At 40.4% G+C, this 115,343-nt stretch carries 101 protein-coding genes (1 of these 101 running past the window's edge); 63 read left to right on the plus strand and 38 right to left on the minus strand.

What is annotated here, in order from left to right; all coding sequences use genetic code 11:
- Positions 1-255: transposase (locus EZ444_RS17455; RefSeq protein WP_165503648.1), on the plus strand; the 255-nt coding region annotated here is incomplete at its 5' end.
- A 1,010-nt stretch (positions 256-1,265) separates the two neighbouring features.
- Here the strand turns inward: EZ444_RS17455 and EZ444_RS27260 are convergent.
- Positions 1,266-1,430: an alpha/beta fold hydrolase gene (locus EZ444_RS27260; protein ID WP_165503649.1), complete on the minus strand. Its 165-nt coding sequence runs from the start codon at positions 1,428-1,430 to the stop codon at positions 1,266-1,268.
- Positions 1,431-1,449: 19 nt separating this feature from the next.
- Between EZ444_RS27260 and EZ444_RS17465 the strand changes: the two genes are divergently transcribed.
- The 4 genes from EZ444_RS17465 to EZ444_RS17480 all read left to right on the plus strand — a co-directional run bounded on the left by EZ444_RS17465 (position 1,450) and on the right by EZ444_RS17480 (position 6,991).
- A complete protein-coding gene (locus EZ444_RS17465; protein ID WP_131610435.1) occupies positions 1,450-1,716 on the plus strand; it encodes a hypothetical protein in 267 nt (88 codons plus the stop codon).
- Positions 1,717-1,919: 203 nt separating this feature from the next.
- Positions 1,920-3,248 carry a serine/threonine protein kinase gene (locus tag EZ444_RS17470; protein WP_131610436.1) on the plus strand — a complete coding sequence of 443 codons (1,329 nt, stop codon included), beginning with the start codon at positions 1,920-1,922 and terminating at the stop codon, positions 3,246-3,248.
- 229 nt (positions 3,249-3,477) lie between these two features.
- Positions 3,478-6,711, plus strand: coding sequence for a CheR family methyltransferase (locus tag EZ444_RS17475; RefSeq protein WP_131610437.1), 3,234 nt, complete (start codon positions 3,478-3,480; stop codon positions 6,709-6,711).
- 94 nt (positions 6,712-6,805) lie between these two features.
- The gene (locus EZ444_RS17480) at positions 6,806-6,991 is read left to right on the plus strand and encodes a CsbD family protein (RefSeq protein ID WP_131610438.1); all 186 of its coding nucleotides are present in this window, start codon (positions 6,806-6,808) and stop codon (positions 6,989-6,991) included.
- A 32-nt stretch (positions 6,992-7,023) separates the two neighbouring features.
- On the opposite strand, the gene EZ444_RS17485 is transcribed toward EZ444_RS17480, so the two are convergent.
- Both EZ444_RS17485 and EZ444_RS17490 read right to left on the minus strand, forming a co-directional pair.
- Positions 7,024-8,316, minus strand: coding sequence for a paraquat-inducible protein A (locus tag EZ444_RS17485; RefSeq protein WP_131610439.1), 1,293 nt, complete (start codon positions 8,314-8,316; stop codon positions 7,024-7,026).
- On the minus strand, positions 8,306-9,622 hold the full coding sequence (locus EZ444_RS17490) for a paraquat-inducible protein A (protein WP_131610440.1): 1,317 nt from the start codon (positions 9,620-9,622) through the stop codon (positions 8,306-8,308). Before EZ444_RS17490 ends, EZ444_RS17485 begins: the two co-directional genes overlap by 11 nt.
- 117 nt (positions 9,623-9,739) lie before the next feature.
- On the opposite strand from EZ444_RS17490, the gene EZ444_RS17495 reads away from it, so the two are divergent.
- Positions 9,740-10,471, plus strand: coding sequence for a DUF421 domain-containing protein (locus EZ444_RS17495; protein ID WP_225874758.1), 732 nt, complete (start codon positions 9,740-9,742; stop codon positions 10,469-10,471).
- A 6-nt stretch (positions 10,472-10,477) separates the two neighbouring features.
- On the opposite strand, the gene EZ444_RS17500 is transcribed toward EZ444_RS17495, so the two are convergent.
- The 5 genes from EZ444_RS17500 to EZ444_RS17520 form a co-directional block, all read right to left on the minus strand.
- Positions 10,478-11,593, minus strand: coding sequence for a sensor histidine kinase (locus EZ444_RS17500; RefSeq protein ID WP_131610441.1), 1,116 nt, complete (start codon positions 11,591-11,593; stop codon positions 10,478-10,480).
- Positions 11,594-11,709: 116 nt separating this feature from the next.
- The gene (locus EZ444_RS17505) at positions 11,710-14,661 is read right to left on the minus strand and encodes an FAD-binding and (Fe-S)-binding domain-containing protein (RefSeq protein WP_131610442.1); all 2,952 of its coding nucleotides are present in this window, start codon (positions 14,659-14,661) and stop codon (positions 11,710-11,712) included.
- 32 nt (positions 14,662-14,693) lie between these two features.
- Complete coding sequence (gene amaB / locus EZ444_RS17510; protein ID WP_131610443.1) at positions 14,694-16,223, minus strand: L-piperidine-6-carboxylate dehydrogenase; 1,530 nt, start codon at positions 16,221-16,223, stop codon at positions 14,694-14,696.
- A gap of 14 nt (positions 16,224-16,237) precedes the next feature.
- Positions 16,238-17,143 carry a DUF1338 domain-containing protein gene (locus EZ444_RS17515; protein ID WP_131610444.1) on the minus strand — a complete coding sequence of 302 codons (906 nt, stop codon included), beginning with the start codon at positions 17,141-17,143 and terminating at the stop codon, positions 16,238-16,240.
- Between the two features lie 7 nt (positions 17,144-17,150).
- Positions 17,151-18,212, minus strand: coding sequence for a saccharopine dehydrogenase family protein (locus EZ444_RS17520; RefSeq protein ID WP_131610445.1), 1,062 nt, complete (start codon positions 18,210-18,212; stop codon positions 17,151-17,153).
- 76 nt (positions 18,213-18,288) lie between these two features.
- On the opposite strand from EZ444_RS17520, the gene EZ444_RS17525 reads away from it, so the two are divergent.
- On the plus strand, positions 18,289-19,185 hold the full coding sequence (locus tag EZ444_RS17525; RefSeq protein WP_131610446.1) for a LysR family transcriptional regulator: 897 nt from the start codon (positions 18,289-18,291) through the stop codon (positions 19,183-19,185).
- 89 nt (positions 19,186-19,274) lie between these two features.
- Here EZ444_RS17525 and EZ444_RS17530 read toward each other — a convergent pair whose 3' ends face one another.
- Positions 19,275-19,484, minus strand: coding sequence for a hypothetical protein (locus EZ444_RS17530; protein WP_131610447.1), 210 nt, complete (start codon positions 19,482-19,484; stop codon positions 19,275-19,277).
- 30 nt (positions 19,485-19,514) lie between these two features.
- Between EZ444_RS17530 and EZ444_RS17535 the strand changes: the two genes are divergently transcribed.
- The gene (locus EZ444_RS17535) at positions 19,515-20,102 is read left to right on the plus strand and encodes an exodeoxyribonuclease III (protein ID WP_205945293.1); all 588 of its coding nucleotides are present in this window, start codon (positions 19,515-19,517) and stop codon (positions 20,100-20,102) included.
- 33 nt (positions 20,103-20,135) lie between these two features.
- Here EZ444_RS17535 and EZ444_RS17540 read toward each other — a convergent pair whose 3' ends face one another.
- The 3 genes from EZ444_RS17540 to EZ444_RS17550 all read right to left on the minus strand — a co-directional run bounded on the left by EZ444_RS17540 (position 20,136) and on the right by EZ444_RS17550 (position 22,053).
- Positions 20,136-20,570, minus strand: a complete 435-nt coding sequence (locus EZ444_RS17540) for a DUF1810 domain-containing protein (protein WP_131610448.1) — start codon at positions 20,568-20,570, stop codon at positions 20,136-20,138.
- Between the two features lie 51 nt (positions 20,571-20,621).
- Positions 20,622-21,464, minus strand: a complete 843-nt coding sequence (locus EZ444_RS17545) for a biotin/lipoyl-containing protein (protein ID WP_131610449.1) — start codon at positions 21,462-21,464, stop codon at positions 20,622-20,624.
- A gap of 136 nt (positions 21,465-21,600) precedes the next feature.
- Positions 21,601-22,053 (minus strand): Lrp/AsnC family transcriptional regulator, encoded by a 453-nt coding sequence (locus EZ444_RS17550; RefSeq protein ID WP_131610450.1) that lies wholly within the window; start codon positions 22,051-22,053, stop codon positions 21,601-21,603.
- A gap of 147 nt (positions 22,054-22,200) precedes the next feature.
- On the opposite strand from EZ444_RS17550, the gene rocD reads away from it, so the two are divergent.
- The 9 genes from rocD to EZ444_RS17595 all read left to right on the plus strand — a co-directional run bounded on the left by rocD (position 22,201) and on the right by EZ444_RS17595 (position 31,500).
- The gene (gene rocD / locus EZ444_RS17555; protein ID WP_131610451.1) at positions 22,201-23,460 is read left to right on the plus strand and encodes an ornithine--oxo-acid transaminase; all 1,260 of its coding nucleotides are present in this window, start codon (positions 22,201-22,203) and stop codon (positions 23,458-23,460) included.
- Positions 23,461-23,466: 6 nt separating this feature from the next.
- Positions 23,467-24,444, plus strand: a complete 978-nt coding sequence (locus tag EZ444_RS17560; protein ID WP_131610452.1) for an arginase — start codon at positions 23,467-23,469, stop codon at positions 24,442-24,444.
- 189 nt (positions 24,445-24,633) lie between these two features.
- Positions 24,634-25,920, plus strand: a complete 1,287-nt coding sequence (kynU, locus tag EZ444_RS17565) for a kynureninase (protein ID WP_131610453.1) — start codon at positions 24,634-24,636, stop codon at positions 25,918-25,920.
- Positions 25,921-25,945: 25 nt separating this feature from the next.
- Positions 25,946-26,923 (plus strand): tryptophan 2,3-dioxygenase family protein, encoded by a 978-nt coding sequence (locus EZ444_RS17570; RefSeq protein ID WP_225874759.1) that lies wholly within the window; start codon positions 25,946-25,948, stop codon positions 26,921-26,923.
- A 250-nt stretch (positions 26,924-27,173) separates the two neighbouring features.
- Positions 27,174-27,632: a hypothetical protein gene (locus EZ444_RS17575; RefSeq protein ID WP_131610454.1), complete on the plus strand. Its 459-nt coding sequence runs from the start codon at positions 27,174-27,176 to the stop codon at positions 27,630-27,632.
- Between the two features lie 52 nt (positions 27,633-27,684).
- Positions 27,685-27,933, plus strand: coding sequence for a hypothetical protein (locus EZ444_RS17580; protein WP_205945294.1), 249 nt, complete (start codon positions 27,685-27,687; stop codon positions 27,931-27,933).
- Between the two features lie 203 nt (positions 27,934-28,136).
- Positions 28,137-28,763 carry a YceI family protein gene (locus EZ444_RS17585; protein WP_131610455.1) on the plus strand — a complete coding sequence of 209 codons (627 nt, stop codon included), beginning with the start codon at positions 28,137-28,139 and terminating at the stop codon, positions 28,761-28,763.
- A gap of 30 nt (positions 28,764-28,793) precedes the next feature.
- The gene (locus tag EZ444_RS17590; RefSeq protein ID WP_225874760.1) at positions 28,794-30,173 is read left to right on the plus strand and encodes a hypothetical protein; all 1,380 of its coding nucleotides are present in this window, start codon (positions 28,794-28,796) and stop codon (positions 30,171-30,173) included.
- 52 nt (positions 30,174-30,225) lie between these two features.
- Positions 30,226-31,500 (plus strand): acetyl-CoA hydrolase/transferase family protein, encoded by a 1,275-nt coding sequence (locus tag EZ444_RS17595; RefSeq protein WP_131610456.1) that lies wholly within the window; start codon positions 30,226-30,228, stop codon positions 31,498-31,500.
- 40 nt (positions 31,501-31,540) lie between these two features.
- Here EZ444_RS17595 and EZ444_RS17600 read toward each other — a convergent pair whose 3' ends face one another.
- Both EZ444_RS17600 and EZ444_RS17605 read right to left on the minus strand, forming a co-directional pair.
- Positions 31,541-32,593, minus strand: a complete 1,053-nt coding sequence (locus EZ444_RS17600; protein WP_131610457.1) for a response regulator — start codon at positions 32,591-32,593, stop codon at positions 31,541-31,543.
- Entirely contained in the window at positions 32,590-33,840 is a 1,251-nt protein-coding gene (locus EZ444_RS17605; protein ID WP_131610458.1) for a PAS domain-containing sensor histidine kinase, read from the minus strand. The genes EZ444_RS17600 and EZ444_RS17605 overlap by 4 nt, the downstream gene beginning before the upstream one ends.
- Before the next feature lie 174 nt (positions 33,841-34,014).
- Between EZ444_RS17605 and EZ444_RS17610 the strand changes: the two genes are divergently transcribed.
- From EZ444_RS17610 to EZ444_RS17620, 3 genes are all read left to right on the plus strand, one after another.
- Positions 34,015-35,397 (plus strand): NAD-dependent succinate-semialdehyde dehydrogenase, encoded by a 1,383-nt coding sequence (locus tag EZ444_RS17610; RefSeq protein WP_131610459.1) that lies wholly within the window; start codon positions 34,015-34,017, stop codon positions 35,395-35,397.
- Positions 35,398-35,576: 179 nt separating this feature from the next.
- Positions 35,577-38,240: an ATP-binding protein gene (locus tag EZ444_RS17615; protein ID WP_131610460.1), complete on the plus strand. Its 2,664-nt coding sequence runs from the start codon at positions 35,577-35,579 to the stop codon at positions 38,238-38,240.
- A gap of 39 nt (positions 38,241-38,279) precedes the next feature.
- Positions 38,280-39,167, plus strand: coding sequence for a universal stress protein (locus tag EZ444_RS17620; protein ID WP_131610461.1), 888 nt, complete (start codon positions 38,280-38,282; stop codon positions 39,165-39,167).
- Positions 39,168-39,221: 54 nt separating this feature from the next.
- On the opposite strand, the gene EZ444_RS17625 is transcribed toward EZ444_RS17620, so the two are convergent.
- From EZ444_RS17625 to EZ444_RS27680, 3 genes are all read right to left on the minus strand, one after another.
- A complete protein-coding gene (locus EZ444_RS17625; RefSeq protein ID WP_131610462.1) occupies positions 39,222-40,010 on the minus strand; it encodes a DUF6920 family protein in 789 nt (262 codons plus the stop codon).
- A gap of 20 nt (positions 40,011-40,030) precedes the next feature.
- Positions 40,031-40,519, minus strand: coding sequence for a universal stress protein (locus tag EZ444_RS17630; protein ID WP_131610463.1), 489 nt, complete (start codon positions 40,517-40,519; stop codon positions 40,031-40,033).
- A 180-nt stretch (positions 40,520-40,699) separates the two neighbouring features.
- Positions 40,700-41,986 carry a DUF6266 family protein gene (locus EZ444_RS27680; RefSeq protein WP_225874761.1) on the minus strand — a complete coding sequence of 429 codons (1,287 nt, stop codon included), beginning with the start codon at positions 41,984-41,986 and terminating at the stop codon, positions 40,700-40,702.
- A gap of 257 nt (positions 41,987-42,243) precedes the next feature.
- Here EZ444_RS27680 and EZ444_RS17640 point away from each other — a divergent pair, with 257 nt between their 5' ends.
- On the plus strand, positions 42,244-42,438 hold the full coding sequence (locus tag EZ444_RS17640) for a hypothetical protein (protein ID WP_131610464.1): 195 nt from the start codon (positions 42,244-42,246) through the stop codon (positions 42,436-42,438).
- Between the two features lie 109 nt (positions 42,439-42,547).
- On the opposite strand, the gene EZ444_RS17645 is transcribed toward EZ444_RS17640, so the two are convergent.
- Positions 42,548-43,996 carry a sensor histidine kinase gene (locus EZ444_RS17645; RefSeq protein WP_131610465.1) on the minus strand — a complete coding sequence of 483 codons (1,449 nt, stop codon included), beginning with the start codon at positions 43,994-43,996 and terminating at the stop codon, positions 42,548-42,550.
- Positions 43,997-44,198: 202 nt separating this feature from the next.
- Between EZ444_RS17645 and EZ444_RS17650 the strand changes: the two genes are divergently transcribed.
- Entirely contained in the window at positions 44,199-44,882 is a 684-nt protein-coding gene (locus EZ444_RS17650; protein ID WP_205945295.1) for a potassium channel family protein, read from the plus strand.
- Here EZ444_RS17650 and EZ444_RS17655 read toward each other — a convergent pair.
- Positions 44,879-45,034 carry a helix-turn-helix domain-containing protein gene (locus EZ444_RS17655; RefSeq protein WP_225874762.1) on the minus strand — a complete coding sequence of 52 codons (156 nt, stop codon included), beginning with the start codon at positions 45,032-45,034 and terminating at the stop codon, positions 44,879-44,881. The genes EZ444_RS17650 and EZ444_RS17655 overlap by 4 nt on opposite strands.
- A gap of 568 nt (positions 45,035-45,602) precedes the next feature.
- Here EZ444_RS17655 and budA point away from each other — a divergent pair.
- On the plus strand, positions 45,603-46,403 hold the full coding sequence (gene budA / locus EZ444_RS17660) for an acetolactate decarboxylase (protein ID WP_131610466.1): 801 nt from the start codon (positions 45,603-45,605) through the stop codon (positions 46,401-46,403).
- Here the strand turns inward: budA and EZ444_RS27890 are convergent.
- The 3 genes from EZ444_RS27890 to EZ444_RS17675 form a co-directional block, all read right to left on the minus strand.
- On the minus strand, positions 46,400-46,543 hold the full coding sequence (locus EZ444_RS27890; RefSeq protein WP_394365961.1) for an AraC family transcriptional regulator: 144 nt from the start codon (positions 46,541-46,543) through the stop codon (positions 46,400-46,402). The two genes, budA and EZ444_RS27890, sit on opposite strands and share 4 nt — an antisense overlap.
- Positions 46,509-46,772 carry an SDR family NAD(P)-dependent oxidoreductase gene (locus EZ444_RS17670; protein WP_225874763.1) on the minus strand — a complete coding sequence of 88 codons (264 nt, stop codon included), beginning with the start codon at positions 46,770-46,772 and terminating at the stop codon, positions 46,509-46,511. The genes EZ444_RS27890 and EZ444_RS17670 overlap by 35 nt, the downstream gene beginning before the upstream one ends.
- A 67-nt stretch (positions 46,773-46,839) precedes the next feature.
- On the minus strand, positions 46,840-47,988 hold the full coding sequence (locus EZ444_RS17675) for an adenylate/guanylate cyclase domain-containing protein (protein WP_131610467.1): 1,149 nt from the start codon (positions 47,986-47,988) through the stop codon (positions 46,840-46,842).
- Between the two features lie 185 nt (positions 47,989-48,173).
- Between EZ444_RS17675 and EZ444_RS17680 the strand changes: the two genes are divergently transcribed.
- Positions 48,174-49,052: a helix-turn-helix domain-containing protein gene (locus tag EZ444_RS17680; RefSeq protein ID WP_131610468.1), complete on the plus strand. Its 879-nt coding sequence runs from the start codon at positions 48,174-48,176 to the stop codon at positions 49,050-49,052.
- Positions 49,053-49,126: 74 nt separating this feature from the next.
- A complete protein-coding gene (locus EZ444_RS17685; RefSeq protein WP_131610469.1) occupies positions 49,127-49,909 on the plus strand; it encodes an alpha/beta hydrolase in 783 nt (260 codons plus the stop codon).
- Between the two features lie 76 nt (positions 49,910-49,985).
- Here EZ444_RS17685 and EZ444_RS17690 read toward each other — a convergent pair whose 3' ends face one another.
- The 4 genes from EZ444_RS17690 to EZ444_RS17705 all read right to left on the minus strand — a co-directional run bounded on the left by EZ444_RS17690 (position 49,986) and on the right by EZ444_RS17705 (position 52,547).
- Positions 49,986-50,639 carry a hydrolase gene (locus EZ444_RS17690; RefSeq protein ID WP_131610470.1) on the minus strand — a complete coding sequence of 218 codons (654 nt, stop codon included), beginning with the start codon at positions 50,637-50,639 and terminating at the stop codon, positions 49,986-49,988.
- Between the two features lie 65 nt (positions 50,640-50,704).
- Positions 50,705-51,172 carry a nuclear transport factor 2 family protein gene (locus EZ444_RS17695; protein ID WP_131610471.1) on the minus strand — a complete coding sequence of 156 codons (468 nt, stop codon included), beginning with the start codon at positions 51,170-51,172 and terminating at the stop codon, positions 50,705-50,707.
- A gap of 10 nt (positions 51,173-51,182) precedes the next feature.
- Complete coding sequence (locus EZ444_RS17700; RefSeq protein WP_225874764.1) at positions 51,183-51,887, minus strand: NADPH-dependent F420 reductase; 705 nt, start codon at positions 51,885-51,887, stop codon at positions 51,183-51,185.
- 60 nt (positions 51,888-51,947) lie between these two features.
- Positions 51,948-52,547, minus strand: coding sequence for a Crp/Fnr family transcriptional regulator (locus EZ444_RS17705; RefSeq protein ID WP_131610472.1), 600 nt, complete (start codon positions 52,545-52,547; stop codon positions 51,948-51,950).
- Positions 52,548-52,686: 139 nt separating this feature from the next.
- Here EZ444_RS17705 and EZ444_RS17710 point away from each other — a divergent pair, with 139 nt between their 5' ends.
- Positions 52,687-53,205, plus strand: a complete 519-nt coding sequence (locus tag EZ444_RS17710; protein WP_131610473.1) for a GNAT family N-acetyltransferase — start codon at positions 52,687-52,689, stop codon at positions 53,203-53,205.
- 73 nt (positions 53,206-53,278) lie between these two features.
- Here EZ444_RS17710 and EZ444_RS17715 read toward each other — a convergent pair whose 3' ends face one another.
- From EZ444_RS17715 to EZ444_RS17730, 4 genes are read right to left on the minus strand one after another with little or no spacing between them, the layout of a single operon-like run.
- Positions 53,279-53,830, minus strand: a complete 552-nt coding sequence (locus tag EZ444_RS17715) for a dihydrofolate reductase family protein (protein WP_131610474.1) — start codon at positions 53,828-53,830, stop codon at positions 53,279-53,281.
- A 15-nt stretch (positions 53,831-53,845) separates the two neighbouring features.
- Positions 53,846-55,075: an exo-beta-N-acetylmuramidase NamZ family protein gene (locus EZ444_RS17720; RefSeq protein ID WP_131610475.1), complete on the minus strand. Its 1,230-nt coding sequence runs from the start codon at positions 55,073-55,075 to the stop codon at positions 53,846-53,848.
- Positions 55,076-55,085: 10 nt separating this feature from the next.
- On the minus strand, positions 55,086-55,451 hold the full coding sequence (locus EZ444_RS17725) for a VOC family protein (RefSeq protein WP_131610476.1): 366 nt from the start codon (positions 55,449-55,451) through the stop codon (positions 55,086-55,088).
- Between the two features lie 42 nt (positions 55,452-55,493).
- Positions 55,494-55,919: a DUF1801 domain-containing protein gene (locus EZ444_RS17730; RefSeq protein ID WP_131610477.1), complete on the minus strand. Its 426-nt coding sequence runs from the start codon at positions 55,917-55,919 to the stop codon at positions 55,494-55,496.
- A gap of 75 nt (positions 55,920-55,994) precedes the next feature.
- Here EZ444_RS17730 and EZ444_RS27265 point away from each other — a divergent pair, with 75 nt between their 5' ends.
- The 4 genes from EZ444_RS27265 to EZ444_RS17745 all read left to right on the plus strand — a co-directional run bounded on the left by EZ444_RS27265 (position 55,995) and on the right by EZ444_RS17745 (position 58,257).
- Entirely contained in the window at positions 55,995-56,144 is a 150-nt protein-coding gene (locus tag EZ444_RS27265; protein ID WP_165503650.1) for a hypothetical protein, read from the plus strand.
- Between the two features lie 22 nt (positions 56,145-56,166).
- A complete protein-coding gene (locus tag EZ444_RS17735) occupies positions 56,167-57,036 on the plus strand; it encodes an ATP-grasp domain-containing protein (protein ID WP_131610478.1) in 870 nt (289 codons plus the stop codon).
- 103 nt (positions 57,037-57,139) lie between these two features.
- Complete coding sequence (locus EZ444_RS17740; RefSeq protein WP_131610479.1) at positions 57,140-57,850, plus strand: hypothetical protein; 711 nt, start codon at positions 57,140-57,142, stop codon at positions 57,848-57,850.
- 14 nt (positions 57,851-57,864) lie between these two features.
- A complete protein-coding gene (locus EZ444_RS17745) occupies positions 57,865-58,257 on the plus strand; it encodes a hypothetical protein (RefSeq protein ID WP_131610480.1) in 393 nt (130 codons plus the stop codon).
- Here the strand turns inward: EZ444_RS17745 and mug are convergent.
- On the minus strand, positions 58,237-58,734 hold the full coding sequence (mug, locus tag EZ444_RS17750; protein ID WP_131610481.1) for a G/U mismatch-specific DNA glycosylase: 498 nt from the start codon (positions 58,732-58,734) through the stop codon (positions 58,237-58,239). The genes EZ444_RS17745 and mug overlap by 21 nt on opposite strands.
- Positions 58,724-59,683 carry an aldo/keto reductase gene (locus tag EZ444_RS17755; protein WP_205945297.1) on the minus strand — a complete coding sequence of 320 codons (960 nt, stop codon included), beginning with the start codon at positions 59,681-59,683 and terminating at the stop codon, positions 58,724-58,726. The genes mug and EZ444_RS17755 overlap by 11 nt, the downstream gene beginning before the upstream one ends.
- A 254-nt stretch (positions 59,684-59,937) precedes the next feature.
- Between EZ444_RS17755 and EZ444_RS17760 the strand changes: the two genes are divergently transcribed.
- Positions 59,938-62,562 (plus strand): zinc-dependent metalloprotease, encoded by a 2,625-nt coding sequence (locus EZ444_RS17760; protein ID WP_131610482.1) that lies wholly within the window; start codon positions 59,938-59,940, stop codon positions 62,560-62,562.
- Between the two features lie 103 nt (positions 62,563-62,665).
- Here the strand turns inward: EZ444_RS17760 and EZ444_RS17765 are convergent, their stop codons facing one another.
- Positions 62,666-63,016 carry a VOC family protein gene (locus EZ444_RS17765; RefSeq protein ID WP_131610483.1) on the minus strand — a complete coding sequence of 117 codons (351 nt, stop codon included), beginning with the start codon at positions 63,014-63,016 and terminating at the stop codon, positions 62,666-62,668.
- A gap of 61 nt (positions 63,017-63,077) precedes the next feature.
- Here EZ444_RS17765 and EZ444_RS17770 point away from each other — a divergent pair, with 61 nt between their 5' ends.
- Positions 63,078-63,614, plus strand: a complete 537-nt coding sequence (locus tag EZ444_RS17770; protein ID WP_131610484.1) for a hypothetical protein — start codon at positions 63,078-63,080, stop codon at positions 63,612-63,614.
- A 5-nt stretch (positions 63,615-63,619) separates the two neighbouring features.
- Here the strand turns inward: EZ444_RS17770 and EZ444_RS17775 are convergent, their stop codons facing one another.
- Entirely contained in the window at positions 63,620-64,630 is a 1,011-nt protein-coding gene (locus EZ444_RS17775; RefSeq protein WP_131610485.1) for a LacI family DNA-binding transcriptional regulator, read from the minus strand.
- Between the two features lie 161 nt (positions 64,631-64,791).
- On the opposite strand from EZ444_RS17775, the gene EZ444_RS17780 reads away from it, so the two are divergent.
- From EZ444_RS17780 to EZ444_RS17835, 12 genes are all read left to right on the plus strand, one after another.
- On the plus strand, positions 64,792-66,228 hold the full coding sequence (locus tag EZ444_RS17780; RefSeq protein ID WP_131610486.1) for a mannitol dehydrogenase family protein: 1,437 nt from the start codon (positions 64,792-64,794) through the stop codon (positions 66,226-66,228).
- Positions 66,228-67,547: an MFS transporter gene (locus EZ444_RS17785; protein WP_131610487.1), complete on the plus strand. Its 1,320-nt coding sequence runs from the start codon at positions 66,228-66,230 to the stop codon at positions 67,545-67,547. The genes EZ444_RS17780 and EZ444_RS17785 overlap by 1 nt, the downstream gene beginning before the upstream one ends.
- A 10-nt stretch (positions 67,548-67,557) precedes the next feature.
- On the plus strand, positions 67,558-68,457 hold the full coding sequence (locus EZ444_RS17790) for a carbohydrate kinase family protein (protein WP_131610488.1): 900 nt from the start codon (positions 67,558-67,560) through the stop codon (positions 68,455-68,457).
- Between the two features lie 79 nt (positions 68,458-68,536).
- Positions 68,537-69,103 carry an RNA polymerase sigma factor gene (locus tag EZ444_RS17795; RefSeq protein ID WP_131610489.1) on the plus strand — a complete coding sequence of 189 codons (567 nt, stop codon included), beginning with the start codon at positions 68,537-68,539 and terminating at the stop codon, positions 69,101-69,103.
- 84 nt (positions 69,104-69,187) lie between these two features.
- A complete protein-coding gene (locus tag EZ444_RS17800; RefSeq protein WP_131610490.1) occupies positions 69,188-70,288 on the plus strand; it encodes a FecR family protein in 1,101 nt (366 codons plus the stop codon).
- 116 nt (positions 70,289-70,404) lie between these two features.
- A complete protein-coding gene (locus tag EZ444_RS17805) occupies positions 70,405-73,806 on the plus strand; it encodes a SusC/RagA family TonB-linked outer membrane protein (protein WP_131610491.1) in 3,402 nt (1,133 codons plus the stop codon).
- 12 nt (positions 73,807-73,818) lie between these two features.
- Positions 73,819-75,318 carry a RagB/SusD family nutrient uptake outer membrane protein gene (locus EZ444_RS17810; RefSeq protein ID WP_131610492.1) on the plus strand — a complete coding sequence of 500 codons (1,500 nt, stop codon included), beginning with the start codon at positions 73,819-73,821 and terminating at the stop codon, positions 75,316-75,318.
- Positions 75,319-75,330: 12 nt separating this feature from the next.
- Positions 75,331-76,044, plus strand: coding sequence for a DUF4843 domain-containing protein (locus EZ444_RS17815; protein ID WP_131610493.1), 714 nt, complete (start codon positions 75,331-75,333; stop codon positions 76,042-76,044).
- Between the two features lie 12 nt (positions 76,045-76,056).
- On the plus strand, positions 76,057-77,613 hold the full coding sequence (locus tag EZ444_RS17820) for a PKD-like family lipoprotein (RefSeq protein ID WP_131610494.1): 1,557 nt from the start codon (positions 76,057-76,059) through the stop codon (positions 77,611-77,613).
- 14 nt (positions 77,614-77,627) lie between these two features.
- A complete protein-coding gene (locus EZ444_RS17825; RefSeq protein ID WP_131610495.1) occupies positions 77,628-78,737 on the plus strand; it encodes a TlpA disulfide reductase family protein in 1,110 nt (369 codons plus the stop codon).
- 12 nt (positions 78,738-78,749) lie between these two features.
- Entirely contained in the window at positions 78,750-80,042 is a 1,293-nt protein-coding gene (locus EZ444_RS17830; protein ID WP_131610496.1) for a TlpA disulfide reductase family protein, read from the plus strand.
- 257 nt (positions 80,043-80,299) lie between these two features.
- Complete coding sequence (locus EZ444_RS17835) at positions 80,300-81,958, plus strand: glycoside hydrolase family 43 protein (protein ID WP_131610497.1); 1,659 nt, start codon at positions 80,300-80,302, stop codon at positions 81,956-81,958.
- Positions 81,959-82,003: 45 nt separating this feature from the next.
- On the opposite strand, the gene EZ444_RS17840 is transcribed toward EZ444_RS17835, so the two are convergent.
- The gene (locus tag EZ444_RS17840) at positions 82,004-82,777 is read right to left on the minus strand and encodes a response regulator transcription factor (RefSeq protein WP_131610498.1); all 774 of its coding nucleotides are present in this window, start codon (positions 82,775-82,777) and stop codon (positions 82,004-82,006) included.
- Between the two features lies 1 nt (position 82,778).
- Complete coding sequence (locus EZ444_RS17845; RefSeq protein WP_131610499.1) at positions 82,779-85,964, minus strand: ligand-binding sensor domain-containing protein; 3,186 nt, start codon at positions 85,962-85,964, stop codon at positions 82,779-82,781.
- Positions 85,965-86,253: 289 nt separating this feature from the next.
- On the opposite strand from EZ444_RS17845, the gene EZ444_RS17850 reads away from it, so the two are divergent.
- The 17 genes from EZ444_RS17850 (at position 86,254) to EZ444_RS17930 (ending at position 114,175) form a co-directional block, all read left to right on the plus strand.
- Positions 86,254-87,822, plus strand: coding sequence for a family 43 glycosylhydrolase (locus EZ444_RS17850; protein ID WP_131610500.1), 1,569 nt, complete (start codon positions 86,254-86,256; stop codon positions 87,820-87,822).
- Positions 87,823-87,828: 6 nt separating this feature from the next.
- Entirely contained in the window at positions 87,829-89,019 is a 1,191-nt protein-coding gene (locus EZ444_RS17855) for a glycoside hydrolase family 130 protein (protein WP_131610501.1), read from the plus strand.
- Entirely contained in the window at positions 89,016-90,248 is a 1,233-nt protein-coding gene (locus tag EZ444_RS17860; RefSeq protein ID WP_131610502.1) for a glycoside hydrolase family 88/105 protein, read from the plus strand. Before EZ444_RS17855 ends, EZ444_RS17860 begins: the two co-directional genes overlap by 4 nt.
- Positions 90,249-90,284: 36 nt before the next feature.
- Positions 90,285-91,421 (plus strand): aldose epimerase family protein, encoded by a 1,137-nt coding sequence (locus tag EZ444_RS17865; protein ID WP_131610503.1) that lies wholly within the window; start codon positions 90,285-90,287, stop codon positions 91,419-91,421.
- A gap of 293 nt (positions 91,422-91,714) precedes the next feature.
- Positions 91,715-93,094 carry an IPT/TIG domain-containing protein gene (locus EZ444_RS17870; protein ID WP_131610504.1) on the plus strand — a complete coding sequence of 460 codons (1,380 nt, stop codon included), beginning with the start codon at positions 91,715-91,717 and terminating at the stop codon, positions 93,092-93,094.
- A gap of 24 nt (positions 93,095-93,118) precedes the next feature.
- On the plus strand, positions 93,119-96,178 hold the full coding sequence (locus EZ444_RS17875; RefSeq protein WP_131610505.1) for a SusC/RagA family TonB-linked outer membrane protein: 3,060 nt from the start codon (positions 93,119-93,121) through the stop codon (positions 96,176-96,178).
- A gap of 11 nt (positions 96,179-96,189) precedes the next feature.
- A complete protein-coding gene (locus EZ444_RS17880; RefSeq protein ID WP_131610506.1) occupies positions 96,190-98,268 on the plus strand; it encodes a RagB/SusD family nutrient uptake outer membrane protein in 2,079 nt (692 codons plus the stop codon).
- 19 nt (positions 98,269-98,287) lie between these two features.
- On the plus strand, positions 98,288-99,295 hold the full coding sequence (locus EZ444_RS17885; RefSeq protein ID WP_131610507.1) for a DUF4973 domain-containing protein: 1,008 nt from the start codon (positions 98,288-98,290) through the stop codon (positions 99,293-99,295).
- A gap of 1 nt (position 99,296) precedes the next feature.
- Positions 99,297-100,298 (plus strand): glycoside hydrolase family 43 protein, encoded by a 1,002-nt coding sequence (locus EZ444_RS17890; RefSeq protein ID WP_205945299.1) that lies wholly within the window; start codon positions 99,297-99,299, stop codon positions 100,296-100,298.
- 31 nt (positions 100,299-100,329) lie between these two features.
- Positions 100,330-102,777, plus strand: coding sequence for a glutaminase family protein (locus EZ444_RS17895; RefSeq protein ID WP_131610508.1), 2,448 nt, complete (start codon positions 100,330-100,332; stop codon positions 102,775-102,777).
- A gap of 8 nt (positions 102,778-102,785) precedes the next feature.
- Positions 102,786-106,118, plus strand: a complete 3,333-nt coding sequence (locus EZ444_RS17900) for a SusC/RagA family TonB-linked outer membrane protein (protein WP_131610509.1) — start codon at positions 102,786-102,788, stop codon at positions 106,116-106,118.
- A gap of 11 nt (positions 106,119-106,129) precedes the next feature.
- On the plus strand, positions 106,130-108,058 hold the full coding sequence (locus tag EZ444_RS17905) for a RagB/SusD family nutrient uptake outer membrane protein (RefSeq protein ID WP_131610510.1): 1,929 nt from the start codon (positions 106,130-106,132) through the stop codon (positions 108,056-108,058).
- 20 nt (positions 108,059-108,078) lie between these two features.
- A complete protein-coding gene (locus EZ444_RS17910) occupies positions 108,079-109,185 on the plus strand; it encodes a glycoside hydrolase family 88/105 protein (RefSeq protein WP_131610511.1) in 1,107 nt (368 codons plus the stop codon).
- A gap of 64 nt (positions 109,186-109,249) precedes the next feature.
- Entirely contained in the window at positions 109,250-110,113 is an 864-nt protein-coding gene (locus EZ444_RS17915) for an SGNH/GDSL hydrolase family protein (RefSeq protein WP_131610512.1), read from the plus strand.
- Positions 110,110-111,192 (plus strand): glycoside hydrolase family 43 protein, encoded by a 1,083-nt coding sequence (locus EZ444_RS17920; RefSeq protein WP_225874765.1) that lies wholly within the window; start codon positions 110,110-110,112, stop codon positions 111,190-111,192. The genes EZ444_RS17915 and EZ444_RS17920 overlap by 4 nt, the downstream gene beginning before the upstream one ends.
- 190 nt (positions 111,193-111,382) lie before the next feature.
- Positions 111,383-111,922, plus strand: coding sequence for a discoidin domain-containing protein (locus tag EZ444_RS17925; protein ID WP_131610513.1), 540 nt, complete (start codon positions 111,383-111,385; stop codon positions 111,920-111,922).
- Between the two features lie 33 nt (positions 111,923-111,955).
- Positions 111,956-114,175 carry a PVC-type heme-binding CxxCH protein gene (locus EZ444_RS17930; protein ID WP_131610514.1) on the plus strand — a complete coding sequence of 740 codons (2,220 nt, stop codon included), beginning with the start codon at positions 111,956-111,958 and terminating at the stop codon, positions 114,173-114,175.
- Between the two features lie 112 nt (positions 114,176-114,287).
- On the opposite strand, the gene EZ444_RS17935 is transcribed toward EZ444_RS17930, so the two are convergent.
- Positions 114,288-114,731: an SRPBCC family protein gene (locus EZ444_RS17935; RefSeq protein ID WP_131610515.1), complete on the minus strand. Its 444-nt coding sequence runs from the start codon at positions 114,729-114,731 to the stop codon at positions 114,288-114,290.
- Between the two features lie 80 nt (positions 114,732-114,811).
- Here EZ444_RS17935 and EZ444_RS17940 point away from each other — a divergent pair, with 80 nt between their 5' ends.
- The gene (locus EZ444_RS17940; RefSeq protein WP_131610516.1) at positions 114,812-115,093 is read left to right on the plus strand and encodes a YtxH domain-containing protein; all 282 of its coding nucleotides are present in this window, start codon (positions 114,812-114,814) and stop codon (positions 115,091-115,093) included.
- 22 nt (positions 115,094-115,115) lie between these two features.
- Here EZ444_RS17940 and EZ444_RS27810 read toward each other — a convergent pair whose 3' ends face one another.
- Complete coding sequence (locus EZ444_RS27810; RefSeq protein WP_317130131.1) at positions 115,116-115,202, minus strand: DUF6766 family protein; 87 nt, start codon at positions 115,200-115,202, stop codon at positions 115,116-115,118.
- 90 nt (positions 115,203-115,292) lie between these two features.
- Between EZ444_RS27810 and EZ444_RS17945 the strand changes: the two genes are divergently transcribed.
- On the plus strand, positions 115,293-115,343 hold the 5' end (the start) of the coding sequence (locus tag EZ444_RS17945) for a YihY/virulence factor BrkB family protein (protein ID WP_131610517.1). It continues 891 nt past the right edge of the window; the window shows 51 of its 942 coding nt (coding positions 1-51); its start codon is at positions 115,293-115,295; its stop codon lies off the right edge, out of view.

The following is a 115,343-nucleotide window of genomic DNA, read 5'->3' on the forward strand; positions in this document are numbered from 1 at the left end:
ACAGATAAAGTCTTCGCCTTGGCGAGATTGGCCAAATGGCATGAAAAAGTACGGCAAACGGGATTCAAGTCTTTTAATACAATTGCCAGGTCCATACAGAACCATTATCAGACTATATTGAACTACTTTGATAACAGATCTACTAATGCTTCCGCGGAATCTTTTAATGCAAAAATAAAGGCTTTTAGAAATCTGTTTAGAGGTGTGAAAAACATAGAATTCTTCCTGTATAGACTAACTCAATTGTATGCTTAAAATCCAAAAATTCACGCCTGCTCCACAACTTTTGGGATTGATCCATTTTATGACTCCTCTTAATGGGAAGTCCTCATTTTCTCTTACACGCTCTGTTGGTTTGTTTTTAAGTAATTTCTGAATTCGCCAAAAATCAACCGCCGAAATAATAGGTGGGTGTAGGGCCTTGACATATTTCTCTGGGAGATTTTTGAATGCCGGAACCTTTATCAATCCATCATACACACTGTCTTCTAAAATATTTCTTACGACGCTATTCTTTGTGTTTTTGAACCCTAATGGGAGTTTCGGCAAAGGTGACCCCCTTCGTTCTACAATTAAACTGACACCTAATTCCGCTCCAAAATGGCTCTTATTTTGGAGAAAAATGGTCTTTTTGAGCTACCAGGGTGCTTTTTTCAGTCACAATCCATCTAATTATCGTTGCGCTCAGGGGCTGAATTATAGCCGTCAGGCTCTGATGTATCCTATGGATGGGTAGTAAGCCCATATTGGTGTCTGAATCGTTTATAGAAGTTTATTAGAGTTGGACTAAAAAAATGCAGGGCTAAAGGATCTAGATGGTTTATCTTCTCATTCTGAAAATGTGGTTTGCATGATGCAGGCTGGATACAGCTACTTTGAGTCAGCAGCACATCAATGGTCGGAAGGAATTAATTATATTTGATCAAAGTTGAGGCGCATTTTATACCACGCTCGGCAGCTAAATAGGCGGCCACTTTGCCCGAAACAGAGGGGGTACTATTACAGAAATATACAGTCATAAGCGCATTTTGAAGAGCTTAATAAGCAAGTCCCAAATTTGGTTTTATTTTTTGAATAGTGTTGTGATTTTGTTGGTGAAGTTCTGTTAAAATCTGTCTAATTATATATCAATGTTAAAAGGGGTATAGCCTTGATGTTCCAGTCCCATAAAAGTAATATGTTCTACAAACGGTAGGTTCTTATAAATGTATTGCGCAAGTTTTTTTAGGCGGGGAATGGACTGTTGATGTAAGACGATTCTGATTTCAGATATTTCCGGCTATCGAATGCCCGATTAATATCACATTTGTTAGCCCCAGCTTTTTGATCAGGAAAATGAGATCATCAGCGAATCCCTGGATTTTCCAGTCTTTTCGGTTTCGTCCAGATTTGTCATGGCCCGGCAAGTCCAGCAACGGCAATGGCTTCATTTAATAAATTAGGTTTGGCATGGAAGGGGTAGTTGTAAAATCAAATAACGTGTACTTCATTAAGTTGGCTAACCAAGAACAATTACAAGAACAAATGGCCGATCTGTATTTAAAAACAGGCATGTTTTTGCACGGGGCCGGAGGGTATTATTACCCTGAACCGATTGAAAATAATAAGCAAGAAGAAAAGTGGAAAGAATTGATTGCTGCGCCTGCTTCTGTAGCCCGTATGGTGATAGGTATTGCCAACAATTGCAATATGTTAGCCAACAGATTTTTACTATAAGTGAGTGATAGGCTAGAACCCCTTAAAAATGGTACGAAATTGGTTATGATTCTGCATATGCTGCACTTATGCGTAGCTATATGATAAAGAGAAGATGATCATGATATTCAATTTATTAAACATCAGGCAAGAAGTAGAAGAGGGCGACCAAATTATTTTGGGCGAATCGGTAGTATTAGCATTTAGTTATCAGGAACTCGAAAATGAGTAAAGTATTTACAATTGCAGACGGACTTCAAAATCTTGGTGCCTTAAAAACAGGAGGCCAAGGTTCGGTGTATAAAGGGAAAAGAATGGGTGCAATTTATTCGGCCATCAAATTGATGCCTACGCCTATACATACTGAAGACGAGACTGACAAAAATTATCGGAATTTTAAGAATGAAGTAACTAAGCTCCAAAAAGTAAACGAAAATCCATGTCCCAATGTAGTGAAGATAATGAGTTGGGGCATTACCGATAGCGGTTCTTTTCCGTATATAGAAATGGAATATATAGAGGGGCCAGACCTCTCTGAACTTTTACAACCCCCGAACCCACGAGCTTTCGCTATTAAAGAGCTGGTTAAAGTTGCCGATCAGCTGGCCAGCGCCATTGCACATTGCCATCAAGTTGGCGTAAAGCATGGCGATATCAAGAGTAATAATGTAAAGTACAATGTGTATACAGGCAATTATGTGCTACTTGATTTTGGTTTGGCCATTATGAGCGAAGAGCAGCGTAGAACCAGTATCCGCCATGCGGGAGCCGTCGAATTTATGGCGCCAGAGCAGCATGAAGGGAAGATGTTACTGCAAACTGACATTTACAGCTACGGGATCATTTTATATGAACTTTTAACAGGTCAGGTGCCATTTCCTTTAAATGGGGATGGCGATACCGGTCGTAATTCGGTAATGCTGGGTCACATGGAAGGGCAAATTCCAGATGTAATTAAATTAAGGAAAAAAAATCTGGAAAGCACCTTGTCAAAGGAGGACTTAAATATCGGGCTACAAGTACCTGCTTGGTTATTAGCCGTGATTTATAAATGCCTCGAGAAAGATCCGGCACAACGGTATGCCAATGGTGTTGAACTAGCAGCCGCCATTACCCATGGAATAGTGGTCTCTGTGCAGCAACATCCTGAGGGGGGGATAATTGATAATGCTAAACTGATCGCATTGGTGAATTTAACTAAACCGCTTGCCCATGAGGTAACAAAGAAGCACGCATATGGAAATGAAGTGCGTTTGTCGAAAAAAATCATAGTTGGTTTAGCCGTAGCGATTGCACTTTTAACGACCTTTTTGTCTTATCTGTTTTTACCAAAAGAGAAAGTGATGGTAAGTTATGCAGTAGCCAATGCGAAAGCCTTTGAACCACCCTTTTTATTCTATAATAGCCTGTATTGGGATCGAATATTGAAAGAGAGGGAAGATAGTATTCGTTTAGAAAAACTTAAACGCTCCGAAAAATCGAATCTGGCAAAGGGAATAAAAATGCAGGATGAGAAGAAAAAAAAGAGGAAAAAATTTTTAGGTATATTTTGAGCCCTACACATTAATCTTTAATCAATTCCAATAGCAAAAGATTGAAAGCCGAATTGTGTATATTTATTTATTGCTACCGATAACAAAACGTATTGTTAATGCTTGGATAAGAAGATCTGGACTTCTTTTTGAATGTCTAAATGCTTGAAAATAAATAAATTATTACGTTCGAATAGCTTTATATTTAAATACTTCTTTCTCGTTTATACTCAACTAAATCATCTACCTCATGACTAAAATTGACGATCGACAATACATTATAGCCATCGGAGCATCGGCTGGGGGCTTGGAAGCCATATCCGTGTTCTTTGATTATACCCCATTGGATTCCGTATCCTATATCCTGATACAGCATTTTTCCGCTGATTTTAAAAGTCAGATGGTGCAGATCCTGGCGCAGCATAGTAAATTGCAAGTGGTGGAGGCCACCGACAATGTAGAGATTAAATCAAATACGGTTTACCTAATCCCGACTTCCAAGTTCATGTCAATAGAAAAAGGGAGACTGATTCTTTTAGACAAAAAAGACCAGCCACGCCCGCACATGACCATTGATTACTTTTTCAGGTCTCTAGCAAAGGAACGCGGAAACAAAGCCATTGGTGTCATTTTATCCGGCACTGGCGATGATGGTTCCAAAGGGATCGAAGCCATTAAAAATGCCGGGGGTATTACGCTAGTTCAGGATCCAGTTACGGCAAGCTTTAGTAGTATGCCCCTGGCAGCCATTGCGACGGGTTGTGCCGACAGGGTCATTTCACCTGAAGCCATGCCACAGGTCATTGATGATTATGTCGTGAATGGTATCCTAAACCAGTTGCCAGACGAACCTTCGGCGGACATCGGTGAGGAAGTGATTGGACAAATATTAACGCTAATCAAAGGTAACCTGCCATTGGATTTTAGCGACTATAAGCGTCCGACGATTATCAGGCGGATTAAAAGACAGATGGAGAAGCATCACCTGAATGAGGTTGGTCAGTACTACAAATTACTAACAGAGAATACCGCAGAGGTCACTTTACTCGCCAATGAGTTCCTGATTAGTGTAACCTCCTTTTTTCGCGACCAGGAAGCTTTTAAAATCATTGAAGAAACCGTTATCCCGGCCATCATCAAAAATAATAATACCGAAGTGTTGAAGATATGGGTGGCTGGCTGCGCTACTGGAGAGGAAGCTTATTCCATAGCTATACTGATCCAAGAATATTTAAACAAATATCCCAAAAATATTGAGGTCAAAATCTTCGCTTCGGATATCAGTAAAGCGGCACTGGATATCGCCTCAAAAGGCGTTTACCCCGAAAGTATTGTTAAAACAGTATCTAAGGATAGGCTTCAGCAATTTTTCACCAAAGAAGGGGCAAGCTATAAAGTCAAACACGACATACGCAAGATGCTGATCTTTGCTCAGCATGACCTGACCAAGAACACGCCGTATTGTAATATGGATCTGATCAGCTGTCGTAACCTGTTGATATATCTGAATGTGACTTTACAGCAAAAGATATTTGCCCTGCTGCATTTTGGATTGAAAGAGGGTGGCTATCTCTTTTTGGGGCCAAGTGAGAGCGCTTCTGTTATTAAAGATGGCTTCAACGTGGTTAGCGGCAAATGGAACATCCTGAAAAGCAATAAAACAGGTCGTGTTATCCATTCTGATACCTTTTCGTCCCATAGGATCGGAGAATTCCAGACGATAGAAGTAACCAAAAAGCAAGCCGTGCCGGTATCAAAAAGCGAACTCGCCGACCTGGTCAATTCAGCCTTGTTAAAGGAACTAGCTTTTAACGGTGTCTGTACCGATGAAAACCTGTATGTGGTTCAGTCATTTGGAGATACCAAATCTTATTTAAAAAGTATTAATTTTAACTATAACCTGATTGATCTTTTACCGGATCATATTTGCACGCTCTTTAAAGCTACCGCCTGGAAATCGCTAAAGCTGAACCAAAGGTTCGTGCTTAATGGGCTTAGCCTGGGCGACGCCGGCAAGAAAAAAAATAAGCTGATTGATATTGTCATCAGCCCATTTTATATTGCAGGGTCGGAAGAAAGGCTGCTGTTGGTCTTGTTTACAGAGCGTCAAGCGGGGACCATAGAGAGAAATGTGATCCATACTGATATCAATGAAGTGACGCGTGAGCATGTCATCAGCCTTGAACAGGAGGTGGCGCAGCTGAGACATACTGTAACTATAGCGCATGAGCTTATTGCCTCCTCCAATGAGAATATGCAATCTTTTAATGAAGAACTGCAGTCTGCCAACGAGGAAATGCAATCTGCTAATGAAGAAATGCAAAGCACCAATGAAGAACTGCAAACGGTCAACAAGAACCATGAACTTACCATTGACCAATTGACGGACCTGAATGACGATCTGAATAATTACTTCAGGAGTAATATAAATGGTCAGTTATTTGTTGACAGGGACTTGCTGCTGAAAAGATATTCGCCGGGAGCAGTGAAGCACATTAACATTCGAGAAAGTGATATTGGCCGGCCACTTAGCAATATAACAACCAATATCAAATTTGAAACGTTGATCGCTGATATAAAAAAAGTAATTCAGAATGAGGAACACATTACACGGGAAGCAGAAGGGCCGAATGGAAAGGTCTATCAGGTGATGACCATGCCTTACCTGAAGGAGAACAGCAAAAAAGCCGACGGAGCCGTTATCAGTTTTTACGACATCAGCGAACTGAAGGAACTATTGCGGAAGCTGGATATGAGCAATAAAAGTCTGGACATCAGTAACCACAGCCTTGATGAAAGTAATAAAAGCTTACTGAGAATTAACGCTGACCTGAACAACTTTGTTTTTGGTGCTTCACACGACCTCAATGCGCCAATTGTGAACATTGAAATGTTGCTGGAGATACTGAATGAAAAGCTAGATACCCAAGACCCTGAGGTCATGGAATTATCCGGAATGATGAATAAAGCGGTTACCAATTTTAAATCTATAATCAGCGATCTCGCCAGGATTGGTCACTTGGAATCGGAAGATGATGATCACCCTCAGGAAAGCTTCCCGAATTTATTTGACGAGATAAAAGAGATCATGTCGGAACATATTAAGGTGTCTAAAGTCATTTTTCATACCGATTTTCGTGAAAAAAGAGTTCGGTTTGCCAAAAAGAACTTGAGAAGCGTGATGCTGAACCTCGTTACGAATGCGATCAAGTTCAGCCACCCAGACCGCTTGCCAGAGATCAGTATCAAAACCGAAAAAAAAGCTCAGTTTATCCTATTGACGATAACCGATAATGGTATTGGTATCACGAAAGAAGAGGTCGATCATATCTTCAAAAAATATAAGCGGGTAAACATAGCAGCAGAAGGTACCGGTATCGGACTGTACCTCATCCGAAAGATCGTCAATGCCTCAGGTGGCAAAATTGAAGTGGAGTGTGCAATAGATAAAGGCTGTACTTTTAAGATTTTTTTTAAAATATAACAGTAGCGAATTTCTGCTGATTTTTATGCACCTTTTATAAAAAACTAAAGTCGTACTCTCTTTGTTCTTTATTTAAACTATTAAATTAAATATTATGGATAAGTTAGAAATTAAAGGAAAGTGGAATGAGCTAAAAGGTAAAATAAAACAAACTTATGGAGATCTTACCGATGATGACTTGACTTACGAAGAAGGGAAAGACGATGAGATGTTGGGAAAACTGCAGCAAAAAACGGGAAAGAAACGAGATGAGTTAGTTAAATGGATAAATAGTTTGTAATTCTTTAACCGCTAACAAAACGAGCAAATGATTCATTTGCTCGTTTTGTGTTTTAATATTATTGATAATACCGAAGCATAGACCACGTATGCTAAAAAAATATAATAACCTGGTTGTAATGAGGTATTATTTTCGGTTACAGTAGAAAGCAACTCCTCTTTAATATTTAAGCTAGAAAGTTGACTTTTTATGATCCCATTTAGACCTATATATGTCATCGCAATACCAACAACCATAACATCGGCCATGTCCCATTTACTTAAATCAAAAGCTAAAAATCTGACAATCTTATTCTCTGCGTATTTATCTTTGCCCCATATCAGAATGCCCTTGCCAACCATACGCAGCACAGGCAGGATAACAACGAAGAGTAGGATGAGTATACCAACAAGTATCGCATCGAATTTAGGCTGTGCAATTAATGACTCAATGATGCCAGTTATGCTCTTACTCTGAAAAAATAATACCTGGTTCGTAAAAGCTAACTTTTCGCTTAGCAGCGTAAAGTTTAGTGATTGGATGCGTGCATCAACTTCTATGACAGTAGCTGTGATACCTACTAGTAAAAGGACAAAAGCGAACAAAAGAGAAAGGATGTATAACGTGTTATGAAGGCCTACTTGCTTTCTCATTAGCAACCATACACAAAGCACCAGCAATACGCAACCAATCATTGCATAAGTGTAATTATATAGGACTGATTGTATGCTAGATAATTGCAAATTGATCGTTTTTTCAAAAGCTTCAGTACTCGCTACTCCGTATTTTTTGTATATATGCCTGGTTACTGTAACGCTGGCAGGCTCGGTATTGTCGAAAGTTTGCTTTTCCAACTGATCAACTTTACTGGTGACGATACTTTTGAGTCTTTTCTTACTTTCCGGTTTGTTGATCCTGTTAACAATTGTCGCAGCAAAAACAGGTACTTCCGACTTGATTTCCTCGGGATCAACTAAAGCATTAAAAGCAAGTTTTTTGAGTTTTCCACCAATACCTTTTTGCGGTTTATTCATTTCAGCTATTGCCTGGTCAACAAGATGGTACAATTGTTTTTCAACTTTCTTTTGCAGGTCCTTTTTCTGTGTGGCCGTCATGGTGAAATCATTGACTTTTCCATCCACCACATTTGCCATTTTTTCACGCCACTGATCAACAGATAATATGCCGAAAGTGATGTTGTTTACAACACTATAATCTGTTTTTATTTCTTCCTGCTGATTCGAAAGTTTCGATATTCGGTATCCAAACCATGCCTCTGCGCAAAGTAGTAGACTTAGGCAAACAATTAGCAAGATATTAGGAAGGACTATTTTTCTAATGTTCATAAGGAGAAATGAATTTCAATATGGTCGACAAAATAAGCCCGTACAATACAAAGCTGATAAAAATGATAAAACCTGGCTGTAATGCGGTATTATTTGTTGTAATTACATTTAAGTCATCACTTTTTATATTCAAACTCTTTAACTGGCTGTCTAACAAACCATTTAAGCCGATATACACCATCAGGATTGCTATAACTATAACATCTGCCATGCTCCACTTGCCTGACTGAAATGCAAAATATCTTATGATTTTGTTCTTTGCAATTTCCCTTTTGCTAAGCAGATGGATGCCTGTTGCACTAAGTTTCATGATTGGAAAGAGTATGCTGAACACCAATATCAGAATGCCGACTAAAACCGAATCAATACCAGATTGACTGATCAGTATTTTTACTACTTCCAAAATACTTTTACTCTGGAAGAATAATACCTGGTTCTCGAAAATCACATGTTCGCCCAATAGCACAAAGTCCAGCGCTTTAATACGCGCATCGACCTCGATCATAGAGGCAGTCAAACCGATAAAGAGAAGAATAAATGCGAACATCAATGACATAATGAAAAGTGTCCCATGTAATTCAACCCGTTTTCTGAATATCCACCAAAGCCCCAATACGATGACGATGCAACCTAACATGGCGAATGAATAATTATAGGTTGCAGTTCTGATATGGGACAACGAGGAAATCAGTTTATAGTTTAATTCTTCCGCTGTGGATACTTGATATTTTTTATATACCTTATCGGTGGCAGCCTTCGTGGCAGCTCCAGCACTATCCAGGTATTCTGCACGTTCAAGTGCATCAAACTTGTCCATTGCGATTTTACTTAAGTGCTTCTTATTAGTGGGATTATAAACTTTGTCAACAATCTCTTTCGCGAATGAAGGAGCTTTCTGCTTTATATCATCTGTGTTTACAAAGGTTTTAAACAGGAACTTCTTAATTTTTCCATCAATAGTTTTTTTCGGTTTATTTATTAGAACTTCAGCCTTGTCAATCAGTGTGCGGACTATTTTCTCAACTTCCTTCTGAAGTTCATTTTTTTGTTTTGGAGTAAGCGTAAAATCTCGTATCTGACGACTAATAATCGCCGATACCTTATCTCGCCACTGCTCAATAGAGAATAACCCTGAGCTAATGTTGTTAACATTCGAGTAATCCTCCTTAATTTCTTCCTGTTGGTCAGACAGCTGGTATAACTGGTAACCAAAATACCCTTCAAAGGATAATAAAATGGAGAGCCCGCAAATTAGTAAGAGTCTTGCAACAATCAGTTTCTTGTTAGAATTAGGGATTTCATGCATAGGCTTCGATCGATCATGTAATTTTAGTTTAATTCTTTTTGTTCAACAAATTAGAATTGAGATTTGTTTTCGTTTCTGAAACAATATTCACGCTATAGGTGTTAAAAATATTTATCTATGAAACTATTTATGATGGCATTGGTATTTCACTTAACTATGACTTCAATTAACTGGACTAGCTTTTTTATAGGGGAAGAAGATTGGATATTTTTATTGGAGATATCTCTCCGCACTATAATAATGTATTTTATCATTCTTATTGGTTTGAGACTTTTAGGGAAACGAGGAGTGAGGCAGCTTTCTGTTTTTGAACTCGTAGTGATCATTAGTCTCGGTTCTGCCGCCGGAGATCCAATGTTTTACAAAGAGATAGGGTTGTTGTTTCCAGTTGTTATTTTCGGAATCATTGTTGGTGCCTACAGACTCACAACTTATTTTATGGCAAAGAGTAAAAAATTTGATGACTTGGTTGAAGGAAAGTGCGTTTATTTAATTGTGGAAGGTGAATTTTCTATAGATGGGTTTAACAAAGAAAGCCTGGCTCAAGATGAATTCTTTTCAGAACTTCGCCAACAGAGTGTATCTCATCTGGGACAAGTTGAAACTGCTATATTAGAGACATCCGGTAATTTAAGTATATTCTTTTATCCCGATGAAAAAGTGAAATACGGTCTACCAATAATGCCAGCTCTGTTTGAAAAAGCGAATGAGCGGGTTTTTGAGCTCGGGAAGTATGCCTGTACGCATTGCGGAAATATTTTACATCTACAGCCTTCAATTGAACATAATTGTGATAAGTGCGGACACAAAAAATGGATTAAAGCTCTAAAAACCTGTAGGGTAAGGTAATTTTAGCTATCCGTGAACCGGAAGTGTAAACCAGAAAGTGCTACCCTGGCCAGGTTGACTGTTAACACCAATATCTCCACCATGTTGTTTAATGATCTCCGCTGAGACGTAAAGTCCGATACCAAAGCCTGATATATTTTCCGTTTTGCTGGTTTTTATCCTGGAATGAGGTTTGAAGAGTTTGTCAATATCCGTTTGTTCTATCCCGATTCCGGTATCTTTAATATTTAATTTTAATTTTGTTTTTTCTTGCTGGCAAGAAACCTCGATTGGTTTTTTAGGTTCAGAGTATTTAACCGCGTTACTGATCAGGTTAATAATCACCTGCTCTATCTTTTCCCGATCTGCATTTACAACTCTCCCTTCACATGGCAGTAACGTGATTACATGTTCAGGAGAAATATCGCTGTGTTCCTCGATTACTTCCTCTAACAGTTTACTCATATCAAAATCCATTTTAGTTAAATGGATCTTGCCGGATTCTGCCCCTGAAAAATTCAAAAAACCATTGATCATGGTAGTCATTTTTTTGACCTGTTTTTCCAGTTTGGATAATGCACCGATCGTGAAGCCGTCTTTTTTTTGCTTTGCCCATTTGTTGAGCAATTGGATGTAAGCTTTCAATGCCGTTAGTGGTGTTTTAAGCTCGTGGTTAACCATGCCAATGAATCTGTTCCTGCGAAGTTCAATTTGCTTAAGATCAGTAATGTCCATGATCACACCTGAGAATTGTTTGTTTCCAGCTGACGGTTGATCTGAGCCACCCAATACCCTGAGCCAACGCTGCTGCTGATCATGAAATCCGATCACTGGATATTCCAGATAAAATGTTTCCTGTCGGTTCTTGGCTTCTTTCATGATACGGATTACTTTTTGCCTGTATTTTTTTGGTATTTGGGCAAGAAGTGCTTCAAAGGAAGGCTGTTCTTGGGGATGGTAACCATGAAGTTCTTTCATGCGTATAGAGGAAAGAAATGTTCCTGTCCGTTCATCTATAAACCAGGTGCCTATATTGGCGGCTTTTATTGCGAGCTTAGGAATATCGGGTAACTGGAACAGTGCACTCTCGTCAGGATTGAATTTAGTGTTTTCCTGATCTTCTCTTCCCGTATTTTTTTTCATTTTGCAGTATCTACAGTTTTTCTGTACGCCTTAAAAGTACCGTATTTTTTTGATTTCCAATTAAATGCTTTGATAAAAGGTGCTTTATTGAGCCTGTGAGAAAAGTAAAATGAGCCCTACAGCAATACCGCTTCGGGGCTTTTTTGTCTAACCAATGCACTGAACAAAATTTCGACCGGATGGAATGCTTTTCTTGATGTGCCATCTTTGATCTGATGTCGGCAACTGGTTCCTGTGGCTGCTATAATTACTTCTTCAGTTTGTTTTCTAACATCCGGGAACAATACAAGTTCGCCAATCTGCATGGATAGCTCGTAATGTTCCTTTTCATATCCAAATGAGCCTGCCATACCGCAACACCCAGAAGGAATGGTTTGTACCGTGTAATTTTCAGGAAAAGAGAGTATTTGTTCAGTAGCTCCCAGGGCATTAAAAGCTTTCTGCTGGCAATGGCCATGCAATTTGATGGATTGGGATGCAGTAGTAAATTGCGACTTCAAAATATTTCCTTTTTGGATCTCTTTGGCTAAAAACTCATCAATCAGAAATACGTTTGCTGAGAGGTTTTTTGCAGCTTCCAGCTGTTCTTCATTCACCAGATCCGGATATTCATCTCTGAAGGTCAGAATTGCGGAAGGCTCAATCCCCACAAGTGGTGTTTCAGCTGTGATCAGCTTACTTAAGCACCATACATTGTGCTGTGCAATTTTCTTCGCTTTTCGCAATAGCCCTTTAGAAATGGATGCTCTGCCGCTTTCCAAATGCTTAGGTATGATGACTTCATAACCTAAGGCTTCAAGTAGCAGGATTGCCTTGATGCCAATTTCTGTGTCCTGGTAATTGGTAAATTCATCACAAAAAAGATAAACCTTCCTATTGAAGTTTTTTAGCGGTTTAGAGGTGCGCTGATGTTTATTAAACCAGTTTTTTAGGGTTGTATGATACATTTCCGGCATGCTGCGCTGAAGCGCAAAACCTGCCATTTTTTTTACCGTAGCACTTAAAAATGAGCTTGTCACGGTCCAGTTGTATAATGATGGGATTACTGAGCCCAGACCTGCAATGCGGCTAAAATTAGCGATTAAGCGCGATCTTAAAGGGATGCCGTTCGCATCCTGGTAATGCTGTAAAAATTCGGCCTTCAACTTGGCCATATCTACATTAGAAGGGCATTCTGATTTACATCCCTTACAACTCAGACAAAGATCGAGTACTTCTTTAATCTCTTGGTGATCAAACTTATTGATCTGGTCAGAATGTGTCAAAAAGTTCCTCAGGATATTCGCCCGTGCTCTTGTTGTATCTTTTTCGTCGTGAGTAGCCATGTAGGAGGGACACATCGTTCCGCCGGCCAAATGCGATTTTCTGCAATCACCTGAACCGTTACATTGTTCTACGTGTTGCAACATGTTTTGTCCCGCATAGCGGAATATGGTTTTAAAGGTAAAGTCTTTTTGACCAGGCGTATACCTCAGCATGGTGTCCATTGGAGGCGTATCGATGATTTTACCGGGGTTAAAGATTTGTTTCGGATCCCAGGTATGTTTCACTGCTTTGAGTAATGCATAATTCTTTGATCCGATCATCTGCTCAATAAACTCCCCCCTTAACCGGCCATCTCCATGCTCACCACTTAATGAGCCCTTATATTTTTTTACCAGGGCAGCTATTTCCTCAGCAATGGTGCGAAACATTTTGTTGCCCTCTGCTGATTTGAGGTTCAGGATGGGACGTAAATGCAATTCTCCAGAGCCTGCATGTGCATAATGCACGGAGTACAAGCCATGTTTTCTAAGTATTTCATTAAAATCACGAATATAAGCTGGCAGATCCTGTACATCTACAGCAGTGTCTTCGATTACCGGTACTGCCTTTTCATCACCAGGTAAATTGCTCAATAAGCCAAGACCGGCTTTTCTGAGCGACCATATCTTTTTGGTGTCGCTTCCAAATAACAAAGGGAAATGGTAGCCTAAACCTAGTTCACGTAGCTCAGCTTCAACTTTTTTCGCAATTTCTTTTACCTCATTTTGGGTATCCCTCGCATATTCAATCACCAGTAAAGCTGCCGGCTCTCCCTGAACAAAGAAGTTGTTTTCCCGCTGTTCGATGTTATCTCTGGTACATTCTAAAATATAATGGTCAATCAATTCAACAGCATTCGGCTGGTGTTTCAGGGCTACTAAATTTGCCTTTAAAGCTTCTTCCAAAGTATGGAAATGCACGCAGAGCAAACCGGAATGTTCGGGTGGGAGGGGTTCCAGATTCAGCTTGATCTCTGTAATGAAGGCCAGGGTGCCTTCTGATCCTGCAATCAGCTTACAAAAGTTAAAATCTTCTCCATCAGCTGAAAAAGGGGCACTGTCAAGCAAAATGTCTATTGCATATCCTGTATTGCGCCTTTCTACGCTAGGTTTTGGAAATTCCTTTCTGATTTCCTGCTGATTTTTATAATCCCCTAGTAAGGTTCTGATGGATCGGTATAAGGATGCCTCTAAGGTGTTTCCTTCACCTTTAGCGATGAAATCATCAAAGCTAAGCGCCTTAAATATCGCTTCAGAGCCATCGCTCAATAGCGCTGTGATTTCAAGGGTATGTTCTCTTGTACTTTTGTAAACAATGGAGTTGGAGCCACAGGAGTTGTTACCAACCATGCCGCCAATCATGGCACGGTTGGCTGTTGAAGTTTCAGGACCAAAAAACAATCCAGCGCTTTTCAGGTAACTGTTTAATTCATCTCTTACTACCCCTGGCTGTACCTTTACCCAACGTTCTGTGGTATTGAGTTCCAGAATCTTATTGAAGTGTCGGGATACATCTACTACAATGCCGCTACCTACTACCTGGCCAGCAAGTGATGTCCCGGCAGTACGGGGAATCAATGAAGTACCTTCTCGATCGGCAAAATTGATGAGTTGCTTAAGGTCGGCCACAGAATGGGGTATGGCTACCGCAAGCGGCATCTCCGAATAAGCAGATGCGTCAGTAGCATACAATACCCTGGTCATTTCATCTGTATAAAATTCGCCATCCATCGATCTGGCCAGTAACTCAAGCTGCTCTTTCATCAGTTAATTTCGGGTAATAAGGTAAGGATGACTTACAAATCAAATTTTATTCCTTGCGCCAATGGTAAGGTATTGGAATAATTGATGGTATTGGTTTGCCTGCGCATGTAACCTTTCCATGCATCCGATCCACTTTCTCTTCCACCACCAGTTTCTTTTTCACCGCCAAATGCTCCGCCTATTTCAGCACCAGAAGTACCAATGTTCACATTGGCAATACCGCAGTCCGAACCATTTGCTGATAAAAATTGCTCAGCTTCACGCAGGTTTAAAGTCATGATAGCCGAAGACAATCCTTGTGGTACATTGTTCTGCATATTTATTGCTTCTTCAATGTCGCTATATTTCATCACATACAGTATCGGTGCAAAGGTTTCTTCCTGTACAATTTCGTAGTGATTTTCGACTTCTGCAATACATGGTTTAACATAGCAGCCGGATTCAAAACCTAGACCATTAAGTACACCGCCTTCAACCAGGAAGCGTCCGGATTGTTGTTTTATCTTTTCAATACAACTCAGATAAGTAGCTACTGCATCTTTATCAATTACTGGGCCTACATGGTTATTTTCATCCAGTGGATCTCCGATCTTAAGCTGACCATAGGCCTTTACCAGTCTTGCGGTAAAATCGTTATATACATCTTTATGGATGATCAGTCTGCGTGTAGAAGTGCAACGTTGTCCCGCAGTTCCTACTGCACCGAATAAAGCGCCAATTACCGACATTTCCAGATCTGCATCTTTGGATATAATGATGGCATTGTTACCACCAAGTTCCAGTATCGTTTTTCCGAATCTGCCAGCTACAGCAGCGGCAACCAATCTCCCAACTCTTGTTGAACCGGTGAAGGAAATAAGTGGAATACGTTTGTCCTGATTCATCAGGTTACCACAAGGATTTCCGGTGATTAGACTGCTAATCCCTTCAGGCAGGTCGTTTGCCTTTAAAACTTTTGCCATGATATGCTGACAGGCAACCGCACATAAAGGTGTTTTTGAAGAAGGTTTCCATACGCAGACATTACCACATACTAAGGCTAAGGCCGTATTCCATGCCCAAACAGCTACAGGGAAGTTAAAGGCAGAAATGATACTTACAATCCCCATTGGGTGCCATTGCTCATACATGCGGTGGTTTGGTCTTTCAGAATGCATGGTTAAGCCATATAGCTGGCGGGATAAACCTACTGCGAAATCACAAATGTCTATCATTTCCTGTACCTCGCCCAATCCTTCCTGTAGACTTTTACCCATTTCATAGGAAACTAAAGCGCCCAGATCGGCCTTATACTCACGTAAAGCATCTCCGAACTGACGTACGATGTCGCCACGTTTTGGTGCTGGTACATTTCTCCACTGTAAAAAAGCCTGTTGTGCCTGTTGCATTACCGCTTCATAAGCATGCTCATCTGTGGTTTGTACTGTTCCTATTACCGCTCCGTTTACAGGAGAATAGGAGGTAACCACTGAACCCTGTGCAGGTAGCCATTTTGTACCTGTCGAAGTACCTGAATTGTTTGCTTCAATACCCAGTCTGGTTAATATATCTTTAAGGTGCATATGTTCTAAATTGGTTAATCTTTTGTTTGTTTGATATAGGTGCTTTCAAATATTTTATCTGCATTGTCCGTCTCGAAGCCTTCACGTCTGTGTTCCTGCTTAATTGCTGCCAGGGGTAGATTCTTAAACTCCGGCAGAACCAGGCGCTCAGAAAACTCCACATAACTACCTGCAATAGGCATGGTTTCAGCTTCTATAAAGATAGCGTCTTTCATTTCTGCAACCGTACTGCTCTGGCGCAATAAGCCATCCGGACTAACCTTAATGATTCCACCCGAACTGTTTAATTTCAATCCCAGGGATTCCACAAAGCGGTTAAAATCTTCAAGTGTATTGTAACCCGCTTTCAGATCATGTACACTTATGGTATAATGGTTCAGGTAATAACGGTTGTAGATTACCCAGGCAGCATATTCACTTTCTTCCAATAAAATCCGGTAATCTTCTATAGAAGGCAATGTCCATAAGGGCTGATGGAAAAATTCGCCAATCTCCTGGCCATTATCCAGATCCAATGCATCTACAGGATCCTGATGGATGTTGCGGGTGTAGTTGTGAATTATTTCCTGCGCTTTTTCCGATAGATCGTTTACAATCAGCTCGCTCATAAATATCCGGGGATACTCAGGCGATGGGGGAGCATACCAGTAAGCATTTAGCTTTTTTCCTTCAAAATGGTAGTAATCCATCTTTTTGTAACCTTGATGCAAAAAGATCTTTTCGAAAGAAGCAATGCCCAAATGCCGAACACCCAATGTTCTGAAGGCGATATGGTCGTTCACAATATCCTGCTGCCTCGCAATCACACCTGATGAAATTAAAGCATTGGTAATCATTCTGACTGCAGGAACCTGTTGTTCATAACGCTCAAAGAGTATGTTGAGAAAAGTATCCAGGGGTTTTTCTTTATCAAAATTCATAATTTGTTTATTTAAACAGGCTGCCGGTTTTTGTATTTAGCAAGGCCTCAAGTGAAATTTCTTCCTGCTTAATAAAGCCTTTTGAAGGAAGCGATCCATTGGCTACCATTTCAATTACAGCTACAAGACTTGCTGCGGTAGTCCAGGAAATTGCCCTCCAGCTTTGGCCATCAATATCAATAGGTTTGCATGACTTGTAAAACTCGTTGCGTTTTAATTCACCGTCTTTCCATCCTTCAGAAACGGCATAAATTAACACTACATCTTCTTCTACTACTGGTTTAGCATTTTTAAGTATGTTTTCCAGTTGTGCTTTATCATTTTTCATATGCAGCTCATGAATCAGGAAATTCATCAGGTAGCAATGCCCCGGATAACGGATCGTTTTATAATCCAGTTTATCTACTTTTCCATCATAAGTTTCGCACATGGTCCCCAGACCACCAGATGTATAGAAAGCCTCATAAGCAGCACCTTCTATATTGATGCTTTCCTTACCCTGTAAAGAGATAACCTGTTTGCGTTTGCCATCGTGTATAGCTTCTGCGTCGTTGATGTATTCGTTCACTACACCTGTGGCCGACCAGGTAAAAGAATAGCCCATTTCACCGTTAGGGTATTTAGGTAGTGCACCTACTCTCATTTCTATGGACCGGATCTTTTCGAACTCCTTACTTAGGTGTGCACCGATTATTCCAATAATTCCGGGCGCAAGTCCGCATTGTGGTGCCATTACCGATGTAGCCGTTTCACTCAAACCCCTGATATAGGTAGTTGTCTCTACATCCTCTGTCAGATCAAAATAATGACAACCTTGTTGTTGTGCGATAAGAGCAATGGTTTTATTTAAAAAATAGGGTAGGGCCGACACCACTGCGTCATGCTCGGAAATCAGTTTAGTCATCAATTCAACATCGGCCACATCACCAGTAATTACGTTAAACGGAAGGGTATATGGATAATGAGGCTTCGTTTTATCCATTCCGGTTACTTCGAACTGTTTGCTGAGCAGTACTCCAACCAGGGTGCCAACCTTACCTAGTCCGAGTGTTAATACTTTTTTAATCATGTTTATATTTGGTTTGTCGTTTTTATTCAAATATCTCTATATTTATCATTAGTGAACGATATATATTAATTAACTAATGATAAGTATTGCTAATCAAATAGAGCTACGTCACCTCCATTATTTCAAGGTACTGGCTACTGAACTGCACTATCGTAAAGCTTCCGAGTTATTGTTTATTTCCCAGTCGGCTTTAAGTCAGCAGATCAAACAATTGGAGCAGATCCTTAAAGTTTCCCTCTTAGATCGGAGCAATAAAAAAGTCACTTTAACAGATGCCGGGATTATATTCTATCGGGACGTACAGCAGGTGCTGAATAAAGTAGAAAGTGCGGTTATCCATTTAAAATTATATAAGGAGGGGAATACCGGTCAAATAGGTATTGGCTTTGTGGCTTCGGCTATGGAATCCATATTGCCGGATTTGCTTAAAAAGTTCAATAGTGATTGTCCGAATATCAAATTTCAACTGGATGAATTGAGTAACAGTGAGCAGCTTGTGGCACTGCAAAATGAATCTCTAGACCTTGGTTTTATGCGGAGCAACACTGTCCCAGAGGGCTTTGCCAGTAAAAAGGTCTTTACAGAAACCTTTTCTGTTGTACTTCCGGCGTATCATCCCATGGTTTCGGCGAAATTTAAGCATATGGGACAATTCAAGGACGAATCTTTTATCCTGTTTCCAAATGAGCAAAGTCAGTTTTATTATCAACAGATCATTAATCTGTGTGCCGATCAGGGATTTGTTCCAAAAGTAGCACATCGGTCTATTCATGCGCCTACTATTTTCCGACTGGTAGAAAATGGAATGGGACTTAGCATTATACCTACTTCATTGGCTTCAACGGATAACCCTAATATTAAATTTATAGAGCTGAAGGAGATACCTCAGCAAACAGCTTTGTATGCGGTCTGGAAAACTGACAGCAGCAATCCAGCGTTACCTTATTTATTGGAAATGCTTCCAAAAGGATAAAACCAAGAGGGTATAGCAACATAGGAGGCATATTCCCGAGCAGTAAAGACCCGGGAATATGCCATTAAATGGATTTGCATTTGAAAAGCTTACTTGAAAAGGATATGCGGTCTGCTGAGCGCGTTTTGCTGTTTTGGCTTTTCCTGTTCTTCCGTTGTTTTTTGAGCAGGTTGTCCGGCTGAATTTGAAATTCTGGCTGCTCTCTCCGGATCACTGTTTTGGGGCTTTTTTCCTTTCTTTTCCATGGGATGATCAGTTAAGTTAAAATAGAATGCCTTAGAAATAAATAAACAATCCATGGACAGCTTTGTTTAGCGCTATGGAGAATTATGAAGATCGCGATCCTATCCAGATACGGGGAAATTCAGGAGACTCGTAGAGGGCTCGCAGGAGATCCAGAAGATCTGCACAGCCGGTATATTGAGGCTTTTATCAACGGTGTAGTCATTGGTTGTCTGTATTTGCCTAATGGCAATCCTTTTCCCGGACCGAAATTCGATTATAAGTTGAAATGGATCAATAGGTTAACTGCCCATTCGGAAAAATTAAAGGGTTTTAATATGCCTGTTGCTTTAATAGGAGATTATAACATTATGCCTACTGAAATGGATACCTATAAGCCGGAGAAATATGTCAATAATGCCCTTTTTCGTCCTGAGGCCAGGAAGCTTTTTCAGGCATTGATCGCTCAGGGCTGGACTGATGCTATTCGCAAATTATATCCCCATGAGCGCATCTATACCTTCTGGGATTACCTGCGAAATGCTTATGGAAGAGATGCAGGCTTGAGGTTGGATCATTTCCTGTTGAATGCGGATCTGGCGGACCATCTTGACTCTGCTGGAGTAGACAAGCATGTGCGTGGCTGGGCGCATTCCAGTGACCATGCTCCGGTATGGATCAACATTAAAGTTTGATCCATGGTGGATATGGCGATTGATTTTCCTGTTTTAGTTTTGGCTTTGCAGGTTCAGGATCTTTAGGGTGATGTGGTCTTTCAGGCCGTTGAAGAATTTTTTAAGGACGAGGCCGAAAACGGGGTCTGCGCCGGGTACCTGGGAAAATAAGGTCATGCAGGATTTTAGTTTGAGATCGTCGGGACTTCCGAATATTTTATGGGCATCGCTGGTTTCCAACCCAAGTAGGACACGGCTCAGTAGGATCAATCTTGGGCCGAGCATGCGGTGCTCGAGGTATTCGGCTGCTTCATCCAGGTCCTGGATGGCGTAGCGTTTGGAGATCTCGGTATAGCCGAGCCCCTGGATTTGCGGGAAGATGTACCACATCCAGTGGCTTTGTTTTTTTCCGGCCTTTAGTTCATTCAATGCAGTCTGATACACTGATTTTTGTGCGGCGATGAATCTTTCCAGGTTATGACTTTTCATGGGGGCTGGGGTTTAGGGTATTTAAGCAAAGTTGTGCTGTACAAATATCGCTTAACTAACGGGTAATTGTGCTGTAGGGCTGTCCAAAAAATGCGGATCAAGTAAGGCAATACAGGTTGAAAATTTAAATGCAATACCTTCTTCCAATAACCATACAAGCCGGCCTGTTTTGGGGGCAACAATTTCCACTGAAACTTTGTCAGTATTTACCTCGCAAATTACTTCATCTTTCATAACGATCTCATCTAATTCAATTCTCCAATGGCTAATGACAGCTTCAGATTGGCTGTAGGTTAATGAATCATCTTCGTTAAATAATACTTCTGAGCTAAGCGGAAACTTTTCTTTAGTAATGCTATATGTTGATAACAACGGGCGAAATTTTCGCCAGACAGGCTCTCCAAAGGGTGTGTCAATTTTCTGATATCCCTCAGCAATTTTTCTTGCTGACTCGGCTTGCTCGGCTTTCCATGCATTTTCTTTTTTTTGCTTTCTCGATACTTCCTGTTGATAAAAAAAAGTGGTGTCACCGGTTAGAATATCTGCAGCATAGGTCATTAGATAATGAGCATAGCCGTAAAGTTGATCAATCTGATTGCCATCAACGACCAGTTCCGGTTTTCGTTCTCTTATGAGCTGTAGGATGCTATACAAGCAACTATCCTTGGTATTAACCCCAAATCGAACAGCAGTATTCATGCCCCAGTTAACTCCTTCCACCACGATTCGGACTTTATTATTCGAAAACCTTAGCTGAAAAAGATTATCAGTATCTTTTAGGATCATATTTTCTTCCTGCAAACCGAAGCTGCTGCAGATACTAGCAAAGGCTTTTCGTGCTTCATCTTTGAAGTGGTCAAGCGCATCAGCATATAGTTTATAATATTCTTGCATACTTGTTGATTATCGAAGATAGAGATTATTTGCCAATGGCTAGACAACGGGTTGAAAATGATAAAAAATACGGTTTTTCAGTTCGCTGCATTAAGAACTAATTAATCCCTAACCCTAAATATTACATCATAAAGTTCTATAAAATGAGATTTCTTTTAAAGGCACACCCCAGTTCAATAATAGAATCTGTTTTGGCAATACCGGAGATATTATCAATTTTTTCATAAAGCACCTTCCTCATGTGTTCATGATTTTTAGCAACGATCTTAATATATAGCGTATAATTACCCGTAATATAATAACACTCCGTAACTTCTGGGATTTTCTTTAGTTCTTCGATAATGCGATTTGAATCGTGATCTTTTTCCAGTGTTATTCCCGTAAAAGCACCCCAGTCATAACCAATCTTTTTTTCGTCTAAAACGGGTTTGATGCCTGTTAAAATGCCTTGCTCCGTCAACCTCGATATCCTTTGATGTACCATGGTATTGGATACACCCAGGGTCGTCGCAATCGCTGAATACGCCATTCGCCCATCCTTTTCAAGTTCTTTCAAAATTTGAATATCAAAATCGTCAACACCATTCATGTTTTTTGTAGTTTAATGCACGATTCAAATATCGAATATTTTAAGTTAAATTCACTTTTTAAGCGTAGAAAATAAGTTAATAAAACTTTATTTTGCGTGTTAATGTGAAATGTTGCTAACTTCGCTTCAGCTGACAAGTATTCGACAATGGAAAATTTAATAGAAAAAAGCACTACTGAAATGTTAATCGCCAAGGAAGATAAGTATGGTGCGCACAATTATCATCCGCTACCAGTTGTATTAACCAGGGGAAAAGGCGTTTACGTGTGGGATGTAGAGGAAATGAAATATTTCGATTTCCTATCAGCCTATTCAGCTGTAAATCAGGGACACTGTCATCCTCGAATTATTGATGCCCTGAAAGACCAGGCAGAGCAACTCACGTTGACTTCAAGAGCCTTTTACAGCGATAAATTGGGGGACTTCGAAGAGTTTGTCTGTAACTTATTCGGTTATGATAAGGCACTGATTATGAATTCTGGCGTTGAGGCTGTGGAAACAGCCATGAAGCTTTGTCGGAAATGGGCATACCAGATCAAAGGAATCCCAGCAAATCAGGCTAAAATTGTTTTTGCCGATGGGAATTTCCATGGCAGGACCATTTCAGTGATCTCAGCCTCTAACGATGAAAGTGCAAGAAAAGATTTTGGACCATTCGTATCTGGGATAACACATGTTCCCTATAATGATGTAGATGCTTTTGAAGCATTGTTGAAAACTGATAAAAATATTGCTGGTTTTATTGTCGAACCGATACAAGGAGAAGCTGGTGTTGTTGTGCCCGATAGTGATTATCTAAAACGCATTAAAGCACTTTGTCAGACCTACAACGTACTCTTTATTGCAGATGAAATCCAAACGGGAATTGCCCGCACCGGAAGTATGTTGGCTTCATACGATATCAATACGGAGGAAAAAAGCGGCCAACCTGATATTTTAATACTGGGGAAAGCCATCTCAGGAGGTGTGTTGCCTGTTTCAGCCGTTTTGGCCAATGACGAGATTATGCTGACCATCAAACCTGGCGAGCATGGTTCAACCTATGGCGGAAATCCATTAGCTTGCGCCGTGGCAAAGGAAGCTTTGCAGGTAGTCATTGATGAAAACTTAGCTGAAAATGCCTATAAACTTGGCGAACAATTCCGGTCCGGGCTTGAAGCCATTGCTAAAAAAACAGATTTAATTCAATTGGTGAGAGGAAAGGGGCTGCTCAACGCAATCGTAATCAATAGCAGCGAAGAATCTGACATGGCCTGGGACATTTGTATGAAATTTAAAGAGAATGGTTTACTGGCCAAACCTACCCATGGCAATAAAATCCGCTTCGCTCCTCCGCTGGTGATCACAGCAGCACAAATTACTGAAAGTCTGGCCATCATCGAAAAATCTTTACTAGACTTTGCTTAGAAATTTATGAAGAGACCGATCAGGCTCATAAAAAACAGATCTGATATTGGGGCAGGAACCCGGGGATCTGATATGGGGATAGATGCCATTGAAATTGCGGCCATCAACAAAGGGAGCGAATACTTTAACAATTTTCCTTTTGTGGATGTAGAAACACATAATGAAACGATCTATAACAAAGACCGGAATTCTTTTGCCAAAAGAATTGAGCATGTATTACAGCAGTGCTCCCGCGTGGCCAAAACGGTTGAAAATACTTTGCTGGATAATTACTTTCCATTGGTGCTTTCAGGCGATCATTCCTCCGCTTTGGGGACCATTAGCGGAATCAAAACTGCATATCCTGATAAAACCCTTGGTGTAATCTGGATAGATGCACATGCCGATTTGCACTCGCCTTATACTTCTCCTTCGGGAAACATACATGGAATGCCGCTTGCTGCTGCTTTGGCTAACGATAATTTAGGCTGCCAGGTTAATCAGGTTGAGGGAGAGACCTTATCTTTCTGGGATAAATTAAAAACAATCGGAACCACTCAGTACAAACTGAAACCAGAACATTTAATCTATTTTGGAGTTCGAGATACGGAAGAAGCTGAAGATCTTCAAATCCAGAATTTGGAGATTAAAAACTATAAGGTAGAAGAAGTACGTTTCAGAGGATTAGAAATCTGTGTGCATGAAGCACTGGAAAAATTATCAGATTGTGATTTGATCTATGTTTCGTTTGATGTGGACAGTATGGATTGCGATCTGATCTCTCATGGAACCGGAACCCCCGTTTCAAAAGGATTTGACCAGCATGAAATTGTTGCTATTGTAAAAAAAATCATTGTCTCTCAAAAAGTGATATGCTTTGAAGTAGTCGAGGTCAATCCATTGCTGGATAACAAAGGAAATAAAATGGCTGAAACTGCTTTTGAAGTATTGGAACAGGTAACTCCGTGTTTAGAATCTTATCTAATTTGCGGAATCAATATTTAATGCTACTTTAGCGTCTGTAAAATACATATGGTAAATATTCTAAAAAATATCATCAACAGACCATCTTAATTCAGGCCATTCCTGAATCTTCCCGTATTTACGTCATTACGAAAACACTTCACGTTTAATTCAATTACATCCCTCGGCATAAGCATGTGGTGTAATTTATATTTGATTAATCTTTTAAAAATGATTTTTGAAAATAATCTGGCATATGCCCGGCAGTTGGATCGGCAGGATCCACTCTCTGAACTTAGAAATGAGTTTTTATTTCCACAACAAAAAGGAAAACCTTTCATTTACCTCTGCGGTAATTCACTCGGCCTGCAGCCTAAAACGGCCAGACAGCACATTGATGAGCAACTGGGAAACTGGCATAACCTGGCTGTCGAAGGCTGGTTTGAAGGCGAGAAACCTTGGATGTTTTACCATAAGGCACTCAAAGAACTGATGGCGCCTCTTGTTGGTGCTAATCCAAAAGAAGTTTGCCCAATGAATACACTTACCGTGAATCTTCATTTGTTGATGGTTAGTTTTTATCGCCCATCAGGTAAGCGGTTTAAAATTATAATGGAATCAGGAGCTTTCCCTTCCGATCAATATGCGATGGAAAGTCAGGTCCGCTTTCATGGCTATGACCCTAAAGAGGCCATTATTGAAGTGGCGCCGAGAACAGGCGAGCATACGCTACGTACAGCAGATATCCTTACTGCCATAGCTGATCAGGGAGATGAAATTGCCCTTGTACTATTTGGTGGTGTCAATTATTTTACCGGCCAGTGGTACGATATGCCGGCGATTACGAAAGCTGGACATGCGGCAGGAGCAATCGTAGGCTTCGACCTTGCTCATGCTGCAGGTAATGTACCGTTACAATTACACGATTGGGATATCGATTTCGCCTGCTGGTGTTCCTATAAATACCAAAACTCTGGTCCGGGTGGAATCAGTGGCATCTTCGTTCATGAAAAACATTTTCAGGACAAAACTATCAACCGCTTTGCCGGATGGTGGGGGTATCAGGAGCAGGAACGTTTCAAAATGGCAAAAGGTTTCGTCCCCGAGGCGGGGGCGGACGGCTGGCAGGTGAGCTGTACACAGGTGATCCCCATGTCGCTGTATTATGCTTCGCTACGCATTTTCGAAAAGGCGGGATTCATTGAGCCACTTCGTGAGAAAAGTGAAAAACTAACGGCTTACCTTTTTTATGTGATCGACCAGGTGAATCGCAGTTTAGGTGAAGAACAATATCAGATCATCACACCTGCTACAGCAGCCGACAGGGGTGCCCAGGTTTCTATCATTGCCAAACACAAACCTAAAGAAATCTTCAATGCGCTGATGGCCAATAATATTTTGGGCGACTGGCGTGAACCGAATGTCATCCGCTTAACTCCGGTCCCATTATACAACAATTTTGAAGATGTATTTATCACCGGTGAACAGCTGATGAAAATCAGTAAAGAATTGCTGTAAACCAGAATTGAATAAAATTAATTTAATGATCAAAGATCAAGAGATGGAAATTACACCAGAAATTACCGACCGCCTTTCCAAACTTCAGGAAAAATTTGCGGCCATGGGCCAGGATATCAACGCCTATCTGGACGGATTGCTTTATGCAGATTATCTGACCTATTGGGACTATATACATTTAGATACTTTATTGAGTCTTCAGACTCCGAAAACACCTTTTCCTGACGAAGAGATTTTTATCATGTATCACCAGATTACCGAGCTGTACTTTAAGCTGACCCTGCATGAATGCAGGCAAATCAGTGGACATGCAACATTAACATCCGGTTTTTTTGTCGAAAGGTTAAAACGAATCAACGCTTACTTTACTGCTTTGGTCTCTTCGTTTGACATTATGGTAGATGGAATGGACAAATCACAGTTCTTGAAATTCAGGATGTCGTTGCTTCCCGCGAGTGGTTTCCAATCCGGACAGTACCGCATGATTGAAATCTATGCTGCAGATCTCATTCGGCTGGTTGACAAAAGCAAGCGGGAAGAATTGACAGCATCTACCGTTGAGGAACAGTTTGAATACCTGTACTGGAAATTTGGTGCCTCAGAATTGTCGACCGGAAAGCAAACCCTGACCCTGCAGCAGTTCATTGCCAAGTATGCTGCTGGGTTCCTGCAGTTAGCAAACGATTGTGTCCAAACGAATTTTGCAGCACTTTACAGGAAGCTGGTTAGAGAAGGCCAGGATGTGACCGAAGTGGAAAACGAACTGCGCAAACTCGACCTATTTGTGAATGTAGAATGGCCGTTGTCTCACTATAAGTCAGCTGTGCGCTACCTGGAAAAAGACCCAGTAGACATTGCGGCCACAGGAGGTACCAATTGGCAAAAATACCTGCCTCCACGCTTTCAAAAAAGAATCTTCTTCCCCTTTTTGTGGACTGAGGAACAACTGGAAGAGTGGGGTAAAACATGGGTAATGAATATATTAAAGAGTTATAAAATATAATGAAATGCAAAGGAGATTCCTCAGGAATCTCCTTTGCATTTCAGTTCGTGGGCAGGGCTGGACTATTTATTGAAAAAACTATAGCTGCTGCCGAGCTCGTAATCGCCGATGGTATAACCTTGTAACGGTGATGTATTGGTGGTGTACAGGCATGATGAGTATCATCATAAAGCCTGTTCTCCGTCAATTAAATAAGGAAATATTAGTCCAAGATTTACAGGGTATTTCATCGCCATGCTATTGCTATAAAATGATTAAGATCCGAATTGCTACAAATCTTCTGAAAAGGCCATTTCTCTTGCTGTTTTTATTCATGTGGCCAATTTTTAGTTTTAAAAATATTAGCGCAGATCTTGAGAAATGGATTTTAACAAAACAATGCACACTTAAAGTAAACGGTAGCACCAATATCAACAAATTCAGCTGTATCATTCCTGAGTATACTCAACCGGATACCCTGGTGTTTTATAAGAGGAATAAGAATGAGCTGATGAAGATTACAGGATCAATGGCCCTTGAGGTCCAAAAGTTTGACTGCAAGAATGCGATGATGACTAGTGATTTGAGAAAGACGCTTAAAGCTAAGGTCTATCCGAAGATCATTATCCGGTTTCTAAATCTAAGTCGATATCCAGACCCTTCTATGAAAGAACGTGCCATCAGTGGTGCAGTAACCATTGAACTTTCGGGAATAGTGAAGCGTTTTTAGGTATAATAATCCCCTGTTTAATTCAGATGGAAACAGAGATATACTTTTCTATTTGCACGCCTTTGTAATCAGTTTTGCCTTATCCTGGTTTTGGGATCGCTTTAAGGGGCTATTCAATGGAGCCTTTATCTTAAGAGGGCTGGAATTCGGTTCTGTATACGCACTAGTCGCTTTACTGCCCGTGATGTGGATCACATTTAGTGCAATGGATGTTACTGCGTTGATGGTCCTCAGTTGGTTTCTTTATGGTTTCGCCCAGGCAATCATTGCCGGTATTTTATTTGCAAAGTTCAATCCTTAAGGGTTACTTTTTTTAGGAACTGCTGTAACTGGTTTTCTCTCATTCATCAGTATTGGTTTTTATTTCTTTTTGAGAAAACTACATGGTTGGTTTCTTTGGAATTTAAAGGGTTTATGATGATGATCATTATTTTGAATGTTTGAAATCATCGTGGGAGGAAAATCTTCATTGTAATTTTGGTTAAATTATTTAATTAGAATATTATGAAAAAGATGTTGTGCACTACGCTTCAACCTATCCGTTTTAAATACCTGATCGTTCTCATTTTTGTCGGTGTTGGGATCAGCAATAGCTTACAAGCACAGATTGTATATAAACTATATGGCGCTAAAGAAAATATCGTAAAGATCGCGGGCAAGTCAAACATCCACGATTGGACGATGACGGCGGAAAATTTAGCATGTGATGCAAATTTCGGTCCCGTTTCCGGAGCGGCTGGGGTACCTAAAAAACTGATTTCACTAAATTTTAGTGTGAAGTCTAAAAACTTAAAGAGCGAAAGTGAGTCTATGAATAACCGCACTTATAAAGTCATTAAGGCTGATGCCTATCCCGATATTGACTTTAAGCTCCGTGAAGCAACTATTTCAGCGCTGCAGAAAAATAAATTTTCAGTTGATGCAACCGGTACACTTACGATTGCGGGAGTTTCCAAGATCATTACTTTACACGTAAATGGGGAAGTGAATGCTGATCATACCATTTTATGCACTGGTCAGCAAAAAATAAAGCTAACCGATTATGGCATACAGCCTCCCAGCTATATGCTCGGTGCCATGAAGGTGGGTAACGAACTGACCATCTTATTTACGCTCAATTTTAAAAAGTAACCCGTTAAAAATAACTATAAATAAAAAAACATGAGACTTAAAAATACCCAACGCTTAGTGCCCATAACTGTGTTAATGTGGATTTGCTTTATTCCGCTCAGTCAAGCGCAGTTTCAAAAAATAGACAATTTGAGACCCTATGACAAAACCGGTATCAATGTATTTGAAGATCCGAAAGATACGGTCACCACATTTGACGGATTAAAATTGAAATTTGGAGCTGGTTTTACACAGCAGTTTCAAAACCTGAAACATAAAAACCCAGACGCTTTGAACAACACAATAGGGTCATTTAATCCTCTTGTGGCAGGTAATAGGTTAAAAGTAATTACCCCCGGGTTTCAAACCGCCCAGGCTAACCTATATATGGACGTGCAATTGGCCGACGGGATTAGGTTAAACATTACCAGTTACCTTTCTACGAAGCATCACAATGAGAACTGGGTCAAAGGCGGATACATCCAGTTTGATAAGCTCCCTTTTAAAGGTCAGATCTGGGACAACATCATGAAAATCGCAACCCTTAAGATCGGACACTTTGAGGTAGACTACGGTGATCAGCACTTTCGTAGAAGTGACGGAGGAAACGCGATTTATAATCCATTTATGGAGGGGAATATTGTCGATGAGTTTGCAACAGAGATTGGCGGACAGGTCATGTTAAGGAAAAATGGTTTTTTTGGATTGCTGGCTGCAACCAATGGTATGATAAAAGGCAATATAGATTCATTGTATGCAGCCTCAAATCCTGATGGAGACTACCATAAATCTCCGTCAATACTGTTGAAAGCTGGATTTGACAAGCAAATCATGAAAGATGTGCGGGTAAGGGTTAGCGGATCTTATTATGGCAATCAAAGTTCCGGCGGAAATACCATTTTTGGCGGTGACCGCTCCGGATCTAATTATCAGTATGTGATGGAACTAAATTCTGCCAATCCTAGCAGTACAACAGGTGCAGGTACCCCATTGGCATTCTCCGGCCGTTTTAACCCCGGGTTCAATAAAAAAGTAAACACGATTATGCTCAACGGTTTTTTAAAAGTAAAAGGGTTTGAATTGTTTGGAACCTACGAAACCGCTTCGGGAAGAACAGCTAAAGAAACAGACACGAGGAAAATGAAACAATTTGCAGCCGATGCGGTCTACCGATTCGGAAAAACCGAGAACTTTTTTATCGGTGCCAAATACAATACAGTTACTGCGCGTTTAGCCAATTCTGCAGCGATCACCTATACTGACGACGTGAAAGTTGACCGCATTGCGGGAGCAGCGGGCTGGTTTTTAACTAGAAATATCCTTCTAAAAGGAGAGTACGTAGTCCAGAAATATAAAGATTTTCCTATTCAGGATTACCGTGCCGGGGGCAAATTTAATGGATATGTGATAGAAGCAGTGGTTGGTTTTTAATGTAACTTGAAAAATAATTTAGCAAGAAAGATTTATAGAAATTAAGGCATTTATGGAGTTAAAGCATACTGAAGCTGCAGAGGCAGTCAAATTAATTACATCGGGAAACAGGGTTTTTATTCATGGTGGCGCAGCTACTCCTGTCTTTCTGGTTAAAGCGATGCAGAATAGGCATACAGATCTTGAGAATGTCGAGCTGGTAAGTATTACGACTTTGGGAGATGTTGATTTCGATACTGATATATATCGCAAATCATTCTTCTTCAATTCTTTATTCGTTTCTGCGGCAACCCGCGCAGTCGCCAATAGCAGCCGTGGTGATTATGTGCCTATCTTCCTGAGTCAGATTCCACAGTTGTTTTATGGGAATATTTTGCCAATTGATGTAGCTCTTGTTCAGGTATCTCCTCCAGACAAACATGGTTACTGTTCTTTGGGAACTTCTGTTGATATTGCAAAGGCTGCTGTTGATACGGCTAAGATTGTGATCGCCCAGGTAAACGACAGAATGCCAAGAACCCATGGGGAAAGCTTTATTCATATAGACAAATTAGCAGCTTTAGTTTACCATAATGCCGAATTGCCAGAAGTAGATTATTCCTTTGCAGTTAATGATATTGTTGGTAAGATTGGATACAATGTGGCCTCGCTTGTTGAAGATGGAGCCACGTTGCAACTAGGAATTGGAAGCATTCCTGATCAGGTCCTCAAAAATCTTGGTGGACATAAAGATCTTGGGCTACATACCGAGATGTTTTCTGACGGGATCATTGACCTGATCCATAAAGGGGTGATCAATAACAGCCTAAAGAAGTTGAATCGTGGCAGATCTGTCACTTCATTTATCACAGGTACTCGAAAACTTTACGATTTTGTTGATGACAATCCCTCGATTCGTGTGATGAACATCAGTTATGTGAATGACACCAGCATCATCAGGCAAAATGCAAAGGCAACAGCGATAAATAGCGCAATAGAATTGGATCTCACTGGTCAGGTGTGTGCTGATTCTATAGGAACCTATCAATATTCCGGTATAGGTGGTCAAATGGACTTTATGCGTGGTGCATCTTTATCTGAGGGTGGAAAGCCGATCATCGCACTGCCTTCTCAAACACAGAAAGGCATTAGCCGAATCGTTCCGTTTCTTAAGGAAGGAGCGGGGGTGGTTACCACAAGAGGACATGTTCACTGGGTTGTGACCGAATATGGAATGGTAAATTTGTTTGGTAAATCTCTAAAGCAAAGGGCAAAGGCATTGATTGAAATCGCACACCCCAATCATCGTGAGATGCTAGACAAGGCATACTTTAGCCGGTTTGACTGATAAAACACAAATTATCCTGGATGGGGGAGTAATTGCTTAATTAGTTCTTCATTTTTGCAAGTCTTTCCAGATCCAGTACAGTAATGGTTATGCCTTCACGATCAATTAATTTTTCATTGTGGAAATCTGATAGGGTTCTACTTACCGTTTCGGTAGCCATACAGGCCATGGCTGCTAAGTCTTCCCTGGCAATGCTGAAAAAATCTTTTTTTACAATTTGCTGGTGATACAGGCGAAGAATGGCTCCGGCCATTTTTTTTCTGACTGAATCATAGGCCAGTTCTAGTAGTTGTTCTTCTTTTTCCTGGTTGTCACGAGATAAAAGATGAATGAACTTTCTTGCTACTTCGGGATAAAGGTTGATTAGCTTTTCAATTTCTTCTATGGGGATCAGGCAAAGTATACTATCCTCTATTGTGGTAGCAGTATCGGTATAGGCGCTTTTGCTTAAAATGGCACTGATGCCGAGATAATCCCCTATGCTATACATACCGGTCATGAGTTCACGTCCATCCTGTGAAAGCTTAATGGTTTTAACCTTACCCTGAGTAATCAGGTACAAACCTCTACCATGATCTCCTTCATAGTAAAGCACGTGGTTTTTCCTGAATTCATGGCCTTTATGACCTGCTATGATCTTGGTAAATTCTGCCAGTCCGTCTGTTTTGGAAACCAATACTTTGAACTCCTCTGTTATGTTTTTATTCTGAAGTTTCTGGTAGGCTTGTTTTCTCAGTCTAACATCGATAGCATTGAGCAGTTCAATGTCATCAAAGGGTTTGGTCAGGTAATCATCTGCGCCCATCTCCATTCCTTTGCGCAAGTCGTTGTGCTCAGCTTTGGCTGTTAAAAAAATAAATGGAATTGAGGTTGTTTCTGCATACCTGTTTAACATATACAATACCCCGTATCCGTCAAGTTCAGGCATCATGATATCGCAAAGAATGATGTCTGGAATATGTTTTAAAGCCATTTCTACACCAACCTTGCCATTGTCAGCTTCAAAAACAGTGTATTTAGCCATTTCCAGGATCTCAACTATGTTCCCTCTTATGCCATCGTGATCTTCAATGATCAATATTTTTTTGTTCATGATTGTGGAAATGTGAGGGTAAAAAGCGTACCTCGGTTAATTCTGCTTTTGAAATCTACTTTACCATTCATCAGGTCGGTATATCTGGAAAGTATGCTTAATCCAAGTCCGTTACCAGAGATCTTTCCCGTATTGTGGGCTCGGAAAAATGGTTCACAAAGATGTTTCTGATCTTCAATAGGTATTCCGATGCCATTGTCACAAATTCTGATGGTGCAGTTGTTTTCATTGATTTTGGTGTAGAATTGTATGGAACTTTCTTCGCCAGAGTATTTTATAGCGTTATCAATGAGTATAACGATGCAGTTTTTTAAGAGTGTTTGGTCTAGTGTGATCATCAATTCCGAGCCTCTATGCACGAAAACTATTTTCTGTCTCCCATTTAATGCAATCTGCATCTCCTCAATAATTTCTGCAGCGAATTCTGCCAAATTAAAATGGCTGAATTTGGCCTGTACTTTCCCTGTATCCAATTTTTCGAGGGAAAGGAAATCATTCAGAATTGCAGTAACATTCTGTACAGCATCTTTTATCTTGCCTACATGTTTACCGATATTGGGACTGTCAAAAGGAAGCGCATAGCGTTCAATAAGTGATGCAGAAAGCTGTACCATACTCAAAGGTGTACGGAATTCATGTGATGCAATGGAAACGAACCGACTTTTAAGCTTACCCAATTCCTGTTCTTTTGCCAGTGATAAGCTCAATTCCTGTTGTGTTTGTTCCAAGGTAAAAACTGTATTATGTAAGTTTTCAATAGAGAGGTTCAATTCAGCTTTTGTCTGCTCTAAGGCATCAACGGTTTCCCGAAGGGAAACCGTACGCTCTTGTACCTGATCTTCCAGCGACGTTGCATAATCCTGAAGTTGTGATTCGGCTTCTTTTTCCCTACTCAAGTCATGAATAAAACCAGCATAAACGACCCTTCCAGAGTACCTGACTTCACTGACACCCAATCTAAAAGGAAACTGACTTCCATTTTTTCTCATGCCGGTCAATTCTCTTCCAATACCAATAATGCTGGCGTCACCAGTTTTTTTATAACGAAACAGGTAACCGTCATGATACCCCCGATCAGGTTGTGGCATTAGCATAGATATATTTTTTCCAAGTACTTCTTGCTCGGTATAGTTGAAAAGTTTGCAGGCAGAGGGATTAATGGATTCAATTACCCCTTGGTCATCTATTGTGATCAGACCGTCTATCGCATTGTCGATAATCGCTTTCAGCAAAACGGAATTTTCCATAAAATAGGGTTACAGATCATACTAATCTGTTCTATACCTACAATCTGTAGGCGGTTTTGTTTTAATTATATGGGATGATGATGAGTATCTTCTCTGTAGATGATTCCCATCATTTCCCAGGTTGGCGATTACGCGGACCTTTATGCTTTATCTACCAAATAAACAATCCACATTATGGCTATACAAACCGTTAATCCTTTTAGTAACGAACTTATTAAAAGTTTCAAGGAAATGTCTCCGGAAGTGGTGGCGGTCGAAATTTCTATTGCTGATGAAACTTTTCAAAGCTGGCGTAAAACCACTTATGCAGAACGGGCAGATCTCCTACACGGTGTCGCAAAATTGATGCGGGAGCAAAGAGATCAACTATCTAAATTGATTACATTGGAGATGGGTAAATTAATCGCTCAAAGCTATGGAGAGATCGCCCTTAGCGCCGATATTATAGACTATTATGCTACAAATGGGGAAGCCTTCCTAAGTGACCAAAAGTTGGAAACTGAATATGGTGAAGCTTATATTAAGAGCACTCCAATTGGTGTGCTACTTGGAGTTGAACCTTGGAATTTTCCTTTTTATCAGGTCGCTCGTTTTGCTGCACCTAACATTATGGCAGGTAATGTTGTGTTAGTTAAACATGCTTCGAATGTTCCGCAATGTGCATTGGCAATTCAGGAGTTGTTTGCACAGGCTGGTGCACCAAAAGGTCTATATACAAATTTATTTGTCAGCGGAAGCCTTATAGATGATGTAGTAGCTGATCCACGGATTAAAGGCGTTTCTCTTACCGGCAGCGAAACTGCTGGTGCAAGTATTGCCGCTGCTGCAGGAAAATTTCTAAAGAAATCGGTGCTTGAACTTGGCGGTAGCGATGCCTTCATTGTTTTGGAAGATGCGGATCTGGATAAAGCGGTGGATTGGGCCGTTATAGGACGCATGAACAATACGGGCCAATGCTGTGTGGCTTCAAAAAGGATTATTGTACTGGAAGCAGTTGCTGATGAGTTTTTGGATAAGTTCAAGGCTAAACTAACTGGGTTAAAGGTTGGAGATCCAATGGATGAGGACACAGAATTAGGCCCTTTAAGCTCAGAAGGAGCAGTTATACAGTTGATTGAACAGGTACAGCGAAGTGTGAGGGCTGGTGCAAAGGTATTGTTAGGTGGTAAACTGATTGATCGAAAAGGTGCATTTATAGAGGCTACCATATTAGGTAATGTTAAACCTGGCATGGCAGCGTATCATGAAGAATTATTCGGACCGGTGGCTTCGTTTTACAGAGTTAAAAATGAGCAGGAGGCGATTGATCTGGCAAACGACTCATCTTTTGGTTTGGGTGGGAGTATTTTTACCAATGATATCGAGCGTGGAAAACGCTTGGCTGAACAGATTGATACCGGTATGGTATTTATCAATCATCCGACCTGGACCCAGCCTGATCTGCCTTTTGGCGGAACTAAGGGGTCCGGCTATGGAAGGGAATTGTCCAGCCTAGGCATACAGGAATTTGTCAATAAAAAACTGATTCGGATCAGCAATTTAACAGACCCTTTTTAGTCGGCCGGGGTTTTTAAATCTCTGCAGATGATCTATATCATAACAACTGATGATAGCGGTCATTAGAAAAGTAAGGATGATGCCTCATCTTTGGATAAATGGCGCGTATGCCACGCTGATGATCACGTATATAACTGATTAAACAATCGATTAACATATTTTTTTAGCACTCAAGATATATGTCATTTACAATAGATAATTTTGATCTTTCTGTTTTTTTTAAGGAGATACCTTGTGTCGTTTTTAGAATTCATGAAGATGAAGGCCGTTTTTCTTTTTCATTTGTCAGCGCTGCAATTGAACGGGAATTGGAATTGAATCCAATTTTATTGATTAACGATATTGAAATATTGTTGGATCTCTTGTCCCAAAAGCATAGGGAATCATTTCTAAGTTCATTGGAAAGCGCAGTACGTCGGTCAATCCCCTGGAAATGGGAAGGCTATTTTAATTTACCTTCAGGTAAGAAAAAATGGATACAAGGTTTGGGCGAAATAAGCCGTTCAAGTAAAACTACTATTGATTGTTTTTTTAAGGATATTACGGCAGAGAAGCGCATCTTCGATATGTTTACTGAAACGAGTAAACTCACTAAAACGGGCTCCTGGGAGTTGGATTTACTTACGAATCACCTTTTGTGGTCCGATGAGGTATATGCAATCCATGAGGTTGAACCGAAAATAGTACCGGAGTTAGATCATGCACTTAGTTTCTATTCTGCTGAAGGCAGGGAAATGATCATCAATTTAATCGGAAAGGCGGTAAAAAGTGGAGAGTCCTGGGATGTTGAAGTTTCTTTTGTTACCGCCAGAGGTAATGACAGGTGGGTTCGGACATCAGGGAAAGCTGTTTTCGAAAATGGAATTGCAGTTAAACTGCATGGGATAATTCAGGATATCACAGAAAAGCGTCTTTCTGAAGAAATCTTCAGTGTGATCTTTAAATATTCAACTGATGCTCATTTTTTGTTTGGAACAAAAGGGATAATTGACTGTAACGATGCGGCTATTGCGATGTTGAACTGTAGCAATAAAGCGGAATTACTCGCTTGTCATCCGGCAGATTTTTCTCCTAAGTATCAGCCAGATGGTAGGCTTTCGAGTGAAAAGTCTTTGGAAATGGACAACCTGGCCTACAAAAATGGCTATCATCAATTTGAATGGCTGCATAAGCGGATTAACGGAGAGACTTTTACAGTACTGGTAACATTAAAACCTGTGAACATAAATAGTAAAACTGTACTGTTAACAGTATGGCACGATATTACAGAACAGAAATACCGGACAGAATTAATCAAGCTCAACCAGATATTACTTTCCGAGACCCAGGAATTGACACATAGCGGGAGCTGGGAAGCTGATCTGGTTACGGGCAAGAACTATTGGTCTGATGAAGCCTTCCGTATTTTTGGATTGATTCCAGAAAAGGAAGGACCAAATACCCTGAGTTTTGGAAGAATGATCCATCCTGATGATAAGGAAACTTATAAGAGGGTAGTTCAAAATACAATTGATGATCGAGTGATGTCTGATTTTAATTTGCGTATCATTTTATCTGACGGACAAATCAGGTATATCCGTGCCATAGGTAAGCCGCTTATTAATGAATCTGGAGAAGTGACTAAACTGTACGGTGCTATAGTCGACATAACAGCCCAGAAAAATGCAGAGAATGAGTTGATTATGGCAAAAGATCTCGCTGAACAAGCTGCTACTGCAAAATCCCAATTCCTGGCTACCATGAGTCACGAAATCAGGACCCCTATGAATGCGGTAATTGGTTTTACCAATTTGCTTTTGTTGAAAGATCCCAATCCTGAGCAACTGGAATACTTGAAAGTATTAAAATTTTCAGGCGACAATTTATTGGTATTAATCAACGATATCCTTGATTTTAGCAAAATGGAAGAAGGTAGGGTAACCTTTGAGATGATTGATTTCAGTATACCGGAATTGCTGAAAAATATCCGCCTCTCTTTATTGGAAAAAGCTAAGGAGAAAGGGCTGGAGTTGAAGCTGTCCATAGACGAGGAGTTATCAGAGGCCGTTATGGGCGATCCTGTTCGTCTGGGACAAATCTTAACTAATCTGATCAACAACGCGATTAAATTTACATCTAAAGGCAAGGTCAGCATTTCTGCTTTTTTTGTTAGCAGAAACAAGGTTCAAACCATCATTGATTTTGAGGTGACGGATACTGGTATTGGTATACCGAAAGATAAAATGGAATTCATCTTTGAAAGATTTACACAGGCAAATGCGGATACCAACAGGAAATATGGTGGAACCGGCCTGGGACTAGCTATTACAAAGAGACTTGTTGAGCTACAGGGCGGGAATATACAGGTAGAGAGTACGCCTGAGGTTGGTTCCAGTTTTAAATTCGGTTTGAGCTTTAGAAATGGTAGTAATGAGTCAATTATTGCGGGGGAATCAATTCCGGTAAAAGCTTTGAAAAATTTAAAGGGAATTAAAGTACTGATGGCCGAGGACAATGAAATTAATGTAATTTTAGTAAAGCAGTTTATGAAATTCTGGCAGGTAGAATGTGATGTGGTAGGAAATGGTTTGCTTGCCTTACAACAGGTACAACTAAGGGATTATGATATGGTCTTTATGGATCTGCAGATGCCCATTATGGATGGATACCAGTCTGCAACAGCCATCAGAGCCTTGTCCGGAGACAAATTTAAGAGGCTACCAATAATAGCGCTGACTGCTTCAGCCATGTTGGATGTTCAATACAAAGCATTTGATTCGGGTATGAATGATTACATCAGCAAGCCATTCAAGCCCGAAGAACTTTACCATAAGATAGAAATTTACGGCTATGAACCGAAATAACTAACAGATAAACCAGTTGAAACTCCTATTCCTGAACTTATGAAAACACTACTTTTATTAACCGATTTTTCAACTGCTGGAAACCATTCGGCTGAATATGGCTATAACCTTGCAAAAGTTTTGAATGCCAATGTTATTCTATGCAATGCTGTTACTATTCCCGCCCAGCTTTCTGAAGTTGGCGACATAGATTGGCCATTGATTGGATACGATGGCGTTATTGACGATAGTGATGAGGAGCTCAAAAAGTTAAAGAAACATTTTGAACATACAGATCGCAGCTCAGGCTTTCACCCACAGATCAGCACCTTCAACCAAACAGGAAGGCTGGCAGATGTGGTGGAAAATGTAATGCAGGGTTGCAATGCAGACATGGTCGTAATGGGTACTCACAGAAAAGGGATTGCTCATTTTTTGTTGGACAATAATTGTAGAAATATGATTAATGCAACCTCCTGCCCATTGCTCCTGATTCCTCCGCACGCAGTTTTTCGTGACTTTGGTAAAATAGCTTTCGCTACAAATTTTGAATATCCACAGCAAGATTTTGAGGACATTTATAAGCTAATACGGATAGCCAATATATTTCGTTCGGATATTTTGGTAACCCATATACATGCAGCGCATCCTCAAAGTGTAGACCATCAACATATAGTAGATGAACTGCTTACCGGTATATTTAATAAAGCAAATTATCCAAATATTTTCTATAAATCTGTTGAAAATGAAGATATCGGGACGGGACTGAATTTGTTTTGTGAAGACCAGCAGATTGGTTTATTGGTCATGGTCCATCGGCCGCATGATTTTTTTGATATTATTTTGAAAGGTAGTCATACACAACAAATGGCGGCAAATATTACCATTCCATTACTTGTTTTACCAGACGGCAACAAATCACCAGCTTGCAAGGCTAGTACTACTTGATCTCTAAGTTCTTCATCAGTTTTCATGGGAATGGTGATTTTGGTAGGATTATTTTCAGATGCCGGAAAATTCAGTTTTATTAAGCTCAACAGATTTGATACTACCTTTAAAGTATTCGTAGTCGCCATTGTCTGTATGCCAGGTTGCGCTAAACTTAGTTGGGAATCTGATCCCCTTTTTTAAGATATAATCATTAGCCGTTGCCGTCCATGGGGTCTTTTGATATTTGTTGTTTTTTTTTGCCCGATACCTATCCTGTGTTGTAAATTGTGTGCAGTCACCATGCTCGTTGAAATGAAAAATACCACTTGCCGAAATGCCATTATGATGGATGATTCCTTTTATATTTGAAGGATCAATAACTTCCCAGGTGATGTATTTTTGCAAGGCATAATGTGGGATAATCATGGTTTCGGCGAGAATAGTCACCAGCTCGGCAGCATCCATTTCTTTTCCTTTTGCATTACTTATAGGAATCATTTTTAGTAGCTTAACCAGCATTTGTCCTTGTGCGTCTTTATAAATATCAACGGCCTCTAATGGAAATAAACCATACCATTTGATACTCATGTATACTAACCTTACAGGTTCGCTTAGAAAATTCAGCTGGTAACAGCGCATAGAACTCCAATTTGCCTGGGGGCTGAGCCTAAGTGCGGTGTCGTTCCATTTAATGTGGGCACATTCAATCTTTTCCTGCCCTGTATAGCCACAACGATGGAAAAATTTTTGCAGCAATTCCGGTAAAGTATTAAAATCGTTTGAAAGGGCAGGGGCTGCATATGCAGAATATTGACCTGCTGAATTGACTGCTTTTAAAAATGTGTGCCTAAGGTTTTCCATTGGAAACAGTTTTTTATGGTTTAAAGTCTAAGAAAATCCATTTCGGGGACGATGACTACAGGACATCTGGCTTTCTTTACCACTTCTTTGATTTCTGTTCCAAAAAGAAAGTCATCGTTATTCCTTGCTTTAAATCCGCTCATAACCAGCATGAAAATATTCTTCTTTTCTTCAATAATGCTACATACATTTTCCGCTATACCACCACCTTCGCTCAAATAGTCAATTTCAGGTTTGAAATTAGTGGTAGATGTTTTGATACTGTTATTTAAACGATTCATCTCTTTTTCCAAGTTTGATTTACTAGTTTGTGCCAATGATTGGTAATCATTGATCTGCAGGGACTCAAGTTCTGAGACAGAAATATAGTAGGAGTGAAACAACAATATATTTGTCTTTAATTGTACCGCTAAAAATAAGGCGTAGTCTGCTGCATTTAATGCGCTTTTTGTAAAGTCAGTGAGTACAATAACTGTTTTTGTATGATCTAAATCTTTCGCAGTTTTCATGGGATACTTAATTTAGTTAAGATGCATGGGGTTTCACAGTAATGAATTGTAGATCAGCAGCCACGGTTTTAGATTTATATACAAAGATTCTGGTAATATTTTGTTATAACCTTGATGGCTATCAGGCTTTTGGATGATGTTCGTCATCAAGACAGTGAAAATAATTAATCCATAAACTATTTATTGAATTTTATCTAAAACGATAAATACCTCTGAACCTGCTCTTGCTGCAATGCTGTTATAGCATTTTTCCATTGTCTTAATGTCAAAATAAGGGCTGAAAATAGCTTTGTACTCAGGACTGGAGCCACCAAATGGAGGACCTTCTCTGTCAAATATTTTATCAAAAAGTAACCCGATTATTTTTCCTTTTTCATGGAGTAATGATGCTGTTTTTTTGGCATAGTTTTTTCTTTTGTCTGGTAGAATCGCACAAAAGAATGTTTGCTCGATGATGAGATCGTATTGTCCTTTATGCTGAAAAAAATCTTCAGCCAATACCTTTACTTGTGAATTGTGCTCAAATTTATGACGTATTTTTTTAACAGCTTCCGGTGATATATCAATCAAAGTAATGTTCGTGAATCCATTTTCTACTAAGTATTCCGCTTCATATGCATTGCCACAACCAGGTATTAATATAGAAGCATTCTTATTGGGATATTGGTCCAGATATTGGCAAATGGCAGGTGAAGCATGACCAATATCCCAGCCAATTGTATTGCTTTGCCATTTAGCATCCCAATATTGTTTGCCGGATAGTTTATCTTGGGATTGTTCAGGATCCTGTTCTGTTGATATGCCCATTGTGTTTAAATCTAATATTTCAATAACATGGTTACCAAGGTAAATACTGTTGCTTAAACTTCTTCTATCATCTGCAATAAAAGACATATAGACCTGAAGTTGCAAGCCTTTTACTTCTGCAGGCAATTCTAAAAAATCTGTCCCTTCTGTCATGCGTGCGCCAGAAAATAGGTAATATGATTTTCCTGTTTCTTGGGCATAAACCAACAACATTACCCGTGCGCCTCTGTCGCTCCAGTTTAATGAGGTGTTGTAGCTCCAGTTAAAACGAACACCATTGCCTTCAGCCATTGCTTCTGGATTTAAAGGCAGCTCGATGGTTCCTTGAGTTAAACGTGCTGCAGCGTAGTTAATGCTGATGTCGGGATATTCGCCTTGAACTGCATGTAGTAGTTGGTAGGATTTAGCTGCATTGTTGGGCGAAATGGGTTTGCCCTGGGCAGCTTCTTCAAAGCCTATTCGAACATAATCCGTCATACTGTTGACGAAATTATTCACTACTTCCATTCTCTTTCTTTGGATTTTTTCTCTTGGGGTTGGGGGAGTGGTACGCTTTCTTTTCTTTGTCCTAACATAAGCGATTCCATATCTTACATAACCCTCTACTGGACCGAGATTACCATTAAAGCCGCCCAAAATACCATTCTCAATTCTTGCCATAGTTTTTTGTTTTTTCTAAAAGTATGCACTAAGCTATTGATTGTCAATTCGCATGCTTTTGACTGACTGCACTTTAAGGCAATTTAATTCACTATATATTAAGGGATGTTACTCGGACACTACTCGGCTCCAGCCGGGCAGTGTCCGAGTAATGTCCGGGTAAATGCCGGGTATAGGCCGGGTTTACAGGGTTAACTGAAAAGAAACTTTTGAGCTGAAATCCTTAGTTGTAACATTCTTGTTGTGAAACAAAAAGAATGTTTTTTTTAACAAATGTTAACTTTTTTGATTGGTTGATTTTTTTGTTTTTTGTAAATCACCCTAATGTATTGGCTTTAATCACTTTTAATGATGTGTTGCTGACCATTCATCCCGACGATATTGATTTTGTTGCTAATGCAGAAGTATTTATTGGCAAGTTTTTCTCTGAGCGGATTACCCGGGAAAAATAACTGAGTTATAAAATGAATTATAGTTTCAGGAGCAGGATGAAAAATGGGGAATATGCATTACTGAATCATCAGGCGTTTTTTTTATAAAATATGATATGAGGTCATGTATTTAGATGACACTTAGATCAAAATAGAATATAGAACCGTTTTCCCCGTCACTGATGATGCCAATATGACTCTGATGTGCTTTGATAATCTCTTGAGAAAGATATAAGCCCATGCCAAAGCCGTCTATATTTCGTGCTTTTGTATGATTTGTTCTTGAAAAACGTTTGAACAACCCTTGTTGATTTAGCGGGGAAATACCTATGCCATAGTCCTGGACCGATAGTCGTACATTTTTTTTGCTTTCATCTAATTGTAAGCTGAGGCGAATGGTGTCCGCATCAGGTGAATACTTTGCGGCATTGCTCATCAGGTTGGTTATCGCCTGTGCGATACGTACCCGATCTGCTAATACCCTGACATCGCTTATTTCCTCTAAGATAATTTTATGCTTTGTATTTTCAGTTATTCCAGCCACAATCTCCAGTACGAGTTCTAACAATACAAAAGGTTCTTTGTTTAGGCTAATATTTCCGGCATTGAACGCGGAGACATCCAGCAGTAGGGAAGTTAGCTTATTCAGTTGGTCAGATTGATGAAGAATGCGTTTGAGAATTTTGTTAACCCGATCACTGCTTTTGCCGTTGAGTTCCAAGCCTAGCAATTGTGTATAAGACCTGATCACGGAAATGGGCGTTTTGAGCTCATGGCTGGCAATGTTCATAAAGTCTTCTTTCGCCTGTTCCAGTTTACGTGCAAAGGTAACGTCCTCAAATGTGAGTAGAAATTGGCCGATCGATTTGAAAGTTTGAAAAACCTTCCGGCTGGAAACTAGTAAAATATGTTCTTCATCGTTTTCTTTTTGAGGGTATATCAGTTCGAGGTTCTCGAAACTGTCATAGCTTTGCATCTGCTGTTTTAGGACTTGAGGATCGAGCGATCGAGAGAGAACCTCGAATAGGTTTATATTTTCAACTTCATGTTTGTCTAGATTAAACAGGTTAAAAAATGACTTACTGGCTGAATTAATACTCAAATCCGCATTTAAAATGAGAATAGGTTCTTTAGAGGTCTCGACAATACTTTGTGCATATTTTCGGGCTTCTAGAAGCTCTTCTTCTGCTTGCTTGCGGTTACTCAGGTTTCTAAGGATCTTGGTAAAACCAATGTGTTTCTGATCATTGTCATATAAAGGAAAAACCAGTCCGCTGGCCCAAAATAAGGTTCCATCTTTTCTTTGATGATAACGTTCATCTTGTCCTCTTCCTTTTTCCATAGCCTCTGTAAATTCATGCTCTGGAATTTCATTTTTGCGATCCTCATCAGTGAAAATGATCCTGGCAGATTGTCCGCATATTTCCTCTTCGATATAGCCCAGTACATTTTCGGCTCCTTTGTTCCAGCTGGTCACAATTCCTTCTTTATCAGTGGTAAATACCCCATAATCTTCGAGGCTCTCCAAAACATTTTTATAAAAATCATAGCTGAAAGGCTGGTAGTTTAATGAGCTCATAGTTGTTTTTTATCAGCGGTATGAAGTGAATGGCCAAAAAATTGTCGATGAAGCGGCAAAATTACCATTTTTATTTGATTTTTTCGGTGAAGCGGAGGTTAGGGTCTTGTAATCTGGATTTCAGTTTATGACAAAATCATTTGACAGTTTGATGTTAAGTTGCAGTAAATGTTTAATTTAGTTTGTTTAAACCCTATTGCCATTGAAACGGATCATCAATAAAGTAAAGGATTATTGGCACTCAGACACCAGCTTTATCACATTATTGGTAATGCTCTTTTTTATGGTATTTATTATGCCTGTTTTGTTGGAGGGAGCTGTAGTAGACATTTTGTTTTTGAATATTTTATTTTTGACACTCTATTTTATTGGCATTTTTTCAAGCGAAGACAAGTGGAATATATATGTATCGTCATTTCTGTTCTTAGCCCATTTGATTTTGCTGATGATTAGATTTGACGATACGCCTAAAGAATACTATTTGCTAGAGCGTTTAGTTGGACTTGTTAATATGAGTTTGTTCATTTTTATTAATGTTAGGTTGTTATTTCGAAATGCAGAACGTAATATTTTCAGAGTGATAGGGGCTGTAAATGTTTATCTCTTATTTGCCTTAATGGGCGCTTTTGCTTTTGAGATTTTAAAAATCCAAACCGGTAAATCGATAGCCGGAAATATTAGTTTGCAAAATAACGATACTGATTATGCAGCTTATATTTATTATAGCTTGGTATCGTTAACTACTGTCGGCTATGGTGATATTTACCCTGATGGAATGGCGTCACGTATGCTTTCAGTTTTGCTTTCGGCAGTTGGTATCCTATATCCTGCTGTAGTTATTGCGAGGTTGGTTACCAATAACATTGTAAGTAACAAAGAGCTTTAATGTTGTTGATTTTTTTTAAATTCACTGGGACGCATTCCATATTTTGATTTGAAGACAGTTGAAAAATAATTAGAAGAAGAAAATCCTACCATATAGGTGATCTCTGCTATGCTATATCTCTCATTGATTAACAAGTACTTTGCTTTCTTCAACCTTCTGTTGACGGTTTAATAGTCATGACCGATATCTTTTTTCCAGATAGTCCGATTGATCGTATAAAAATAACAGGAGCGGGAAAGCAAAAGTTAACCAACCTGGCAATTTCATCAATCCCGAGCTTTAAATAAAAAATCAAAAACACCCAAAATCTCTACTAAGGGGAGCACTCGAAACAAATTGATCTAAATCAGCTATTTTCTTCAAATCATCATAAAAATTTTTTGAGTTCAGTCCATTTGCGCTTCAAAAAGCTTCTAGTGAAAACTAGGAGCTTTTTTGATTTTAGGCCTATTCCTTAATAGCATTTTTGGTTAATTCCACACCCAACCTTTCAATTTCTTTATAAAGGAAGTCGGATTTTTCAGGTGTATTATTTGCTTTTATTGCCTGTGTTCCATTTTTTGTTGATGAACACGAAAAAAGAATCGGCTCATTCGAGTTTATTTTTAGCCTTTAATCAGAGCCAAATTAATAAAAAAAAGCTTGAGTTAGCGCGAGATAAATCCTATTTAAAGAAATTAGTAGTTATTTATTTTATATTTAAGGAAATATGTTTAAATAATGAATAAGATATATTACTGTCTGGTAGGTTTTGTTTGCTTGAGTAGCTGGACTGCAAATGCTCAGCTAAAATCTGATCGTAAAAATAATACGTTATATACAGCCGGCCACGCTGGCGCTTTTATCGGGGGATTGTATGATGCATTTGCTCCCTACAACAAGTTAATGAAACATGGTGATTTTGGCTTGGGTGCGCCTGATAAGCTAGATGGAGAGCTGCTCATTCTCCATGGGAAAATATATCAGACACAATCCAATGGTAAAACTTTCGAGATACCTGATGCTGGTAGTACACCATTTTCGGTGGTTAATTTTTTTCATGCAGACAAGGTTTTAAAGGCCTCTGTTCCTATGTCTAAGATGCAGGTTTATGCTTATTTGGATAGTGTAATGCCTAACCAAAATGGAATTTATGCCATTCGCATCAAAGGCGTATTTAATAGTATAAAAACCAGAGCCTTTCCTCCGGTTACGAATAAACCCTACGCACCTTTAGCACAGCTATTATCTTTACAACAGTTTTTTAACTTTAGTCATATTAGTGGGGATTTAGTTGGATACCGTATTCCAGCATACATGGAAGGATCCAATATTACCGGGTATCATTTTCACTTCTTATCAGATGATAAAAAAGGGGGAGGTCATATTATCGATCTCCTGACAGGAAATGTTACTATTGAAATTGATGAGTTGGATAGCTTTACGGTGGACATTCCTCAAACCAAAGAATTCAGCAGTTTTGATTTCAAAAAAGACCGCCGTGAGGAAGTCCGACAGGTTGAAAACGGAAAATCTAATTAAAGGCTTTTTGCATATATCAGTAGATTCGACGGAAGGCGATTTGGCGATACCCCATATTTCTTTTTGAAAACAAAAGAAAAATGGGAGAGGTCTTCAAAGCCTACTTCAAGGTAAACCTCTCTTGGCTTTTGGAATGCCATCTAAATTTTTCTTTGCTTTTTCAATATCCCTTGCCGGTACGATCACAGTTGCACCTGCTGCTGCAAGCACTCTGGTAGTCTCCAGACCGATGCCTGCATTTCCACCCGTTACGATTGCAATTTTTCCAGTTAGGTCAATGCCTTTGATAACTTCTGTTGCTGTTGATGCGGCATTAAATCCTGATCCTATTGGATGTTGTAACGCACCTTGATAATTGTTCCTTTCCATTTTGTTTTTGATTAAATGTATAGAACAAATTTAGGTGGATGTGGAGTCGTGGGTTTTGTTGAGCGTGTCAAGTTATTTTGTTGAGCGTGTCAGGTTGAATACCTTCTACACTGAGAATCCCCACCTTTGTTGATTTACCCTTTAACAAGATCATACCGATATTTTCTGTTTTGATGTTATGGTTTGGTGCTAAGGACTCCAACAAGTATGCTGAAATAAGAAAGTTTTTTTGGTGTTCATTACAGACGCTTTGAATCCTTGCAGCAGTATTCAAAGTGTCGCCATGATAAGCAATATCCCTTTTGATATCTCCGATTTCTACGGCAGTAACTTTTCCCATGTGGAGTCCTGCTTTAAAGTGGGGTAATAAACCATAGTTTGTCATGTAGTAATGGGCTCTGTCTTGAAACTGCTTTTCACAACCAAAGAAAAATCGAATACAAGAGAGGTTTCTTAGTCCATCAGGTACCCTCCAGGTTACCACAATTTCATCCCCCACATATTGGTAAACCTCTGCATTAAATCGCAAAAGAATTTGGTTGATGTCCATGAAACTATCTCTGATAAATGAACTGTACTTTATGTGCCCCAGCTTTTCTGCAATAGTTGTGGAGGATTTTAAATCCATAAACATAAAAATCCGTTCCTCTTCCTGTGGATATTTATACTTTCCAAGTAATAAGGGGACTAAAACACCCGGGCCATATTTTCTGTTGACCTGGTTGATAAAGCTTATGATCAGTGTCATAGCGAAATAGTAGATCGCCAGAATATAAAAAAGGTATTTCCATGATTTGTCGTTTGCCTTCAGGTTGTCTCCAAAGTTTGAGGTAGTAATAAAAAAATCAAGGAAGGTATACCGGATCAAAATCAATGTAAGTACAATAAGAATGAGGGAGATGGTAGATTTGACTAGAATTATTCTACCCATAGAGTGCTTTTCGTGAAGATTCTTATCGAGGTATTGGTCGGTTAAGCCAAGTATGATACCATAAAAGAATCCAAACATTATAGACAATGCTAAGGTGTTGTCAAATCTGGTAGGGGAGCTGAGTTGGGAAGTTTCGCTTATGGAAAGGGCTTGTAAATGTAGGAGGATACTCAGAAAAACACTGGCTATAATCCAGAAATTGATTTGTATTCCCAAATAACTTAGAACCGGAAACTTAGCGGAGAATTTCTGTGCAGTACTTGTATAATCCCATTTTTTGGACATCTTATTCAGTTTTTAGTTAAACTAAATTTTCGAATATCTATACAAGATAATGTAATCTATTCATATTTCAGATAGATGTTAATTTTCCATACTTTATGATGTTTAAGGCAATTGTGTTTTGTCGATTTTTAATTGAAATAATTGCATAAATTTAGATGTTGACTTTGATTGTGATTCGCTGAAAAATGAAACTATTGCTTACAGATGCAAATTCCGGCGGTCATCTTCTGCTTCTGAATGATGAACAGCATTTTGATCGTTTTTTTTATGGCAGGGATGGCACCAATAAATATTTCACAATTGTATGGAACCGTGGTGATCAGCAAAGGGTTACCATTGATGGGGAACAATTTGATTTTCCTCAGCAGACTATATTACCACTCATGTTTAATCAATCCTTTTCCTTTGAGCGGAGTTCGGATTTAACAGCCTGGCAGTTTAACCGGGAATTCTACTGTATTATTGATCATGACTCGGAAGTGAGTTGTGTTGGATTTTTATTTGGGATTGGTACCAATCTTTTTATTAACCTAGAGGAGGCTTCACAGCAGAAGCTATTATTGTTGCTCAATATGTTTGTTTCTGAATTGAATACATCAGATCATATGCAAAATGATATGCTGGTGATGCTGTTGAAGAGGTTAATCATTACCGTGACCCAATTGGCCAAATCTGAATATATACCTGACACGCGGCAACAGAACGAGCGGTTCAATATCATCCGTAAATTCAATTTATTGGTAGAGGGAAATTTTCACAATGAGCATTCGGTGAATTTTTATGCACAGAAACTCAACAAATCTCCAAAGACACTTTCCAATTTATTTGCCTTATTTGACCAGAAAACTCCGATCCAGCTGATCCAGGAGCGGATCATTATTGAAGCCAAGAGACTCTTGTACTATACCGACAAGTCTGCTAAGGAAATAACTTATGATTTGGGTTTTGAAGATCCGGCCTATTTCTGCAATTTCTTCAAAAAACACACTTCCTTTTCGCCCATCGGCTACAGAAATAAAAAGGAAACTGAAGAAAGGGAAAAAATTACAATATCGGGGGAATAATCTCTATTATTCGAGGCTCTGTTTCGGGCCATCTTTGTATCGTTGACTCAAACAAAACATCAACGGCAAAGAAAATGAAAACTCTAAATCTAAAAAACAAAATCAAAGGTGGCGTTTTAGCTACAACATTAGTATTGACTTCAATTGCAGGCCAGGTGAATGTGGCAAATGCACAATCGGTTAAAAATGTGGTATTGGTGCACGGCGCTTTTGCTGATGGTTCAGGATACAAGGCACTATATTCCGTGCTTACCAAAAAAGGATATCATGTAACTGTTGTACAAAATCCATTGACTTCTCTGGAAGATGATGTAAAGGCAACCCAGGTAGCTTTGGACAAACAGGACGGGCCTGCAATATTGGTCGGACATTCCTGGGGCGGCGCAGTAATTACAGAAGCAGGAAATCACCCTAAAGTAGCCGCTCTTGTCTACATCGCAGCATTCCAGCCAGATAATGGTGAATCTGCTTTGCAATGGCTTCAGACAGCTCCACCGGCAGCAGAGAATGGGGTTCTTCCTCCTGATGATAAGGGAATCGTTTATTATGACAAGGCTAAATATCATGCTGGGTTCTGTGCGGATATCAGCAAGGAAGAATCAGATTTTATGTATGCTTCTCAGGGTGCATTCTATGCTAAAGGTTTCGTAACACCTATCACTCATGCCGCCTGGAGAGATAAACCAGCCTATGCCTTGGTTGCCACTGAAGATAAAAGTATTGCTCCTGAAATTCAGCGTGCGATGTACAAACGCTCTAATACCAAAGTTACCGATGTTAAAGGGAGCCATGTGATATTCATGTCCCAGCCTGAAAAAGTAGCGGCTGTTGTGATGCAGGCTGCGCAGGGAAAATAATTGTACCGGATCTTAGGGGCTTAAAAAAGGTGTTTACCAAGTTTGGTGAACACCTTTTTGCATGAAATGGTATCCTTTATGATGTTGGCGGAGTCTGCAGCAATTGTAACTCCCATCTGAGGCTGGTACCTACATTTCCCATATAGTCAAAAATCATTTCCGAGACTGCCGGAACCGTTTCTGTACGTGCCCAATCACGTTGCAATTCTGATCCGAACACAGTCCATGTAATCGGTACTGCACCGGCCTGAACCATACGCATGACGGCCATTTCGTGTGCTTCCAGGCTTACTCCGCCTGATGCATCTGTTACGATGTAGACCTCATAACCTTCGCCAAGGGCCTGTATAACTGGCATGGCCAGACAGATCTCTGTCCATAAGGCTGCCATTACTATTTTTTTCTTGCCGGTGGATTTTACCCAGTCTGTAACACGGGTATCTTCCCAGGTATTGATAAATGTACGGTCAATTGGCTTCTGATCTGGAAAAATATCCTGAAGTTGTTTTAGTAGATAGCCACCTCTTTGCTCAACTACGGTGGTGAAAAGGGTAGGGACGTTAAAAGCCCTGGCAGCTTTGGTGAGTCCGACAACGTTGTTAATTATGGTTTGTGTGTCGTGGCTGCGCAGTCCGGCAAACTGGAATGGTTGATGGTCAATTAAAATCAGTGCACAATTGTTTGGTGTTAACAAGGCACCGAGGCCTGTTTTAATGTTCGAATTTTCCATTTTTTTGAAGTTTATAAAAGATTTTAAGTTTTAATTGATAAGATGAGTGTCTTATTGAAACCGGTTCAGTTGAACATTGATGAAGGATCGACGGTGAGCGGGATTTCCTGTATAATGTCCCAGTGCTCGGCTATTTTCCCATTTTTTACCCTGAATATATCCATGGACATTTTACCATGGTCTTTAGGGGTATCTTGAGTGTAGCATTGAATCCAGACAAGATCGCCTTCGGCTGCGATCCGTTTTATACTTACAGTAAATTCCGGGAACTTTCCAAACAGGAATTTGTTAACCGCTGCGATGGTCTCCTCAGCTCCTTTTCCCGAATGGGGATGGTGATTGATCATGTCTGGAAGCATCATTGTTCTGGCCTTATCCATGTTTTTCTCATTATAAAAGGTGTAGAAAAATTCTGTAACAAATTTCTTATTTGCTTCTTCCTGTTTGAGATCTCTCATTTTTTGTGCATTAACTGCCTGTAAAAAACAAGCTGTGCTGAATAGGATGGTTAACTTTAATTTTAGCGTGTTCATGGCTATACATTTAACTGATTTGGATCAGATTCAAGGTTGCAACAGCGCCCTTAGCCTGCTGAAGTTTACTGCCGTAGGCAAGTGAGCCCAGATCTATCACGGCAAATCCTAGATCTTTTATAACTTCAGCTACCTCTTTTTTTGCCATTGGTTCGTCTCCGGAAACAAATAGGACACGATTTCCATTAGCCACTTTAGGATCAGCAGCCAGGATTTTAAAGAAAAGTGTATTGAAAGCTTTCACAATTCGCGCAGCGGGCAGCCATTGGGCAACTATTTCACTGGAAGCCTTTCCGTCAAGATCAGCTACCTCGAAGTCTGGGTAATAAGTAATAAAGTGATTGGTTGCATCGATGACGATGCGGTTGGTCCAGTCTCTTAAAGTTGTTAGTGAAGGGACTTCTGACCAAGGAAGAGCCAGGACAACAATATCAGCCTGGGCTGCTTCGGCAGTGGTTCCTGCTTTAGCCCCTGCACCTAGCTCTGCAATAGTCGCGGAGAGTGATTCGGCTCCGGTATGATTGCTTAGTGTCACCTGGTAGCCCGCTTTTAACAAATGTCCGGCAACCGCTTTGCCTATGTTTCCTGAACCAATTATTCCAAATGTCTGTTTCATGATATTTAATTTTATATGTCGTTTTGTTTGAGTAAAGTTAGATCTACTCAGCCTGGGGACAGATGATATATAACATGAAATCTGCTTGATATTTGTCAAGCGAGCTTGCTAAGCTGTTGATATTTGGCAGGGAATACGGATGATAATTATCAAGCTGAGCTAGCGTGATGATTTGTTTTGCAGGGTAACCTGTTTACGGATCCTGCTGAGCGTTTCAGGAGTAATGCCCAGATAAGAGGCTAGCATCGCCTGTGGTATCCGCTGGATAAAAACTGGATAAGTATTCATTAGATGCAGAAATCTTTCTTCTGCTGTGTAACTGATCATCGCCTGAATTCTTTCTTGAGAGGCACTAAAGTGTTTTTCATCAAGATTCTGGCACATTTTATTGAAATGTACAGAAGTAGCACGGAGGTTAATTAGCTTTTCATTAGTAGTAACAAGCAACTCGGTATCTTCCAATGCATCAATGCAATATTTGGTGGGGGTAAGATTGATAAAACTGTCCCGGTCACTGATCCACCAGTTTTCTATGCCAAAACGAACAATATGTTCATTGCCCTTCTGATCAATAGTATATTGACGCATGGTTCCCTTAACAATAAAAGACATGTATTTACAAACCATTCCTTCGTGAAGCAGAAACTGTTTTTTCTTAATTATCTTGGGGGTAAAAGCTTGTTCTACCAGTTTAAATTCTTCATCGGAAATGATGGAAGAAGTACCATTGTTAATGTATGCTCTGAGTTGTTCGTACATAAGATGGTGATTGATAAGCAGTTTTTTTAATTCTAATAAAAATAAGAAATGCATAATAATTATCAAATTGTAAATTCTTTATTGTAGATGGTTCGGGAGGTAATTGAGTAACTTTGGCAAAACCAAAATAGATTGGATAATGGAATACATACAGGTTAGAAAAGCTACAATAGACGATTTAAGTACCCTTCAGCAAATCGGTAGAGAAACTTTTTTTGAAACATTTGCCGAAAGCAATACTGAGGATGACATGAATAAGTACCTTGAAGATAGTTTTAATGCCGATAAAGTGACTGTTGAGTTGAGTAATCCAGATTCGTTGTTTTATATTGCCTGGGAAGATGAAAGTCCTGTTGGCTACGTAAAGGTAAATACTGGAATCGCACAGACGGAGCAGTTGGATGAAAAGGCTTTGGAAATCGAGCGGATTTATGTAAAAAGTAGCCATCATGGTAAAAAAGTTGGTCAGCTCCTTTATGAAAAAGCTTTAGAGGTAGCTCAGCAATATCATAATTCCTATTTATGGTTGGGTGTTTGGGAAAAAAATCCACGTGCAATAAGGTTCTATGAAAAGAATGGGTTTATTGCTTTTGACAAGCATATATTTAAGATGGGCGACGATGAGCAGCTTGATATTATGATGAAGAAAGTGTTATAAATTGCGGGCCATGACAGATGGCTGCTATTGGTTTTCCTGAATAGTGATCCAGGCGCTCCTGTCTCAGTTTTTTTTACTGTTTCAAGTAATGTAGTGCTACAGCTCCTGATTCAAGCACTTTCGACTGTACTAGTTTCAAGTTTAACCGATCCCGAAGTTGGGTATCAGCTAACAGTCGTCTTCCTTCGCCAGCAATGACAGGATGAATGACAAAGTGAAATTCATCAACCAAGTCAAGTGCTATTAATTGCGAAGGCAGGTCTACACCACCAATTGAAATTTTCTTACCTGTTTGCTGTTTCAGTTTTAAAAATTCCTCTGCAAGGTTCTCACGAATAATCCTTGTATTCCCATCAGCACTTTCTAATGATTTGGAAAAAACAATTTTGTCGATCGCATCGAATGTTTCTGCAAATTCATTCTCTAATTTTGTCCCGGACTGGCTTTTAGCTACATCAGGCCAATAGGGGACCATCAGTTCATAGGTTTTTCGGCCGTAGACGATCAGATCAACGTCCTTCATGAGCGCTGTAAAATATTCATGAATATCTGCTGTACCATTTCCTTTGGTATGGTCGCAGCAGCCATCTGTAGTCAGATTAATTCCATAGATAACCTTTCTCATTTGAATAGTTTTTAATTACGGATATAGGAGATACTTTGCGCGTATAGCCTTAAACTTTTGCAATCCAGGTTCCCAGCTTTTTCTGATGTCGGCTTCCGATACTCCTGCTAAGATTTGTTTTCTTAATTGATCGGTACCTATGCGCAGATCGAAAGCTGATATATCTTGGTTCGCTCTTCCAGGGGTAAAGAACTTAGCTTTATCCGGATAGGCATTGTACAATTCAATTAACCATGATAGATCAATTTGGCGACTCTTTCGAAACTTGTTAATATCATAATTGCGAAGGTCAAGACCATAACAAACAGCGTCTTTGTGATTTGGTCGTTCACTCATTCCCGGAATACTTACTGGTTTGTAGGAGAATGAATATTTGCCTTTCAATGCGGGGGCTCCCAATATCGTAAATGGCATATGAGTTCCCCGGCCTTCATTGATAGCTGTTCCTTCAAACATACATAAGCTCGGGAAAAGCATTACAGCTTGCTGTGTATTTAAATTTGGTGAGGGATTTATGGGTAATACATAAGGCAAGTCATGATTGTAATTGGCAACTTTTATAATATTTATTTTGCATTGTTTCTTAAGATATCCTTCGCCGTTAAGGTATTGTGCAAATTCAGCGATTGTCATGCCATGCGTCATGGGTGTATAATGGATCCCTATAGCAGATTTATATTTATCATCAGTCATTACCGGTCCGTCTACTACATATCCGTTAGGATTAGGCCGGTCAAGAATTAGCAGTTCTTTATTGTTTTCTGCACAAGCATCCATCACATACTCAAGCGTATTGATATTGGTATAGTAGCGACAGCCCACATCCTGAATATCAAAGACCATCAGGTCGATATCTGCCAGCTGTTCTTTTGTTGGTTTTTCGTTTTTGCCATATAAAGAGATGATTGGAATGCCAGTTTTAGCATCTTTCTCATTGCCCACAACGGCTCCATTACTGGCATTGCCTCTAAAACCATGCTCAGGTCCAAACACTTTTACTATTTTAATTCCAAGGCTCAATAAACTGTCCACGCTGCTTTTTTTGCCGATAATAGAACTCTGATTTGCAACCAGGCCAATTCGTTTTCCTTTTAGATAAGGCAAATATTTTTCAGTCTGGTCGGCGCCTGTAATAATTCCTGGCTTATTGGATTTATTGTGGTTTGAGGATGCAGTTTGTGCGGTACATTTAACATTACTGATCACCAGAAGCGTTAAAAAAAGTTTTGAAATAAATCTCATCATTTTTAGAGGGTTAATAAGGGTTATACGGGCTGCTGAAATATAATGCAAACCGTAGTTGGATCAAGAGTAGCAAATTCCTTAAGCCCCCAGGTTTATGGCTCACTACTCTGGAATTGGGATGTAAGATTTCTGGTGCGCGGTCTTTGATTTCCTGGTAAATGGCTTCAATATCATTGGTCGCTATTCTAATTTCGGGGCGATCTCCTTCTGCAAATTCTTTACTGTCTACCAGTAGAAAAGTGATGTCATCCCGATTGACAATGTATAAGGAATCGTCATGATACCCGAGGGTAAATCCCATACCGTCAATGAAAAATTTTAGGCCTACATTGATATCAGAATAAAATACTTTCGGAAGAATCTGTTTAAGCGCCATAATTGAATCTATTTATGTTCGTCTTTTTAGCTATTTGCCAGCTCATTGCTTACCCCATTTTGCCTCAAGGAAATCAATTGTTCCGCTGATCATTTCTTTAAGTACATCGGTGTTAATGTCCTCCAGTTTTTTTACATAAATGCAACCTTTTCCCATGGTGAACTTTCCCAATCGCTTAAGCAGTTCTTCTTGACCTGGGGCAGCACTATAAACATACAAAGATATAGCCGCTTTTCGAGGTGAAAATCCGACCAAAGGCCAATCTCCTTCCTGTTTGCTCCTGTCTGATTTATAATGATATAAGCCGAAACCGATTATCGATGCCCCCCACATTTTAGGATCATAACCTGTATGTTCTTTCATCAATTTCAATAGTTCGAAACCGTCTTGCTTTTTCTGCGACGTTGCTGCAAAGTCATTGATGAAATCTTCGACGCTGGCCTCTGTTTGGGTGGTTTTAATGGTCATGTTGCTAATGGTTTTAACTCATAACAATATAGTAAACAAAACTGTTTTTTGCCAGCAATTTCATGCTTGGTTGTTATGCCACCAATTTGCATAGTTACCTTGCATAGAGTAGGTAAAATTTGGTATAAAGGATTGGCACAGGGCGGAACTGCAATCATTGGTATGGTGGTTGTTACAGTTGGGGTAATTATGTGTGTGGCAGGAACAAAGAAATTTGCTAAATAAGATTTAACTAAAATAGAGAAGAATGAAAATAGCAATAGTTAGTTACAATAAACAGGAAAAGTTTTCACAGGGCATTGTCAATGATGAAGATGCAGACCTTATAAGATTTTTGACAGGTAAAGGATTAAATGTTGTTCCTACAATTTGGAATGATGAAAATGTAGATTGGAACAGCTTTAATGTAGCTATCATTAAATCCCCTTGGGACTATCACAACCATTTAACCGAGTTTTTGAATTGGTTGAATAAATTGGAAAAATTAAATGTCAAAGTATTAAACCCTGTGGAAATTATTAAATGGAACAGCCACAAAAAATATTTGAAAGACATTGCCAATAAAGGACTTCCTGTAATTCCTAGCGAATACCTTGCAAAAGGAGCTACCTTGGATCACCGTTTCTTTGACCTATTCGGTACAAATAAATTGGTTGTAAAACCTTGTGTAAGTGCAGGAGCACAAAATACGATAACCGTAGATCTAATTAATTATCAGGAACGTATAGAAGAAATTGGACAACTTTTAAAAGCAGAAGATTACATTGTACAACCTTTTGTAGAAGAAATTAAAAATGGTGAGTGGTCCTTTCTGTTTTTTAATGGCAAATACAGCCATTGTTCATTAAAGACGCCTAAACAAGGCGATTTTAGGGTGCAACATTATCACGGTGGCAGTATCAGCTATCCTACGCCTAATCCCTTGCATATAGAACAGGCCGAAATATACGTAAAGAGCTTACCAGTAGCTACGCTTTATGCAAGGGTTGATGGTGTAGTCATAAATGATTCATTTAAATTAATGGAATTGGAATTAATCGAACCGTATTTGTTCCTTAATGGCGATTTCAATTTATTGGAAAACTATTACCGGGCATTGATGGCTTTGATTTCATAAGGGATGGTTACTGCAAGGAGCCTTGGAATATGACAATTATGTCATACTATTTTTTTTGCTTTAAGTTAGTTTTGTCCGCTATCTTATTTAAAATAAACTCAAAATGAATTGCAGAAGTATGTATATGCTCTTGTTGCTCTTTACTTTTAAAACAGCTTATAGTCAGCATAGTCATTATCCTGATAAGCCCAATACCCATGGGATGTTATTGATGGGGCAGGAGACTGTATATGGAGAACACCTTCCTATGTTTCATACTCCCCATGATTATCAGATTATTCTGGAGCTTGAATTTCCGAAAACAGATTTGGAAAAATATCGTAAGGATCGTATAGCGCATCCTCAAGAATTGGTTTATACCATTGAACCTGAAACCTTTGTTTTACCAGAGATGGTTAATCATACTAAAGTGTTTAAAGCCAGTGTGTATAGGGGGCATTTTGAAAGAGGAGGGATCAAATTTTTAGATACAATTACCCTTAAAATTAAGAAGATTATTTATTATAAGCAGTTTGATAAAAATCAACAAAGACCTGAGCAGCTGCAATACATTTTGTTCGGAAATAAGAAAGAACAATTTTTGAGCCACCTAATTAGCAAAAAGCCTGATTTTAATGAAGTATTGGCCGTTCAGCTGTCAGATATGAAGGTTATGAATGCAAGTAGACCTTATCAGCTGATTACTTTTGAAGAAAAGGAGAGTCGTAAACCTTTTTCATGGGCTAAGCCTGAAGCGCTGATATGGGGAACTCATAACCCGGCTGTGTTTAAAAAGCACAAACAGTTGTATCTTGAGTTTGGTGATTTGGAATAAAAAACAATTCTATTATGTATTTTTATATCGATGGACTGAATTCTTTTGCCGGATTTTATAATTTGCAGTTGTACTTTAACCAGAAATTCAAGGAAGGATTTCTTGGTTATTTGAGCGCGGAAAATCAGAACGTGATGGCGCGTTTGAATTTTTATCAGGGATTATATACTTCGAAAGGATTCACTGACGATCAGTCATCAGCTCTGGCGAATTCAGCGATATGGCAGAGTGTTGCCCAACAGAGCCAGTTGCTCAGCAACCGTGCGGTGTTTGTGTTCTTTGGCCTAATATTAATTGGTATTGCTTTGCTGATTATTCTAGTGCCCGCTATGTCAAAAACATATTGCTGGGCAAAAAGGAGTTTTACCCCTAATCTTTACCGCAATTTAGGAAATGGTTCTGTATAGTTCCTTGTAATGAATTACGAGATCATTAAGCCTGAATCCGCGGTTTAGCCCACTTGGGTTAGGAAGTATCCAGATAGATGCCCCGCAGAATTTTTCCTCCTGATAGCCCCATGAGATCTGTTTTTTTCCGGAAAAGGCAATGTAAGCTGCTCTGCCAAGGAAGGCGATACATTCCGGCCGGTAATGTTCCATTTTATTTTTAAGGGCATCAACCGAACTTTCGAAGTCCCCTTTAGAGAGCTCATCTGCTCGACCTGTTGCCCTGTCCACGGCGGTAGTCAGGCCATACCCAAAATTGAGGATGCTTGCATCGTGTATAGGTTCGATTTCGTATGGTGTGAAACCAGCCTGGTGAAGGGCTTTCCAAAAACGGTTGCCCCGTCCGGAAAAATGATGCCCCTCCCATGCAGATTTTAGCCCAGGGTTAATTCCACAAAAAATTATTCTTAGGTCTTTGTCAATAAGGTCAGTTAACATGGCTGGTATTGTTTGGGATGAAACCTGGGACACCAGTCTTCACGACTCCATTAAATCTCTGCCTGGTCTGAATACGGTTGATTTCATCAAAAGCGTCTTCCGGCAGGGGAGATATGTCAAAATTTTCTCTTGCGCGTGCTGGAGTTTTGGGTGTAGTGAGCAAAGCTGTGCCACGTTGGATCGCCCAGGCTAATAGCACCTGTGCTGGTGTCTTTCCTACAGATGAGGCAATCTTCAAAATAACCGGATCTTCGAGCAGTCCGGGCCTTATTCCATGGCCCAATGGCGCGAAAGCCAAAAAAACAATCCCCTTCTCTTTGCAGAATTCCAGAAGTTCGGTTTCGGGCAGATATGGATGTGCTTCGACCTGGACTACCGCTGGCTTGATTCTCGCTGATTCATAGAGTGGCAACAGTTCCTTCAAACTGATATCCGACAGGCCGATAGCCCGGCATTTGCCACTGTCCACCAGAGATTCCATCGCCTTCCAGGTATCGAGCAAAGTCACGCCTTTGTCGTAGATCACATTGCCTTTTTCGTCCCTAGGATCCTGATCTTCTCCCGCTTGAAACGCAAACGGAGTATGGATGAGGTACAGATCGATGTAGTCAAGCTGGAGTCTCTGCAGGCTCGCCTCGAATGCCGCTTCTACGCGTTCCGGACGATGATTGGTACTCCACAACTTTGTGGTCACAAAGATTTCTTCGCGGGTAATGCCGCCAGCTGCAAGTCCAGACTGTAGTGCTTCGCCGACCTCTCGCTCGTTCCCGTATCGTTCGGCACAGTCGAAATGCCTAAATCCGGCTTCCAGCGCGTCCCTGGTTGCACTTATCGTTGTAGCTGCGTCGGGAATCAACGTTCCAAACCCGAGGCTTGGCATACCACTGCTCATATTTGTTTGATTCATTTGTAGGCTATTTTTAATATTCTTAACAATGTCATATCTCATATGTTCTAAAATTTATAATTGCCTAAATTTCCGATTAGGGAACAATTAAAAGTAGACAGAATTGCTTCAGTGTTGGTCGAAATAGCCTATGCATTCTCCCAACCAGATATTAATATAGAAAAAGGCAGATTTTATAGCGTTAACTGAAACAGTTAATAGTTATTTGTCTTATATTTAGGTGAATATGCTTGGGCTGGGGACATTTATTGCTTGAAATAAGCATATATAAGATAAATTTATAACCATAACGAACCATGAAAAAAAGCATTACTTTACTATCTCTCGTCCTGTTTTTAGCCAGTGGGGCTTTTGCCCAAAAGAAGAAAAAAGCATTATCGGCTGATTCCTTAAAGAAAGTTCAGGTAACTCCTCCTAAACCAGGTATTAAAGATAAGATCAAATCCAGTAAAAAAATTGATGGTCTTTTTGCAATGTATAGAGATACTGTAACAGGTAGTCTTCAGATGTATGTTAAAAAAGGTCAGTTAGGCAAGGATTATATTTATCAGAGTTTTTCGATGGGCGGGCCAACTACCTTGTATCTTAATCAGAATATGATTAGGACTACTTGGTTATTTTATATTCAGAAATCTGATGATAAAATTGAGCTTCTTAAAAGAAATACAAATTTCTATTACGACCAGTCAAATCCTGTAAGTAAAGTTGCTAATGTTGACGTTTCGGATGCTGTTTTTTATAATGATAAAGTTGTCGCACAAGATTCACTTGGTTATTTAATTTCTGTTGATGGTCTTTTTCTTGGAGATAAATTAGATCCGGTTAAGCCCGTTTTTCCGCCAACATTGCCTCCAGGTGCAATGTTTAATCTAGGGAACTTAAATACCGCAAAGTCGAAGTACCAAAAGATACGTTCATATCCAGGAAATACAGATGTAGTGGTAGAGCTTGCTTATGACAACCCGGTACCTTTGAATGGTGGAGGAAAAGATATTACTGATGCCCGCTATGTAAGGGTTAAAATGCAGCATTCTTTTCTTGAAGTTCCTAAAAATGATTTCCGCCCACGTCGTGATGATCCAAGGGTAGGTTATTTTGGTGGAGAAGTAGATAACCTGACTTCTTTATCTCCAACACCATACAAAGACTTTATCAGTCGCTGGAATCTTAAAAAGAAAAATCCATCAGCAGCATTAAGTGAGCCGGTTGAACCGATTGTTTTCTGGATTGAAAATACTACTCCGCTAGCGTATCGCCCGATTATAAAAGAAGCAGGTGAGAAATGGAATGAAGCATTTGAGAAGGCTGGTTTTAAAAATGCTGTGGTAATGAAAGAAATGTCTGATACCGCCAGCTGGGATCCGGCTGATATCGCATACAATGTAATCCGTTGGGTCTCGTCAGCTTACCCTTCTTATGGCGCAATAGGTCCCAGTTTTTATAATCCTTTAACTGGTCAGATTTTAGGCGCTGATATTACTGTTGAGTGGCGTTCTGGAGCAGGTACAGTTGTTACCGACGATTTATTTAGTGCAGGTAATTCTTCATTAAAGTTACCTTGGGAAAATCCAATTGAAGCGGTTGCTGCAACGCCGAAACATTTACACGGTTTTGATAAGAATCATAGTGCTTCCTGTGCATTGGCTCAGGAGTTAAGTATGCAGTATCAGGCTGGTTTAACAGCTATTGAAGCGCTTGATACTGACCTGCCAGAGGCAAAAAGAGTAGAGACCGTTCGAGAAATGCACAAACAGTTCTTGTACTACCTTATTATGCATGAAATGGGACATACACTAGGGCTTAATCATAATATGAAATCAAGCCAGATGCTAAGCCCTGCGCAAATGAATGATGTAGCACTTACCCGTAAAATTGGGTTGCAAGGATCAGTAATGGATTATCCTGCAATAAATGTAAGCAGTGATCGGAGCAAGCAAGGTGATTATTATACCACCAAAGCTGGTCCTTATGATTTATGGGCAATTGAATATGGTTATACTCCATTTAGCGAGTTGGAAGAAGAAGCAGGATTAAATAAAATTCTAAGTCGTAGTACAGATCCACAACTAGTTTTTGGTAATGATGCTGATGATATGCGTAGTCCTGGCGGAGGGATCGATCCAAGAGTAAATGTTAATGATCAAACAAACGATATGGTTGCTTATGGAGAAGACAGATTTAAGTTGGTAAATACAATGATGCCAAAGTTGAAATCTCGATTTAGTAAAACAGGCCAAAGTTACCAGGAGTTACGTCAGCGTTATATGCAGCTTAATGGTCAACGTTCAAGTATGGCTGCGGCAGTAAGCCGTTTTGTTGGTGGTGTGTATGTTGACAGAAGCTTTGTTGGACAAAAAACAACAGTTGCTCCATTTACCCCAGTTCCGGTTGCTTATCAAAAAAAGGCAATGGCATTATTGGATAAATATGTGTTTGCACCTGATGCTTTTGATGCTGACAGTCCCCTGTTCCCTTATCTTCAGATTCAAAGACGAGGATTTGGATTTTTTGGAACCAATGAGGATTTTAAACCTCAGAATACTTTTATGGGAATACAATTGAGTACACTAGCTCAAATTCTACATCCAAATACTTTAACCAGAATAAACAATAGTGGACTTTATGGTAATACCTATTCAGTAGCTAGTGTAATGAGCGATTTGGCAAACCATATTTTTGTAGCAGATCTTAAATCAAATGTGAACTTATTCCGCCAAAATCTGCAAACTGAATTTGTAAAAGCGTCAGCAAGTATTGTTTCTGCACCAGGAGGATATGATAATGCAAGTAAAGCAGCAGCGCTTTTTACATTGAAGAAGATAAAAACTCAGCTTGGAGCTGCAGTTTCAACAAATGAGCAAACAAAAGCTCATCGTACAAACCTGGTATTCTTAATTGATAAAGCTTTGGTAGTAAGATAGATATGAGGTGTCCCCAATAAGTGTCTAACTTTTTGGGGACATTGAAAAGTAGGAGCTTTTTATTTTTAGAATCGGGTAGATATATCCATTTTTGATTGCAGAATTACAGGTGGCTGAGGATATTGATTAGTTTTCCAAAAGGATCCCTAACATAAAATCTCCTTACACCCCAAGGTTCGTCTACAGGGCCATATTCAATGTCAAAGCCTGCGTTGGTAAACTTTTCCCATGCTTCATTTACATCATCGACCTCAATGGAAAGGTCAGGGACAGCAGTGCCTGATCCGCCCTCACTTGCAAAACTAAGTTGCACAGTCATTAATTCGGACGATCCATAGGTACGAATCCAGCCATGATCCATCAATAGGTCAAGATTCAGAATATCTCTGTAGAAAACATCAGCGGCATTTAAATCGGGCGTAAAGACATCGCTTACAATTCTTTTAACTTTCATGTCTAAAGATAAATAATTTAGTTTGGGTGGGTTCTATGGGTTTTACTAACTTCGCGAAACTATGAAAGAAGAGATTAAATTATTCAGAAACACTAAAAAAACCAGAACATTATTGTTATCATCGTTAGGAGTTTGCATGCTGCTGGGCTTGGGAATATTATACAGCGTAGGCCTGTTTGATGGCGAATTAAAAATGAAACCGGCCATTTTTTCTGCGGCTGCATTCCTGATTATGCTCTTTTTAACTTTAAAGACCTTGCTTAGTTTGAAAGATAAATCTCCGTTAATAGAATTGAATGGACAAATGTTTGTTGGAAAAACAACTCCAATATCAAAAGCTTTTGGTCAGGTAGATTGGATAGATGTAAAGGATATCCAATTGCAAAAAACGGGAGGGGATACTCTGGTAGTGGTTACAGTTGGTAATACGGATAAATATGCTGGAAGGCTTTCCAAAATGTCATGGAATATGGTTTTTGATAAGTCATCAGAACAATTACAATTGATGTACTCTACTTCTGAAGTTGATATCGAACCGAAACCGCTTTTTGACTTATTTATATCCTTCTGGGAAGGCAGTTCTAAAAAGGCCTTATAAGAGTTCTATTCCCCAGTGGAGGCTCTATAGATGATTTCTGCATCCATTACAATTGTCTTACTTGGCGCTGTGCTGTCTTTAATTTTTTCTAAAATCAATCCTGCAGCAATTTCACCCATTTGAAGCAGTGGTTGCTCTACGCTAGTTAATTGTGGATGTACAATGGTTGCTAATTCAGTCCCTGAGAAACTCGCAATGGCTACTTTTTCAGGGATTTTGATGTGCTGCTCATGAAGGTAGTTCATTGCGCCGATGGCCAGTGTGTCGGTGAAGGCAAAAATACCATCAAACGCTAACTTTTTGTCTAACAATTGCCGGGCAGCATTTCTTCCATCTTCAAACGTGGTACCTTCGGTTTTGATCACCAAATCTGGATCAAAAATGCCATGTTTGGTTAATATGCGTTGATACCCCATTGCCCTTTCCGTAGAATTTCGGATCGTTGAGGGGCCCATGATATGGGCGATTCTTGTTCTTCCCATATCAATCAAATGTTCAATCATTAAGGAAGTCTTGATGTTATCGTTCACCATTACTTTTGAAGCAGCTAAGGATTTAGCCGGAATCCGATCAAAAAAAACAAGGGGAGTGCCCCGATCCATGATTTGCTCGTATAAATCCTGATTTTGGGTTTCATGACATAAATTAATAATAATACCATCAACGTTAAATTCTTCCAATAGCAGCAGATTTTTCCTTTCTATCAATGGGTTTTCATCCGATTCTGTGATAATGATCCGGTACCCCAATGGATATAAAATGTTTTGGACACCACGAAGCACCTTTGAAGCAAAGGGAGTAATCATCTCTGGGACCACAAAGCCTATGTTTTTCGATTGGCCGTACTTTAAATTTAATGCAGTAGGGTTGGGTCTGTATCCGAGTTTTTTAGCGGCGTCCAACACCTTTTTTTTTGTATCCGGGTGGATATTTGTATCATTCCCTAAAGCCCTGGAAATAGTTGAAGTCGATAATAATAAATGTTTGGCAAGATCTTTAATGGTGATACGTTTCATAGGATCAGCTGATTTGGATTTGGAAGATCAAAATTACTAAAAACAAACCCATCTGGGAACGTTACCAAAATTTTGGTAACGTTCCCATGAGCAATTTCGTCGAACAAATGCAGTAACCATAGGCCAGTCGTATAAATTTGATTAACCAAATAAGGATTAATATGAATGTAGAGAACTACGGTTACGAGCGTAAAACTGTCCAGTCGGGTATTTTACATATTGGTGTAGGCAATTTTCATCGGGCACATCAGGCATTTTACAACAATCAATTATTAGCAGACAAGGATCAATGCAAATGGGGGATTTGTGGCGTCTGTTTGTTGCCATCCGACGAGAAGGTGGTCAACAATCTGAGGGCACAAAATCTGGATTATACTTTAACCGTATGCGGAAGAAACGGCGAGGATCAAATTTATCAGATCGGTGCTATACAAGAATTGTTCTGGGCGGTAGAAAATCCACAGGCAGTATTGGATAAAATTGCGGAAAGCGCAATTAAGATCATTACCCTCACCATTACCGAGGGTGGGTACAACCTCGATAAAATCACAAATAAGTTTATTCTGGAAGATGAAAAGATACAGCAGGACCTGAAAAATCCAGGCCATCCGACCACTGTTTTTGGTTTTATTGCCCAAGGGCTTCGTCAGCGCCGGGATCTGGGCAATGGCAGCATTACCATTCTTTCCTGTGATAATCTACAACACAATGGAAATACCGCGAAAAATGCTTTTACCACATTCATCGCCGCTCAGGATAAAGATTTAGCAGAATGGGTTGAAGCAAATGTTACCTTTCCAAATAGCATGGTAGACCGCATTACTCCAGCTACGACACCTGAAGATGTGCAAAGGCTGAATAAAAGAAGCGGAATAGCAGATCTGGCTCCCGTTTACTGCGAAGATTTTACTCAATGGGTAATCGAAGATAATTTTATTGCTGGAAGACCAGCCTGGGAACGGGTAGGCGTAGCGTTTACAAATGATGTAACTGCTTTTGAAAATATGAAGCTTAGTCTTTTAAATGCTTCCCATCTATTGTTATCCTATCCTTCTTTTCTTAAAGGTTACCGTAAAGTTGACGATGCCATGCAGGATGAGGATATCGTTAAATATGTACGTGATTTTATGAATATTGATATTACGCCTCATGTGCCTGCTCCTGAAGGACAGGACTTAGCGGAATACAAGCGTACCCTCATCGAACGGTTTGCTAACCGTTCTGTGAGCGACCAAATTAGCCGTTTATGTTTCGATGGTATTTCAAAATTTCCTGTGTATGTCATGCCGAATCTGGTTAAAATGATTCAGGATAGTCAAAATCCTGTTCGGGTGGCGTTTATGATTGCAGCTTACAGGTATTATCTTAAATATCAAATAGATGATCAAGGTTTACCTTATCAAATAGCTGAACCCTGGTTAAGTCCGGAGGATAAAAGCCTTATCGCCAGCAACGAACCTACTGATTTTTTAGGCTTATCTGCCTTTAAAAGCACCAATTTAAAAGCTGCTGCACATTTTGTAGAATTATACACCCAATTTGTGAGCGACATAAAAAGCAAAGGGGTTGAAACTGTGCTAAAAGCTATTGTAAGGTAATGGAAACAAAACTTCGTAATGGCATTTTGCCCTTTGCAATTGTTACTTTTATCTATTTTATTGTAGGGTTTTTAACCACAATAAATGAACAATTACAAGCCCCTCTAAAGTTTGCTTTTTTAGCTGAAGCAGGAAATTTTAAAAATACATTTACCACTTTAATTTCTTTCTTTTTCTTTCTTGGCTATTTATTGAACGGAACTTTAGCCAGCAAATGGGTAAATGCTTTTGGTTATAAAAATACCATCATACGCGGTCTGATGTTTATGATTTCAGGATTGCTTATGTATTTATGCTCTTCCTGGTTTGGCGATCAATATCCACACCTGGCACTTCATTTTGGCAAGGTCGTTCTGCCTTATGGTTTTATTATTTTTGTCCTTGGATCTTATTTGATGGGTACCTCGGCAGCAGTAATTCAGGTTGTAGTAAATCCATATGTGGCTTCCTACGAATTGCCTGGTACGCAACCGGTACAACGTTTAAATATAACAACGGCCATCAATTCGATCGGAACTACTTCTGCACCTTTTTTTGTAACGGTGGTTATGTTTAGTGGCATTTCTATAGCACAAATTGAAATTAAACAATTGATGTTGCCGCTTATGGCGCTGATCGGTTGTGTAGTTGTCGTTACTTTGATCACCAGAAAACTTCATCTGCCAGACATTGCCCATACCAGAGCTGCTGCGGGAGAAAAGCTGGAAAAAAGTATTTGGTCTTTTAGGCATTTTGCCTTAGGGGTACTGGCCATTTTCTTTTACGTAGGTACAGAGGTGTCTATTGGAGCCAATATCAATCTGCATGCTTTTGAGCTGATGGATTCGGGGCATCCAATCACATTTTTTGGCAAAACAGACATCATCATTGGCGGGGTAGATTTGGGGATCCATGCCTTGCTATCGACATTATACTGGGGCGGATTTCTCGTAGGAAGAGCGATCTCTAGTTTTTTCAGTAAAATTTCAGCTAAAACGCAACTGGCTACCACAACCATATTGGCCGCAATACTTGCTATTATAGCCATGATTACACAAAATCTATGGTTTTTGGTGGCCATCGGACTTTTACATTCTACCATGTGGAGTTGCATTTTTTCGCTTGCCATCAAAGGATTGAATAAGTATACCTCAAAAGCTTCCGGAGTATTTATCTCTGCCGTATTTGGTGGTGCAGTATTTACACTTGTTCAAGGAGGCCTGGCCGATGTTTTTGGATCATGGAGATGGACCTGGGGACTCACCGTAGTTTGCGAGCTACTGATGTTATCTTATGCTTTGTTCGGATCTCGGATCAGAGCAAAGGACCTTATCAATTAATTGTTATCAGATGGAAACAAAGAAAATCAGAATAGCTTGCTTTGGAGAAGTCCTATGGGATGTTTTTCCTGGAGGTCAGCGTAGGGCAGGTGGCGCACCATTTAATGTGGCTTATCACCTTTTTAAAATGGGTATTGATGTCAATATGATTAGTAGTGTTGGTCATGATGAACTCGGGCAGGCCTTATTACAGCAAATTAAAAACTGGAATATGTCAACCGAGGGTATTCAGATCAGCTCCATATATCCTACGAGTACAGTTATAGCTTCATTGGATGAAAACAATGAAGCACATTATGATATTGTAGATCATGTAGCTTGGGATTTTATTGAAGTCAGGCAGGCAGATCAAGAGCTACTCAGCATTGCTGATGCCCTGGTTTTTGGTAGTTTGGCTACCCGTAACCAAAAAACGAGAAATACTTTGTTTGAATTAATGGAGGCTAGCAGCTATAATGTGTTTGACATTAATTTGCGACCACCTCATTACGATGTGCGGATCATTAAAGATTTACTACATAAAACGCAATTGGCCAAGTTCAATAAGGCGGAGTTGCGCATGATGCTAGACTTTCTAGGTAAGCCTTATTATACTGAAAATGATGGGGTCAGCTATCTGCAAGATACCTTTGGTATGCATGAAGTCATCATTTCTAAAGGAAGTAAGGGTGCACTTTATGCTTATGATGATGATTTCTATTTATATCCCACGGTGCCCATACAGGTAAAAGATACTGTAGGCAGTGGTGATTCATTTTTAGCAGGATTTTTATCTAAAAGATTGGAAAAGGGTGCAACTGTACACGATTTTATGCTTCAGGCTGTTTCATTAGGTGCTTTTATCACTGCACGTGAGGGAGCTTGTCCTGAGTATGTATTAGGAGACTTCATAGCATTCAGAGATAGGTAAGCTCGAATTTTATTACATATCTGTGAGAAAATTGCTGTCTTGACCCATTAATTCTATATTTGGTGAATTAGGGGAATTTATGGGTGCATTTGCTGCATATTCTGATGAATTTTTGTTTGATCTTGTAAAAACGGGGGATAGAAATGCCTATTCGGAAATTTATAACCGATATAAGGGGATTCTTTATGTTCATGCCTGTCGTATGTTGAAAGATAACGATGAAGCAGAAGATGTTATTCATGATCTTTTTGCAGTATTGTGGGCCAGAAGGGAAACGATAGTGATCCATAAAGAATTTAGATACTACCTGTATTCGGCGCTTCGGAATAGAATTTTTAAAAACATGTCCAATAGGAAACGGGATGATAACTACAGAGCCTCCCTGCCAGATGCTATGGATGAAACGGAGAGCAATGCGGATCATCTTGTACGTCAAAACCTCCTGTCGATGCTGATCGAGAAAGAGATCAGCTGCTTACCCAGAAAAATGCGCGAAGTATTTGAGCTGAGCCGTAAATCAAACCTTTCTCACCGCGAGATTGCCGAACAGCTGGAGATTTCTGAACAAACCGTGAGAAAGCACATTCAGCACTCGCTGAAGATACTCCGGGTTAAAATAAAGCTGTTGTCCGTCCTTTTTTATTAGTTGATAAAAATAATTCATTTTTTTTTACCCCCAAACTCTAACTTCTGAGTCTTTTAATTACAGCGCATCTTACTGGGCTTGTTTATGAAAGAAAAAGACATCACAGCACTACTGTTAAAGTTTGAGAAGGAGGAATGTACGCCTGAAGAAATTGCGGCACTTGAAACCTGGTATATCCAATATGGTATAGATAGCAGGTTTGAGTTGGCACCGAATCAGGTTCAGGATGCGACAGACAGGATCTGGGCAAGATTGGAAGCACCTCTTATCCCGCGCCGACCTGTTTTATGGCTTAGAATAGCGGTTGCAGCTTCAATAGTGCTCGCTCTATCCGTAGGATTATTCTTTTACTTTGATCAGCATACCCGCAGTACCGCAGTTGCAGGGAATGACATTGTTGCTGGCAGTAGCAAGGCAATCCTGACACTCTCAGACGGGACTAAGGTATCATTAAATACTGCCGTAAAAGGTCAGATTGCCGACCAATCTGGCGTGATGATCAGCAAGGAAGCGGATGGTCAGCTCGTTTACAGTCGCGATGGGGCAGAAGCTGCTGAGCCAGTCTACAATACCGTAGAAACCCCTAAAGGGGGAGAATATGAGGTAACCCTTCCGGATGGCAGCCATGTTTGGCTTAATGCCGCTACCCGATTAAAATTTCCGGCTTCCTTTAAAAATCTAAAAGAACGGAGGGTAGAGATTGATGGTGAAGGGTATTTTGAGGTTGCTAAAAATAAAGATGTTCCTTTTAAGGTTATTAGTAAAGGGCAGGAAGTGGAAGTGACAGGAACACATTTCAATGTGAACAGTTATACAGATGAGCCGGTAACAAAAACCACGTTGCTGGAAGGCCGTGTACAGGTAAATGGACGAGTACTGGCCCCAGGGCAGCAGTCTGTATTGAATGCCGGTACGCTTAGCATTGTAACGGTAGATGGGGATGCGGAAACGGCATGGAAAAACGGCGAGTTCGTTTTTAGTGGCGACGACATGCAAAGCGTGATGCGCAAGATCGCCCGCTGGTACGACGTAGAAGTGATCTATCCGGAAAAATTGAATAATGCAGGACATTTTGATGGGGAATTCTCGAGAAAAAAGAAACTGTCTGACATCTTAAAAATGCTCGAATCAACAGGTAATTTGAAATTTAAAATAGAAGGAAGGAGGGTCACTTTGATTAGATAGATACTAACCAGATTGATTTTAATAGAGCCGGGTATGCGTCTAACACACCCGGCAGATGATTGGAATCAGGACATACCGTTTTAGAATAGATTATCAACCAAAACCAACCATTTCAAATGTATAAAATTTTTACCAAGAAATTAGGTAACCCGCCAGGCTATGCCACTAAATTCCTGCTCATTATGAAATTAATAGTCGTTATTCTTTTTACAACGATTCTGCAGACCAGCGCTATAACCTATGCGCAAAGAATATCAATTAATGAAAAAAACGTACCGCTGAAGAGTATTCTGAAAAAGATCAAAGTACAGAGTGGTTACGGTTTCTTTTATAATAAAGACCTCATCAGCAATTATGATAAGGTGAGTTTGACCATTACCAATGGGACCATCGAACAGGCTTTACAGCAATGTTTGACGGGCCGACCCTTAAGCTTTTCCATCGATAACATGATTGTTGTGATCAAGTTAAAAGGAGAGGAGATACTGCCGCGAACCCTCAAAGCTGATACCGTCATTTCAGGAACAGTAACCGATGCCAAAACTGCGCAGAAGATCACCGGGGCTACGGTAAGCATTAAAAATAAGAAAGCAGTCACTTTTACCGATCAGGGTGGCAATTTCAGGATCATGGCCAATACCGGGGATAAACTCATCATATCTTATATCGGCTATGAAAGACAAGAAGTTGCTATTACCCAGGCGACTACCCGTATCATTGTAAAACTAAAAGAAGCTGCACAGTCGTTGAAAGACGTGGTGGTTACAGGTTTATTTGAGCGTCCAGCAGAGACTTATACTGGCGCCGCTTCTTCTTTTACGGCTGAGGATATTGCTAAAGTATCAAACAACAATATAATTACTGCTTTAAGGGCACTTGATCCCTCATTTCAGCTGACAGAAAATATCAATGCCGGTTCTAATCCCAATGTATTGCCTAATGTTTCTATACGGGGAGGAAATAGTTTGCCTGACTTAAACAGTACGCCGGCAACCAACCTGTTTAATTATAACGCAGGGCTTAATGCCCCCTTATTTATTCTGGATGGGTTTGAAACTACATTACAAAGAGTGGTTGACCTGGACGTGACCAGGATTGCAAGAGTAGACATCCTGAAAGATGCTCCAGCTACTGCCATTTATGGTTCACGTGCGGCTAATGGGGTAGTTGTTATTGAAACCATACGTCCGAAGGGCGGTCAGTTGACCGTAAATTACAACGCCAACTTTACCTTTGAAACTCCTGATCTCTCTGATTATAATCTGCTAAATGCAAGAGAGAAACTTGAACTGGAAAGGTCAATCGGTGTGTATAATTCTTCAAGTAATGCCACCAATCAGGATCTTCAGTACTATTATAACCATAGACTTTCAGAAATTAACAAGGGGGTAAATACAGATTGGATGGCTATTCCACTAAGAAATTCCTACAATCAGCGCCATAACCTGTTTCTGGAATCTGGCTCAAACGGCGTCACCTACGGTATTGGTGCTTCTATCAACAATACCCTAGGTGTTATGAAAGGATCAGACCGGGTAAATGGGAGCGCAAATTCCTATATTGCCTATCGGGTCAACAAACTTCAGTTTAAGAATGATTTTACTGTAAGTCTGAACAAGGCCAGTAATTCTGCATATGGTTCTTTCTCCCAATACGTGAGGATGAATCCCTATTTAACTCCTTATGATGCAGAAGGCCATCTGAAACAGGAATTGGAACGGGTACTCAATAGTACCGGTGGGGTCCTGAATCTTACTTCTGTGGCGAGCCCTGCGAACCCATTGTTTAATCCTTCACTCAATGTGGTCGACCATAATCAGTACGTTTCATTTACCAATAATTTCTCCGCAAAATACCAGGCTAACCGCTGGCTGCGGCTGTCGTCGCAATTATCGGTAGGAAGGCAAAATGATGAGTCCGATCAGTTCCTTCCGGCCCAACATACTTCTTTCCTCAATACACCGACTTTTGAAAAGGGAAGCTATACCAAGGGGTATGGAAAAAACACGAACCTTCAAGGATCCATTTCTGCGGATATTAACAAAAGTATTGGCAAGCACCTGTTCTTTTCAACGCTTAACGCCAACATCATCGAAAGAAAATTCGATGTTCAGTCTTACCGTGTGCAGGGCTTCCCGAATTCAAGACTGGACCAGATCGTTTTGGGAAACAGCTATCCGGTGGGGAGTAAACCCAGTGGCACAGAAAATATCACCCGCATGTCTGGGCTGCTGGCCAATTTGAGTTACTCCTATGACAGTCGTTACCTGTTTGACTTTTCATACAAACTGGATGGCTCCTCGCAATTCGGAACCAATGAACGTTTTGCCCCCTTTTGGTCTACAGGTTTTGGCTGGAATGTCCATCAGGAAACTTTTATGAAAAAAATATCAGCTGTAGACCGGCTTAAGTTAAGGTACTCTTACGGAAGTACGGGTTCACAGAATTTCAATTCATTTCTGGGGATTTCTACTTCAAGCTACTATACCGATAAGGAGTACAATGGCTTGGTTAGTACTTCTCTACTGGGATATGGAAATCCTGACCTGAAATGGCAGATTACGAACAAACACAACCTTGGGATTGAGCTTACGCTCTTTAAAAGACTGGACCTGTTCGGTAATTATTTCATCGAAAAAACCATCGGAAGTCTGGCCTCTATTTCTACACCACCTTCTGTAGGCTTCCTCAGTTATAGTGAGAACGTGGGTGATCTGACAGGAAAAGGCTGGGAACTGAATGCTTCCTATAGGATTATTTCCAAACCAGCTTCCAGAGATTATTGGTCGGTGGCTTTAAGGACATTTAGTGTAAACCGTAGGGTAGATAAGGTCTCGGATAATATCAAACAGATCAACAGGCGTAACGAATCGGTAAGATCTTCTACTCCTGTCACCATCTATTCTGAAGGGCAGTCATTAACCGCTATCTGGGCTTTGAAATCTTACGGAATTGATCCTTCTACTGGCTTGGAGATATTTCGTAATAGAGATGGAGGTTATACCAATACCTACGACCCCCTGCAAAAGGTAGTAGTGGGCAACACGCAGGCAGACCTGGAAGGTAGCATCAGCTCTAACCTCGAGGTAAAAGGCATCGGAATGAATGTTTACCTGCGCTTTCGTATCGGGGGACAGGCCTATAACCAAACACTCATCGATCGGGTAGAGAATGTAAACGTAGTAGGCGGAAATGTGGACAGAAGGGTATTGGAAGAGCGCTGGAGGAAACCGGGCGATGTGGCTTTCTTTAAAGGTATAGTGAATGCCGGCGGTGTTTCTAATACGCAGACCCTGTCTTCTTCCCGTTTTGTGCAGAATGATAACCTGCTGAACCTGGAGAGTCTTTCCGTATACTATCGCTTTTCTGATAAATGGAACAAAAAGATGCACCTGAACAATACAAAGCTGTCCTTCTTTACAGCCAATATATTTACCCTGTCATCTATTAAAAGGGAAAGAGGACTCGACTATCCTTTCAGCCAGACGTATTCGCTACAATTACAGACTTCATTCTAAACCTATACTGATATGAAACCAGATCTTAAAAAATATAGTCAGTACTTCCTTGTTTGTCTAACGGGGATGGTATTGTGTTGCTCTTCCTGCAAAAAATGGCTCGATGTGAGCCCTAAAATCCAACTGAAGGAAAGCGAACAGTTCTCGACCCAGGAAGGGTTTGTTGATGCCCTTTTCGGAATTTATCAGAAAGTATCAGACGAAAGCCTGTATGGAGGGCAGCTCGCCTACGGCTTACTGGACATTCTTGCCCAGCGTTATGAAAGTAAAACATCAACAGCAGAATATTACAGCCAGATTACCAGGTACAATTACACACCTGGAGTAGCCACCTATCCTGCAAGTACAATTATTGACCGCATTTGGGCAAATAGTTACGCTGCGATTGCACAATGCAATTATATCCTTGCTAACGTAGATAAAAGACGTGATGTATTGTCTACACAAGCCTACTCGATTGTTAAAGGGGAGGCCCTGGGGATGCGCGCGTTCTTACATTTTGACCTGCTGAGAATGTTTGCTCCAGCCTATTTGGATGGTGCGAATGCGAATAAGATCGCAATCCCCTATATGAGTGCTTACCAGGTAAAACCGCAAGATCGGTTGACGATGGCGGCTGTTTTTGAAAAATGCGAGGCCGACTTAAAGGAGGCAGAACAATTGCTGTCTGTGTATCCAAATATTGACCAGATTGCCGGTAATCAAGGTAGTACCTCTTCAAATCTTTTTCTGGCTTTCAGACAGAACCACCTGAACTATTGGGCCGCTAAGGCTACACTTGCCCGTTTGTACCTGTACAAGGGCGATAAGGTGCAGGCACTGAAATATGCAAAGGAAGTGATCGCAGGCCCCAGCTTCAGGTTCATCGAAAGGACACAGCTCAATAATGATCCTGAATCTACGGTTTCCGATATGACCTTTACTCCGGAGCATATTTTTTCGGTATACGTGAAAAACTTAAGAACAGCTTCAGATCAGTTGTTTAAATCTAATGGAGGTGTGACAGGTGAAGAACAGGATCTTTTTACGACACTTCCAAAACTGACTGCGCTATATGAAGTGACTAATGTAGGGTATTCATCAGATCTCCGCGGCCCGGACGCAGCTGTCCCTTTCTGGGACAGAGAAAACCCAGCCGCTGTTTATAGTAAGAAATACCACGTAAGTGCAAATACGGTCAGTGTGCGTCAGTCGCGCGTACCTGCAATCCGTCTTTCTGAAATGTATTACATCGCAGCAGAGGCAGAATCGGACAGTCAGCTCGCATTGGGTTATTTGAATGGAGTTAGGGTCGCGAGGTTCCTGCCGGCAATCAATCCACCAACGCCTGCAGAATTCCAGAACGAACTCTTTAAGGAGTATAGAAAAGAATTCTTTGCTGAAGGACAATTGTGGTTTTACTATAAAAGAAAAAACACAGCCCAAATACCTAACAGTCCCGATGCTGCAGCAATGACTCAGGCAAAGTATGTATTCCCATTACCTGTTGCTGAAATAGAATTCGGCAAGTAAAAATCTACACTCATGAAAATAAATATATATATCATACTAGTGCTGTTCTCTTCGCTATTAAGCCTGAACGGTTGCAAGGAAAAAAGACTGATGTTTGAAGAAGCACCAGCTGTTTATTTCACAAAATTTATTGTTGATCCCGATAGTGTCAATTATTCTTTCGGCATCAGGCCTGTAGAGATTGTTACTGATACCGTTTATCTGACGATGCGCATTATGGGTAATTCGACACCGGCCGATAGGGAGATCAAATTAGATGTTGTTGGTAGCTCGACAGCTAAAGCGGGCTACCATTATGCTTTGGGACCATTGGTGATGCCTGCCAATATGTTCCAGACCAGGATCCCGGTATATTTGTTTCGCAGACCAGGTATGAAGGATAGCATTATTTCGCTGAATTTCAAGGTCGCTGAATCCAAAGATTTTAAACCAGGATATGGGGATATCGCTTATGTGAAGACCCGACTTGAATACAAGATCAATATTGATGACCAGATTCTAAAACCCTCGAACTGGGAAAGCAGTCTGGCCAAGACTTTCGGGAATTTTTCGGTCGTTAAGTTTAGGTTCCTCATCGAGGTTACCGGGAGGAAGATTTGGACAGGCCTTATCGGTGATGGAGAGCGGGCCAATTATGTAACCGATGTCAAATTTGCATTGTACAATTATGAAAAACTACATGGTCCCATGTTAGATGAAAATGGACTGGCAGTTACTTTCCCTTAAATAATTATAATCATGAAGAATATTCAATCCATATATAAAACTAAATGGTTCCAGGTTTTTTCAATCTTGATGATCCTGAGCCTTGCTGCCTGCAGAAAGTATGCTTCTGAATTTGAGTATCACGCTATCAATGAAATATCCTTGCGTGATACTTCGGTTACTGCTGCGATAAGTGTTAAGATTGGCGATACCCTTCGTTTGAATCCCCAGATCTCCCAGACTGAGCTTAACGAGGAGGCAAACCTGGAGTTTCTCTGGACCAGTTATGAATCAGGGGCCGCGATCAATGCGCCCATTAGCGAAATTTCTAAAGAACGGAACCTTAAAATGCCTGTTGGATTTCCATTTGCCCTCGGAAAAAGTTACCTGATCAATTATAAGGTGACAGATAAAACGACAGGTATAAGCCGGTTTAAACAATATACGGTGACCGTAGTGAATGACCTGGTGGAGGGTTGGATCATTACTGAAGATGGTCCTGATGGTGCCGATTTCTCTATGTTGCTTCCAGACGGCCGGGTGGTCCATAATCTTTACTCTACCATTAACGGACCACTAAAAGATAAGGCGATCAGAACCGAAATGTCTTCAGTGGCAATCGATGACGGAATTTCTCCAAATAGGAGGAAAATCTATTTTATGACAGAAAATGCCGCTACTGAGCTGGATTATCTGACCTTAACAAAGACCTATGATTATAAGTCTCTCTTCTTTAGCCCTCCGGCAGTGATTAAACCTACGTATATGAACTGGTATTCTTTGGCAGGTGGTTTTATAGGCTCCATTATCAATGATGGTAAGCTACACATCAGTGTTACCGGTGGATTTCCCGGTTCAAAAAAATGGGCGGGTCAATTGGTAGCTCCAGAAGTGGGCTTAAATTATAAATTGGCCCCATTTGTAGCAAATGGTAGGTCAGCACTAACTACACCGATTACCAATACCAGCGCACAATACTATCAGGAATTGGTATATGATCAACTCAACAAAAGATTCTTTGCAGGGATTTCTCCAATTACCGCATTGATCGCACTTCCTGCAAATAAAAGTACCTTGTTCGACATGAACAATGTGGGCATGGAGATGTTGCATATGGATGCCGGTGGCATGACTTACCAATACAATGTAGTCATGAAAGATGACCTGAATGATAGGTATTTTATGCAGATCAGAACCACTTATTCCATCGCAAGTCCTTCGCTTACGCTTGTGAAAAGAAAAATGGACGCTCCTGACATTCAGAACATGACTTCGGCATCAACTTCGTTTATTTCCCAGCATATGTTTTATGGTGCCGGAAACAAAGTATACCGTTACGAGCCTTCTTCGAATACCACCAAATTACAACATACGTTTTCCGGAAATGAGCAGGTGTTGCAGGTTAGGTGTGTCCGTCCTATTGGGGCAGCTGGATTCAATATTGGCGTGGCAACCTGGGATGGTACACAGGGAAAACTGTATTTGTTCCCTATCGCCATGTCAGGCGCAAACGTAGAGGGTATCAGTGAATATTCCGCCAGCTATGCAGGGTTTAAAAACATTGTAGATATCCAGTATAAAGCGAGGTAATAAAAAAGAAAAATATGAATAGAATTAATCAACGGAACTACCTGAAATTGTTCCTGGTCACCCTTATGGTCTTTACTCAAGGGATTGCTTTAGCACAAAATGATAAAATAGAACTGAATATAGAGATTAAAGGGCTCGGAAACGGAAAGGTGATGATTCGCCAGGCAAATCCGGAAGGCGCTAAATTTGATTCCCTGAATGCAGAAAATAACATCCTGCAATTTAAAGGTATAGCAAAAGGGCCGCTCTTGTACAATCTTTCCTTTCCGGGAGGTAAATACCTCAGCTTCTTTGCTGCCCCTAATGAAAAAATAACGGTAAAAGGAGCGTTGGACGATCTGAAGTCGGTGAAAATAGCAGGAAGTATACATCAACCTGCATGGCGGGCGTGGAGCAGCATATGGAACCATCTGCATCTCTATGCGGGTACCATTTATAAGAAGTTGGACAGTATAGAGAAGGCGAAGGGAGATCGGCGTTTTTACATGGACAAGTTGAAAGACTGGGACAGGATTATGGTGGACAGCGTGGATGCTTTCGTTAAAAAATTTCCTGCATCACCGGTAACTCCCTGGGTGATCGACAGCCGTTTTGTTGTATATCTTTATCCTGATAAGGCAGAATTGTACTATGGTATGCTTACAGATCAGGCGAAAAAAAGCCCTTTTGGCATTGCATTGGGTAGATCGGTAGCGATAAATTCGAAGACCAGTATCGGAAAAAGGCCCGATTTCATTCAGCCCGACACAGCTGGAAAGCTGTTTAAACTGTCATCATTGAAAGGAAAGGTGGTACTGGTTGATTTCTGGGCCAGTTGGTGCGGCCCCTGTAGAAAGGAAAACCCGAACCTGGTAAAGGCCTATGCTGCTTACCATAATCAAGGATTTGAAATTGTGGGTGTTTCCCTGGATGATAAAAAACAAAATTGGCTGAAAGCAATAGCCGCGGATAAATTGACTTGGCAGCATGTTTCTGACCTTAAGGGCTGGAAAAATGAACTCGCCATTGCTTATGGCATTAAGTCCGTACCAACCAGCTTTCTGATAGATGCTTCCGGTAAGATCATCGCTAAAGACCTCAGGGGAGAGGCACTGGAAAACAAATTGAAAGAATTATTCAAATAAGTAAAAACTCAAATGAAATTAAAAAATATAGGAATTTTGATGTTTGCAGTTATGCTGCTGGTATCAACAAAACAGCAGGCTACAGCGCAAACACAAAATGCAGCAACAGATAGTCTAATTAAGCAGCGCAGCGCTGCTGTAGATGCGATTTTTAAAGGGGATGACCCTTTTGAAAAAGAAAAAAGGTTTAAAGCCTGGATTGCTAAATATCCGCCCGAAAACTTTCCAGGGATACGCATCCCTTACGATTATGTGCGTTCGGGCATTGGCAGAGGATTCGCTAAAGCGAAACAATTTGACAAGGCGGTTGAATATGCGAATCAGATGGAAACTCCCTTCTGGCGTGGGGAAGGGATGGCTGGAATTGCTTACGAGCTGTTGAAACAAGGCGATACAGCCCGAGCCGGTATTCTGATCCGTCAGGCCCTGGACAGCTCCCTTCCTTTTTTAAATCCTGCTCCTAACGATAACCAGGCACAATTTGCGGCGACAGGATATCCCGGTTATGCAACTACTTATGCAGAGCTGATGTACAAAGCTGGAAAATATGACGAGTCCCTGAAATATATGAAAGAGGCAGATAAGTACAGTAAGATGAAGAATGCTGCTTTTTACCTGACCTACGCCAATGTTTTGAAGCTGAGGGGGAAAAAGGAGGAGAGCAGGCTTCAGCTAGAGACCGCTGTAAAAGAAGGTCTTGCAGATGTTAAAATACTGGAAGCTTTAAAAGCAGTCTATGTCGGGACCAACAAAGGGGAGAAGGGATACCAGGCTTATCTGGATGGTCTTAAAAAAGCCATGGTGGAAAAAATCAGGGCCCGGGTTGCTAAGGAGATCATCTCTGAACCCGCCGCGGCATTCAGCTTAAAAGACCTGGACGGAAAAGTAGTTTCTTTAGCCGATCTGAAAGGAAAAATAGTGGTCCTTGATTTTTGGGCTACCTGGTGTGGCCCTTGTATACGCTCATTTCCGGCCATGCAGCGTGCTGTTAATTTGTATGAGAAAAACCCTAATGTTAAGTTCTTGTTTATAGATACCTACGAAACTGCCGCAAATCATGAAACACTGGTCAGATCATTCCTGGAGAAAAATAAATACAGATTCTCTGTATTATTTGATACCAAAGATGGTGCTACTGATAAGCCCAGGGTAGCAGGAGCTTATAATGTATCAAGTATCCCGGCCAAGTTTGTGATTGACGGTAATGGTAAGATCAGGTTTAAACTTACTGGGTTTATCGGAGCTGAAGATGCTGCCGTAGCCGAATTGGTTGCGATGATTGATATCCTCGCGCAAGGACGATGAGGATTTATGCCGGTGTTTATCAATTCGAAATTTTCTAAGATTCAAATCGCAACGATTTTCATCGTGTTTACCTCGATATTCGGGGTAAACACGATGCTACCGTCGAGACCTTAGTGCTGTTTGTATTGTTGCAATTGTACAATGGGTTAATTGAGACAATTCGACAAAAAGATGAATAAAATTTGCTGTATTTATTGCCTTACTTCAATTCCCAAGAGTAATCACAAAAAGCAGCGTTTAACGCTTCATCAACAATTATGAACACCAGACTACTATATCTATTACTTTGTTTAACACTATTTTCCTGTGGCCTTAATAAAAAGGAAGCCTCAAAAACAACAAGTATCCCTGTTAATACACCTTTTTTCAACCCAGCTTTACCCGGAGATAATCCTGATCCTTCCATCATAAGGGTAGGGAAGGTGTATTATGCTACCTCTACCACAAACGAATGGGCACCCTACTTCACCATCTATAAATCTACCAATCTCAAAGATTGGAAATTGGTCAATCACGTATTCCCTGATGGCTTCAAAGATATGAAGAACCAATGGGGAGAAAATAATTTCTGGGCATCAGAACTGGCTTATGATGCGAAACAAGACCGGATTTATGTTTATTATTCTGCGCATAACCGTGAAGTAAAAGGGAATCCCGGCCTGCAATGTGGTATTGCCTGGATAGATGCGGATCAAATTGAAACCGGAAAATTTAGCGATAATGGTCCTGTGATCATAGAAGACGATTGCGGTGCTATAGATGCGTTTGAATTGCAGGACAATGGGAAGATTTATGCCTTCTGGAAAAACGATGGCAACGGTTGCGGAAAAGAAAGTTGGATATGGATGCAGGAAATCAATGAAAGCCGTACAAAATTATTAGGTCAGAAAAGGAAGGCTTATACAAATAGCCAGCCATGGGAAACAGCCCTGGTAGAAGGCGCCTGCTTTTTCAGAATGGGAGATTACATCTATAGTCTTTATGCGGTTGGTGGCTGCTGCGATGCCCGCTGTAATTACAAAACAGGAATTGCAAGAACCAAAAGTCTGGAGAATGGCACCTGGGAGAAATATGATAAAAACCCGATAATGGTGAGCAATGATAAGTGGAGGTGTCCTGGTCATGGTACTGTGGTTCAATCCTCCGACAACAGACTATTTATGCTCTATCATGCCTTTAATCAAAACTACGATGTTTTTGTTGGTCGTGAAGGTATCATAGAAGAATTAAAGCAGGGTGCAGACGGATGGCCAGTGCTTCATAATGCAATAGTCGCCAACCGTCCAAAAGCAGAGCTCGATTTTTTTGACGATTTTCAAAAGGATAAAAAGCTAAACCTGGTTTGGCAATGGCCGTCTAAACTGCAAAGGCCAGCAATGACTTTTGAAAGCGGACTGAACCTGACTGCCTCAAAGGATAATCATGAGCTGGGTACTTTTCTGGGGCAATACATTAAAACTGTAGATTTTGACATCATTGCAGAAGTTGAAACTAGCGCCGCAAATACGGGAATCTGTTTAGGGGGCGCTATACTGAAAAGTAAGTGGCCGGGTGAGTTGGGGGGAATTGGTATTACAGCTTCCAAACAAGGATATACTGTTTTTAGTAACTTAGAAGGAAAGTATACTGTGCTCAAGCAAGCAAATGAGTCATTGTCGGGCTCCATAAAACTAAAAATGAAAATTAGCAAAGGAGGAAAGTTAATCGACCTGTTTTACAAAAATGGGGAATCAGATTGGCTGAAGTTTTACACCTTGCAATTTGACGCAGCCAAATATGTCCCTTGGGGGATGGGCTACAGGGCTGGTATTGTGGTTAAAGGTAAGTCTTTTGAAAAAGGAGTTTTTAAAAGTTTTGAACTAAAGAATAATGAATCCGAGGGTGGCGAACTGAGACGAATCGACGGTGCCAAATAAGCTACCTACCTGTAGAAGGAACAGGGATTTGTACATCGATCATTTTTAAAGGCTTACGTCTTTAGTCAAGGAGTTGATATATTCCAAAGGAGTAACATTAAAATACTTTTGGAAATTCTTATTAAAGAGGCTTTGACTGCTGTAACCGACGGTTTTGGCGATCTCGAACAAGGTAAATTCATTTTGTGCCATTAGTCGTGTCGCTTTTTTAAGGCGGGTAATGTCAATCAGTTCCTTTGGCGACAATGAGGAGAGCGACTTTATTTTGCGATAAAACGTAGGGCGACTCATGTGCATATGTTCAGCAAGCTGATCAATATCAATATTTGGGTCTTTGATGTTTTTACGGATGTATTCGTCCAATTTTTTCAGAAAGGCTTCGTCGGTTTTTGAATGTGCCATTACACGGACGTCTTCAAAGGGCGAGCTCGCAAAATGAGTTTTTATATGTAAACGATTTTTTAGCAGGTTAGCGATTTGGAGCTGTAACAACTCAGGAGAAAACGGTTTTTGGATATAAAGATCGGCACCAACTTCCAGGCTCTCAATGTGGGCCTGATAGGTGTTTTTAGCGGTCAATAGCACTACTGGGATATGGCAATATTCAACGTTTGATTTAACTAGCCGACAAACCTCGAAACCATCTATCCCAGGCATCATGATGTCTGATATGATCAGGTCAACGACCTCAGCATTTAAGATATCTTGCGCAATTTCGCCATTTTCGGCCAGATGTAATTTATAGGTTTCCTCCAGAACTTCTGATAAAAATTCTAAAATATCCTCATTGTCATCTATAATTAGAATACTATCGATCATACTATTTTATCTTTTTCCAACTACTCAACTTAAATTCGAATTTTTGATGTACTGGTAAAGTTAATTCGAAAACTATCATATTCGTCTGGCCAGACACTAATTTTAATGAACCATTGTGTAATTCTGTAAGAGATTTAGCCAATGAAAGTCCAATTCCGGTTCCTGGTTTATCTTTGCTATACAATCTGAAAAAAGGTTCAAATATTTTATCCCTGAATTCATCAGGTATGCCTTTACCATCGTTGCTAAACCTAATGGTAAATTGCTCGTCTGTAGGCTCTACTGCAGCCAAACTAACTGTGGCTGTACTTGCAGCATATTTGATGGCATTTGAGATCAGGTTACTGCAGATCTTTACCAAAGCTTCTGTATCGGCGAAAACGATAACAGGATTTTTGGGCAATTCAATGTGTAGAGAAATGTTGTTTTTTTCGGCCTCCTGCCTAAACGCAGCAATTTGATCATTTAGTAAATGGTTGATGTCTGTATTGACAAAGTTTAATCCAAATTGATTCATTTCCGTTTTGCGGAAATCAAGGAGCTGACTGGTCAGTTCGGCCAAACGTTTGGCATTTTTTTCCACCATCAGCAAGCTTTTTCGGATCCCCATATGTTCATCTGCTTTTTTTAGCATTCGTTCTACAGGACCTATAATCAATGTTAATGGCGTTTGTATCTCATGTGCGATATTGGTGAAAAATTCAATTTTGGCCTGATAAATCTCTTTTTCCTTTTCGTGTTCAAAAAGCTGTAGTTTATTCAGGTTTCTACGCTCCAAATAACGATGATAATAGCGTATTGACCAGAATAGGCTGATCGCCAATGCAAGTAAGTAGCAGAAATAAGCGGTGTAACTTTTCCAGAAGGGGGGCAGAATTTTAATGAAAAGAAGACGCTCTTTACCTGTCCAGCTGCCTATATTACTTTTGGCCCGAACCGTAAATGTATAATCGCCGGCGGATAAATCTGTAAAATAAGCTTTGCGGTTAGTGCTGAGATAGGTTCGGTTTTTATCGAGGCCCTGCATTAAATATTCATATCGGGTAACCTCTGGGGAGGAGTAGTTTAGTGCAGCAAACTCTATGCTGAAATTATTTTGGTCGTGCTTGAGTACTATAGTGTCGGTATATAAAATAGATTTGTGAAGCGGACTATTATCCATATTGGGCATGATCTCTTTATTGTTGATCTGAAAGCCGGTGATGTAAGTCGATGGGCCAGTTTCTTTTTGTTCAAAAGTTTTCGGGTCAAAAGCAATCATCCCTTTCACAGATCCAAAATACATTTTGCCATTGCCATCTTTATAAGCCGAGTTGAAATTGAACTGATCGGTAATCAGCCCGTTCGATTGCGTATAAATTTTGAATTGTTCTGTCTGCATATCAAAACAAATCAATCCCTTTAATGAGCTGATCCAGAGATGTTTTGAGTCGTCTTCCAACATGCGGAATAAGACATTGCTAGGCACGCCATTTTCAGTGGTGAACTTTTTAATGGTCTTCCCATCTGGACTTAACCTGATCATACCACCGCCTTCGGTAGTAAACCACATGGCATGGTTGCTGTCTTCCAGTATCCCATATACAGGGAACTCGTTTACGATTTTATTTTTGACTTTGTTGCCAAAGCGGATATTACCATGTTTGCCAGTTTTAGGGTGGTAATAAAATGCACCCTGGGCTACGCTACCGGTCCAGATATTCCCTTTTTGGTCCTCTTTGATGTCAAAAACATACGAGTTATAAGGGATTTGTTTAATGCGGGTAAATGTTTTGTGCTTCCTGTCATAGGTAAATAGACCAGAACCGTTATAGGCTGTACCAACAAGTAAGGTGCTATCCTTTGTAAGATAAACGCAGAGGACAAAATCACTAACCTGGTCGCCCTTACCACCGATGATCTTATGACGTTCGGCTATTAAGCCAGTACGAATATCCATGATTTCCAGGCCATGCAAAAATGGCCCTATGAACAATTGATTACCTAAGGCTAGTAAACCATGTATATTAGGATAGGATACATCTCCTTTTTTTCCTGTCGAAGTATAATTGGTAAACTGTCCTGTTTTTACGTTGAATTTATTAAATCCAGCGTCTTCTGTTCCAATCCATAAATTACCCTTATTGTCTGCACAAATTTCCCGCACGGCACTGCCTGATATGGAGTTTGCCCCCAGTAAGGGATAGTATTTTTCGAATCTTGCATTCTCCTTTGAATAGTAGTTTAATCCTCCAAAAAAGGTACCGGCCCACATTCCACCCTTGTTATCTTTGCATACTGTATAAACGGCGTTATCTGCAATAGAATAAGGATCGCCGTACCTTTTGCGTAAATTTTGACTGGTGTTTGTTACTGAATTGTAGATATAAATACCGGATTCGGTAGCTATCCAGTATTCCTGATTATTGGCAGCGGTAATATCGCGTACATATATATCGGTATTGTCTTTATTATGCAGGGCTAAGGATCTGATTAGCCCGGTTTTGGTATTATAGCTTTTCAAGCCCTGTTTAAAGCAGCCTATTAATATTTCATGATTTCCGGTAAGGAATATTTTGCTGATAGAACGCAAATTAGCAGGGATGTGCTGATCAATGATTCTAACACTGGTAGTTTGTTTATTTCGGAGATTATACTTTATGATCAAGCCGTCATCATTACCTATCCATAAATTCATGTTACTGTCAATGGCCAGGCAGGATGCTCCTATTTTCAAATCCACAACCTTATCTTCTTTTTGGATGTACTGGTACAGTTTCCTTTCTGCTAAAAAAAACAAGTTATTTTGATCAGCTATTAAAATATTGTTGATGTAAGTTGTTGGTGCTTTTTCGAATGGAGTAAAGACTTCTTTATAAGGGTCGTACTTAAAGATTCCTCTGCCAGTACCAATCCACAGCATACCATTTTTATTTTCAACAATATTGGTGATCAGATCATCACCTATGTTGCCAAATTTGTTTTTTTCATTTTTGTACACTTTAAAAGTGTAACCATCAAAACGGTTCAATCCACCTCGGGTACCAACCCAGATCATGCCTTTCTTATCCTGGATGATTGAGGTCACCGAATTATGTGTTAAGCCATCATCGGCCTGATAATGTTTAAAGTAATGAAATTGCCCTTTGCAGATAACTGCAAAAAATAGCATCACTTGAAAAAAAACAAATGAAAATATGAGCCGCATAATTTGGTTTGTTCAAATATATATAAATAGGCGGGTTATATCATTTCTGTTTAATAAGGAACTCGTTTTTTTGTCTCTTGTTTTGTTTGTTAGTTATTGATTTTCAGTTTTTTAACTCTGTATTTGTGAGGCGGAAAGGCTGTGGGTTTGAGACAAATCGACAAAAAAATGATCAAATATTACAGACATCATTCCTTTACTTTGAGATAATTAACCAAATATAAACCATACTGCGAATTCTCTTTTTCCGGCAAATGAACGTGCCTACGCAGTACCAGATTTTGTTTTTATGAAAATTAAATCACTCACTAAACTGACTGCCGCCATGTTGTTATTGCTAACAGCTTGTCAAAAAGAAGTATCAAAAGTTGTGATCGATGCTGATAGTAAGACTGCAAATAATGTAGATATGGTCATTGCTGCGGCCCCACCATTGGGCACGCTGGTTGATGGGGCTACTTACCGCATTAGAGGCGCATCATCTTTGCCTAACGGTCCGGTTGTTGAGGTAACAGGTAATTCAACAGCAGAAAATGCAAAAATTCAGCAATGGTCCTGGTTTCCTAACAACGGACAGAAATGGAAATTGCTGAAAATTGATGCGACCTATTATAAACTAGTCAACGCGACCAGCGCCAAATGCCTGGAATCGCCTTCCTCAACTTCAGGTGACATTTTACAGCAGGCTACTGATGACGGAAGCGATGCTCAATCCTGGTCGATTGGCTATTCTGGGAGTAACAATGTGTTCTCGCTAACGAACAAAGCTACGGGGATGAAAATGGTGGTCGATCCTGAAAACAATACCCCCGGTACAAAAATCAGGCAAAAGAGTACGGTCTCTGGTACGCAGGACCTATTCAATTTCCATAATGTAAATTTTCAAAACCCATTGATTGAAGCCAGCAGACCAGACCCTTATGTTGCAGAAAAAGATGGTTATTATTATTTCATGTACACCAGGGGGAATAAGATCGGCCTTAGAAAAACCACTTCAATGTCTTTACTGTCTACAGCTACAGAAAGCGTAGTCTGGACTCCGCCCACTGGCACAGCATATTCTTCGAATATATGGGCGCCCGAATTGCATTTCCTTTCCGGAAAATGGTACATCTATTTTGCAGCCAATGATGGTACCGGAGATACCCATCGCATGTATGTATTAGAAAATGCGAATGCAGACCCGATGACTGGAACCTGGACCTTTAAAGGTAAGATATTTGACTCTAGTGATCAGTGGGCTATTGATGGTTCGATCCTGACTATAGGATCAACCAATTATTTCATCTGGTCGGGATGGGACAGTACAGCCAGCAGGTATAAACAATATCTTTATCTAGCCACCATGTCAAATCCATGGACCATCAGTGGCCCGAGGATCAAAATATCATCACCTACTAACACCTGGGAGAAACATGAACCGAGTTCTATAGGTGCGGGCGTGAATGAAGGGCCAATCATGTTACAGAAAGATGCCAGCAGCCCAGTATTTATCATCTATTCTGCCAGTCGGTATAGCAGCGATGATTATTGCCTGGCACAGATACAGTTGAAAAGCGGAGGTGATCCTACAGTAGTTGCAGACTGGATCAATAAGAAACAGGTTTTCGTAAGAAATGATGCTAACGCTGTTTACGGGCCAGGGCACAACGGCTTTTTTACCAGCAGTTATACTGATCCTAACGGGGTACTCAAAAAAGAAAACTGGTTTATATACCATGCGAGGAGTGTCCCTAATGTGACCAACGGAGCCCGAAGTCCCAGAATGCAGAAGATTAACTGGAATGTGGATGGTTCACCGAATTTTGGCCTTGCCGCCGCAACCGGAGTCGATATTACTGTTCCTGTAGGCGAATAATAAAATATGAAAAATAGATATTTTCTTTTATTAAGCCTGATATTGATATGCTGTACGGGTATCAGTAGCTATGCACAAAATAAAAACATCCTTCCCGATTGGGCGCTTGGCGGCTTTGTGAGGCCCAATGGGGTAAACCCAATAATTTCTGCAGACTCGAGTACAGTGTTTATGGATCCGATGACAAATTCCAGGATTCAATGGCAGGCTAACGATACCTTTAACCCGGCAGCTGCAGTCAAAGATGGAAAAATTGTTGTCCTTTATCGATCTGAAGACAAAAGCGGGATTAAAATTGGTCGCCGGACCTCTAGACTGGGCTATGCCATTAGTAAGGATGGCCTGAATTTTACCCGTAAAACTGAACCTGTTCTTTACCCTGATCATGATGATCAAAAGGAGTTTGAATGGCCAGGTGGATGCGAAGATCCGCGGATAGCAGTAGCTGAAGATGGAACTTACGTGATGTTGTATACGCAATGGAACCGAAAGATACCAAGATTGGGAGCCGCAACTTCAAAAGACCTTATCCATTGGACAAAGCATGGCCCAATATTTCAGGATGCTTATGAAGGGAAGTTTCTTAACATTCCTACAAAATCAGCATCCATTTTAACACAGGTTAAGGGCGGTAGACAAATTATTGTTAAGCTAAATGGCCAATATTTTATGTATTGGGGCGAAAGACATGTATATGCTGCAACTTCATCAAATCTGCTGGATTGGAGACCCTTAGTAGATGCACAGGGATCATTATTGAAACTAGCATCACCACGGACAGGTTTTTTCGATAGCGATATGACCGAATGCGGCCCCCCTGCTGTAATGACCGAAAAAGGAATTGTTCTACTTTACAATGGTAGAAATAATCCTGGTGAAAGAGGGGATAAGCGCTTTAACGGAGGCGCATATTGCGCAGGTCAGATGCTGTTTGACAAAACTGATCCTACCAAATTAGTGGACCGCCTTGACGTTCCTTTCTTCAGACCTATGGAATCCTTTGAAAAAAGCGGACAATACGCTAATGGTACCGTATTTATTGAAGGGATGGCGTGGTTTAAAGAAAAATGGTTTCTCTATTATGGCTGCGCCGATTCAAGAGTTGGCGTCGCCATATATAATCCAGCCAAACGAGTTGAGCCTGATCCAATTATTGATACCCAAAAAAATAATACACCAATAAATAAACCAATATGAAAAAAACCTCACTATCAATTCTTTTAACCATTTGCGCACTTTTTAGTCAAGCCCAACCCAGTAGTCAACCCGAAGATGTGATACGCCGTGTAGCAAATAATGTGATCGACAATACATCATTTCAGTTTAAAAATATAAAAACAGGAGTTAAGTATCCCTCTACAAAAGGGCTGGAAAGTACGCCTGATCTGAGGGCTGAAAGTCCTTACAATAAATGGTATTACCCTATGGGGGTATTGGCCATCAGTATGGTACAGCTAAGCAATCTTACCGGCGAAGCCAAGTATGCTGAATATGCTGCACGTAACTATGATTTTGTATTTAGCAACAGTGCCTACTTTGAAAAGCTTTATAAGGAAAAGCAGAGGACGGAATGGGCGCCGCTTTTTGCGATGAATGAACTTGATGCCTGCGGAGCAATGGCAGCCGGTTTGGCCGATGTAAATATGACCGAAAAACGTGCAGATTATACGGCATACTTAAAACGTGCAACTGACTATGTCAGCGCGAAACAACTGAGATTGGCAGATAAAACCTTAGTACGTCCAAGTTCAAGGAAAATGACTTTATGGGCTGATGACTTATATATGAGTGTTCCGCTACTGGCACGCATGGGAAAAATTACCGGCGATAAAAAATATTTTGACGATGCCATTATGCAGGTTGATAATTTTAATAGTTACCTCTACGATAATGCTACCGGTCTTTATATTCACTGTTATTATGCCGACGTAAATCAGCAAGGTGTAGCGCGTTGGGGCCGTTGCAATGGATGGCTTGCCTTGGCGCAAACAGATTTAATTGCTGCACTACCTGCAGACCATCCAAAACGTAAACATTTGATTGACCTGCTGTTGCGCCAGATCGTTGGCTTTGCACGTTACCAAGATGTATCTGGCTTATGGAATCAAGTATTGGACAAAAAAGATTCTTATCTCGAGACTTCAGCTACAGCGATGTTTACCTATGCCGTAGCCAAGGCTGTAAATGAGGGTTGGATACCTAAATCATACATCAGCATTGCGAAAGAAGGCTGGAAAGGTGTAGCCTCTAAAGTAGACCAACAGGGTGGGATTTTTGATATCTGTATTGGTACAGGGATCTCGGATGCGGTGAGTTTTTATTACAAAAGGCCGGTTCCTTATAATGATGTACATGGCATTGGCCCGGTAATTATGGCTGGAGCCGAAATGGTAAAATACAATAAGGCTAGTAGTCTGGCTAAATAAAAATAACCCTATTAGAAATAAATGATCTGAATTATAATGAGAAAAAGAATATTTACGTTGAGTTATGGCCTGATCCTGCTTGCAAGTGGCTGTGCTATGAAGAATAAAAGCAATGATAATTTGTTGCCTGATTCAGCGAATTTTAAGCAGGTGGTAGCAGGGAAGCCAGTCGAATTGTATGTTTTAAAAAATAGCGCAGGTATGTGTGCTGCAATAACCAATTATGGCGGGCGACTGGTTTCACTATTAGTCCCAGATAAAAAAAAGGATTTAACGAATGTTGTGGTTGGATTTGACAGTCTGTCGGGCTATATCAATAGTGCTGAACCTTATTTTGGGGCAACGATTGGCCGTTATGGAAACCGAATAGCAAGAGGGAATTTTTCATTGGAGGGGAAGGAGTACCAGTTGTCAGTCAATAATGGACCGAATACTTTACACGGAGGGAAAGCGGGCTTTCAATACAAAGTATGGGATGCGGTGAAACAAGGTGATTCGGTTTTGACCCTTACTTATCGTTCCGTAAATGGAGAGCAAGGCTTCCCGGGTAATTTACAGGCAAGCGTGACTTATACGCTAACCAGCGACAATCGTTTGAAATTAGATTACCGTGCGGTAACTGACCAGACCACAGTACTGAACCTGACCAATCACGCTTTCTTCAACCTAAACGGAGAGGGATCAGGAACTATTAACCATCATTTATTGAGAATTAACGCCTCACGTTACACTCCTGTGGATGCTACTTTAATTCCTACCGGGCAATTGGAGCCGGTAAAGGATACTCCATTTGACTTTAGCACTCCTGTTACCATTGGCGAGCGTGTGGATATCAAAAATGAACAACTTCGTTTTGGTAAAGGCTACGATCATAATTATGTATTGAATGCTTCCGGGCTGGATGTGCTCGCTGCCGAAGTTGAAGGAGAAAAAACTGGGATTGTGATGCGGGTTTATACCACAGAGCCCGGTCTTCAATTTTATGGAGGCAATTTTATGCAAGGCAAGAACAAGCTACGTAAAGGAATGGATGATTTCAGAACTGCATTTTGCCTGGAAACACAACATTTTCCTGATAGTCCTAACCAGCCTACTTTCCCAACAACAATTTTAAAGCCTGGACAAGTGTATGAAAGCCATTCGGTGTATGCGTTTTCTGTCCCTGAGAATTGAATCTCTATCTCCTAAAAATTGAGATAATTCGACAAAAAGTTGAACAAATTATGTAAATCATAATCGTTTAATTTGATTATTAATCAACCAAATATAAACCAATAACCACCATTCTATGAACAAAGATTTACATTTCTGCAAAGCCAATTGCTTAGGTTAAACTAACCATTAAACATTATTTTTTTACCCAGTATATTTTCTCAGGACAGTTTTCTGAACTACCCGGGTTTAAACCGTATCGCATAAAAAACAAGTGTATGTAACCCGACGCTCGTCGGATAAAAGCAATTTATATGAAAATAAAAAACAATGTTAGGCACTGGCAAATCCATTGGATGTTGCTTGGGTTGATTGTGCTATGCTTAACGCATTGTAAACAAGATGAAGTAAAGCAAGAAGCCAAGTACGATCCCTCTAAACCGTTAGAGGTCACAGATTTTTACCCTAAAGAGGGCGGAGCAGGAAACAATATGGTTATTTACGGGGAGAATTTTGGCAGTGACCCATCCAAGATCAAAGTAATGATTGGTGGAAAAGTTGCCGTAGTAGTGGGTGTCAAGAATAACAGCTTATATTGCCTCATTCCGGCGCAAGCTTACGACGGAGATATTAAGGTATCCGTTGTTGACGGTAACAACAATGAGATCGCCAATGCTGCAGCCAAAGAGGTGCTGTCCTATACCAGGAAATGGCTGGCCTCGACATTTCTCGGGAAGTATTACGAAGTTGGTTCCGCTTTTCAGGAAAAAGAAGGTCCGTTTGAGGACTGTGGAGCATTTAAAGGTATACAGTGGTTATCCTTTGATCCTAAAAATCCCAACCATCTTTATTTTACAGCCGGTGGCAGTAGTAGTCGGTTGATTGATTTCGAAAACAAATATGTAAGTTATTTTAGAACGGGTCTTGACGATGCATCTGTGATGACCTGGAAGATTGATGGGAATCAGGATATGCTTGTCTCGCACAACCATGCCAGTGATACCAAATACGGTAACTATATATTTAGCAGGCAATCGAACTTTGTTCAGAAGCAAGCTATTGAAGTGTACTCCCGTGGAGTGCGAGGAACATTAATTCATCCGCAAAATGGAGAATTGTATTATTCCAGATTCAGAGCAGGGGATGTTCGAAGGTATGACTTTAATACCAAGGAAGATAAACTGGTATTTACAAATCCATATAGTGGTATTGCCATTTACATGGTGATGCATCCCACTGGGGATTATGCTTATCTACTGGAGTATGATAAGCACTACATCATGCGTACCGACTACGATCGGGTCAACAAAACCTTTAAAATTCCATACACAATTTGTGGGGAGGCAGGTACTACAGGCTATGCAGATGGAATTGGAACGAATGCAAGGTTAAATTTTCCTGTACAGGGTGTATTTGTTAAAAATCCGGATTATGAAGCGTCGGGAGGAGATCAGTATGATTTTTATTTCTGCGACAAGAGTAATCATGCTATCCGTACGCTCACGCCACAGGGGAGAGTAGGTACATTCGCCGGACGTGGAAATAATGGTACAAGCGGATATGCTAACGGTGATTTACGTACTGAGGCTCGTTTCAATAGTCCGCAGGCAATTGCGTATGATGAGCTGAAGAAATGTTTTTATATCGGTGACGCCGGCAATTGGCTGATTCGCAAAATAGCAAAAGAAGAATAGAAAACTAACACTCAAATATAAAAGATGAAATTTATTTTACTAACATGCATAGTCTTGATTGGGATGTTCTTTAACGTTCGGGCCCAGGAGGAGATAACTGTGAAAGGAGTTGTTCTCGATGAGCAAAATTTACCCCTTATAGGTGTAAGTATAGCTGTGAGCAATATGCCCGGATTGGGAACCACTACTGTGACCGATGGAAAATACAGCATAAAAATGCGTCCTTTTCAAACTTTGATCTTCAGCTATATTGGTTATCAGAAGAAAGAGGTATTGGTGAAAGACCAGCGTACCATCAATGTCACCATGAAAGAAAATGACGACAGTAAGCTTAATGAAGTCGTTATTACCGCAACTGGCGCGGTGAAAAGGATTGCTGTGACGGGTGCGATCACAACAGTAGATGTGGAACGATTGAAGTCAAATCCCTCTACTTCTATGGCAGATGCCCTAGCGGGCGTCGTGCCTGGTATCCAGGCCATGCAAAGCTCTGGCAGGCCGGGCAGTGTGTCGGAATTCTGGATCAGGAGTATATCTACATTCGGGGCAAACAATTCTGCATTGGTATTGATAGACGGCTTTGAACGGGATATGAATGAAATCAATGTGGAGGATGTTGCATCATTTTCAGTGCTGAAAGATGCTTCGGCAACGGCTATTTATGGTAGCAGAGGCGCGAATGGGGTTATTTTGATCACAACAAAAAGAGGTAAGGATGGCAAAGTCGAGATCAATACGAAAATAGAAGGATTTTACAATACCGCTACTAAACTTCCTGATTTTGCAGATGGATACACCTATGCTTCACTCGCCAACGAAGCCAAGACTACCCGAAATTTGCAACCACTCTACTCCGGTTCAGAAATGGAAATACTGCGTCTAGGCTTGGATCCTGATCTTTTTCCCAACGTGGACTGGATGGATGTTTTGCTTCGCGACGGAGCAAAGAGCCAACGTAGTATACTGAATTTAAGCGGGGGTGGAAAAACAGCACGTTATTTTGTATCTGGAGGGTATCAGAACCAACAGGGGATGTACAAAGTGGATGAGGCATTGGGTGATTACAATACCAATACCAATTTTAAAAAGTACACCTATCGTTTAAACGTGGATATGGACATCACCAAATCTACGCTATTAAAGGTGGGCGTTTCTGGGTCCTTGAGGCAGCAGAATGATCCGGGAGTCGGAACAGCGGCCATCTGGACGACACTCATGGGCTATAACCCAATCATGATGCCGATGCAATATTCGAATGGGAAAATCCCCTCATGGACAGGAAAAGATGACAACCTCAATCCCTGGGTACAAGGAACCATGACTGGATACAACGAAAGCTGGACAAATAATATTCAGACCACATTAAACTTAGAACAGAAACTGGATTTTATCACTAACGGACTTACCTTTATTGGAAGGTATGGATATGATACCAATAATGACAATTACGTTAAGCGATTCAAGCGTCCCGAATTGTGGAATGCAGCCCGTTATCGTAATGCAGATGGGACATTGGTTTACACCCGGGTAGCCGAAGAACAAAAAATGACCCAAACTTCTGGCTCGGACGGCGATCGCAGGGATTTCTTTGAATGGGATCTCTTGTACAACAAAGATTTAGGAAATCACCATTTTGGAGCGATTACAAAATATACACAGTCGTCTAAAGTGTTTACCCAGAATATTGGCACAGATCTTAAAAATGGAATAGCCCGTCGGAACCAGGGCATTGCAGGGCGAGTGAATTACAATTGGAACAACCGGTATTATATCGACTTTAACTTCGGTTATACGGGTTCGGAGAATTTCCATAAAGATTACCGATTCGGATTCTTTCCAGCCATTTCAGGTGCCTGGAATATCGGTGAGGAGCCTTTCCTCAAAAAACTGAAATGGGTAAATATGTTTAAAGTGCGTTATTCGTATGGAAAGGCCGGAAATGACAATATGGGGGACATCAGATTCCCTTATTTGTACACCATTGAACAAATGACTGGTGGAGGATATAATTTCGGTGGTTATGACAGTAATAATCCATGGAATGGAATCCGCTATTCTTCCATAGCATCTCCAAATGTTACCTGGGAAATTGCGACTAAACAGGATCTCGGACTAGATTATTCCTTTTTTGGCGATAAGGTCAATGGTGCTTTCGACCTCTTTAGTGAACGTCGGGAGGGAATTTACATGCGGCGTGAATATCTTCCAGGATTCGCTGGACTAGAAAGTGATCCTTCGGCCAACGTGGGTATTGTAAAAGTACGTGGATTCGATGGAAATATTGCGGTCACTCAGAAGCTTTTTAATGTGGATCTAACTTTCCGCGCAAATGTTACCTATAGTAAAAATGAGATCATTGAACGCGATGAAGAAAACACAATTTATGAATATAGACTACAAGAAGGCCATCGCATTAATCAAGCGAGAGGATTGGTTTCTTTAGGTTTATTCAAAGATTATGATGATATCAGAAATAGTCCGCAGCAGACCTTTGGTACGGTTATGCCAGGCGACATCAAATACAAAGATGTAAATGGTGACGGTAAGGTAGATGGAACAGATGTTGTAGCGATAGGAGCAACAACCAGACCAAATTTAACCTATGGATTTGGTCTTTCTGCCCGCTGGAAAGGGTTGGACATCAACATGCATTTTCAAGGCGTAGGCAAGTCAAGTTATTTTATCAGTGGCAGTTCAGTTTTTATGTTCTCAGGTGGAGATGGATGGGGGAATGTATTGACTTCGCTCGCGAACAGTAACCGTTGGATTCTTGGCACAAACGAGGATCCGAATGCCGAGTATCCACGACTGACCTATGGAAACAATAGTAACAATTATCAGAGATCTTCATTCTGGCTTAGGGACGGATCATATCTGCGTTTGAAAACATTAGATATTGGTTATCAGATCCCGAAATCATTGGTGAATAGGGTCCGGATAAGCAATGCCCGTATATTTTTTGTCGGCACCAATCTGTACACATTTTCGAAATTTAAGTTATGGGATCCGGAGTTGGGAAATCCAGACGGAAAAGTTTATCCGCTGAGCAGAACCTTTTCATTAGGATTATCTGTCGGTTTATAAGAAAAAGAAATATGAAAAAAATAGCTATAATTTTAATCTTTGCGGCATCTGTTTTGGTGATTGGCGGGTGTAAAAAATACCTGGATTCGGATTATCTGTTCGATGAACGAATGACCACGGAGGATGTATTTAGCAATTCCGACTATGCTAACAGATGGTTGGCACGTGCGTATTATTTTTTGGGAACCAACGTGATGCAAGATGTTGCCAGTAAAAAGGTGATACCTTTTAATTTCGCTGATGATATGTTTTACGGAGATGAAAACGATGAGTATAAACGTTGGAAAAATGGACAGTACACTGAAGATGGTCTGGATGGTGAAAGCAAAACAATCTGGGTAACTGGATATCAGGGAATCCGGCAAGCCTCAATTTTCCTGAATAATATCGATATCAATAAACAGTTTACCGCACAGGAAATTGGAGATCTTAAAGGACAGGCCCGTTTTTTAAGAGCTTACTTTTATTGGATTCTTCTCCGTACCTATGGTCCGGTACCTCTAATTCCAGACGAAGGTATTGACTATACCAAAGAGTATGATGAAATTGCGCAGGCCAGAAATACTTATGCGGAATGCGCAGATTATATTTCTAATGAGCTTGTGGAGGCTGCGAAAGTTCTTCCACTTCAAAATGGGATACAGCAGCTTGCCCGACCTACACGTGGTGCTGCATTGGCCCTTCGGGCTAAAGTATTGCTGTATGCTGCTAGCCCCTTAGCCAATGGTAAAGCGCCAGCTGAGGTAGCTGCTTTAATGGTGAATAAAGATAAAAAACCGCTACTCTCGCTAACTTATGATGAATCTAAATGGGCCAGGGCAGCAGCTGCGGCAAAGGATGTTATAGACCTTGGACAATATCAATTGTTCGTGGCTTATAAAAAGACTGTTGGCGATATCGCCTACCCTGCAACCGTTACGCCTCCTTCAGACAATAACTTTTCAAACAGCAACTGGCCCGCCGGTTGGAAAGATATAGACCCGTTTGAATCGTATCGCTCCGTATTTAATGGTGCAGTTTCCGCTTCTGAAAATCGTGAACTTATTTTTACGCGTGGCAGAAATCAGGGTAGCGAATTTATTGGCAATATGGTGGTACATCAATTACCCCGGTTGGAAGGAAAAGGCTATAATTCTCATGGTATGACGTTAAAACAGGCTGATGCGTATTATATGAACGATGGTACTGATATCCCTGGAATGAACAGCATGTATGCTGGACGCCCCGGTTATCAAGACAGGTATAACACACAACAGCGTGCAGCAGGTTTTGTACAGACAGCTGAATCGGCAAATTATCCGGAATTGGGTGCATTGGCTGCTGGTGTAAGTAAACAATTTGCAAAGCGTGAACCTCGCTTCTATGCTTCAGTTTCCTACAATGGTTCGACCTGGAATTTGCTGAATGCAGAAGTGACAAAAGATGAAAAACCTAATGTGCAGATATTTTATTACCGCGGTGATCCCAATGGCTATAAAAATACTACATACTGGACGCGTACAGGGATCGGCATTAAAAAGTATGTTCATCCTGACGATATCAGTAATGTGATACTTACTCCGCTTGACCAAAGTCGCATCAAAGATAAAGTTGATCCGGCAATCCGATATGCAGAAATCCTGCTGATTTATGCGGAAGCTTTAAATGAGTTGAACGGATCATACTCCATCCCTTCCTGGGACGGTAAAGCAACGCATACGATGGGTCGGAATATTTCGGAAATAAAAAGAGGGATCCAGCCAATTCGGATCAGAGCAGGATTAGCCGACTATGCGAATGATGTGTATGCTGATGCGACAAAATTCCGGGTTAAACTAAAAAGAGAACGTCAGATTGAATTATTTGCTGAGGGGCACCGATATTTTGATCTGCGTCGCTGGACAGACGCTCCGGGAGAGGAATCTGCTCCCGTTTATGGATATAATGCTTATGCGACAAAAACGCAGGCAGACCTGTTCCATACCCCGGTTGAAACCCCGTCCTTGCCATCAATATTTACCCTAAAAATGTGGTTCTGGCCGATTCATTTTGATGAGCTCAGACGTAACAAATTTTTAGTGCAGAATCCGGGCTGGACAAATCCTGAATAGTTTATTTTAATTAGCAACAATGAAAAAGAAATTATATATATTATTTTTAATGTTAACAACGGCAAGCTGTTTTGTTTCATGTAAAAATGAGTGGGAGGAGGAACAATTCACCCAAATGGCCTCCTTTAAATCAATAGTTACAGGTCAGGGCGTGTCCTGGAGTTATTTACGTTACAATGCTAACGGTGTAGTGCGATACAATCTTCCAATTGTGATCAGTGGGTCTACTCCAAATAATAAAGCGCGGACCATACACATCGGTTTGGATCCAGACACACTTGCGAGATTAAACCAGGAGCAATACGGCCATCGTCAGGAATTGTATTTTAGACAATTAGATCCAAAATATTATAATCTTCCTACCACGATTACGGTTCCTGAGGGTGTCAGTACAATCTCATTACCCATAGATTTTAAAATGGGCGACCTGGATCAGTCTGATAAGTGGGTATTACCCTTGCAGATTTTAGATGATCCATCTTATGACTACAAAGCAAATCCGAACAAAAGCTATCGTAGAGCAATGTTGCGTGTTATGCCATTTAATAATTATTCCGGGGAGTATGGTGGTACTTTATATAAGATCTTTCTTGATGGTGATACGGAGCCACTAACACTGAACAAACATCGCACGTATGTAGCGGATGACAAAACGATATTTCTATACGCCGGGACCCGGGATATTGATTATTTGGACCGTAAGAATTACAAAGTACTGATGAAGTTTACTGATGAGAACATAGATGTTCAGAATCGGAAGAAAAAACTGGAAGTTTGGAGTGACAATTTGGCAAATAATAAGTTTAAGCTAGGGACGTCCCAGTCTTATTATACAATTGACGAAGAAATGGATGCGAAACTTCCTTATATGAAACATATCTATATCACATTATTTTTGTCATACGAGTTTGAGGATTATACAACAATTCCAGGACAGCGTTTGAAATACAAGGTGGAAGGAACATTGTCTATGCAACGCGACCTGAATACATTGATACCTAATGAGGATCAGCAAGTTCAATGGTAATATGAGAAGTATTCAAAATAGCTCGGTAGTCTGTGTTTTATTAATGCTGTTTGCATTCTCGTTATCGTGTGGTGGTAGCGATAGTTTACGAGCTGTTCCAGCTAAAGTGGATGCGCCGATTGTATATGAGATTATTGAAGACAAGTTGCCTATTGCAGATCCATATGTATTGTATCACAATGGTAAATATTATGCTTACGGAACTCGTATAAATGGTTTTGAAGTATATATTTCGGACGACCTGAAGCATTGGAAGAGGAGCGATCATCTTGCGCTGTCACCAGAGAACTCATGGGGAACAAGATGGTACTGGGCTCCTGAAGTATATTATGTTGCGTCCAAAAATAGATTTTATATGTTTTATACTGTTGATGAACACATTTGTGTGGCTTCGGCCAATACACCCACGGGACCATTTATACAGGCAGAAAAAAAACCTATCGTTGCTAATGAAAAAGGAATTGATCCTTCGTTGTTTATAGACGAAGACGGTACTCCTTACCTCTATTTTGTGCGTTTTACTTCGGGTAATGTAATTTGGATGGCCGAAATGAATGATGACTTGCAAAGTATAAAAACCAACACTTTGACCAAATGTATCAGTGCTGAAGATAATTGGGAAAAAATTCAAGGAACGATTGCTGAAGGACCCTCGGTGCTCAAGAAGGGGGGGACTTATTATTTAATGTATTCAGCAAATCACTTTGAGAGTAAAGATTATGGTGTAGGGTACGCAACCGCGAGTTCCCCAAAAGGACCATGGAAGAAGTACAATGAAAATCCGATTCTACGTAGAGATAAGCCCGCCGCTTCTGGATTGGTTGGTACTGGGCATGGTGCGCCCTTCGTTTGTGCGGATGGAACTTACAAATATATTTACCATGCGCATGCAGATAACAATAGCGTTGGGCCACGAAGGTCTTACATTAATGATTTGGGCATCTCAGCACAGGGTGTGATAAGTATTAATGCTGAAGCAATCAGACCGGTAGTAGTAAAATAAACAGATCATAAAATACTAAACACAAAAACAAATGAAACGATTCTTTCTTTCCTTAGGCCTGGTTGCCGCAATGCTTAGTGCATCTGCCCAACAGCGTAAAGCACCGGCCTACCCACTGATTACGCACGATCCTTATTTTAGTATCTGGTCGTTTTCCGATCATCTTAATGCGGAGCCAACAAAACACTGGACAGGCACAAATCATGCACTATCCGGATTGATTAAAGTTGATCAACAGGTTTACAGTTTTTTAGGTAAAGCCGATAAGCATTTTGAAATGCTTTTACCTACAGCTGAAGGCAAATCCTATACTGCAAAATATTCGGAAAAAGAACCGGCTGCAGGTTGGGAAAAGACTGATTACAATGATCAGAGCTGGAAAGCTGGAAATGCACCATTTGGTGACAGTGATGCCAAGACCCAATGGAAAAGTGATAACCTATGGATGCGTCGTGAGTTTAATCTGGACAATATCGACCTTAAAGGTTTGAATTTAAGAATCAATCATGACGATAATATTGATCTGTTTTTAAACGGTGTTAAAGTTTACAGCTGTAATTGCTGGACCGGTAAATATGTTAATATCCCTATTGATGAAAAGATAAAGGGTGTATTGAGGAAAGGCAAAAATGTTATTGCTGCTCATGTTAAAAATACAGCAGGCGGGCAATGGCTAGATGTCGGCTTAGCTGTCGAAAAGCCAGCAGCCGAATTAAAGTCGGTGCTTATGGCTAAGCAAAACAATGTAACTATAAATGCCACACAAACCATCTATCAATTTAGTGCAGGTAAGGTAGATCTGGAACTTACTTTCACATCGCCTTTGCTGATGGATAACCTCGATCTGGTAGCCAGACCGGTTTCTTATGTGTCGTTTAAGCTTAAGGCCAATGATGGGAAAAAGCACAATGCGCAGGTTTATTTTGGCGCTTCAACGGATATAGCGACCAATAATCCTGCTCAGGAAGTGGAGGCATCAGCTTACAGGAACGGAGCACTTTCGGTGCTTAAAGCTGGTACAACAGCACAGCCGGTTTTGAAAAAAAAGGGGGATGATATCCGTATCGATTGGGGTTATATGTACGTTGCTGTTGCTCAAAATAGCGGGAAACAATATGTTACTTCATCGGCAAATGCGATTTCATCTTTTATAAGTGGAAAAGTCGCTGCTACTCCGGCGAAAGGTAATAGCTTAACATTGGCTACAGTATTGCCTTTTAGTGTAGGCCCAATAGCTACAGAAAAAACAGTATTGATTGGTTATGACGATATAGAGTCTGTTCAATATTTCGGCGAAAACTTAAAACCATGGTGGAACCGCAAAAATAACCAGACCATAGATAAACAGCTTACATTGGCAAACAATGAATACGCTTCGGTTTTACAAAAATGCGATGCATTTAATAAGCAATATTATGCTGCAAACTTAAAAGTAGGCGGTAAAGGATATGCTGATCTTTTAGATCTTTCGTATCGTCAGGCCATCTCTGCACACAAATTAGTGGAAAGTCCGCAGGGCGAGATTTTATTTCTTTCTAAAGAAAACTTTAGTAATGGCTCTATCAATACTGTAGATATTACTTACCCCTCAGCGCCATTGTTTTTGGTATACAATCCTGATTTGTTAAAAGGAATGTTAAATGGGATTTTTTATTACAGCGAAAGCGGAAAGTGGAAAAAACCTTTTCCTGCACACGATATAGGTACTTACCCTTTGGCAAATGGACAAACTTATGGTGAGGATATGCCCGTAGAGGAAGCTGGGAACATGCTTATTCTTACTGCAGCAATTGCTAAGGTTGAAGGTAATGCAGACTATGCTAAAAAACATTGGAAGACGCTTTCTATCTGGGCAGATTATCTGAGTAAAAACGGTTTTGATCCAGCAAATCAGTTGTGTACTGATGATTTTGCTGGTCATCTTGCCCGGAATACGAACTTATCGGTAAAAGCCATTGTAGCTTTAGGCGGTTACGGAATGCTTGCAGCACAATTGGGGGAAAAAGAAGCAGCAGCAAAGTATACGCCAATGGCTAAGGAAATGGCAAAAAAATGGATGGAAATGGCTGATGCGGGTGATCACTATGCTTTAACATTTGATTTGAAAAATACCTGGAGCCAAAAGTATAACCTTGTTTGGGATAAGGTATTGAAGCTTGGTATTTTTCCAGAAACTGTTTATAAAAAGGAGATTAATTTTTATCTGAAAAAGCAAAATGCTTTTGGTTTGCCATTGGACAGCCGTAAAACTTATACTAAATCTGATTGGATTTTGTGGACAGCAACCTTGACCGATAATCGTGCTGATTTTGAGAAATTCTTAAAGCCAATCAATAAATTCGTTCTGGAGTCGCCAAGTAGAGTACCATTAAATGACTGGCATGAAACGACCAATGGTAAGCAGGTGGGCTTTCAAGCACGTAGTGTGGTAGGTGGTTATGCCATTAAATTGTTGGATTACCAGTTAAATAAAAGATAGAGGATTCAATGAATACGTTATACCCTAAACTATGGTTAACAATGCGATTAACCACCGTTATATCAATAGCCTCTCTAATGCATGTAAGTGCTGCTACTTTTGGCCAGCGGATCAATGTTGAGCAGAATCGTCTTGCAATTGATGTCAGGGGCAAGATTCTGGACGAGAACGACCAGCCGCTGATTGGTGCAACTGTAGGTATAAAGGGCAAGGGCAGGTCGGTAATGACCGATCAGAATGGTGCCTTTCATCTGGCAAATGTTGCGGAGCAAGATAAACTGGTGATCAGTTATATCGGCTATGAGCTCATGGAAGTTAATGTGGCTGCGGATATGGGAAGTATTCGATTGAAGCGAACCGTTGGTGATCTGAATGAAGTGGTGGTAATTGGCTATGGCACCGCCAGGAAGAAAGACCTTACTGGTGCAATTACGCAGCTTAAGCCTGATAAAATTGCCGAGGAAAATCCAAGAACTGTTCAGGATATTCTAAGGGGGACGCCTGGTTTAACTATTGGACTGGATGCATCAGCAAAAAATGGTGGTTCCATCAACATCCGCGGACAGCGTTCTGTTTATACAGATGGTAACCATAATTCCCCATTGCTTATCCTGGACGGGATGATCTTCTATGGAGAGTTATCTGAGATCAATCCTGATGATATTGAACAGATCGATGTACTCAAAGACGCTTCGGCCGCTGCCATTTATGGTGCACAGTCTGCCAACGGCGTCCTTATCATTACCACTAAAAAAGGAAAACCGGGTAAGCCAAGAATTAATTTTACCTCAAACCTGGGGCTGTCAACCATGGGCGCAAATCGGCCTGTCTGGGGAGCCGAGGGATATATGAAATACAGAGAGGACTGGTACATTGCAGGCTCGTATGACCTTAATACGGTTACAGGTAATTATGAGCCATATATGTCAAGCAGTATTGATGCTGTAGTTGCTAAAAATAAACCAGGGTATTACGAAAAGCCAACTCCGGCTATGTTCGCTAAATATGGAATTACTGAGGCCACCTGGAGAGCCTATTCTCCGACCGGTGCGGGCGACTCTGACGAGCGGATCTACGCAACGCGTATCGGAATGGGACACACCGTATTGACCAATTATCTTGCCGGCAAAATTTTCGATTGGTACGACCATAGTTTCCGCGATGGGACTAACCAGGATTATAACCTCAGCGTTTCCGGTGCCAGTGATAAGATCAATTATTACATGTCTGCCGGATACCTTTCAAATCAAGGAGTTGTTGTGGGTGACAATTACAAAGCTGTACGCGCCAACCTTAAAGTTGATGGCAAAGTAACAGACTGGCTAAACATTGGTGCCAATGTTAACTTTCAGGACCGGTCAGACGGAAATATAGCAACAGACTGGGCTAGTGCAATTATTTTTAACAGTCCTTTCGCTGCTTACCGGGATGGGAGCGGAAACTTAGAGATCTACCCCCAGGGTTCAACCCTGACTGGTCTTGTAAGAGGATATAATTATGATTATAACAGGCAGTTTCAGGATCTTGAAAGCGGCTACAATGTTTTAAACTCTATTTTTACGGCAAAAGTAAAACTGCCTTTTAATATCACTTATTCATTTAACGCTTCGCCTCGGTATCAATGGTTCTATAAACGCTATTTTACCTCATCCTTACATCCTGATTGGAGTCCTGGTTCAAAAAAAGCAGGGGTAAATCGCGATAACAGTAAACGTTTTGACTGGTCGCTCAATAATACCATTAACTGGGAACATACCTTTGCTACAAAACACCGTGTTAATGTAACGTTAGTGCAGGAAGCAGAAGAGCGCCAGTCCTGGAGGGACAATATTCAAGCTTGGGACATATCGCCTACCGATGCCTTAGGTTTTCATGAAACCAAAGGTGGTGACAAGCTGATGAGTGAGTTTGATTCTGAAGACAGTCGCCAAACGGCAGATGGTATGCTTGCCCGTCTCTTCTATTCTTATGATGACAGGTATATGCTGACCACCTCTATACGCCGTGACGGCTACTCGGCATTTGGCACATCCAATCCACGTGCAACGTTCCTGTCTCTTGCTTTAGGCTGGACCTTTACCAACGAAAATTTCTTTAAGTGGAAGCCATTGAGCAATGGTAAGCTGCGCTTGTCTTATGGACAAAATGGAAACCGCTCGCTTGACAACCCATACGTTGCATTGGCCAACCTTGCCAATGGGACGGGTACACAAGGTTATATAGACGCAAGTGGTAAATATGTACAATTCCAATATCTGCGATTAGATCGCATGGCCAATAAAAACCTGCAATGGGAAAAAACAGCCTCTTTCAATGTAGGGTTAGATCTGGGCTTTTTGAATAACCGTATTTCAACGACATTGGATTATTTCCAGATGTCTACTACCGATATGATCATGAATCAGTCCTTACCAGGTTTCTCCGGATTTAGCAGCATCACAACCAATTTAGGTGAGGTACAGAACAAAGGATTTGAAATATCGGTCAACTCGCAGAATATCAAGGCGAAAGATTTTAGTTGGAACACTAGCCTTGGATTCTCAAAATACACCAATAAGATTAAACATCTTTATTACCAGTTTGTAGACGTGCTAGATGCAAGCGGTAATGTGGTGTCAAGTAAAGAGGTGGATGATATTGGAAATAAGTGGTTCATTGGGCAGCCTATCAGCTCCATCTGGGATTACAGGGTAACAGGTATTTGGCAGACCAATGAACTTGATGAAGCGGCCAGACACGGGCAGCGTCCGGGGGATCCTAAAGTGGCCAACAATTACACGGCAGATGATAAAGTTGATGTCAATGGAAAAATTACACCTGTTTACAATGATAACGACAAGGAGTTTCTGGGTCAAACGCAGGCACCCATCATGTGGTCTTTAAGAAATGACTTTACCTATAAAAACTTCAGTTTTTCCTTTAACCTCTATTCCTACTGGGGGCATAAGCGACTTAACGGGGCTTATCTCAACCAGGATAATGGCACTTCGACCATTAGCCAGGGACTTGCCAATACCTATGAGAAACCATATTGGACACTGGAAGCGCCCAGCGATTTCTGGGCTCGCTTAGAATCAAAAGGTCCTTCAGGACTTAATGCACCTCAGCGGGTATTTGACCGTTCTTTTATCAGGCTAGATAATGTAACCCTGGGCTATACATTGCCGAAAAAACTGACTTCGGCTGCCCATATTGAAAATTTAAAAGTTTTTGGTTCTGTACGTAACCTGGCCGTTTGGAATAAAGATAAGAACTGGCGTTATTGGGATATTGAACTTGAAAATTCACAAATGGGACCTACCCCTAGAATATATACACTTGGGTTAAACCTAAGTTTTTAAACGAATTAAGGATGAAAACGAATAATTTTTATACATCGGCTCTTTTTGTAATAGGTATATGTGCGCTTACTTTCATTTCAGGCTGCAAGAAGGATTTTTTAAAACCGGATCCACTCTCTTTTTACGAGCCTGATATTACATTTTCAAGTCGTGCGGGTCTTGAAGCAACAACTGCGCTGCTGGATAGGCACTTACGTACCTATTGGAGCCATTTGAATACACGGGATATTTCTGTGCCAATCGGTACGGAGTATATGCTGTCGGATGTAGCTGTTTCGGCTAAAACAGACGATGGAAACATCTTTGCCGATGTGGCCACACGCCTTACGCCTACAGATGGTATGTTTGACAATGATGTCAACATGATTTCTTTCTTTTGGGGCGAGACCTATAATGGGATTAAATATGCCAATACCATTACCAGCTTGATTGATAACGTACCTGGTTTGGATCAGGGGACTAAACGGGAGTTTCTTGGCAGGGCTTATTTTCACAGATCTTTTCGGTATCTGGCGCTTTGCTTTCAGTTTAAGGATGTGCCATTGGTCACCAAAATATTAACTGCACCCAAACAAAACTATAAAACTACGAGCCGTGAGGCTATTTTGGAAATGATTACCGCTGATATGGAAAAGGCGGTAGCATGGGTACCTGAGCAATCGAAAATGGCTTATATCGGAATGATCAACAAGGGCGCTTGTCGGCAGCTGCTGACAAAGTGCTATCTGGCCACCGGTCAGTGGGATAAAGCCATTGCCCAGGCCGATACGCTGATTAACCAATCTGGTTACGCTTTGATGAACAACAGCTTTGGTACATTTGACAATCCTTCTCCGGTTAATTGGCCCGTGACCCGTAACGTCATCTGGGATTTGCATCGCCCGGTAAATAAAGCGATCGCCGCCAATAAAGAAGCGATTCTGGTTATGCCTAACCGTGAAGGTACCGATGCGACCATCAGATACAAATCTATGCGCAACTGGGGGCCAATGTGGAACCAGGCAGCATTAAAATCACCCAGTGGAAAGGTGCTCCTGTCGGTGGGTAAAACAGATGCCAAATATAGAGCCGAAAATGATATTAACGGTACCGTAGGAAGAGGTATAGCTATGATTAGACCTACTTATTTTGCCCAGTTCGGTCTTTGGTCTGTAAACGGACAAAACGATGCTACAGATCTGCGCCATAACAGTGCCGTAGGAAACTGGGCCAATATGGAAATGCTGAAGTATAACGATCCAACGGATTCTTTCTACGGCCAGAACTTGAGGCTGTACAATGTTAACACGCTTTTGTGTACAGATACTATACGCAGCTGGTTTAACTGGCCGCATTATAAAATATATATCGAAGATCCTGTATTTCTGGCTACGCCTACCTCGAATAGAAACGATGGGGGAGCGGCCGACTGGTATTGCTATCGTTTGGCAGAAACCTATTTATTAAGGGCAGAAGCGCAATTTTACAAAGGAAATGTTGGAGCGGCAGTGGAAGATGTAAATGTGGTAAGAAGGAGAGCCCAGTGCGCCCAGTTGTACACCACTGTAAACATTGGTGATATTGTGAACGAACGCGCACGTGAGTTGTATATGGAAGAATGGAGGCATATGGAATTGAGCAGGATTTCTTACAGTCTGGCTTTAAGTGGCAAAGCAGATGAATGGGGCAATACTTATAATGTAAATACCCTGGCAAACAACAGCTACTGGTATCAGCGCATACAGCATTATAATGATTATTACAATAAAAACAAGGTGAGCGTAAGGAATAGAAATTATACCATCGCGCCAAACAACATCTACTGGCCTATTCCTCAAACTGCAATTAACTCCAATCTATATGGCAAATTGCGTCAAAATTCCGGCTATAGCGGTTATGATGGTGGTATAGAGATGTGGACCAAGTGGCAGGATGCCGTAGCTGATGAGGATACGAATTAAATTTTAAACATAACACTCACATGAATAAGAGACTATTTTTATCGCTGCTCGCAGTATTTGCATTTCAATTGTTATTTGCCCAGCGCGAAGGGCTGTCCGGGTTTTCTAAAGGATCAACGCCCGACGAGGTGGGCAAGCGTCTGGCTTATCATTTTGTAAACAGCAGACATGATCTTTATGCCGGCAGGTACATTCATTATGCCGGTGTATGCACCTGGAATGGTGCCATTGATTATGCTTTGAAAACGAAGGACCAAAAGTTGATTAAGCTTCTGCAAGATAAATTCGAACCGTTTTTTACCATCGAAAAGCCATTGTTGCCGCCTATGAACCACGTGGATTATAACATGTTTGGCAGTCTGGCGCTGAAACTCTACCAGATCACAAAAGACGAGCGCTATCGTAAAATGGGGCTGGCCTACGCTGATTCACAGTGGGAAGTGCCTAAAAATGCAAACCCAGAGGAGAAAGCCTGGGCTGATAAAGGTTTTTCCTGGCAGACACGCCTCTGGATTGATGATATGTATATGATCACCGTGGTACAAAATGAGGCTTACAAAGTAACTGGTGACCGCAAATATATCGATAGGGCAGCAAAAGAAATGGTACGCTATCTGGATGAGCTGCAACGTCCGAACGGACTTTTCTATCATGCTCCAGATGTTCCATATTATTGGGCGAGGGGAGCGGGCTGGATGGCAGTAGGTATGCCTGATCTACTTCGTGAGTTACCTAAGGACCACAAAGATCGCCCCCGAATTATGCAAGGTTACCTGACCATGATGAAAAGTCTGAAAACGTACCAAAGGCCGAGTGGTATGTGGAATCAGCTTATTGATGAACCTGATTTTTGGCCTGAAACATCAGGTACTGCGATGTTTACTTATGCATTTATTGTTGGTGTTCGTGAAGGATGGCTTGATGCTGCAGATTATGCGCCGGCAGCTCGAAAAGCTTGGTTAGCGATGGTGCCGTACATTGACCAACGTAACAACGTAACGGAAGTTTGTATCGGTACAGGCAAAAAGAACGATAAACAGCATTATCATGACCGCCCACGCAATGCAGGAGACCTTCACGGGCAGGCGCCTTACCTGTGGTGTGCAGCTGCGCTTTTAGGTAAGTAATTGGTTAGTTTTCAACACAAGCAAAGGCATCAAACAAATTTTCATTTTTTTAAATAAATCGGTTATGAAGAAGACATTCCTGGCATTAATTTGTTCATTTTTCCTGTTTTTAGCATATTCGAAGGCCGGGGTTGGAAATGGAGATGAAGAGAAGAAGAAAGTGGAAGTGCCAACTCAGTCGGTATTTGAAGGCAAGAGCCTGGCGACTTTTGGGAACAGTATAACAGCTGCGGAAAATAGCTGGGCTTATCAACTTTCCAGCACATTAAAATTTGGGAATTTATACAATGGTGCTGTAGGGGGAGCTATTTGGAGCAAACGCGAAAGAACTACGGGGAGTGGTAAAAAGATAAGGACACAAAATTATAACGACACCGATTTCGCAGGTATAAGTAACAGCAATGCCGCAAATCCGGATGACTTAGAATACCAAAAACGTATAAACAATTCTGCCATAGTACATATACAGAAATATTTAAGTGAGAAAACAGCACCAATTCCAGATTTTATAATCCTTTCATACGGAACAAATGACCTTAGCACTGAGGCAGTATTGGGAGATACAGAAGGGGTACTACAGGAAGGAAATCTAGATAACCTTGACCTGAATACAATAGCTGGGACTGTAAAATGGTGCATTAAGACGCTCAAGAATAAGTTTCCTAAGGCAAAATTATATGTATCCCTTCCTTTGCAAGCTGAAAGCGAGAATAGAAATAAAAACAACCTGAAAAAGATAGGCATAATCAAGAAAATATGTGATGGTATGTCGATACCTTATTTTGATTGTTATGCAGAAAGTGGCATTACACAGGAAAATAGTAAACAATATTTACGAGACGGATTACATCCGAACGAGGATGGGAAAAAAATACATGCAGATTATATCATTAAAAAATTAAAAGCAGCAAACTTTAAAAGTTTATGAAATTAGTATCAAATAAAATGATGAAAAAGATTAAGTTTAGTTTGTTGTGCCTGTTCATGGCCGTTCTTGGTGCGAAAGCTCAGTCTATTGGAAATCCATTGCCCATACCTTTTGGCGATCCTTATGTACTATATGATGATAACGGGAAATACTATATGTATGGCACCGGGGGCGATGTGAAAGAGGGGTTTGGAGCCTATTCATCGACTAATTTAAAAGACTGGAAGTTTGAGGGGCAGGTTTACCATCACGATAACACGAATGGCTGGGGTATACATTCTTTTTGGGCTCCGGAAGTTTATAAGAAAGATGGTAAGTACTATATGTTTTACAGCGCTCAGTGGAAGCAGAATCCCAACAGGGAAAAGGAAAACTTTAAGATTGGGGTAGCAGTTTCAGATAAAGCCACTGGCCCTTTTACAGACTTGAACGACCGCCCGATTTTTGATCCGGGATATCCAATTATAGATGCCAATCTGTGGTTTGAAAATGGTAAAACCTATTTGTACTATTCAAGATGCTGTTATAAGCACCCGGTGGAAAGCGAAGTAGCACAATGGGCCAGAAAAAATGGGTGGTATAATGAAGTGGAAGAAAGTTGGGTATATGGGGTAGAACTGAAACCGGATTTCTCGGATGCAATTGGGGAGCCTGTTCTGTTGCTTCGTCCGCCAGTTAAAATGGGTAAAGACGACTGGGAAAGTCGTTCGGTAACTGCTAAAGAAGTAAACAGGAGATGGACAGAAGGTTCTTTTATCTTTAAAAAAGGGGAAGTTTATTATATGATGTACTCGGCAAATAACTTCGACGGACAAAATTATGCGGTAGGTTACGCTACGTCGAAAAGCCCATTAGGACCATTTAAAAAAGCAGATGAAAATCCTGTTTTACAGAAAAATGGAATGGTAACCGGAACTGGTCACAATAGCATTACTTATAGCCCGGATGGTAAGCAAATGCTTTGCGTATATCATGGGCGTACTGAAGCTTCAGGCCATCAAAGACTGGTGTTTATCGATAGAATGGAAGTTAATAAAGATGGTAAGTTAGTGGTACATGGACCAACTTTGAAAGATTAATATAGTGTCTTCTCCTGAAATGACTATACACTATTTTCAGGAGAAGACACTTTAATCAACTTTTTTAATCTTTTATTTCATTATTAATCATTTATTATGTTTTTATTAATGGGGAAATTGATTTTAGTGAAACAGATCGTCTTAAAACCAATTGGGACGTCTGATTCAAACTAAATCAAATATAAACATTATGAAAAAAACAATTATTTTATCGGTATTGCTATCCGTAGGTATGTTAGGTGTGAATGCTAACAATGCGAATTTAAATGTAAAGCCACATTTGAAAAATCCTATTAGTAAGTTTCAGGATGAGGATAAGGAATTAACTAAAGATAGATGGCAATGGTTAGCTACTGCTTCTCTTAATCCTGAAGGAGCAAAAAAAGCTATTGATAATGATCCTGCGACGAGATGGGAAACTAGAGTTTCTCAGGCTAGTGGTCAATTTTTTATTTTAGATATGAATGCTGCTAACACCGTTAGTAAAATAGTATTGGATGTTGCGGCTAGTAAGAATGACTCTCCTAAAGGTTATGAAGTTTATATGTCTAATGACGGAACTAATTGGGGAACTGTATTAGCCAGTGGAGCAGGAGCACAAAACGAAACTGTTATTATTTTTAATAAAAAGACAGCTGGTAGGTATATCAAAGTTATTCAAACAGGTGCAACAGGTAACTACTGGTCTATTCATGAGTTTAGAGTTTTTGGACAGGCAGCTAAAAAGTAAAAAATCGCACAACGATTATACAATATAAAAAAGATGAAATTAAGTAATAAAATTTTTTATTGTGCCTTTATTTTAAGCTTACCAGCCCTATTTTATGCCTGTAGTGCATTAAAAGATACTGTGAACAGAGACGCTTCGGGAAAGATTGTTGTTAAAACCAATCCAAGCTCTAAATACTTAAGTCCTAAAGAAAGTCTTCAGTCGTTTCATCTTCCAAAAGGATATAGAATGGAACTAGTGGCAAGCGAGCCTATGATTAGTGAGCCAGTAGCGATCACTTTTGATGGGAATGGTAGAATGTTCGTTGCCGAGATGAACACCTATATGAAAGACGTTAAAGGCACTGGGCAAATGGAACCGGTATGTACAGTTAAGAGACTTGAAGATACTAATGGGGACGGAGTGATGGATAAAGCTGTTATTTTTATAGATAAGCTTATTCTTCCTCGTCTAATACAAACTTTAGATGACAGGTTGTTAGTAGCGGAAACAAACTCTAATAATATTTATAGTTACAGAGATACAGACGGAGATGGAAAAGCAGATGAGAAAAAACTGGTTTATCGTAATGATGTAGCAAGTACGAACAATTTAGAACATCAAAAAAGTGGTTTAATCTGGAATCTGGACAATAGATTATATGTTACTTATGATAACATTAGGTATCGCTATAATAATGGGGAATTAAAAGCAGAAAAACTGATAAACGGATCAGGTGGTCAGTGGGGTTTGGCGAACGATAACTATGGTCGTTTATTTTATTCTTCAGCAGGAGGGGAAACGCCAGCATTAGATTTTCAGCAAAACCCATATTTCGGTCGCTTAGATATTGGAGGGCAATATGACCAGGAGTTTAGAGCAGTTTGGCCTATTATTTCTACACCGGATGTTCAGGGAGGAGTCAATAGACTAAGAAAAGACAGTACGCTTAATAATTTTACTGCATGTTCAGGGCAATCTGTTTTTAGAGGGAACTCTTTACCCGCTGATATGGTTGGAGATCTTTTAATACCTGAGCCTGTAGGGCGACTGATTAGAAGAGCAAAAGTGACGAATACCGATGGCTTTATTACACTTAAAAATGCTTATAAAGAAGAAGAGTTTCTTGCCTCTACAGATATGAACTTCAGACCTGTTAACAGTTTAACCGGACCTGATGGTTGTTTATATATTGTAGACATGTATCACGGTATCATTCAGGAAAGCAATTGGACAAAAAGTGGGACTTTTTTAGGTGCTCAGATCTTAAGTAAGAAATTTGATAAAAACATTGGTAGAGGACGTATTTATAGATTAGTATATGATGGGATTAAACCGGATAAAACTAAACCAAATACATTAGGTATGCCATCTTCTGAATTGGTACAATACTTATCTCATCCAAATGGTTGGTGGAGAGACAATGCGCAAAAATTAATGGTTATAAAAGGAGATCAGTCAGTAGCTCCGGCATTAAAAGATTTGGTGTTAAATTCTCCCGATCCATTAGCTCGTATCCATGCAATTTGGACTTTAGATGGATTGAAAGCTTTGGATAAATCAACCTTGCAAGCGGCATTAAAGGATAAAGATGCTAATGTGAGAAAAAATGCTGTTTGGGTGGCTGAAGAAGCCATTACAAAAGGAGATGAGAGCTTGATCACATTTTTGGAGCCATTTGTTAATGACGAAAGTGCTGATGTGAGATTTCAGCTTGCTTTATCATTAAGGTTTAGTGAGTCCGAAAAAGCTAAAAGTATTATTAATGAATTGGTAGAGAAATATCCTAAGAATCGTGTGCTAACTGAATCATATCGGAAATATTTTGTTCTTCAAAGAGAACAAAAATTGCATGAAATGGCATCAAAACAATTGGCAGAGGAGGACAGAAAGTTGGTGCTTAAGGGAGCTACGATTTATAGCCAGTTATGTACAACTTGTCATGGTCCTGAAGGTAAAGGAGTGCTAGGGGCTAAAGATTTACCTGCTCCACCATTAGCAGCTAACAAGCAAGTAAATGGAGATCCTGTTAAACTTATTCGTATTCTTTTACAAGGTTTAAAGGGACCAATAGATGGTAAGGTTTATGCAGATGAGATGCCAGCACTAGGGGCGAATGATGACGAATATATTGCTTCTATTTTAAGCTATATCAGAAATGGTATGGGAAATAAAGCTTCGGCAATTAAACCGAACGAAGTGAAGAAAGTAAGGGAGCAAACAGTTAATAGAGCACATCCATGGACTTGGGCCGAACTTAATTCATCAAAATAGAAAAATATTGAAGGCAAGCCATATCTGGTTGAAATTAGGGCTTTGTTTCTAAATTAGTATTTGATCTTATTGGCATCAATATGGTGCCAGTAAGATCAAATTTTATATGGTTTTACTGCTCTGAGAGTCTTTTTACTTCTTCGAGTCCCTTGGTAAAACCCTTGTTCATGGTCTCTTCCCATTCTTCTTCAATTTGGACAGAGGTTTTGAGTTTAGTTATTCCGTCTTCTTCGGAAAGATGATATTCTTCAAGAGAACCTGCCCAGTTTTTTACTTTTTCGCTGGTGGTATCTTCCTTTCCATCAATTACTTGACCTTGATGTTCAAATACGATGTCATAAGGTTCATTTTTGGTTTTAATGGTACTGATCATACCATTCCCTTTTCCATCTACGAAGAGGGTTCTGCCGCCAACCTTCCAATCACTTTGTACGGCGGAACCGCCGCCTGGGTTAAAGGCATCTGTCCATTGGGGATAAGTAGTTTCGTTCCAAAGCGTGTCCCAAACTGTTTGGGCTGGCGCTTTGATCTCTTTTGTAAATTGTAATGTTTTCATAGAAATTTGAACAACCCTAGTTTTATTTTGTTTGAAAACAATTTCTTTTTGGGAGTGTTCTCAGTTAAAATTCTACAGGTATGAAATATAAAGAGTTAAAAAAAACGACACTTATGGTGTTATTTGCCGGACTTGCCACCGTCGCTGCACTTGGAGTTTTGTTTGCAACGAAAAATGGCCTGAAATTGAGGAACAAAATGCGGTTTGCAGCTGAAAATCGTGGCGATGATTATACAGATGAACATGGACTGTTTCAACATCATCAGCAAGTACATCAGGAAAAAAGACCTAAATCCGACATCAAAGATTTGATTCAGCAATCGCACAATTCTGCAACACATACCGAACAGGGCTTCATTTGATGCAGTTTATTACCTATTCATTTTATTTTCCTGTTTCCCTATGCGGGGCATCTACAGGCTTGGATTCTGGAAATCCTTTTTGTCTAAGGTAGATGGTCAGAAAAACGATGGATGCAACAGGAACTTTTTGTTACCGTCGGCAGTTAAAGAATTGGCCTATAAGATAAATGGTTTTCAGAATTAAAGTAAAATTCAAATTATGACACATAAACGAATTACTTTTAAGGGTATCTGGAATGTGCTGAAAGCT

Source organism: Pedobacter hiemivivus (assembly GCF_004331685.1).
GTDB lineage: Bacteria > Bacteroidota > Bacteroidia > Sphingobacteriales > Sphingobacteriaceae > Pedobacter > Pedobacter hiemivivus.

Bases quoted from the DNA above. Each gene is read 5' to 3' on its own strand.
- EZ444_RS27260 (WP_165503649.1), bottom strand. From the start codon at position 1,430: ATGAAGCCATTGCCGTTGCTGGACTTGCCGGGCCATGACAAATCTGGA.
- EZ444_RS17465 (WP_131610435.1), top strand. From the start codon at position 1,450: ATGGAAGGGGTAGTTGTAAAATCAAATAACGTGTACTTCATTAAGTTG.
- EZ444_RS17470 (WP_131610436.1), top strand. From the start codon at position 1,920: ATGAGTAAAGTATTTACAATTGCAGACGGACTTCAAAATCTTGGTGCC.
- EZ444_RS17475 (WP_131610437.1), top strand. From the start codon at position 3,478: ATGACTAAAATTGACGATCGACAATACATTATAGCCATCGGAGCATCG.
- EZ444_RS17480 (WP_131610438.1), top strand. From the start codon at position 6,806: ATGGATAAGTTAGAAATTAAAGGAAAGTGGAATGAGCTAAAAGGTAAA.
- EZ444_RS17485 (WP_131610439.1), bottom strand. From the start codon at position 8,316: ATGAACATTAGAAAAATAGTCCTTCCTAATATCTTGCTAATTGTTTGC.
- EZ444_RS17490 (WP_131610440.1), bottom strand. From the start codon at position 9,622: ATGCATGAAATCCCTAATTCTAACAAGAAACTGATTGTTGCAAGACTC.
- EZ444_RS17495 (WP_225874758.1), top strand. From the start codon at position 9,740: ATGAAACTATTTATGATGGCATTGGTATTTCACTTAACTATGACTTCA.
- EZ444_RS17500 (WP_131610441.1), bottom strand. From the start codon at position 11,593: ATGAAAAAAAATACGGGAAGAGAAGATCAGGAAAACACTAAATTCAAT.
- EZ444_RS17505 (WP_131610442.1), bottom strand. From the start codon at position 14,661: ATGAAAGAGCAGCTTGAGTTACTGGCCAGATCGATGGATGGCGAATTT.
- amaB (WP_131610443.1), bottom strand. From the start codon at position 16,223: ATGCACCTTAAAGATATATTAACCAGACTGGGTATTGAAGCAAACAAT.
- EZ444_RS17515 (WP_131610444.1), bottom strand. From the start codon at position 17,143: ATGAATTTTGATAAAGAAAAACCCCTGGATACTTTTCTCAACATACTC.
- EZ444_RS17520 (WP_131610445.1), bottom strand. From the start codon at position 18,212: ATGATTAAAAAAGTATTAACACTCGGACTAGGTAAGGTTGGCACCCTG.
- EZ444_RS17525 (WP_131610446.1), top strand. From the start codon at position 18,289: ATGATAAGTATTGCTAATCAAATAGAGCTACGTCACCTCCATTATTTC.
- EZ444_RS17530 (WP_131610447.1), bottom strand. From the start codon at position 19,484: ATGGATTGTTTATTTATTTCTAAGGCATTCTATTTTAACTTAACTGAT.
- EZ444_RS17535 (WP_205945293.1), top strand. From the start codon at position 19,515: ATGAAGATCGCGATCCTATCCAGATACGGGGAAATTCAGGAGACTCGT.
- EZ444_RS17540 (WP_131610448.1), bottom strand. From the start codon at position 20,570: ATGAAAAGTCATAACCTGGAAAGATTCATCGCCGCACAAAAATCAGTG.
- EZ444_RS17545 (WP_131610449.1), bottom strand. From the start codon at position 21,464: ATGCAAGAATATTATAAACTATATGCTGATGCGCTTGACCACTTCAAA.
- EZ444_RS17550 (WP_131610450.1), bottom strand. From the start codon at position 22,053: ATGAATGGTGTTGACGATTTTGATATTCAAATTTTGAAAGAACTTGAA.
- rocD (WP_131610451.1), top strand. From the start codon at position 22,201: ATGGAAAATTTAATAGAAAAAAGCACTACTGAAATGTTAATCGCCAAG.
- EZ444_RS17560 (WP_131610452.1), top strand. From the start codon at position 23,467: ATGAAGAGACCGATCAGGCTCATAAAAAACAGATCTGATATTGGGGCA.
- kynU (WP_131610453.1), top strand. From the start codon at position 24,634: ATGATTTTTGAAAATAATCTGGCATATGCCCGGCAGTTGGATCGGCAG.
- EZ444_RS17570 (WP_225874759.1), top strand. From the start codon at position 25,946: ATGATCAAAGATCAAGAGATGGAAATTACACCAGAAATTACCGACCGC.
- EZ444_RS17575 (WP_131610454.1), top strand. From the start codon at position 27,174: ATGATTAAGATCCGAATTGCTACAAATCTTCTGAAAAGGCCATTTCTC.
- EZ444_RS17585 (WP_131610455.1), top strand. From the start codon at position 28,137: ATGAAAAAGATGTTGTGCACTACGCTTCAACCTATCCGTTTTAAATAC.
- EZ444_RS17590 (WP_225874760.1), top strand. From the start codon at position 28,794: ATGAGACTTAAAAATACCCAACGCTTAGTGCCCATAACTGTGTTAATG.
- EZ444_RS17595 (WP_131610456.1), top strand. From the start codon at position 30,226: ATGGAGTTAAAGCATACTGAAGCTGCAGAGGCAGTCAAATTAATTACA.
- EZ444_RS17600 (WP_131610457.1), bottom strand. From the start codon at position 32,593: ATGAACAAAAAAATATTGATCATTGAAGATCACGATGGCATAAGAGGG.
- EZ444_RS17605 (WP_131610458.1), bottom strand. From the start codon at position 33,840: ATGGAAAATTCCGTTTTGCTGAAAGCGATTATCGACAATGCGATAGAC.
- EZ444_RS17610 (WP_131610459.1), top strand. From the start codon at position 34,015: ATGGCTATACAAACCGTTAATCCTTTTAGTAACGAACTTATTAAAAGT.
- EZ444_RS17615 (WP_131610460.1), top strand. From the start codon at position 35,577: ATGTCATTTACAATAGATAATTTTGATCTTTCTGTTTTTTTTAAGGAG.
- EZ444_RS17620 (WP_131610461.1), top strand. From the start codon at position 38,280: ATGAAAACACTACTTTTATTAACCGATTTTTCAACTGCTGGAAACCAT.
- EZ444_RS17625 (WP_131610462.1), bottom strand. From the start codon at position 40,010: ATGGAAAACCTTAGGCACACATTTTTAAAAGCAGTCAATTCAGCAGGT.
- EZ444_RS17630 (WP_131610463.1), bottom strand. From the start codon at position 40,519: ATGAAAACTGCGAAAGATTTAGATCATACAAAAACAGTTATTGTACTC.
- EZ444_RS27680 (WP_225874761.1), bottom strand. From the start codon at position 41,986: ATGGCAAGAATTGAGAATGGTATTTTGGGCGGCTTTAATGGTAATCTC.
- EZ444_RS17640 (WP_131610464.1), top strand. From the start codon at position 42,244: ATGTTTTTTTTAACAAATGTTAACTTTTTTGATTGGTTGATTTTTTTG.
- EZ444_RS17645 (WP_131610465.1), bottom strand. From the start codon at position 43,996: ATGAGCTCATTAAACTACCAGCCTTTCAGCTATGATTTTTATAAAAAT.
- budA (WP_131610466.1), top strand. From the start codon at position 45,603: ATGAATAAGATATATTACTGTCTGGTAGGTTTTGTTTGCTTGAGTAGC.
- EZ444_RS27890 (WP_394365961.1), bottom strand. From the start codon at position 46,543: ATGGCATTCCAAAAGCCAAGAGAGGTTTACCTTGAAGTAGGCTTTGAA.
- EZ444_RS17670 (WP_225874763.1), bottom strand. From the start codon at position 46,772: ATGGAAAGGAACAATTATCAAGGTGCGTTACAACATCCAATAGGATCA.
- EZ444_RS17675 (WP_131610467.1), bottom strand. From the start codon at position 47,988: ATGTCCAAAAAATGGGATTATACAAGTACTGCACAGAAATTCTCCGCT.
- EZ444_RS17680 (WP_131610468.1), top strand. From the start codon at position 48,174: ATGAAACTATTGCTTACAGATGCAAATTCCGGCGGTCATCTTCTGCTT.
- EZ444_RS17685 (WP_131610469.1), top strand. From the start codon at position 49,127: ATGAAAACTCTAAATCTAAAAAACAAAATCAAAGGTGGCGTTTTAGCT.
- EZ444_RS17690 (WP_131610470.1), bottom strand. From the start codon at position 50,639: ATGGAAAATTCGAACATTAAAACAGGCCTCGGTGCCTTGTTAACACCA.
- EZ444_RS17695 (WP_131610471.1), bottom strand. From the start codon at position 51,172: ATGAACACGCTAAAATTAAAGTTAACCATCCTATTCAGCACAGCTTGT.
- EZ444_RS17705 (WP_131610472.1), bottom strand. From the start codon at position 52,547: ATGTACGAACAACTCAGAGCATACATTAACAATGGTACTTCTTCCATC.
- EZ444_RS17710 (WP_131610473.1), top strand. From the start codon at position 52,687: ATGGAATACATACAGGTTAGAAAAGCTACAATAGACGATTTAAGTACC.
- EZ444_RS17715 (WP_131610474.1), bottom strand. From the start codon at position 53,830: ATGAGAAAGGTTATCTATGGAATTAATCTGACTACAGATGGCTGCTGC.
- EZ444_RS17720 (WP_131610475.1), bottom strand. From the start codon at position 55,075: ATGATGAGATTTATTTCAAAACTTTTTTTAACGCTTCTGGTGATCAGT.
- EZ444_RS17725 (WP_131610476.1), bottom strand. From the start codon at position 55,451: ATGGCGCTTAAACAGATTCTTCCGAAAGTATTTTATTCTGATATCAAT.
- EZ444_RS17730 (WP_131610477.1), bottom strand. From the start codon at position 55,919: ATGACCATTAAAACCACCCAAACAGAGGCCAGCGTCGAAGATTTCATC.
- EZ444_RS27265 (WP_165503650.1), top strand. From the start codon at position 55,995: ATGCCACCAATTTGCATAGTTACCTTGCATAGAGTAGGTAAAATTTGG.
- EZ444_RS17735 (WP_131610478.1), top strand. From the start codon at position 56,167: ATGAAAATAGCAATAGTTAGTTACAATAAACAGGAAAAGTTTTCACAG.
- EZ444_RS17740 (WP_131610479.1), top strand. From the start codon at position 57,140: ATGAATTGCAGAAGTATGTATATGCTCTTGTTGCTCTTTACTTTTAAA.
- EZ444_RS17745 (WP_131610480.1), top strand. From the start codon at position 57,865: ATGTATTTTTATATCGATGGACTGAATTCTTTTGCCGGATTTTATAAT.
- mug (WP_131610481.1), bottom strand. From the start codon at position 58,734: ATGTTAACTGACCTTATTGACAAAGACCTAAGAATAATTTTTTGTGGA.
- EZ444_RS17755 (WP_205945297.1), bottom strand. From the start codon at position 59,683: ATGAGATATGACATTGTTAAGAATATTAAAAATAGCCTACAAATGAAT.
- EZ444_RS17760 (WP_131610482.1), top strand. From the start codon at position 59,938: ATGAAAAAAAGCATTACTTTACTATCTCTCGTCCTGTTTTTAGCCAGT.
- EZ444_RS17765 (WP_131610483.1), bottom strand. From the start codon at position 63,016: ATGAAAGTTAAAAGAATTGTAAGCGATGTCTTTACGCCCGATTTAAAT.
- EZ444_RS17770 (WP_131610484.1), top strand. From the start codon at position 63,078: ATGAAAGAAGAGATTAAATTATTCAGAAACACTAAAAAAACCAGAACA.
- EZ444_RS17775 (WP_131610485.1), bottom strand. From the start codon at position 64,630: ATGAAACGTATCACCATTAAAGATCTTGCCAAACATTTATTATTATCG.
- EZ444_RS17780 (WP_131610486.1), top strand. From the start codon at position 64,792: ATGAATGTAGAGAACTACGGTTACGAGCGTAAAACTGTCCAGTCGGGT.
- EZ444_RS17785 (WP_131610487.1), top strand. From the start codon at position 66,228: ATGGAAACAAAACTTCGTAATGGCATTTTGCCCTTTGCAATTGTTACT.
- EZ444_RS17790 (WP_131610488.1), top strand. From the start codon at position 67,558: ATGGAAACAAAGAAAATCAGAATAGCTTGCTTTGGAGAAGTCCTATGG.
- EZ444_RS17795 (WP_131610489.1), top strand. From the start codon at position 68,537: ATGGGTGCATTTGCTGCATATTCTGATGAATTTTTGTTTGATCTTGTA.
- EZ444_RS17800 (WP_131610490.1), top strand. From the start codon at position 69,188: ATGAAAGAAAAAGACATCACAGCACTACTGTTAAAGTTTGAGAAGGAG.
- EZ444_RS17805 (WP_131610491.1), top strand. From the start codon at position 70,405: ATGTATAAAATTTTTACCAAGAAATTAGGTAACCCGCCAGGCTATGCC.
- EZ444_RS17810 (WP_131610492.1), top strand. From the start codon at position 73,819: ATGAAACCAGATCTTAAAAAATATAGTCAGTACTTCCTTGTTTGTCTA.
- EZ444_RS17815 (WP_131610493.1), top strand. From the start codon at position 75,331: ATGAAAATAAATATATATATCATACTAGTGCTGTTCTCTTCGCTATTA.
- EZ444_RS17820 (WP_131610494.1), top strand. From the start codon at position 76,057: ATGAAGAATATTCAATCCATATATAAAACTAAATGGTTCCAGGTTTTT.
- EZ444_RS17825 (WP_131610495.1), top strand. From the start codon at position 77,628: ATGAATAGAATTAATCAACGGAACTACCTGAAATTGTTCCTGGTCACC.
- EZ444_RS17830 (WP_131610496.1), top strand. From the start codon at position 78,750: ATGAAATTAAAAAATATAGGAATTTTGATGTTTGCAGTTATGCTGCTG.
- EZ444_RS17835 (WP_131610497.1), top strand. From the start codon at position 80,300: ATGAACACCAGACTACTATATCTATTACTTTGTTTAACACTATTTTCC.
- EZ444_RS17840 (WP_131610498.1), bottom strand. From the start codon at position 82,777: ATGATCGATAGTATTCTAATTATAGATGACAATGAGGATATTTTAGAA.
- EZ444_RS17845 (WP_131610499.1), bottom strand. From the start codon at position 85,964: ATGCGGCTCATATTTTCATTTGTTTTTTTTCAAGTGATGCTATTTTTT.
- EZ444_RS17850 (WP_131610500.1), top strand. From the start codon at position 86,254: ATGAAAATTAAATCACTCACTAAACTGACTGCCGCCATGTTGTTATTG.
- EZ444_RS17855 (WP_131610501.1), top strand. From the start codon at position 87,829: ATGAAAAATAGATATTTTCTTTTATTAAGCCTGATATTGATATGCTGT.
- EZ444_RS17860 (WP_131610502.1), top strand. From the start codon at position 89,016: ATGAAAAAAACCTCACTATCAATTCTTTTAACCATTTGCGCACTTTTT.
- EZ444_RS17865 (WP_131610503.1), top strand. From the start codon at position 90,285: ATGAGAAAAAGAATATTTACGTTGAGTTATGGCCTGATCCTGCTTGCA.
- EZ444_RS17870 (WP_131610504.1), top strand. From the start codon at position 91,715: ATGAAAATAAAAAACAATGTTAGGCACTGGCAAATCCATTGGATGTTG.
- EZ444_RS17875 (WP_131610505.1), top strand. From the start codon at position 93,119: ATGAAATTTATTTTACTAACATGCATAGTCTTGATTGGGATGTTCTTT.
- EZ444_RS17880 (WP_131610506.1), top strand. From the start codon at position 96,190: ATGAAAAAAATAGCTATAATTTTAATCTTTGCGGCATCTGTTTTGGTG.
- EZ444_RS17885 (WP_131610507.1), top strand. From the start codon at position 98,288: ATGAAAAAGAAATTATATATATTATTTTTAATGTTAACAACGGCAAGC.
- EZ444_RS17890 (WP_205945299.1), top strand. From the start codon at position 99,297: ATGAGAAGTATTCAAAATAGCTCGGTAGTCTGTGTTTTATTAATGCTG.
- EZ444_RS17895 (WP_131610508.1), top strand. From the start codon at position 100,330: ATGAAACGATTCTTTCTTTCCTTAGGCCTGGTTGCCGCAATGCTTAGT.
- EZ444_RS17900 (WP_131610509.1), top strand. From the start codon at position 102,786: ATGAATACGTTATACCCTAAACTATGGTTAACAATGCGATTAACCACC.
- EZ444_RS17905 (WP_131610510.1), top strand. From the start codon at position 106,130: ATGAAAACGAATAATTTTTATACATCGGCTCTTTTTGTAATAGGTATA.
- EZ444_RS17910 (WP_131610511.1), top strand. From the start codon at position 108,079: ATGAATAAGAGACTATTTTTATCGCTGCTCGCAGTATTTGCATTTCAA.
- EZ444_RS17915 (WP_131610512.1), top strand. From the start codon at position 109,250: ATGAAGAAGACATTCCTGGCATTAATTTGTTCATTTTTCCTGTTTTTA.
- EZ444_RS17920 (WP_225874765.1), top strand. From the start codon at position 110,110: ATGAAATTAGTATCAAATAAAATGATGAAAAAGATTAAGTTTAGTTTG.
- EZ444_RS17925 (WP_131610513.1), top strand. From the start codon at position 111,383: ATGAAAAAAACAATTATTTTATCGGTATTGCTATCCGTAGGTATGTTA.
- EZ444_RS17930 (WP_131610514.1), top strand. From the start codon at position 111,956: ATGAAATTAAGTAATAAAATTTTTTATTGTGCCTTTATTTTAAGCTTA.
- EZ444_RS17935 (WP_131610515.1), bottom strand. From the start codon at position 114,731: ATGAAAACATTACAATTTACAAAAGAGATCAAAGCGCCAGCCCAAACA.
- EZ444_RS17940 (WP_131610516.1), top strand. From the start codon at position 114,812: ATGAAATATAAAGAGTTAAAAAAAACGACACTTATGGTGTTATTTGCC.